The organism is bacterium, assembly GCA_036504735.1.
GTDB lineage: Bacteria > Electryoneota > RPQS01 > RPQS01 > RPQS01 > DASXUQ01.
Genome location: DASXUQ010000001.1, coordinates 1 through 85,915 on the forward strand (window position 1 = coordinate 1; position 85,915 = coordinate 85,915).

At 58.9% G+C, this 85,915-nt stretch carries 73 protein-coding genes and 1 tRNA gene; 39 read left to right on the forward strand and 35 right to left on the reverse strand.

The genetic code is table 11. The features are described 5' to 3' along the window. Nucleotides 1-2,460: proprotein convertase P-domain-containing protein (locus tag VGL38_00005; protein ID HEY3293797.1), on the reverse strand; the 2,460-nt coding region annotated here is incomplete at its 3' end. 457 nt (nucleotides 2,461-2,917) lie between these two features. On the opposite strand from VGL38_00005, the gene VGL38_00010 reads away from it, so the two are divergent. The 6 genes from VGL38_00010 (at nucleotide 2,918) to VGL38_00035 (ending at nucleotide 11,280) form a co-directional block, all read left to right on the forward strand. Then, complete coding sequence (locus VGL38_00010; protein ID HEY3293798.1) at nucleotides 2,918-3,373, forward strand: T9SS type A sorting domain-containing protein; 456 nt, start codon at nucleotides 2,918-2,920, stop codon at nucleotides 3,371-3,373. Nucleotides 3,374-3,455: 82 nt separating this feature from the next. Then, nucleotides 3,456-4,934: a T9SS type A sorting domain-containing protein gene (locus tag VGL38_00015; protein ID HEY3293799.1), complete on the forward strand. Its 1,479-nt coding sequence runs from the start codon at nucleotides 3,456-3,458 to the stop codon at nucleotides 4,932-4,934. Nucleotides 4,935-5,189: 255 nt separating this feature from the next. After that, nucleotides 5,190-6,620, forward strand: a complete 1,431-nt coding sequence (locus VGL38_00020; protein ID HEY3293800.1) for a T9SS type A sorting domain-containing protein — start codon at nucleotides 5,190-5,192, stop codon at nucleotides 6,618-6,620. Between the two features lie 535 nt (nucleotides 6,621-7,155). Further along, nucleotides 7,156-8,742, forward strand: coding sequence for a hypothetical protein (locus VGL38_00025; GenBank protein ID HEY3293801.1), 1,587 nt, complete (start codon nucleotides 7,156-7,158; stop codon nucleotides 8,740-8,742). Nucleotides 8,743-9,225: 483 nt separating this feature from the next. Beyond that, nucleotides 9,226-10,344: a porin gene (locus VGL38_00030; protein HEY3293802.1), complete on the forward strand. Its 1,119-nt coding sequence runs from the start codon at nucleotides 9,226-9,228 to the stop codon at nucleotides 10,342-10,344. Between the two features lie 63 nt (nucleotides 10,345-10,407). Continuing rightward, nucleotides 10,408-11,280 carry a carbonic anhydrase gene (locus VGL38_00035; protein ID HEY3293803.1) on the forward strand — a complete coding sequence of 291 codons (873 nt, stop codon included), beginning with the start codon at nucleotides 10,408-10,410 and terminating at the stop codon, nucleotides 11,278-11,280. A gap of 84 nt (nucleotides 11,281-11,364) precedes the next feature. On the opposite strand, the gene VGL38_00040 is transcribed toward VGL38_00035, so the two are convergent. After that, a complete protein-coding gene (locus VGL38_00040) occupies nucleotides 11,365-11,649 on the reverse strand; it encodes an antibiotic biosynthesis monooxygenase (GenBank protein ID HEY3293804.1) in 285 nt (94 codons plus the stop codon). 311 nt (nucleotides 11,650-11,960) lie between these two features. Then, on the reverse strand, nucleotides 11,961-13,802 hold the full coding sequence (gene typA / locus VGL38_00045; protein HEY3293805.1) for a translational GTPase TypA: 1,842 nt from the start codon (nucleotides 13,800-13,802) through the stop codon (nucleotides 11,961-11,963). A gap of 536 nt (nucleotides 13,803-14,338) precedes the next feature. On the opposite strand from typA, the gene VGL38_00050 reads away from it, so the two are divergent. The 10 genes from VGL38_00050 (at nucleotide 14,339) to VGL38_00095 (ending at nucleotide 27,401) form a co-directional block, all read left to right on the forward strand. Beyond that, nucleotides 14,339-15,583, forward strand: a complete 1,245-nt coding sequence (locus VGL38_00050) for an isochorismate synthase (GenBank protein HEY3293806.1) — start codon at nucleotides 14,339-14,341, stop codon at nucleotides 15,581-15,583. Then, nucleotides 15,580-17,316 carry a 2-succinyl-5-enolpyruvyl-6-hydroxy-3-cyclohexene-1-carboxylic-acid synthase gene (gene menD / locus VGL38_00055; protein ID HEY3293807.1) on the forward strand — a complete coding sequence of 579 codons (1,737 nt, stop codon included), beginning with the start codon at nucleotides 15,580-15,582 and terminating at the stop codon, nucleotides 17,314-17,316. The genes VGL38_00050 and menD overlap by 4 nt, the downstream gene beginning before the upstream one ends. Next, nucleotides 17,313-18,146 (forward strand): 2-succinyl-6-hydroxy-2,4-cyclohexadiene-1-carboxylate synthase, encoded by an 834-nt coding sequence (menH, locus tag VGL38_00060; protein HEY3293808.1) that lies wholly within the window; start codon nucleotides 17,313-17,315, stop codon nucleotides 18,144-18,146. Before menD ends, menH begins: the two co-directional genes overlap by 4 nt. Before the next feature lie 13 nt (nucleotides 18,147-18,159). Further along, nucleotides 18,160-18,981: a 1,4-dihydroxy-2-naphthoyl-CoA synthase gene (menB, locus tag VGL38_00065; protein ID HEY3293809.1), complete on the forward strand. Its 822-nt coding sequence runs from the start codon at nucleotides 18,160-18,162 to the stop codon at nucleotides 18,979-18,981. Nucleotides 18,982-18,987: 6 nt separating this feature from the next. After that, entirely contained in the window at nucleotides 18,988-20,526 is a 1,539-nt protein-coding gene (locus VGL38_00070) for a glycosyltransferase family 39 protein (GenBank protein ID HEY3293810.1), read from the forward strand. A 49-nt stretch (nucleotides 20,527-20,575) separates the two neighbouring features. Continuing rightward, nucleotides 20,576-22,321: a pentapeptide repeat-containing protein gene (locus VGL38_00075; protein HEY3293811.1), complete on the forward strand. Its 1,746-nt coding sequence runs from the start codon at nucleotides 20,576-20,578 to the stop codon at nucleotides 22,319-22,321. A 38-nt stretch (nucleotides 22,322-22,359) separates the two neighbouring features. Beyond that, the gene (locus VGL38_00080; protein HEY3293812.1) at nucleotides 22,360-23,238 is read left to right on the forward strand and encodes a 1,4-dihydroxy-2-naphthoate polyprenyltransferase; all 879 of its coding nucleotides are present in this window, start codon (nucleotides 22,360-22,362) and stop codon (nucleotides 23,236-23,238) included. Next, nucleotides 23,235-24,287, forward strand: coding sequence for an o-succinylbenzoate synthase (gene menC, locus VGL38_00085; GenBank protein ID HEY3293813.1), 1,053 nt, complete (start codon nucleotides 23,235-23,237; stop codon nucleotides 24,285-24,287). The genes VGL38_00080 and menC overlap by 4 nt, the downstream gene beginning before the upstream one ends. Beyond that, on the forward strand, nucleotides 24,280-25,734 hold the full coding sequence (gene menE / locus VGL38_00090; GenBank protein ID HEY3293814.1) for an o-succinylbenzoate--CoA ligase: 1,455 nt from the start codon (nucleotides 24,280-24,282) through the stop codon (nucleotides 25,732-25,734). The genes menC and menE overlap by 8 nt, the downstream gene beginning before the upstream one ends. A gap of 263 nt (nucleotides 25,735-25,997) precedes the next feature. Next, nucleotides 25,998-27,401 (forward strand): class I adenylate-forming enzyme family protein, encoded by a 1,404-nt coding sequence (locus VGL38_00095; protein HEY3293815.1) that lies wholly within the window; start codon nucleotides 25,998-26,000, stop codon nucleotides 27,399-27,401. A gap of 36 nt (nucleotides 27,402-27,437) precedes the next feature. On the opposite strand, the gene VGL38_00100 is transcribed toward VGL38_00095, so the two are convergent. Genes VGL38_00100 through VGL38_00110 form a run of 3 tightly spaced genes read right to left on the reverse strand, consistent with a single transcriptional unit; the run spans nucleotide 27,438 to nucleotide 30,061 of the window. Beyond that, nucleotides 27,438-27,848: a thioesterase family protein gene (locus VGL38_00100; protein HEY3293816.1), complete on the reverse strand. Its 411-nt coding sequence runs from the start codon at nucleotides 27,846-27,848 to the stop codon at nucleotides 27,438-27,440. Nucleotides 27,849-27,896: 48 nt separating this feature from the next. Then, on the reverse strand, nucleotides 27,897-29,081 hold the full coding sequence (locus VGL38_00105; protein ID HEY3293817.1) for a glycosyltransferase family 4 protein: 1,185 nt from the start codon (nucleotides 29,079-29,081) through the stop codon (nucleotides 27,897-27,899). Continuing rightward, complete coding sequence (locus VGL38_00110) at nucleotides 29,078-30,061, reverse strand: glycosyltransferase family 2 protein (protein HEY3293818.1); 984 nt, start codon at nucleotides 30,059-30,061, stop codon at nucleotides 29,078-29,080. The genes VGL38_00105 and VGL38_00110 overlap by 4 nt, the downstream gene beginning before the upstream one ends. A gap of 333 nt (nucleotides 30,062-30,394) precedes the next feature. Between VGL38_00110 and VGL38_00115 the strand changes: the two genes are divergently transcribed. The 8 genes from VGL38_00115 to VGL38_00150 all read left to right on the forward strand — a co-directional run bounded on the left by VGL38_00115 (nucleotide 30,395) and on the right by VGL38_00150 (nucleotide 37,867). After that, a complete protein-coding gene (locus VGL38_00115) occupies nucleotides 30,395-32,848 on the forward strand; it encodes a chemotaxis protein CheA (protein ID HEY3293819.1) in 2,454 nt (817 codons plus the stop codon). A gap of 19 nt (nucleotides 32,849-32,867) precedes the next feature. Further along, on the forward strand, nucleotides 32,868-33,725 hold the full coding sequence (locus VGL38_00120; GenBank protein ID HEY3293820.1) for a protein-glutamate O-methyltransferase: 858 nt from the start codon (nucleotides 32,868-32,870) through the stop codon (nucleotides 33,723-33,725). Beyond that, entirely contained in the window at nucleotides 33,722-34,222 is a 501-nt protein-coding gene (locus tag VGL38_00125) for a chemotaxis protein CheD (protein ID HEY3293821.1), read from the forward strand. The genes VGL38_00120 and VGL38_00125 overlap by 4 nt, the downstream gene beginning before the upstream one ends. Further along, nucleotides 34,219-35,079, forward strand: coding sequence for an HDOD domain-containing protein (locus VGL38_00130; protein ID HEY3293822.1), 861 nt, complete (start codon nucleotides 34,219-34,221; stop codon nucleotides 35,077-35,079). Before VGL38_00125 ends, VGL38_00130 begins: the two co-directional genes overlap by 4 nt. Further along, nucleotides 35,069-35,458: a response regulator gene (locus VGL38_00135; protein ID HEY3293823.1), complete on the forward strand. Its 390-nt coding sequence runs from the start codon at nucleotides 35,069-35,071 to the stop codon at nucleotides 35,456-35,458. The genes VGL38_00130 and VGL38_00135 overlap by 11 nt, the downstream gene beginning before the upstream one ends. Next, nucleotides 35,451-35,909 carry a chemotaxis protein CheX gene (locus VGL38_00140; GenBank protein HEY3293824.1) on the forward strand — a complete coding sequence of 153 codons (459 nt, stop codon included), beginning with the start codon at nucleotides 35,451-35,453 and terminating at the stop codon, nucleotides 35,907-35,909. The genes VGL38_00135 and VGL38_00140 overlap by 8 nt, the downstream gene beginning before the upstream one ends. Before the next feature lie 87 nt (nucleotides 35,910-35,996). Beyond that, nucleotides 35,997-37,013, forward strand: coding sequence for a chemotaxis response regulator protein-glutamate methylesterase (locus VGL38_00145; protein ID HEY3293825.1), 1,017 nt, complete (start codon nucleotides 35,997-35,999; stop codon nucleotides 37,011-37,013). Between the two features lie 206 nt (nucleotides 37,014-37,219). Then, nucleotides 37,220-37,867, forward strand: a complete 648-nt coding sequence (locus VGL38_00150) for a hypothetical protein (GenBank protein ID HEY3293826.1) — start codon at nucleotides 37,220-37,222, stop codon at nucleotides 37,865-37,867. A gap of 305 nt (nucleotides 37,868-38,172) precedes the next feature. Here the strand turns inward: VGL38_00150 and VGL38_00155 are convergent, their stop codons facing one another. The 7 genes from VGL38_00155 to VGL38_00185 all read right to left on the reverse strand — a co-directional run bounded on the left by VGL38_00155 (nucleotide 38,173) and on the right by VGL38_00185 (nucleotide 48,724). Next, nucleotides 38,173-38,829, reverse strand: a complete 657-nt coding sequence (locus VGL38_00155) for a DarT ssDNA thymidine ADP-ribosyltransferase family protein (protein ID HEY3293827.1) — start codon at nucleotides 38,827-38,829, stop codon at nucleotides 38,173-38,175. Further along, on the reverse strand, nucleotides 38,826-40,034 hold the full coding sequence (locus VGL38_00160; GenBank protein HEY3293828.1) for an MFS transporter: 1,209 nt from the start codon (nucleotides 40,032-40,034) through the stop codon (nucleotides 38,826-38,828). Before VGL38_00160 ends, VGL38_00155 begins: the two co-directional genes overlap by 4 nt. A gap of 165 nt (nucleotides 40,035-40,199) precedes the next feature. Further along, the gene (locus VGL38_00165; protein HEY3293829.1) at nucleotides 40,200-41,861 is read right to left on the reverse strand and encodes a hypothetical protein; all 1,662 of its coding nucleotides are present in this window, start codon (nucleotides 41,859-41,861) and stop codon (nucleotides 40,200-40,202) included. Between the two features lie 197 nt (nucleotides 41,862-42,058). Continuing rightward, on the reverse strand, nucleotides 42,059-42,430 hold the full coding sequence (locus tag VGL38_00170) for a hypothetical protein (protein HEY3293830.1): 372 nt from the start codon (nucleotides 42,428-42,430) through the stop codon (nucleotides 42,059-42,061). A 764-nt stretch (nucleotides 42,431-43,194) separates the two neighbouring features. Next, the gene (gene polA, locus VGL38_00175) at nucleotides 43,195-45,942 is read right to left on the reverse strand and encodes a DNA polymerase I (protein HEY3293831.1); all 2,748 of its coding nucleotides are present in this window, start codon (nucleotides 45,940-45,942) and stop codon (nucleotides 43,195-43,197) included. A gap of 368 nt (nucleotides 45,943-46,310) precedes the next feature. Continuing rightward, nucleotides 46,311-47,129, reverse strand: a complete 819-nt coding sequence (locus tag VGL38_00180; protein ID HEY3293832.1) for a hypothetical protein — start codon at nucleotides 47,127-47,129, stop codon at nucleotides 46,311-46,313. A gap of 173 nt (nucleotides 47,130-47,302) precedes the next feature. Beyond that, nucleotides 47,303-48,724 carry a T9SS type A sorting domain-containing protein gene (locus VGL38_00185; protein ID HEY3293833.1) on the reverse strand — a complete coding sequence of 474 codons (1,422 nt, stop codon included), beginning with the start codon at nucleotides 48,722-48,724 and terminating at the stop codon, nucleotides 47,303-47,305. Between the two features lie 116 nt (nucleotides 48,725-48,840). On the opposite strand from VGL38_00185, the gene VGL38_00190 reads away from it, so the two are divergent. Further along, the gene (locus VGL38_00190) at nucleotides 48,841-49,164 is read left to right on the forward strand and encodes a DUF3467 domain-containing protein (GenBank protein HEY3293834.1); all 324 of its coding nucleotides are present in this window, start codon (nucleotides 48,841-48,843) and stop codon (nucleotides 49,162-49,164) included. Between the two features lie 28 nt (nucleotides 49,165-49,192). After that, on the forward strand, nucleotides 49,193-50,674 hold the full coding sequence (locus VGL38_00195; GenBank protein ID HEY3293835.1) for a fibronectin type III domain-containing protein: 1,482 nt from the start codon (nucleotides 49,193-49,195) through the stop codon (nucleotides 50,672-50,674). 66 nt (nucleotides 50,675-50,740) lie between these two features. Here VGL38_00195 and VGL38_00200 read toward each other — a convergent pair whose 3' ends face one another. From VGL38_00200 to VGL38_00245, 10 genes are all read right to left on the reverse strand, one after another. Next, the gene (locus VGL38_00200) at nucleotides 50,741-51,685 is read right to left on the reverse strand and encodes a BadF/BadG/BcrA/BcrD ATPase family protein (protein HEY3293836.1); all 945 of its coding nucleotides are present in this window, start codon (nucleotides 51,683-51,685) and stop codon (nucleotides 50,741-50,743) included. Continuing rightward, nucleotides 51,682-52,506: a hypothetical protein gene (locus VGL38_00205; protein ID HEY3293837.1), complete on the reverse strand. Its 825-nt coding sequence runs from the start codon at nucleotides 52,504-52,506 to the stop codon at nucleotides 51,682-51,684. Before VGL38_00205 ends, VGL38_00200 begins: the two co-directional genes overlap by 4 nt. A gap of 3 nt (nucleotides 52,507-52,509) precedes the next feature. Next, nucleotides 52,510-53,274: a hypothetical protein gene (locus tag VGL38_00210; GenBank protein HEY3293838.1), complete on the reverse strand. Its 765-nt coding sequence runs from the start codon at nucleotides 53,272-53,274 to the stop codon at nucleotides 52,510-52,512. Nucleotides 53,275-53,307: 33 nt separating this feature from the next. After that, nucleotides 53,308-54,120 carry a hypothetical protein gene (locus tag VGL38_00215; protein HEY3293839.1) on the reverse strand — a complete coding sequence of 271 codons (813 nt, stop codon included), beginning with the start codon at nucleotides 54,118-54,120 and terminating at the stop codon, nucleotides 53,308-53,310. Nucleotides 54,121-54,157: 37 nt separating this feature from the next. Beyond that, nucleotides 54,158-55,084, reverse strand: coding sequence for a hypothetical protein (locus VGL38_00220; GenBank protein HEY3293840.1), 927 nt, complete (start codon nucleotides 55,082-55,084; stop codon nucleotides 54,158-54,160). A 132-nt stretch (nucleotides 55,085-55,216) separates the two neighbouring features. Beyond that, nucleotides 55,217-55,864: a GyrI-like domain-containing protein gene (locus VGL38_00225; protein ID HEY3293841.1), complete on the reverse strand. Its 648-nt coding sequence runs from the start codon at nucleotides 55,862-55,864 to the stop codon at nucleotides 55,217-55,219. A gap of 111 nt (nucleotides 55,865-55,975) precedes the next feature. Further along, entirely contained in the window at nucleotides 55,976-56,764 is a 789-nt protein-coding gene (locus tag VGL38_00230; GenBank protein HEY3293842.1) for a GyrI-like domain-containing protein, read from the reverse strand. Between the two features lie 236 nt (nucleotides 56,765-57,000). Beyond that, a complete protein-coding gene (gene mutY / locus VGL38_00235; protein ID HEY3293843.1) occupies nucleotides 57,001-58,116 on the reverse strand; it encodes an A/G-specific adenine glycosylase in 1,116 nt (371 codons plus the stop codon). A 10-nt stretch (nucleotides 58,117-58,126) separates the two neighbouring features. Next, on the reverse strand, nucleotides 58,127-58,660 hold the full coding sequence (locus tag VGL38_00240) for a hypothetical protein (protein HEY3293844.1): 534 nt from the start codon (nucleotides 58,658-58,660) through the stop codon (nucleotides 58,127-58,129). Next, nucleotides 58,651-59,319, reverse strand: coding sequence for an isoprenylcysteine carboxylmethyltransferase family protein (locus VGL38_00245; protein ID HEY3293845.1), 669 nt, complete (start codon nucleotides 59,317-59,319; stop codon nucleotides 58,651-58,653). The genes VGL38_00240 and VGL38_00245 overlap by 10 nt, the downstream gene beginning before the upstream one ends. A gap of 290 nt (nucleotides 59,320-59,609) precedes the next feature. Here VGL38_00245 and VGL38_00250 point away from each other — a divergent pair, with 290 nt between their 5' ends. The 9 genes from VGL38_00250 to VGL38_00290 are packed head-to-tail and all read left to right on the forward strand — an operon-like array spanning nucleotide 59,610 to nucleotide 65,670. Further along, on the forward strand, nucleotides 59,610-59,999 hold the full coding sequence (locus VGL38_00250; GenBank protein ID HEY3293846.1) for a hypothetical protein: 390 nt from the start codon (nucleotides 59,610-59,612) through the stop codon (nucleotides 59,997-59,999). Between the two features lie 28 nt (nucleotides 60,000-60,027). Beyond that, nucleotides 60,028-60,621: a hypothetical protein gene (locus tag VGL38_00255; GenBank protein HEY3293847.1), complete on the forward strand. Its 594-nt coding sequence runs from the start codon at nucleotides 60,028-60,030 to the stop codon at nucleotides 60,619-60,621. Nucleotides 60,622-60,632: 11 nt separating this feature from the next. Further along, the gene (gene crcB / locus VGL38_00260; GenBank protein HEY3293848.1) at nucleotides 60,633-61,010 is read left to right on the forward strand and encodes a fluoride efflux transporter CrcB; all 378 of its coding nucleotides are present in this window, start codon (nucleotides 60,633-60,635) and stop codon (nucleotides 61,008-61,010) included. A gap of 8 nt (nucleotides 61,011-61,018) precedes the next feature. Beyond that, a complete protein-coding gene (locus VGL38_00265) occupies nucleotides 61,019-61,378 on the forward strand; it encodes a DUF190 domain-containing protein (GenBank protein HEY3293849.1) in 360 nt (119 codons plus the stop codon). Further along, nucleotides 61,378-62,544, forward strand: a complete 1,167-nt coding sequence (locus VGL38_00270) for a glycosyltransferase family 2 protein (GenBank protein ID HEY3293850.1) — start codon at nucleotides 61,378-61,380, stop codon at nucleotides 62,542-62,544. The genes VGL38_00265 and VGL38_00270 overlap by 1 nt, the downstream gene beginning before the upstream one ends. Nucleotides 62,545-62,558: 14 nt before the next feature. Then, on the forward strand, nucleotides 62,559-62,771 hold the full coding sequence (locus VGL38_00275) for a hypothetical protein (GenBank protein HEY3293851.1): 213 nt from the start codon (nucleotides 62,559-62,561) through the stop codon (nucleotides 62,769-62,771). Nucleotides 62,772-62,819: 48 nt separating this feature from the next. Further along, nucleotides 62,820-63,638, forward strand: coding sequence for a glycosyltransferase family 2 protein (locus tag VGL38_00280; GenBank protein ID HEY3293852.1), 819 nt, complete (start codon nucleotides 62,820-62,822; stop codon nucleotides 63,636-63,638). Continuing rightward, nucleotides 63,635-65,158, forward strand: coding sequence for a hypothetical protein (locus VGL38_00285; protein ID HEY3293853.1), 1,524 nt, complete (start codon nucleotides 63,635-63,637; stop codon nucleotides 65,156-65,158). Before VGL38_00280 ends, VGL38_00285 begins: the two co-directional genes overlap by 4 nt. A 14-nt stretch (nucleotides 65,159-65,172) precedes the next feature. After that, nucleotides 65,173-65,670, forward strand: a complete 498-nt coding sequence (locus tag VGL38_00290) for a dCMP deaminase family protein (protein HEY3293854.1) — start codon at nucleotides 65,173-65,175, stop codon at nucleotides 65,668-65,670. A gap of 274 nt (nucleotides 65,671-65,944) precedes the next feature. Here the strand turns inward: VGL38_00290 and VGL38_00295 are convergent, their stop codons facing one another. From VGL38_00295 to VGL38_00310, 4 genes are all read right to left on the reverse strand, one after another. Then, nucleotides 65,945-66,097: a lmo0937 family membrane protein gene (locus VGL38_00295; GenBank protein ID HEY3293855.1), complete on the reverse strand. Its 153-nt coding sequence runs from the start codon at nucleotides 66,095-66,097 to the stop codon at nucleotides 65,945-65,947. A gap of 302 nt (nucleotides 66,098-66,399) precedes the next feature. Next, on the reverse strand, nucleotides 66,400-66,930 hold the full coding sequence (locus tag VGL38_00300) for a ferritin-like domain-containing protein (protein HEY3293856.1): 531 nt from the start codon (nucleotides 66,928-66,930) through the stop codon (nucleotides 66,400-66,402). Between the two features lie 452 nt (nucleotides 66,931-67,382). Beyond that, the gene (locus tag VGL38_00305) at nucleotides 67,383-70,724 is read right to left on the reverse strand and encodes a fibronectin type III domain-containing protein (GenBank protein HEY3293857.1); all 3,342 of its coding nucleotides are present in this window, start codon (nucleotides 70,722-70,724) and stop codon (nucleotides 67,383-67,385) included. A 288-nt stretch (nucleotides 70,725-71,012) separates the two neighbouring features. Further along, nucleotides 71,013-72,776 (reverse strand): T9SS type A sorting domain-containing protein, encoded by a 1,764-nt coding sequence (locus VGL38_00310; GenBank protein ID HEY3293858.1) that lies wholly within the window; start codon nucleotides 72,774-72,776, stop codon nucleotides 71,013-71,015. Between the two features lie 893 nt (nucleotides 72,777-73,669). Here VGL38_00310 and VGL38_00315 point away from each other — a divergent pair. Next, nucleotides 73,670-75,121 carry a sigma-54 dependent transcriptional regulator gene (locus tag VGL38_00315; protein HEY3293859.1) on the forward strand — a complete coding sequence of 484 codons (1,452 nt, stop codon included), beginning with the start codon at nucleotides 73,670-73,672 and terminating at the stop codon, nucleotides 75,119-75,121. Between the two features lie 119 nt (nucleotides 75,122-75,240). On the opposite strand, the gene VGL38_00320 is transcribed toward VGL38_00315, so the two are convergent. Continuing rightward, nucleotides 75,241-75,405 (reverse strand): hypothetical protein, encoded by a 165-nt coding sequence (locus VGL38_00320; GenBank protein ID HEY3293860.1) that lies wholly within the window; start codon nucleotides 75,403-75,405, stop codon nucleotides 75,241-75,243. Between the two features lie 284 nt (nucleotides 75,406-75,689). Then, nucleotides 75,690-75,761 (reverse strand) — tRNA-Gln (locus VGL38_00325). Nucleotides 75,762-76,010: 249 nt separating this feature from the next. Between VGL38_00325 and VGL38_00330 the strand changes: the two genes are divergently transcribed. Continuing rightward, a complete protein-coding gene (locus VGL38_00330) occupies nucleotides 76,011-77,678 on the forward strand; it encodes a hypothetical protein (protein ID HEY3293861.1) in 1,668 nt (555 codons plus the stop codon). A gap of 65 nt (nucleotides 77,679-77,743) precedes the next feature. On the opposite strand, the gene VGL38_00335 is transcribed toward VGL38_00330, so the two are convergent. The 3 genes from VGL38_00335 to VGL38_00345 all read right to left on the reverse strand — a co-directional run bounded on the left by VGL38_00335 (nucleotide 77,744) and on the right by VGL38_00345 (nucleotide 81,284). Beyond that, nucleotides 77,744-79,228 (reverse strand): C25 family cysteine peptidase, encoded by a 1,485-nt coding sequence (locus VGL38_00335; GenBank protein HEY3293862.1) that lies wholly within the window; start codon nucleotides 79,226-79,228, stop codon nucleotides 77,744-77,746. Nucleotides 79,229-79,239: 11 nt separating this feature from the next. Then, on the reverse strand, nucleotides 79,240-80,649 hold the full coding sequence (locus VGL38_00340) for a C25 family cysteine peptidase (protein ID HEY3293863.1): 1,410 nt from the start codon (nucleotides 80,647-80,649) through the stop codon (nucleotides 79,240-79,242). Nucleotides 80,650-80,900: 251 nt separating this feature from the next. Then, nucleotides 80,901-81,284 carry a cupredoxin domain-containing protein gene (locus tag VGL38_00345; protein HEY3293864.1) on the reverse strand — a complete coding sequence of 128 codons (384 nt, stop codon included), beginning with the start codon at nucleotides 81,282-81,284 and terminating at the stop codon, nucleotides 80,901-80,903. A gap of 243 nt (nucleotides 81,285-81,527) precedes the next feature. Between VGL38_00345 and VGL38_00350 the strand changes: the two genes are divergently transcribed. Then, nucleotides 81,528-81,794 (forward strand): helix-turn-helix domain-containing protein, encoded by a 267-nt coding sequence (locus VGL38_00350; protein HEY3293865.1) that lies wholly within the window; start codon nucleotides 81,528-81,530, stop codon nucleotides 81,792-81,794. 219 nt (nucleotides 81,795-82,013) lie between these two features. Here the strand turns inward: VGL38_00350 and VGL38_00355 are convergent, their stop codons facing one another. Further along, nucleotides 82,014-82,391: a cupin domain-containing protein gene (locus tag VGL38_00355; protein ID HEY3293866.1), complete on the reverse strand. Its 378-nt coding sequence runs from the start codon at nucleotides 82,389-82,391 to the stop codon at nucleotides 82,014-82,016. 3 nt (nucleotides 82,392-82,394) lie between these two features. Further along, nucleotides 82,395-82,754 carry a VOC family protein gene (locus VGL38_00360; GenBank protein ID HEY3293867.1) on the reverse strand — a complete coding sequence of 120 codons (360 nt, stop codon included), beginning with the start codon at nucleotides 82,752-82,754 and terminating at the stop codon, nucleotides 82,395-82,397. A gap of 236 nt (nucleotides 82,755-82,990) precedes the next feature. Here VGL38_00360 and VGL38_00365 point away from each other — a divergent pair, with 236 nt between their 5' ends. After that, nucleotides 82,991-83,620, forward strand: a complete 630-nt coding sequence (locus VGL38_00365) for a thioredoxin family protein (protein ID HEY3293868.1) — start codon at nucleotides 82,991-82,993, stop codon at nucleotides 83,618-83,620. 262 nt (nucleotides 83,621-83,882) lie between these two features. Here VGL38_00365 and VGL38_00370 read toward each other — a convergent pair whose 3' ends face one another. Further along, nucleotides 83,883-85,133, reverse strand: a complete 1,251-nt coding sequence (locus VGL38_00370; protein HEY3293869.1) for a T9SS type A sorting domain-containing protein — start codon at nucleotides 85,131-85,133, stop codon at nucleotides 83,883-83,885. Between the last annotated feature and the right edge of the window lie 782 nt (nucleotides 85,134-85,915).

Here is an 85,915-nt window from a genome sequence, read left to right on the forward strand (position 1 = left end):
GGAATAGGTGGTGCCAGCCACCACATCGGCATCGAGGTAGCTGTACTGCTGGGCCGTGCTGGAATTGCCCTGCGAGCGGATGGACGCGATACGGCTGAACTCACCGGTAGCTGAGGCGCTGCGCCAGAGTTCGAAGTGGTCATTGCGGTTTTCGGTAGCCGTGGCAAACCTGAAGCGGATGCCGCCCTGCTCCGGATTGGCACTGACAGAAGCCAGTTCCACCGGCAGAATTTCATCATACTGGAAGCTCAGGCAGACCCAATTGACCCGTCCGGAGTCACCGGCCTGTGCACCCGAGATGCGGAGTACCCAGTCGCCCATAGCATTCTCGCCGTCAAAGACGGAGAGCGGGGTTTCCGGAGTGAACGTACCGCGGAAGGGCGGGAAGCTCTGGGGAATGGAATCCAGCGCTTCATCATCGAAGGTGGTGCAGGAGTAGCCCTGACCGCCCGGGCCCTGACGTGAGGCAAGGGTGGAGACATGGCCGGCGGGGGACAGCAACTGGATGACCAGGTCCATATCATCGGGGTACGTGATGTCGAGGCAGACGTTCACATCGGTGACATGGTACTGGGTCGGCACATGGATGGGGATCAGGCTGGGAGCAAAGTCACCGATAGGGCCACCGGTGAGGTTGCAGACGCTGTTCGGCGCATTCTGGCACGTACACTCGAAGGAGGACGGGCAGGGCGTGTCACAGGTCATGGTGCTGTCCCAGACGCCGCCGTACTGGGCGCAGAGGGCTTCGGTCTCCATCGAGCAGAAAGGATTGATGGGATCGAGGTAACAGCAGCGGCCAACCACGGGAGGCGGAACCTGACCATTGTGGAACGGAAAGTTCGGCATCAGCGGCGTGGTGGGAATGTCGGTGACATTCACCTGATGGTAGTAGACGTAGTTGTCGGTGGCCACACCTTCCCCCTGCGGAATGCTGCCCGCATCGGCATCCTTCACATATTCGAGATTGAGCATGCCCTGTCCGGCGAAGTAGAAGACGCGATCGGCGAGGGTGATGTCGCGCTCGCTCCAGCAGAATCCGGCGGGAGTGGGGACAATGGGGGGACGCGTGTCGGTGACGTTCCGGCCCGTGGACCAATGGGCGCCGCCGTCGGTGGAGACGGTGATCCAGGCATCACCCTGATAGAAACCACCTTCCGAGATGGCATCCAGATCATACTTCTGGTAGGATGAGTACAGGTATCCCGTGACTTCGTCCTGTGACAGGCTGGGGCGCTGCACAAGGCGCTGCCATGCACCGACAAGGCCGTCGGAGTTAAATTCCCAGTCACGGGCCATGGGGCTGAACTGGTTATGCTGCTCGTCCCAGTGCCAGATCATGGAGTATTGACTACTGATGTACGGACCACCGGGGGTCATCATGTCATAGAAGCCCGTGGTGAAGGCCACATGCAATACGTCATTATCATCGAACAACACGCTGACGTCGTTGTAGGCGCGGAGGGTATCCTGATTGGTGAACTGGGTGAGGTTTACACGCGGACCCCACGTCAGGCCGCCGTCATTGGACGTGATGAGGTAGATGTCATTGTCATACTGGTTGGCGGAATCATTCATGGCGCGGCGCGGACGGGGGTAGGCGATGGCGACGCGGCTGGAGAGCTTGGATGCGGCGACATCCGCGGCGATGGTCATAGCGGTGTCCAACACCTTGTACTGCAGGTTGCCGGGGGCAACGTTCTGCCAGAAGATCTGCATACCATTCCCATCCTGGTCCCACTGGGGAATGCCGCGGGAATAGTAGATGCGCTGGGGTGCGCCGGCAGTCGGCAGGCTGTGCGTGGTGACCATGTGCAGGACGCTGTCATGGCCCATAGCCACTTTCGGCCAGATCAGTTCAAGCGGGGAGCCGGATTCATAGATCAGATTCGGCTGCGTGGAGGTAAAGGCACCAAGGCGCGGCAGGAAGTCGATTGCCATAGCCGAATGGTTACCGGAGATTCCATTGCGGACTTCATGGTAGCCCGGGAACGCCATGCCGCCGGGCATGACGGCCTGGCAGGCGTAGCCGCCGCGCGCCCCGGCGTCAACCTGAACACCCGTGGGCATGTTACCTGAATTCAAGAACATCATGGACTGGGTGGTCGGATCCCACACCTGATAATAGATACGGCGGGGACCGCCGACCATGCTGGTCATGCCTTTCATCCAGACAAAATGGGCAAAGCCGTCATTGTCCATGCCGATCATCTTGCCGGCGGAGCCATTATGCTGATAGTCATACCATGTTGAGCCCACCAGATAGATAGAGCCGATGGGATCGTCGAGGCGTCCGTCAGGCGGACGCAGATGGGACTCTTCGGCGGGACCGAAATAGGTCTGTTGTTCTGCGCCGACGACGGGTAGATTGACCGCATGCTGATAGGGTCCTTTGGCTGCGGGGGCAGCCCAAAGTGCGGCGCACATTAGGACCAACACGACAAACAGGGAACGCTTAAACATGATGCACCTCATTTGTTTGAACATGGCTGGGAGTACACAGATAATTTAGGCATATTCTCCGACAAGCAATATTCATCCGAGTTCATTGATAAATATTTTGATGGTTCAAGTATATTAAGGATATTATAGTTTAATAGTTTGTCAAATAGCAGTTTAGTTATTCAATACCTTGAAGTGCAGAACAAAGCCAACTATGCATATCTGGCAGAGTAGCTATGTGCATTTTCCGCAAATGGTAAACAATAAGTGACCGCAAACGAAAACCGGTAAGTAACGGATATATTTAAAAAGTTGCATGTTACGTGATAACCTAAACCGTTTTGGGCGACCAAAACGCCGGGTCAGCAATCAGGTATACGGTTTGCGATAGAATTGTCTGGTGTCATGATCAATGGTATTGTCAATAACATAACGGACACAGGGTTTGCGATGAAGATGACCCGGAACTGGAGGCATTATGCACGCTGCTCGAATCTTTTGTTTGGTGCTGGTCGTCTCACTGCTTGCGTATGGTCAATCCGCTCCCGACAGTCTGGGACTCTGCTACCATTCTGACACCGGCATCGCACAGGACCTTTCGGTCTCATTTGACGACGACGATGATTCTGTGCCCGTTGTACCATCCACGCCGCAGGATGCGGGGTTTCTGGAGACGACGGCTCTCTACCCGAACTATCCCAATCCCTTCAATCCCGAAACCGAAGTGGCCTTTGACCTGCCGCAGAGCATGAATGTGCTGGTAGCGGTGTATGATATTCTGGGACAGCACGTGATGACACTGGCCAGTGGATGGTTAGAAGGCGGACATCATGTGGCAGAATTCGACGGCAGCGATTTGCCTCCGGGAATTTATTTTTGCAGGCTGGACGCCCCGGGAGTGACACAAACTCACCGAATGACGCTTTTGAAATAGCAATACACTCTACAGGCGGGTCTTTTGACCCGCCTGTCGGTTTTGAATGATCGTGGCGTACAACAGTGGCATGGAGGCGCTTATGAGACCCTTGATCATGTTATGGGCACTGATCGCGCTGGCAACTGTGGTTTGTGCTCAAAGTGTGCCGGATACTCTTTGGACCCGCGAGTATCCGGAGTTCCGGAATGCTGGAGTCAATGCGGTGGTTCCTTCGTTTGATGGCGGCCTGGTGCTCACAGGAGTGCAGGAGTTTGCCCCGGCGGACACGTTTGCGTTGATTCCCCGGGACCTGATTGTGATCCAGACGGACGCACGCGGAGAGGTTCAATGGACCTACCGCCGGGCCAGCATGCTGGATACGCTGTGGGAAGGTGTGACGCTGTGCCGTACGCTGGACAGCGCCTATGTGGTGCTGGCGCGCAAGCGGTATGATGACAGCGTAGCGGTGATAACGCTGGTGAAGCTGAACCGCCGGGGAGAAGAAATCTGGTTGCGGGATTACCGGATTCAGACCTTCAATTTCGCGCACACGCTGGGGCTGATGGCCGATGGCTCTTATCTGGTGGGATCGAATTTGCAGATCGTCCGTCCGCATGAACGGGGCTGCACCAACAATCTGTTTGTGATGGATGTGAGCCCGGATGGCGATACCGTATGGACGCAGACCTGGCGCGGCGCGCAATGCGAGCGGCTGATCACCAGTGCGATCACGACCAGCGACGGTGGCTGTCTGTTGATGGGAGTGGATTGCCCTCCGCGCGTGCCCGAGACCAACCCGCTGATGATCAAGCTGAACGGACGGGGTGACGTGGAGTGGGAGCGGTTGGACGATGCCCAGATGGATTGGGCCCGGGTCTGCGCCCTCGAGGTAGCCGATGGATATATCATCGGCAGAAATTACTTCAGTATTACCCAACTGGAAAAGGTTGGCCTCGATGGCAGCACGCAGTGGGTGCAAAGTTATGAAGTGGAGACGGAGCGGAGCGAATATCCGGAAGCGGTAGTGGCGGCGGAAGACGGCGGATATCTGATCGCGCAGCTTTCGCAGCTCCGCGCCTCGGAGCGCTGGGCACCGATTTTGAGCAAGACGGATGCGGCGGGCAATCTGCAGTGGCGGATCATCGCCGATTTGACCACGAGTAATTACGCGCCGGGGTTTTGCCAGACGCCGTGGAACACGCTGGTGTTTGCCGGTTGGAGCGGCGTACCGCGCGGGTATACTCAGCCGTGGTATCTGTGGATGGAAGAGTATGGCTGGCCGACGGCAAAAACAACGCATCAAACTGTGAGGCCCGAGACTTTCGGCCTTCGGCCCAACTATCCGAATCCCTTCAATCCCACCACGGAGATTGCCTTCGATCTGCCGCGCACCTCTGTGGTGACGCTGACGGTGCATAATCTTCTTGGGCAGGAAGTGGCGAGCCTGACTCATGACGTGCTCAGCGCGGGTCGGCATACGGTAATGTTCGATGGCGGCGCGCTGCCCTCGGGCGTGTATCTCTGCCGTTTGCAGACAGCGGAAGGGATGCAGACGCGGAAGATGATGCTGTTGAAGTAAGGATGAAGGCGGAAGGATGAAGGATGAAAGGAAGAGGGGCGATGGGGCGGGCTTGTGGGGGCAGATGCGGAAACGGCGGGCCAATGCAATCGGCCCCCGCGCCCGGCCCGGCTGGAATTGTTGGAGTGTGGTTATTGTTCAGGCGGAGGGTTGCGCGTGGAACGGTTTGCGTCAGGCAAAATCCTGCGCTTAACCCTCCCCTACGACCCGTGTGGCTTTTCAGACTTTCGGCACGTTCTTCAGATGGAGGTCATCATGAAAGCGCTGTTAGTGGTTTTGCTGGTTGTGCTGATTCCTGTGGGATTGTGGGCACAGCCGGATACTCTGTGGACACATGTTTATTTGGAGCTGCATCCGGGACAGCCTCAGGATATGCAGCCTTCTTTTGACGGCGGACTGGTTTGGACCGGAATGTGGTTGACAGGGGCGGACTCGATGAACGGGCACGGGGATTTGATTGCAAGGGAAGCGGATGAACAGGGCGAAACCCGCTGGACCTTCCATGTGGAAGGGGTCACCGATGACACGATCTGGTACGGGCAGTCCCTTTGCCGCACTGCCGATAGTTGCTATATGATACTTGGCGGCAGGCACTACGGGGACAGTGCGGACTGTGTACTGTTCAAACTGAACCGGCAGGGGGAATTGCTCTGGCGGCGCACCTGCCCGGTTTCCGACTTTGATCTTGCCAAGTCCATCGGGGCTTTGGAGAACGACACTTATGCCGTGTGCATGACCTCGACGGTGCATGATCCGAGCGGATATGATTATCAGGTCAATCTGGTGGCCAAGCTCACCGCCGACGGCGACACACTGTGGACCTATTCCTATCCGGGAAATCCGGTGAGGGCGGTGCCGGTGACGGGTGGCTGTATACTGTTGGGAAAGACGACGTATCCCCTGCTGGTGAAGTTGGACGAGGATGGCCAGGTAGTCTGGCTTCGGGAGTACACCAACATTTCCGTCGACGACTTTATGGATCTGGTGGAGTTGCCCAGCGGCTACTTTGTGCTGGGACAGGGCTGGTCCTACGGCTCGGATAATGTCAGCCTGATGAATGTCGGTTTCGATGGCGAGCCGGTGACCATTCGGCAATTTATTCCAGAGGGTGGCCGCGATGAACGTCCGGTGCGTATGGCGCGAAGCGCGGATGGAGGACTGATGATCGGCGGCTACAGCATGTCCGTCGAAGATTTTGACGTGCCGATGATGCTGATCAAGACGGATTCTCTCGGTGCGCGGCAATGGCGGACCTTGACCGATCCCGGCTGGCAGGCGGCCGTCACGGCCTTCTGTGGTCTGCCGGATGGCGGGTACGTCCTTGGCGGTGCGGCCGCGAGCGGCGGAGGTGGGTTCAGCTATGGATTTCTGGCGAGATTCGGTGAGACACCGAATCACCTGAACGAGACGGTGTCGCTGGCCGCGGTTCCGAGCCTGGCGCAGAACTATCCCAACCCATTTAATGCGCGGACCGAGATTGCCTTCGATCTGCCAAGAACGGGCGTGGTGCGACTGGCTGTGTACGATCTGCTGGGCCGGGCTGTAGCCCAGGAGGTGGACGAGGTGATGACTGCCGGACACCATACGATCACCTTTGACGGCGCGCCGCTGGCTTCGGGAATCTATTTCTACACGCTGCAGACGGCGGATCTGAAGGCGACCCGAAAAATGATGCTGTTGAAGTAGGCCTCGGAGCGGCCTTGCAGTAACGGATTGGCGGGATGCGGGCTCTGCACCGGAGGCGAACACACAAGCATGGGGCTTTGTCTAAGTTCCGGGAGCCCGCTCCGCTGTTTTTGCAACAGGCGAGCACTCACACGAGTGGTCGCCTGTTGCGTCTTTGGATGGCACGGAGGTGCAAGAAAGTGGTCAGCGTGCAAATCCAAACGAACGATGGCGGCTAACCATTTCCCGAACTACCCGAATTCCTTCAACCCGACAGGTGGTTCAGATGAGCCAGCGGTTGGAGGAAGGCAACCGCCGGTTTGTGGAGAACACAGCTTGCTACGCGGCGGCATGCCGCGCGCGGGGGTCTACTCGGCTCGGTGACGGCGAGCATCCTCAAAGAAGACAACGGGTTTGCGAATCGGCATCGGTTGATTTGGCGGTCAAGAGGTATGGTCCGGCAATTGCAATGAACCCGGTGCAATAATCTTGTGAAGCGCACCGAATCCTTTTATTACTTTTCCGGTTGCCATACGCTATGCATCACAAACACCCCATGTCCAACCGATCCCGCCAACGCGGGTTTGTGATGGTCCTTGCCGCCCTGTTGATTGTCGGTCTGATGACCATCGCAACGGTAGCGGTGAGACGCACCCAAACCCTGAATGATCAGAGCCAGCGCGCCTACCATGAAGCGCGAGTGTTCTACGTGGCCGAAGGCGGCGCCGACGTGGCGGCGGATTGGCTGCGCAATGCCATCCATATTAACACGGTTCCCTCGCAGTCGGATCTGAACGATTTCCATGCGCCCACCGTTCCGGATTATGTGTTCCCGCAACTCACCATCGCCAAGCAGCCGGTAACGACTACGATACCGATTACCCAAGGGGCGTATGCGGGGATGAATGCGACCGTGCAGCCCTATCTGATCGTATCCCACGCGGCGAACAGCAAGGGCACAGTGGATCAGGTGGTGCGGGTGACGGTGAACCGCGAGGGCATCGGGATGTACCAGTTCGGTATCTACTATGACCACGATCTGGAGATGTTCCCCGCCTACCCGCTGGACTTCAACGGGCGGATCCACACCAACGGCAACCTGTATATCGGATCGAGCGACGTGCTGAACATCAACGGCAGTGTCACCGCGGGTGGACATATCTACAACACGCCCAAGGATCCGACCCAATATTACAATGGCAAGGCACGGATCACGGATGTAGCCGGCCACTGGCACGATTTGAGCTATGACAGCCGCGACCCCAACTGGCAGCGAAAGAGTCTGGAAGACTGGCAGGGACGAGTGAAGGATGTCAGCCAAGGGACCACCGCCCTGGCCTTCCCTCTGTCGACACCGGCTTTTCCGATTGACGTCATCAAGCGCGGTCAGCCGGGAGATGATGAGGAACTGCGGGCCAAGCGATACTATTACAAAGCCGGTTTGAAAATTATTGACGGTATCGCCACGGATTCGACTGGAAATCCGATCGCATTGCCCGTTGGCGTGCTGACCTCAAGCAATGTCTGGGACTTCCGCGAGCAGAAGACGATGCACATGACGAACGTGAATATCGGCCTGCTGGCCTCCTCGGGCATGGTTCCATCCAACCGCACCATCTATTTCTGCTATACCGATCCGGCGGGCGCGATTCGACTGGTAAACGGCGCAACCCTTCCGGCAGGCGGCCTAAGCATCGCGACGGAAAATCCCCTGTATGTCTGGGGCAATTTCAATACGGTGAACAAAAAGGCCTGCTCTATCCTGTGTGATGCCTTCAATGTCTATTCCAACAACTGGTCTGACGGCAACGCCACGAAGAGCATCAATCAGCGGGGATCCTCGGCGACCACGGTCAACAGTTGCGTCGTGGCAGGAAATACAGAAACGACCTCAGGCGATTACAACGGCGGCGCGGAAAATCTGATCCGCCTGCACGAAAAATGGGTAGGACACGAGCTGACCTACCGCGGCTCCCTGGTCTGCATCTGGAACAGCCAGCGGGCAACGGGAGACTTCCGCAACGCATCCTATGTGGAGGCCCACCGCGACTGGGGTTACGATCAATCCCTGCTGGATCCGTCCCTCTGGCCGCCGGACATGATTTCCGTCCAACGCACGGTCCGCGCGCGCTGGCAGGGCTAAGCAGGCGTGACGCCTGCACCCATGTCGCCTTCGGCGCGCTATCGATGACGAAAGGGCGACCCTGTCGGGTGCCCTTTCTTGGTTTGTGGTATGGTAATGCAAATGCGGATGACGGGGCCAAGCCCTGTACCCAAGTCGGCTTCGGCAGGGGTAACCCCTGCACCCATGTCGCCTTCGGCGCGCTATCGATGACGAAAGGGCGACCCTGTCGGGTGCCCTTTCTTTGTTGGTGCAAGGGGGTGCGCTCATGCAAGAGGCGGGCGCACACGCAGGTGCGCCCCTACTGCATGAATGTGGTATGGGATCTGTCGGCTTGTGACGGGAGGGTCGTGTGGAGTGGAGCGGCCCGAATTGGAATGTGCTTTGCATCTTCGAAGCTCCAACTTAGCGGCCCAAATCAGGCCGATCATGTTGCCACTTTGCAGCAGCGGGAGCCCTCAATTCGCAACGGTCGGCGAGTGACGAACGAACTTGGAGTATTGAATGAAATCCTCGATTGTAATCTTCCGCATTATCCTGTGCGCGGGAGTATTTGCGGCGGCCACCGCCGGCGCGACCGGGTTTGATCTCAAACCCTACGGCTACGTCAAAGCCGAGATGACCTATGCATCCCATGGTGTGCTCTCCACCGGAAAGCCGGGTCTGTCCGCGCCGCAACTGGCGGACACTCTGAAAGGGCACAGTTTCGGAGTGTCGGTTCAGTCCACCCGTCTCGGCATGAAAGGCTGGATGACGGCGGACAACGGCATGGAAGTCGGGGGTAAGGTGGAAGGAGACTTTTCCACCAGCACCGGCAATGACGCCAGCGCCAAGCCACGTTTGCGTCTGGCCTATGCCTGGATCGCCACCCATCTGGCGGAAATCCGCGTGGGGCAGCAGTGGGATCTGTTCTCCTCCCAGAATCCGACCATGAGCACCGGAGCTTCCGGTCTGTGGTATGCCGGAAACCTCGGCACGCGCCGCGGCCAGTTCCAGTGCAACATCTTTATCCCGGAAAACTATACCGCGCCGATTCTGTCGGTAGCTCTCTGTGAAGGCGCCAAGGAGACCGACGGCCTCGGAGCGGACAATTTTTCCAGTTTCCCCATGGTCCAGGCCCGCGGCTCCATCGAAGTCAGCAAAAAGTACCTGGTGGGTCTGTCCCTGGTGCACGCCAATTTCGATCCGGACCCATCCAAGAACAATGACGAGTATACGACGCTGGGATACGGCGTAGATTATGATTTGCGCTTCCACAAGCTGTTTTCCATCCGCGGTGAAGTCAACATGGGAAAGAACCTGGCCAACGGTAACTTCTCGACCATCGCCGGAGCGGGCAAGCATGGCGACACGCGCGAAAACAGCTGCTTCTGGGCCAATATCGTGTCCAAGCCGCTCAAGCACTTAAATGTCTCGCTGGGCGGTGGTATGGACCAGAACAAAAGCGATCACATCGCTGCCGCGGCTGCGACGAAGAATACCATTATGTACGGCGAATTCATCTTCCCCTTGATGAATGGTCTGTCTGTGGAAACCGAAGTAGGCTCGATCCACACCTTGTACAAGGAGCGGGCTTCGCAGTCGGCAATGTTTACAAATCTGGCGGGTAAATTGGAGTTCTAAGCGAGGCCTTGGGCAGCGCATAGTTCCGGCAACAGTTTTTCGGTTCGATAGAAAGGATTTCTCATGAAACTTCGTATATTCGCATCCACCCTTTTGCTGATTCCGCTGGCCCTGCAGGCGAGCGACACTCCGCCGGCCACGGTGAGCCGTGACGAGGCTCTGACACGTTTGATGGACGGCAATGCCCGCTCGGTGAGCGCGGCACCTGCGGCCTGGAATGCCGGCGCGGAACGGCGCACGGTGCTGGCCGCCGCGCAGTATCCCTATGCCTGCATCGTGACCTGTTCCGACTCCCGCGTGGTTCCGGAGATCATCTTCGATGAGTCTCTGGGATCGCTGTTTGTGGTGCGCACACTGGGCAATGTGCCCTCCGCCGACGTGGTGGCATCGGTAGAATATGCGGTGGCGCATTTGCACGTCCCGGTGGTGGTTGTACTGGGACACACGGATTGCGACGCGCCGGCAGGGCGCAAGAGCAGCAGCAAGGGCGCCGCGATGACGGCCGCCTTCCATGGCGCTGCCGCCGCCGGCGAAGCCCCGAGCGCGGTACCGGCGGAGCAGACGTCGGGCATCACGGCGCGTTTGACGGCCATGTCCCTGCTGTGCGAGAGTGCCGCCATTTCGGCAGCGGTATCCGGTCATCAGACGACCCTGATTTCGGGGATGTATGATGTCGGCACCGGCAAAGCCAGCTTTGAAACCGAGATGGGATCTGTCGCGATGCCTGCGCCCAAGGCCACTGCCCCGGCCACAGCAGCGGTAGCGACGGCTCCTGCGGTGGCAGCCCCGGCGGTAGCACCGGCCAAGGTGGAAGTTGCGGTGTCCAAACCTGCAGCGCCTGCTGAAGCCAAAGCAGCTCCCGAAGCAAAGGAAGCTAAGGCCAGCGCGCCTAAGGCGGCAGAACCTTCGGCAAGTTTTGCCCGACGCAGCCGCTGACGGCATCTGCCCCAAGACTGGTAATGAAACAGGCTCCCGAGTGATCGGGAGCCTGTTCTGTATGCAAGGGGGTCTGACGTTCGGTCAGCCGGGATAGTTGTTGGCGGACTCGAGGATGGTCATGGTGGGCGGGCCCATGACTCCGGCGGCTTTCATCGTCTCGGCAAGGTCGGGAGACTCGCCGAACTTCTTGAAGGAGTCGGCATCTTTCCAATCGAAGAGGATGAAGACATTGTTCGGGTCATCGCTGTTACGAAAAACTTCGGCTTTCAGGCAGCCGGCAGGCACGCGCTTTTCGGCATGCTTTTCAAAATGCGGCAGCCACGTGTTGTAATCGGCCACTTTGTGATTCACCAATGCCTTGACCATACGTCCTCGCTTTCATGACTAAACCTGCCACCGCGGATTAATAGATGATAATCTACGGAACGGCACGGGGATTGTCAAAGGTCCGGCGATGAATTCCTACAGAGACAAAGAGCGGGAGTGCCATAGCGGGATGCACATAGGGCGAGTGGCAGCGGGTGCGAAGAGGCGGAGGGCGCAGGCATTCCCTACAAAAAAGCCCTACCGCATGGGGTGCCGTCAAAAAAGAAGCGGGCGGGTCTTAGACCCGCCCCTACGACGGACACGGCGAGCCGTGTCCCTACCCGTTTATGCGTCCGCAGGCAGGGCGTAACCTACGCGTTGCCCTCGATGCGGCCGGTTTTTTCTTTTTCGGCGCGTTTGCGCTCTTCGGCGCTGAGGTAGATTTTACGCAGGCGAAGTGACTGCGGAGTGACTTCCACCAGTTCGTCCTCATTGATGAAGGCGATGGCTTCTTCAAGGGACAGCACACGCGGCGGGGCGATCTGCAGCGCATCATCGGAGCCGCTGGCGCGCATGTTGGTGAGCTTCTTCTCGCGCACGATGTTCACGGCCAGATCGGAATCCCGGGAGTTCTCACCGACGATCATGCCTTCATAGACCTGCGTGCCAGGGCCGACGAACAGTTCACCGCGATCCTGCAAATTGTTCAGCGCGTAGCCGGTCACGCGGCCTTCACGGTCGGCGACAATCACGCCGGTGGGGCGGTGGCTGACTTCACCTTCGAGGGGACGGTAGCCGGCAAACATGCTGTGCATGATGATGGTGCCACGGGTGGTGGTCATGAGGATGGGCCGCACCCCGATCAGGCCGCGCATGGGAATTTCGTAGTTCATGCGCACCCAGCCGGTGGAATGGTTGGTCATGCGGGTCATGATGCCGCGCCGCATGCCGAGGGTGCCGGTGATGACACCGACAAATTCTTCCGGGCAGTCCACCAGCACATTTTCATAGGGCTCCATCAGGCGGCCATTGTCGCGCTTGAAGAGCACGCGCGGCTTGCCGACGAGCATTTCGAAGCCTTCACGGCGCATCATCTCAATCAAGATCGCCATCTGCAATTCGCCGCGCCCATAGACCTTATAGGCGTCGGTGGTCTCGGACTCTTCGACGCGGATCGCGGGATTGGCACGCAACTCCTTGAACAGACGGTCGCGGATCTGGCGGGTGGTGACGTACTTTCCTTCGCGCCCGGCAAAGGGAGAGGTGTTCACCGAGAAGAGCATCTCCAGCGTCGGCTCGTCGATTTTGAGCGGCGGCAGAGGCCGGGGATCTTCGGCGGAGGTGACGGTGTCGCCGATGAAGATGCCTTCAATGCCCGCCAGCGCAATGATGTCTCCGGCGGAGGCCTCTTCGATGGGCGTGCGCGCCAGGCCTTCGAAGCCGTAAAGCTGAGTGATCTTGGTGGGAATATGCTCTTCTTCCGACTTAACCAATACCACCTGGTCGCCGACGTGAATCTTGCCGTGCATGATTCTGCCAATGCCGATCCGGCCCACGTAGTCATTGTAATCGAGGGTGACGATTTGAAGCTGAAGGGCATGTTCGGGATCGAAGGATGGCGGCGGCACTTCCTTGAAGATCAGTTCGAACAGCGGCTCGAGGTTCACGCCGGGGACGCTCAGATCCATGGTGGCGGTGCCTTCGCGGGCGTTGGTATAGATCACCGGGAAATGGCACTGCTCTTCGGAGGCATCAAGGTCGAGGAACAGCTCGAGGACTTCGTCGAGGACCTCATCGATCCGGGCATCGGGGCGGTCAATCTTGTTGATCACCACGATGGGGGATAGTCCCGCTTCGAGGGCGTTGGAGAGCACATAGCGGGTCTGAGGCAGCGGGCCTTCGGAGGCATCTACTAAGAGCAGGCAGCCATCCACCATTTTCAGGACACGCTGGACCTGTCCGCCGAAATCGGCGTGACCCGGCGTGTCTACGATATTCACCAATTTCCCACGCCAATGTACGGCGGTATTCTTAGATAGAATGGTAATACCTTTTTCGCGCTCCAGATCGAGCCGGTCGAGGATCCGTTCCTGCACCTGCTGATTGGCGCGGAACACACCCGCCTGATGGAGCATACCATCCACGAGCGTAGTCTTGCCGTGGTCGACGTGGGCGATAATCGCGATATTGCGGAGGTCGTTTCTCTCTTGCACAGACGTTCATTCCTGTTTTTAGCTGACCTTTAATATACGGAGAGTTTTTGTGATCTGCCAAGGGGGCGAGGGAACGGGTACGGTAGGCCGATAAGACGGGCACGCCATGGCCCTTCGGCCACCCCCCTGATTAGAGACGGGCACGACATGTCGTGCCCCTACGGCAGAGGCCGATCCTCGTTTGATGGTGCCCCAGACCTCTACCCTTGCCATTGTCGTGTAGGGGAGGGTTAAGGTATGCCGCAACCCTCCCGTGTTAGCGATTGCAGGATGTGGCGCGGGCGGGTTGCGCGTGGTGCATCCTCTGAGGTGTGGCATTCTTCTGCTTAACCCGCCCCTACACGGGAATGGGTTCGTGAGCGGGCAGACCCCCATCCCCCCGGCCCGCTTTCCTCATGAAATAGGGAAAGGGGGAGAAGAGAGGGAGTGCGCAGTCTCCACGGAGAATCCTTACGACGCCGAGCAGGCGATACAGGTGCAGGGGTTACCCCTGCGTTGCAAGTGTGAAAAGAAATTGTTAAACTTATTTGAAACACATGAATGTCATTAACCACACCTACTCTCTGCCGCATGTGCAGCAGATCTCTTGCCCTCCGGTCTGGCGGGCTTGGGATGGGCTGGCGGCGGCGTATGCACCGGCTTTTTTATGGCGGGAGCGGGCCGGGCAAGAGGTGGTGCTGGCCTTAGGTGCGGCGGGGGTCTACTCCAGTTTGACTGAATGCCGGAAGGCTCTGGCTTCGGATCACGGCGCGCCGCTGGCTTTCGGGATGGTGGCCTTCGATCCGCGCTCGATCCTGCTTGCGCCGTGGGAAGGGTTTCAGAGCAGCCTGTTTGTGGTGCCGAAGGTGCTGGTGCGATGGAAAGACGGGATTGCCAGTATCTGGGGCCAGGAGAAGGCGCTGGCGGATGTGGTGGATGCTTTGCAGAATCCGCCGCCGCCGAGACGGCTGTTGGATGTGGATGGGGGACGCGCCTTTTCGGAAGCGGAATGGACGAAGGCCGTGCGGGCCATGCAGGCGCATATTGCCGCGGGGGCTATTACCAAGGCGGTGCTGGCGCGGGATTCGATTCGTGAAAGTGCCGCGCCGGTTCAGGCGGGGTATGTGCTGGAGCGGCTTGCGAGTTCCACACCGGATTGTTACCTTTTTGCGCACGGTATGAACGGCGCCACATTTTTGGGCGCATCCCCGGAACGGTTATTCCGGCTGGATCGTTCTATGGTGGAAACCGAGAGCCTGGCGGGAACGCGTCCGCGCGGGAAAACCGCCCGCGAGGATGAGCGGCTGGCGCAGGAGCTGCTGCATTCGGCTAAAGAGAACATCGAGCAGAATATCGTCACGCAGTTCTTGCAGCAGGGCCTCGCGGAATTGTGCGTGGCAGTGAGTGACGATCTGGAACCGCACGTGCGCAAGCTGGCGGGGCTCCAACATCTGCACACGCGCATCCACGGACAGTTGAAAGACAATGTGACGCCGGACGACGTGCTGCACGCGCTGCATCCGACGCCAGCGGTGTGTGGGATGCCGAAGGAGCAGGCGCGGGAGATTATCGCCGAACTGGAGCCTGTGCCGCGCGGGCTGTATGCCGGGGCGATTGGCTGGATGGATGCGGAGCGCGCGGAGCTTGCCGTGGCGATTCGCTCGGCGTTGTTGAAGGATCGCGTCGCCCGCGTGTTTGCCGGCGCGGGAATTATCGCCGCGTCGGATGCCAAAGCCGAGTGGCGGGAAACCGCGCTGAAAATGAAACCGATGCTGTCTGCCTTGAACTGCGAGGAGCTGTGAATCTTCCGAACGTAAATTATCTGCATGCGACGGTTCTTCTGAAGCAATGGATGGCCTGCGGCGCGCGCCGCGTTGTAATTTCTCCCGGCTCCCGCTCTACCCCACTGGCCCTTGCCGCCGCTGAGCTTCCTGAACTTGAAACCTATGTACTGACCGACGAGCGGTCGGCGGCATTTTTTGCGCTGGGCCTCTCCAAAAGCGACGGTGTGCCGGCGATTCTGATTTGCACATCGGGCACCGCCGCGGCCAACTATTTTCCCGCAGTGATTGAAGCCGCGCAGTCCGCCGTGCCCTTGATTGTGCTGACCGCCGACCGGCCGCTGACGCTGCGAGGCAGCGGCGCGCCGCAGACGATGGATCAGTCCCATTTGTATGGGGGTTATGCGCGGTTCTTTGCCGATCTTCCCGAAGCCAGATTAGACCTTGACCATTGCCGCGCGGTGCGGTCGATTGCCGCGGATGCGTTTTCCCATGCGGTGACGGTTCCGCGCGGTCCGGTACATCTGAATGTTCCATTGGATGAACCGCTGGCGCCGGTGCTGCGGGATGAGCGGGTGTGCCACGCGTTATGGACGGAGTTGCAGGCGGAAGGCCAGATTCGTATTTCTTCCCGTGTGCCGCGCGTGGTCTCTGCGGAGACCCTTCGGCGGCTGTCGATTGTGCTGGGGGACTCGCTGTGCGGATTGATTGTGGCGGGGGTGGACGCGGCGCGGAGCAGCGAAGAGGCGGAAGCGCTGTATCTGTTGAGCCGGCAGCTCGGCTGGCCGGTGTTCGCCGACGTGCTGTCCGGCTTGCAGGGATACGGCTATCCGGTTTTCCCACACTATGATATTTTTCTGCGCGATGAGGAATTGGCAGGGCTGGCGCCGGATGTGGTGCTGATGTTCGGCGGGTTTCCCACATCGAAGGCGCTGAACGTCTATCTGGACCGCCACCGGGCGGCCAATACGATTCAGGTGGACTCGCGCGGACTTCCCGCCGATCCCACATTCCGCGCCAATGAGCGGATTGAGGCGGATGTGGCGCCGCTCTGTCACAGTCTGGCACGGGCCAGCAAGTCCTCGCGGGACTCGCTGATTCTCGAACCCTTCCGTCAGGCGGCCTTTTTTATCGGCACGGCGCTGGAGAAGGATGCCGCCCAAGCGGAGTGCGAAGCTTTGTATGTGCTGGAAGCGGCGCGCGCCATGCCGGAGCAGGCGGCGATTGTGCTGGCCAGCAGCATGCCTGTGCGCTATGCCGATGCCCTGCTCGGCGGGAAGGCGTTTCACGTGTACGGACTGCGCGGGGTAAACGGGATCGACGGCACCATTTCCCATGCGGCGGGAATTGCGGCGGCGTCGGGGAAACCCACGCTGCTGGTCACGGGAGATCTGGCCTTCATCCACGATATGAATGGATTAATCGCGGCCGTGCGCCACGCGCCGAGCCTTTCGATTGTGCTGCTGAACAACAACGGCGGCGGAATTTTCCATTTCCTGCCCGTACACAAGCATGAAAACACCGCGCAGTTCGAGAAGCTGCACGGCACACCGCATGGCCTCGATCTGTCTGCCGCGGGCAGACTCTTCGGGCTGGAGTGGCAAACGGCTGCCGGACCGCAACAGGCGGGAGACCTGCTTTCACAGAAACATTCCGGGGTACGCGTCATTGAAGTCAGGACGTCGCGCGAGGCAAATCATCGCGCTTTTTCGGAACTGGTCTCACGGCTGGGAAAGGAGGCTATCCGCTTATGACCGATGTAGCTGCCAGCAGTATTGACTGGCACGTGGCCTGGCAGGGAGATCCGCAATTGCCGGTGCTCGCGCTGGCGCACGGGTTTGCCGGATCGCTGCACGCCTGGGAGCATCTGATTGTCGATCTTGAGCAGCATTTCCATCTGATGCTGATTGACCTGCCCGGGCACGGCAAGACACCGCTGCCGCCCGAACCGGAGATGAATCTGGTGCGCCTTGGCACGGCGCTGGGGCAGTTGATTTCCACCGCCGCCGAAGAACCGGTCAGCCTGTGCGGGTACAGCATGGGCGGGCGGATTGCACTGCACACCGCGCTGTATGCGCCCGAGATGGTGAAATCGCTGGCACTGATCGGCGCGTCACCGGGAATTGCGGACGCAGTCGAACGCGAGGAGCGGCGCAAGGCGGACCGTGAATTGGCCGCCATGATTCGCACCAGAGGGATCGAATGGTTTGCGGACTTCTGGGGCAACCTGCCGCTGTTCGCGTCGCAGAAATCGCTCGCGCCGTCGGTGCAGGAAAACCTGCACCGGTCACGGCTGCATAACGATCCGGAAGGCTTGGCCATTGCGCTGGAGCATTTCGGCGTAGGCACGCAGGAGGATCTGCATCCCAAGCTGAGTCAACTAAAATGCCCCGTGCTGCTGATTGCCGGGGCGCTGGACAAAAAATACTGCCGTTCCAATGCGGTCTTCGAACAGTCGACGCAAGGCGGTGTTCATCTCAAGCGGGCAGAGATTCACGGCGTCGGCCATGCGGCGCACGTCGAAGCGCCGGATCTGGTGGCGCAGGAACTCATCGAATTTTTTGAAGTCGGCATCATCTCCTAACCTTATATCCCCTATGACCACATTCCCCTGGACATCCGCCGGAACGTTTGCCGATATTCTTTATGAGAAGTGGGAAGGCATCGCCAAGATTACCATCAACCGGCCCGAGGTGCGCAACGCGTTCCGACCGCAGACCGTGTTGGATATGCAGAAGGCATTTCATGACGCGCATGAAGACCCGGAAATCGGCGTGATTATTCTGACCGGCGCGGGCACGGAGGCCTTCTGTTCGGGTGGCGATCAGAAAATCCGTGGCGATGCCGGATATGTGGGCGAGGATTTGGTGCCGCGCCTGAATGTGCTGGATTTGCAGCGGCAGATTCGCAGTTTGCCCAAACCGGTGATTGCCATGGTGGCGGGCTATGCCATCGGCGGCGGGCACGTACTGCATGTGATCTGTGACATCACCATTGCCGCGGACAACGCGCGTTTCGGGCAGACCGGGCCAAAGGTCGGCTCGTTTGACGGCGGGTTCGGCGCAAGTTATCTGGCGCGGTTGGTGGGGCCGAAGCGGGCCAAGGAGATCTGGTTTCTCTGCCGCCAGTATGACGCGCAGCAGGCGATGGACATGGGGCTGGTCAACACGGTGGTGCCGCTCTCCGAACTGGAAGCGACCACGGTGCAGTGGTGCAAGGAGATTCTGCAACTGTCACCCATGGCTCTGCGCTGTCTGAAGTCCGCCTTCAATGCCGAGACTGACGGCCAGGCGGGAATTCAGGAACTGGCAGGCAACGCGACGTTGCTGTTCTATATGTCTGAAGAGGCGCACGAAGGCCGCGACGCCTTCAAACAGAAGCGCAAACCCAATTTCAAGAAGTTCAAACGGCTGCCATAGTTCCCTATGAAGAATCTCCCTCTGCTGCAGCGCGGCGGCTTCGTGCTCGCGGCCTTCCTGCTGATTACCCTGCTTGCTCATCTGCTTACAGCCACTCACTACCCGATGTTCCGGGATGAGTTTTATTATCTCGACTGCGCCAATCATCTGGATTATGGCTACGTCGATCAGCCGCCGTTTTCGATTTTTGTGCTGGACGGCTGGCGGATGATTTTCGGCGATTCGCTGTTTGCCGTGCGGCTGCTGCCCTCGCTGCTGGCGGTGGCGCTGATGTGGCTGACGTGGAAGATCACCGAGGAGATGGGTGGCGGACTGTTTGCGCGTACGCTGGCCTGCGGAGCCGCGTTCTTTTCGCCGCAGTTGCGCGCGCTGGCGGGATTTTACTCGATGAATGCCTTCGATCTGGTCTTCTGGGCGGCGGCGGCGCTGATTCTGATCCGCATTGCCAAGACCAACGACTCCCGGTTGTGGATTCCTTTCGGAATTATTGCCGGGTGGGGACTGCTCAACAAGATCAGCCTGCTCTATTTCGGCGCGGGGCTGATTGTTGCGATGGCGCTGACGCCGCTACGCCGGCAGTTCGCGCGCCGGCAGTTCTGGATCGGCGGGATCATGGCTCTGCTGCTGTTTCTGCCGTATGTGCTGTGGCAGTTTTCCCATGAGTTTGCCACGCTGCAGTTCATCCGCAATGCCACGGCCTTCAAGAATGCCGCGTTTGCCCCGCACCAGTTTCTGATGGAATTCGCGCTGGAAAATAATCCGATTTCGATTCTGCTGTGGCTGGGCGGGCTCGGCGTGCTGTTGTTTTACAAACCGCTGCGGACCTTCCGGTTTTTAGGATGGCTGGCGCTGACGGTGCTGGTGATTCTGATGACCAACAAGGGCAAGCCCTATTATGCGGCGGGGCTGTTTCCGCTGCTGATTGCTTCCGGCGCGGTGTGGCTGGAAAGTAAATTCGCGCTGCCGCGACTGAAGTGGGCGCGGCTTGCTTATGCGGGATTGCTGGTGGCCGGCGGGTTGCTGCTGCTGCCGTTCGGATTGCGGATTTTGAATCCGGAAACATACATTGACTATCAATGGACGCTGGGGATCGAGCCGAAGGCGAGCGAGAAGGGCCAACAGGATGCGCTCTGGCCGCAGCACTATGCCGATTCCTTCGGCTGGGAAGAGCTTGCGCAGGCAACCGTGCGGGCTTATAACCAGCTTGACCCGGAAGAGAAAAAGGATTGCGTGATTTTTGCGCGCAACTACGGCGAGGCCGGGGCCATCAACTATTACTGCCGCAAACAGGGGCTGCCCGAAGCGGTGTGCGGCCATAACAACTACTACTTCTGGGGACCACCCGTCGTGGGCGTACACACGGTGTTCCTCGTGGTTGCCAAGCCGGAGCGGGATCCGCGCGACGTGTTCGATTCGATCTTTGTCGGCGGCGGCAGCGACAATGATTATGCCATGCCTACCGAACGCAAACTGGTGGTCTTCATCGGGCGCGGCATTCACCGCTCGCTCGCGGAAATTTGGGCTGCGAATAAGAGTTTCGATTGAGGAAGAGGCTATTGTATTCGAATACAGGTCAGCAAACGGGAGTGGCCGAATGACCTCTAGTAAGTGTGCATCGGGATGTGGCCGGGACGTATATGACAACGCCAATTATCCGACGAACAAATGCATTTTCCACTCCGAGAAAAAGGACTCAGCTGAGTTCTATGAGGAGATCGGAAACTTAGTTCATTCAGTCCAGCAATATTGGAATGCGCCTTGTTCGTTCAATGGTTTCGTCTTCCCCGACTGCCCGAACCCGAGGACACTTGTTGAAATCCTCGGACGCTCTCATGCGGGGATCTTTTGCTTGGACTTTAGTGGTGCGGTGTTCGAAGGAAGGATTGATCTTTCTGGTTACCATTTTCAGGCGGGACTGACTTTCGAGCGTGCTACTTTCAAGTGCGACGCTCTCTTTGACGGATCAAATATGCCGCTGGGAGTCTCATTCGCTGGTACAACGTTTGAGGGCTTGACCCGCTTCGTTGGCACATTTTTCCAAGCTAATGCCAACTTCCAAGGAGCAAAGTTTCGTCAAAGTTCTTTTGAAAGCGCCACGTTCAAAGGACAGGTCACATTTCTCAAAGTTTTCTTTGCTGAACCGGCCTCCTTTTGTAAGGCCAAGGTGGCCGGGTGCGGTGTTTGGTCTAGATCAGAGTTCTTGGACACTGCGGACATGTCTTGTATGGTATTCTCCGATAGAGCTTTGTTCCAAGATACGATCTTTCACAACATAGCCTCTTTCCACAGCGCCAAGTTCAAGGGCGAGGTTCGCTTCGATAACGCTCTGTTTCGTGAAGATGTGTCATTCTCTAGAGTGTCGTTTGAAGACCATGCGCATTTTGCTGAAACCAAGCTCGCCAGAGGCCTAAACTTGGGTTATGCATCTTTCGCCGTCCTCGGTGATTTCAGTCGGTGCAAGATTATCAGTCGCGTCAGGTTAACTTGGCCTGGTGAAGGTGCAAAGCGGGAGCCGGCCGAGCACCAGACGGCAGAGGTAAGACGCGGAATTTTGCAATTCAAAAGCCCCAATTTTGGTGTACGCGGGCTCCTTGACATTCGAGACAATATGTTGCAGCCGGATTGCTCTCTGCACTTGGTTGACTGTGATATGGCTAAGGTGCTACTACAAGGAACAGATTGTAGAATGGTCCGCTTTAAGTATTGCCGTTGGCCGAAGGTTACGCATAGACAAGTTGTTGGTGACGAGTACCGTGCACGGAAGCACTTCAGGAGCCTAAGGACTGTGCTCGTACGTATTTTGCCTTTCGCGCGCGCATTGATGAATCACCCACGGTTGACCTTCGCCTTGATGTTCCGACCTAAGGAGGTGAATTGGCCCCGCATCATTACTATTTATCAAGAACTGGTAGACAACTGCCGTGAAATACATGACTACCGTCGAGTGAACGACTTTGACCGTGGCATTTTTGAAGCTCGGCGAATGATTGCAAAGAGTCGAGGGCGGCGAGGCATTTCGGATTACCTACTATTATCGACATACCGATCTGTATCAGCTTATAGCGGCAGTTTGCTAAAGCCAGTCATATGGCTTGTGGCGAGCACTCTCGCTTATGCATACTTCTACTGGGGCAATAGCTACGCCATAGACGCGGAGACAGGGCTTCTATCTGATTTCATAAAGAAAAGTGTACAAATTGCCTCTCTGAACCGGATCGGATTCGAGTTTGCTCGTGCGAACTCGCTCGCGGTAAATGTCCTCATCGCACTGCAAGTCGTAACGACTACGGGATTGGTTGCACTTCTCTTGTTTTCTATACGACGGCGTTTCAAACACTGACCGAGTCGATACTCACTCTCGGAGCACACACCTAACTAATGGTGTCTCTTCATAACTGGATCTTAGCCTCCCGTCCGAAGACGCTGGTGGCGGCGATTGTGCCGGTGATTGTCGGGGCGGCGTATGTGCACGCGGCGGCGGTGGAGCAGTGGCCGATTTTGCTGTGCGCACTGGCCTCGGCGCTGTGCATTCAGATCGGCACCAATTTCGCCAACGACTATTCCGATTTCAAAAAGGGCGCGGATACCGCCGAGCGCCTCGGGCCGGTGCGCGTCACGCAGGCGGGGCTGATCAAGCCGTCGACGGTCAAGGCGGGCGCGATGCTCGCCTTTGCTGTGGCTGTGCTGTTCGGGATTCCACTGATTTTGCGCGGCGGCTGGCCGATTCTGCTCATCGGCGTGTTCAGCATTCTCTCCGGCTGGGCCTACACGGGCGGACCGTATCCTTTGGGCTACAACGGGCTGGGCGAGTTGTTTGTGTTTCTGTTTTTCGGCCTGGCGGCGGTGACGGGAACCGCCTATGTGCTCACGCTGCAGTGGGACCCCTTAGTGCCGGCGATTGCCACCATTCCGGGGCTGCATGCATCGGCGTTGCTGGCCGTCAACAATCTGCGGGATGTGGACACCGACCGCGTGGCAGGCAAACGGACCCTCGCGGCGCGTTTCGGCAGAACCTTTGGCCGGGTGGAATACGCTTTGCTCCTCCTGCTGCCGTATGCCATCATTCTTGCATTGTTTGCGTTTTCACACCTGAAGTCGCCGGCACTGCTGCCCCTGCTTTCGCTGCCGCTGATAGTGCCACCCGTGAAACGTGCGTTATCGCGCACCGACGGGCCGGGCATGATCCGCGCACTGGCGGGAACGGCCTTGGTGCAGCTTGCATTCGGCGCTCTTCTTGCCATCGGTCTTATCCTGTGACGTCACATCCCTTAGCTTTCGCACCCTACGAACTGGCTTTTCGGAACCCCCTGCACACCGCGCGCGGCGTCATCACGCTGCGGTGCGGATTTCTGGTTGCGTTGCGAGTCGGCAACGCCGTGGGCATCGGCGACGTCGCACCGTTGCCGGACTTCGGGACGGAAACGGTTGAGGAAGCCGGGCAGAAGCTTGAAGAAAAGCGAAAAACGAAAAACGAAAAGCTGGATCTGGAGCTGGATTGCCTTGACGGGTTTCCGGCCACGCGCTTCGGACTGCAATGCGCCCTGCTGGCGCTGGAAGGTCAGCCATCTGAAGGGGCAAGAGAAATTCCCGTCAATGCATTGATCGGCGGGGGAACGGTGCGGGAGGCCTGGGTGGCGGGGCAGAAGGCGGTGGAAGCAGGCTACGAAACGCTGAAGGTGAAGGTGGGAATGCGGACCGTGCGGCAGGACATCGAAATCTTCCGCGTGCTGCGCTCGGCATTTCCCAAGCTTGCGCTAAGGGCCGACGCCAATGGCGCGTGGTCCTTCGATGAGGCGCGGCAATTTGCGCACGGCGTAACCGCCTGCGAGCTGCAATACATTGAGGATCCGCTGAAAGATCCTGATACGGAGGCGCTGTCGGTTTTTCGACGTAACTGTGAGGTTCCCGTAGCCTGCGACCGGATGGCGGATTCGGTGGAGGATATCGAAGCGCTGATTGAGCGCCGCCTGTGTGATGTGCTGGTGCTGAAGCCGTCGGTGATCGGCTCCATCCGTAAACTTGAACAGCTCGCGGACAAGGCAAAAGCGGCGGGGATGGCAGTGGTGATCAGCAGCCTGCTGGAATCGAGCGTGGGCCTTTCCTACGTTGCGCATCTGGCGGCGCGTTGCGGCACGGAGGGATTGGCGCACGGCATCGGCACGGCAGAGATGTTCGAAACGGATATGCTGCGCACACCGTTTTGTCCGGTAAAGGGTAAGATTGCGTTGCCGGATCTTTCGGCTCTGCAATATGCAGTGATTCCCGGCATGGCGGCCGGACTCGGATTACAGGAAAGCGATGAGTAAACAGGACTGGTTCAGCAAACAGACCGAAGGCACGCACTCGCATTTGTCCGACCTCAACGGCTCGATGCCCGATGAGGAGTTCAACGGCAAGACGTTGCGCCTCGCGCAGATGCTGGCGGAGCGTTTCCCCGAACGGAATGCGCGGATCGGCCTGTGGGGCGAGAACAGTCTCGACTATGTGATCGCCCTGTTTGCCGTGCTCCGCGCCGGACATGTGGCGGTGCCGCTCAACACACGCCTGTCCGCACGGGAATTGCAGGATCTTGCGGAAGCCGCCGGGCTCAGCGGTGTGCTGGCCTCGCGCGATTTTCCGCAGTCGCACCGCGAGGTGTTCAATGGCCTGTCCATGTTCGCCCTCGCTCAGAAGCTTGCGCCGCTCGGTCCCAATGCCAAGCCTCCTCGCATGCGCGAACTCGGCGAGAAAGACGTGGCCGTGCTGCTCTGTTCCTCGGGCAGTTCGGGCAAGCCCAAGATCGTACCGTTCACGCTGCGCAGCCTGTTCTCTCACGCCCGCGCGGTGTGCAGCCATCTGAATGTCACCTGGCGCGATTCCTGGGTGGCGTGTCTGCCGCTCTACCACGTCGGCGGCCTGGCGATTCCTTTCCGCTGCATGGTCTCGGGAGCCTCGTTGATTCTCAGTCAGAGCAGTGATCCGGATGATCTCCACCATTTGATCACCGCGGAAAATGTGACACTGATCTCCGTGGTGCCGACGGCCCTCGAACGGATGCTGAACAAACGCGGCTCCGATCCGTATCCCAAGACATTGCGCGGCCTGCTGGTCGGCGGCGGCCCCGTGGCCGATGCGCTGCTGGCTCGCTGCGACCGCGCCTATGCGACGTACGGTCTTACCGAAGCAGGCTCGATGGTGAGCTGCGCGCGGCCGGGATGCGGCGACAAAGAGCGGCGCACCGCCGGACCGGCCCTGCCGGATACCGAGATTAAGATTGTCGATGAAAAGGGGAAGGACATCCGGAAGGGCGAGGCGGGACAGATTCTGGTGCGGGGACCGGGCATGGCCGCCGGCTATCTGGGAAATTCGGAAGCCAGTGCGCGCACCTTCCGCTCAGGCTGGATTCACACGGGAGACATTGGCCGCCTGGACGAGAGCGGACTGCTGAAGGTTGAAGCGCGACGCGGGGACATTGTGCTCTCCGGCGGGGAGAATATTTATCCGGCGGAGATCGAAGCGGCACTCAAAAAGCATCCGCGTGTGGAGGCCGCGATTGTCTTGCCGGTGGATCATCCCGAATGGGGACAGACACCCGCCGCACTGATCGTGCTCAAGCCGGGCCGTCCCTTGGAAAAGACCCACATCTACATGTTCCTTGAAGGCCATCTTGCCCGCTACAAGTTTCCCAAGAAGATCCTCTTCGCCGACGCCTTGCCGCTTCTGTCCACCGGAAAACCGGATCTGGCGGCCATTCGAAAGATGTTGAAGGGCTGAAAGCGGCAGCGTGCTGAGTGCGAAGGGCGGCCTCATGGGACCGCCTTTTTGTTGGTACGCCTGTACAGAAATATGGGTTGGTCGGCCACGTCGCTCACGCCGTTGTAGACGGGCAAGTATATTCCTTAGAGTCTGGCAGAGTGTTTGCATCATCTGTAATCAAAAGCTCAGCATGACAACCGGCATGATCGAGCAAACAAGGGCTTAACCGTTCACGCACGAAAGCCTTGGGGTATTTGACGCAGATGAGTGCTTTAAGTTGGTTGACATCCACCATTCGAGGACCGAAATCCCGGCCCTTTAATTGGGACCACCTGCTGCCGCACGGTGAATTCCGCGATCAAATCCTGCGCACAGCGGCGTTTCTCAGCGAGCGGTTTTCCGGGCATCATGCGCGGATCGGTCTCTGGGGCGAATGCACGGAGGGCTATCTGGCGGCCTTTCTGGCCATCTTACGTGCCGGTCACACAGCGGTGCCGCTGGATCCGCGGCTCGGCAGTCATGAACTGACCGACATCGTCCACTCGGCAAAGATCGCGGGGTTGCTGGTGTCGCGGGATTTCCCTATTGCCTACAGCGCGGCGCTGGGTAATACGAAGATTTACCCTCTTAGCCCCTATCTCCGGTCCAAGACCTGCGGGGGGCAGGATTCCGGGCCACCGGTGGCTGACGGCGCGGATGCGGCGGTGATGTTGTGCGGGTCGCGCTGCGACCGCAGCACGCGGATGATTACCTTCGCCCTTCCCTCGCTGATCCGTCACGCGCAGGTTGTCTGCTCCCACTTGAATGTGACGGCGGAAGACGCATGGCTGATGTCCGTGCCTCTGCATTGTGTGGCGGGGCTGGTGATTCCCTTCCGCTGCCTGGTGTCGGGAGCCTCCCTGCGGATGTGCACCGCGCGGGATCCCGATGAGATCAACCGGCTGATCGATACCGGCCGGGTCTCCATCGTGTCGGCGACGCCGGATATGTTCGACAAGATGCTGCGGCGGCACGGGACTCATCCTTATTTGGGAAATCTGCGCGCCATTTTCATCAGCGGCATTGTGCCGGAACTGCAACTGCTGCGCTGCCCGCAGGCGTGCATGGTGTACGGTGTGGCCGAGGCGGGCTCCATGGTGAGCTGTTCACGTCCGGGATGCACGGCGGAAGAACACCTGAGCGCCGGGCCCGTGTTGCCGGGCATGGGAGTGCGCATTATCGGGTCGGACGGAAAAGATGTGCGGCGGGGAGAACGGGGCCGGATTCTGGTGCGGGGGCTGGATGCAAGCGGCGAAGGACAGCGGGCAGGCTGGGTGCAGACGGAAGACTACGGATATCTCGATGGACACGGTTATCTGCATCCGGAGCCGCATCAGGACGATGCGGCAGGATCGGGTGAAAACAGTGTGTGCACGGTCGAGATCCAGACGCTTCTCGAACGCCATCCCCGGGTGCAGCGGGTGATTGTGGTGTCTATGGAGGACAAGGAGTGGGGGCAGGTTCCAGCGGCGCTGGTGGTCTTGACGCCGGGACGTCCCATGGAGAAGACGCACCTGTTCCAGTTTCTGGAGGGCAAACTGGCGCGCTACAAATTCCCCAAGAAGATCATCTTCGCCGATGCCCTGCCGCTCTTGTCTGGCGGCAAACCGGATTTGGCGGCGATTCGGAAGCTGCTGAAGGGCTGAAAACGGCAGTGGTGCCGGGGCGCGCGGAGCAAGATATTACGCATATTTCGTCAGCGCCTGACGGAAATCATCCGGCAGGGGCATGGAGGCGCCGGTCTTGGGGTCGACGCAGACCTGCACGGTGGCGGCGGTGGCCATGCGACGGCCATCTTCCGACCAAAGTTCATAGGCCATGCGGTACGAGGAGCTGCCGATCTGCGCCACGTGCGCGCGGATTTCCACCTTCATGCCCACCGTGAGCATCTGCTCGAAGTCGCCTTCGGCATGCACCACCGGCAATCCCATGGTGCGGCGGCCAAACAGCACGGGCAATCCGAAGCCGATGTCCGCCAGGAATCCTTCGAGAGCATGCTGGCAGATGCGGAAAAGATTGGCGTAGAAAATAATCTGCGCCGCGTCCGTATCATAGAGGGCGATGGTATAGGGTAAACGGAAGATTTTGGGCATAGGAGACTACTACCTTTTACGCAGGCCGCGTTCATGCGCGGCCTGTTTCTATATAGATGAACTACAAACCTCGGTGTACACCGCGTCGTAGTCTGCGGCGCACCGTTTTAGAGTCAGATACTCGAAGGCGCGCGCCTGTGCGGCACGGCCCAGCGACTCCCGCAGCGCCGGATCTCGCAGCAGGACGTCGATCTGCGCGGCCAGACTCTGCGGATCTTCCGATTCGAAGACCAATCCTTCCAGACCGGGTCGCGCCGCTTCGGCTGACCCACCCGCCGAACTGACCACCGAAGCTTTGCCGTGCTGCATGGCTTCGACAAGACTGAGCGGCAAGCCTTCCGTGCGCGAGGAAATTACGAACAGATCCAGTGCCGACAGAAAGCCCGCTTTGGGATCCAGTGTATCGAGCAGTCTCACTCTGCCGCCGGGACATAGCGCGGTGATCAACGCTTGCAGGCTGCGCCGCACCGAGGTATCTCCCAGCACATCACCGCCGGCGATCCATAACTGCAATGCCGGATAGTTATCCTGTAACACTGCAAAAGCCCGGACGAGAATGTCAAAGCCCTTGACCGGAGCAAAATAGCCCAGTGCACCCACCAGCATTGCATCTGCGGCGACTCCAAGTGTGGCGCGGGCTGCCGACCGGTCCATAATGTTAGCCGGACGGGGAAGCCCATTCAACACCGTGCGGATCTTGGCGGCGGGAAGGCCGATGCTCAGCAATTCCTGCCGCGCGTACTCCGAGACCGTCACCACCCGCGCCGCGCTGCGCAGCGTCACCCAATCGCCGAAGGCATGACGCAGCAACAGATACGGTTTCAGATAGGGCTTGGCAACCGTCACCGGCGCATAGGCAAACTGTTTATAGGATCCGTGCGCGGTGGTGACCCACGGCAGCTTGATGGGCGGCAGCACGCGGCTGCAGAGCAGATTACCCAGCGGCACATGAGAATGTACCAGATTGGGCGTGAACTCTTTGGCCGCACGGCGCAGACTCTCCGCGGCGCGCGCGCGGAATTGATGCTTGCCGATCACGGCGCCATCGGGCAACTCGGGAGAGATCACCGGAAGGCCCATACGCGCGGCGGTCTGCTGAACTTTGCCCGGCATCAGTACCAGCAAGCGCACATCATGCCCGCGGCGCTGCTGCTCGGCAGCCAGAGACAGACAGACCTGTTCGGCGCCGCCGAGATGCGGCGACGTTAAGAGATGCAGCAGTTTCAGGCTCATGCGGACATCCCATTACGATAGACCCGCCGCTCGGCCCGCGCCCCTTCCACACGCAGCCTTGCCAGTTCTCCCTTTCCCAGCCAGCCGGCTACCGTTGCCGCAATGATGCGGATGGTCAGTGCCATTCTCATCCAGCGCCGCACACTCTTAAGCCCTGCCGCGCCGTTGTGCTTTTCGAAATACTGCATGGCGCTGCGCGCATTGGCTTCCCGCGCCTTGACATAGAAGCGGCTCATCGTGGTGGCGCGATGATGGCGGATTTTTGCGTCCTTTACCAGATGAATTTCGAAGCTCGCATTCCGGACCCGCTTGCACCAGTCCACTTCTTCAAAGAACAGAAAGAAACGCGGATCCAGATTGCCAACGGCTTGCCATGCGTCGCGGCTGATCAGCAGTGCGCTGCCTTCCACCTGATCCACCGCATCGAGCGTGGCCGGGTCGACATCTCCGTAGAAATAGCCCGCGAATTGCCGCGTGTGCGGAAACAGATAGGCCAGTCGCGTGCACTCGCAAAAGAGATAATAGGGAGTGGGAAATCGCCGTGCCGCCAGATAAGGCTGATCGAATGGATCGACCATCGTCGGACCCACCACGCCCCAAGTTGGATGCTGCTCAAGAGTGTCCACCAGGCGGCAAAGAGAGCCGGACAAAACTTCCGTGTCAGGATTCAGCAACATGGCATGACGGCCCTTGGCCTGCTCTAAACCGAGGTTGCACCCTCGGGCAAACCCCAGATTGCCCCCCGCACTGAGAAACCGCACCCAGCCGAACCGCGCCTGTCCGTCTTCCAGACTGCCATCGGTGGACCCGTTATCGACCACGATCACCTCAAATGGCCGCTCTGCCCGCACCGCCTCCAAAGATCCGAGACAGCGCAGCAAGTCCTTTTTTCCATTGTAGTTAACGATGATGATCGAGAGGTCCACCGATTCCCTTTGCAGCGACGTGATCCGATCCGGCCCGTTTGAGCAAAGTAGCAATTTCTTTCAGGTTATGCAAGCGAGCTGAACAAAGGATGAAGGCGGAAGGATGAAGGATGAGACCAGAGACATGAGACCAAAGACCTGAGGCATGCCGCCTCATCCTCAGGTTTGGGGCGAATTATGCAAAAGGATGCGATGGGCGCATCCCGCTTAGCAAGGGTCGTCTTGTTTCAGCGTTTCAGATTCTCAGCGTTTCAGCCTTTGGGGAGTGAGCGTCGTCAAATGCCAACCTCTTCAGGCAAGGTAGTTGCTCTTTCTTGGATGCCGAACCCGGCGGAGCCCTACCTTCGGGATGCTGCTATAGAAACTGCTGCATGAATGGAGAGTACATTGCCGACCCTGGAACAGATCGCGGCTGAAGTTGTCTTGTTGTCCCCGGAGGACAGCACGGGACGCGTACATCTCGAAAAGATGCTGCGCGGCGTCGCTCAGTCGGAAGAGTTTGTTGAGCCGGTGCGCGACCTTGCCTGGCAGGCCATCGCCACCGTGCAGAGTCTGATGCAGTCCAAGGACCCGGATAGCTGTCTGAAGACGTTGAATCGTCTGCTGGACCAGATGATCCTGGCTGAAACGGCTCCTGCGGTCACCGTGCCTGCGGAGGCCGCTCCTGTGCCCGAAGCTCCACCGGTCGCGGATGAGTCCCTGGTAGCCGATTTCCTCGGCAAGCAGGATTCCGTGCTGGCCGAATTTGAAGCCCATTGCCTCGCCTATGAAAACGGCGATACCGACGGGCTCTCTGCCGTAAAACGGCAGATCCATACCTGGAAAGGCGAAGCCAGCGTTCTGCTGCTGCATGATTTGGCCACGATGCTGCACGCGGTGGAAGACGAACTGGAATCCACATCCCTTGAGCCCAAACCTCTCGGTGAGAATCTGCTCTTTCTCGCCGATCAGATCAAAATCTATTTTGGAGCCCGGCGCAGCGCCGCTGACGCTGGCATCAATGCCGAAACCATTCTGGCCAAATTTCGGCCCGCGGCCGCTCCGGCGACCGCCACGGTGGATATACCGGCGCCGGTAGCGGCAGCCGTCGGACAGGTCTTTGAGATGCCTGCCGAAATTGATATGGATCTGCTCCACGAATTCTGCAACGAGTCCGAAGAACATTTCCAGCAGGCCGAACAGGCGCTGATGACGCTCGAGGCTGATCCGTCGGATAAGGAAGCGGTGAACGTCGTGTTCCGCGCGTTCCATACCGTCAAGGGCACCTCGGGTTTTGTCGGTCTCGGCTGCGTAACGGAACTGGCCCATAAGGCCGAGACCTTCTTCGACCGGCTCCGCAAGGGCACACTGGTGATGCAGGGTGTCTATACCGATCTGGCCTTTGAAGCCCTCGATATGCTCAAGGGCATTTTGCGCGGCACCCAAGGGGCCATCGAGAGTGGCCGTCTGCCCTTGCCTCCGCTCTATGCGGATCTGCTTAAGCGACTGGAGCACGTCGGCACGGCTCCCGCTTCGGCGGCCGTCCCCGCCGCGGCGGTGATCGAACGCGCTCCCGCGGCGCAAGCCTCAGATGCGGCCTCGGGTTCGGCGGAGACCTCGGGCGAAGCGGTGGAAAGCAAAGCCGCCGATGGCGCGCGCGGAAAACGCACCGGACAGGCGGAGAGCGATGGCTCGGTGAAGGTGAGCACCGGACGGCTCGACAATATGATCAATATGGTCGGCGAGCTGGTGATCGCCCAATCGATGGTCAGTCAGGATCCCGTCATACAAAACGGTACGGACCAGCGGCTCATCCGCAATGTCTCGCAGCTCAACAAAATCACACGCTCGCTGCAGGAACTGGCGCTCTCCATGCGCATGGTCTCGGTCAAGGCCACCTTCCAGAAGATGGCACGCCTCGTGCGAGACCTGGCCCGCAAGGCCAACAAGGAAATTCTCTTCGAGACCGAAGGCGAAGACACCGAACTGGACCGCAACATGGTGGAGGCGATTGCCGACCCGCTGGTTCATATGGTGCGCAATGCCGCCGATCATGGCCTCGAGACCCCGGACGACCGCGTCAAAGCCGGCAAGCCGCGCCAGGGAATCATCCGGCTGCGCGCCGCCCATGAAGGCGGATCGGTGCTGATCACCCTCACCGATGATGGCCGCGGCTTGAACAAGCAGAAGATTCTGGCCAAGGCTATCGAGCGCGGCATCGTGGAACCCAATGCCCAGCTCTCAGACTCGGAAATTCACAATCTGATCTTCATGCCCGGCTTTTCCACAGCGGACAAGATCACCGACGTATCCGGTCGCGGCGTGGGCATGGACGTGGTACGCACCAACGTGGAAGCGCTGCGCGGCACGGTGGAGATCTCCTCCAAGCCGGGAGAAGGCAGTGTCTTCAGCGTACGCTTGCCGCTGACGCTGGCTATCATCGACGGCATGGTGATCCGCGCGGGCAGTGAGCGCTTCATTCTGCCGATCATCTCGATTACGGAGACCTTCCGCCCGCGGCCCGAAGACCTCAGCACGGTGCAGGGACAGACCGAACTGGTCCTGCTGCGCGGCGACCTGATTCCTGTCTGCCGCCTTGAGCGGGCGTTCCACATCGCCGATGCGGGCCGTGAACTGACCGAGAGTATTCTCGTGGTCATCGAACACAAGGGCCGCCGGCTTGCACTGATGGTGGACGAGCTGCTCGGTCAGCAGCAGGTCGTGATCAAAAGCCTGGGCTCGACGTTCGGCAATGTTGCCGGCGTCAGCGGCGGCGCCATTCTGGGCGATGGCCGTATCAGCCTGATTCTGGATGTGGACGGCCTGATGCGCCTCAGCAGCGGCGCCAACCGCGTACTCTAACCGGAGCCCGAAAGATTCTATGTCCTCGACACCCCCGGAAATCCTCGCCCCGGTCTCGCTCAGTGACAGTGACTATAAAAAAGTCACGCAGATCGTCCACGAATTGTCCGGCATTCACCTGCATGAAGGCAAGCGTGAACTGGTCGTGGCAAGGCTGGGAAAACGGATCCGCCAGCTCGGCATGAAGAGCGTCGGCGACTATTTGAAATATGTGCGCGAGGAGCAGACGCAGGGTGAACTGGTCACGATGCTCGATGCGCTCTCCACCAACCTTACCGCCTTCTGGCGGGAATCCCAGCACTTCGATTATGTCGTCAAGACCACCTTGCCGCGTCTGAGCGAACGCGCCCGCCGCACAGAAGATAACAAGATCCGCGTGTGGAGCGCCGGCTGCTCTTCGGGGGAAGAGCCTTACGGCCTGACGATGCTGATGCTGCATCATCTGGACCGGCCCGAGCGCTACGACATCCGGGTACTGGCGACCGATCTGTCAACCAAAGTGCTGGGCATCGCCCGCGGCGCCACCTATTCGTCCGAGCGTGTCAAGCCGATTCCGTCCGATATCCGGCAGAAATACATACAGGAAGTCCGGGCGGCGTACGGCGCGCAGTACCGCGTGCGTCCGGAAGTGACGGCCCATGTGACCTTCGCGCGGCTGAATCTGATGGAAACCTGGCCGATGAAGGGCCCGATGGACTTCATCTTCTGCCGTAATGTAATGATCTATTTTGACAAGCCGACCCAGGCGCGGCTTGTGAACCGGTTTTATGATTTGCTTCGCCCCGGCGGCACGCTGTTTGTCGGTCATTCGGAAAGTCTGACCGGCGTGGAAAACCACTTTCGCTACGTCAGACCTACTATTTACGAGAAGCCGTGAATTTATCCACTTTAAACGCAAAGCGGATCATCGTCGGCGTGGGCGACATGAAACTTTCCAACCGTGCCGGGGAGATTCTGGTCACACACGCTCTCGGCTCCTGCATCGGAATCACCATCTATGATCCCGTGGCGGTGGTCGGCGGTCTGCTGCATTTTATGCTGCCCGATTCGGCGGTGAATCCGCAGCGCGCGCAGGAGAACCCCTGGATGTTCGCCAATGTGGCCATCCCGCTTTTCTTCAAGAAAGCCTATGAACTGGGCGCCAGCAAGCCGCACCTGATTGTCAAGGTCGCTGGCGGCGCGCAGTTCCTCGATGATAAGGATTTCTTCGCCATCGGCAAGCGCAATCACACCATGATGCGCAAGATTTTCTGGCAGAACGGCGTGCTGATCAAGGGAGAACACGTGGGCGGCACAGTGTCGCGCACTCTCTTTTTGGAAGTCGGCACCGGAAAGGTCTGGTTTAGCAGCGGCGGAGAGGATTACGAACTATGATCTCACTGGCGGACCTTTCCAACGAGATTGATCATCTCGAACCGATCCCTTCATCCCAGCCTTTGCTGGCGCAGGCGCTTTCCGACCCGAACGCGGACATGCAGGAATTCGTCAAAGTGATCGAATATGATCCGGCCCTGACGGCCAATGCCCTGCGGCTGGCCAACTCGGCGTATTACTCGCCGGGCGTGGCCGTAAACACGGTGCGCGAGGCCGTCATCCGGCTCGGCGCGGGGCGCATTCTGCAGCAATCGGTGGGACGCAGCGTGCGCGGCAAGCTCACGCAGTCCTGTCCCGGCTACAGCCTCGAGGAAGACGAGCTGTGGCGGCACTCGGTGGCGGCCGCTGTGGCGGCGGACCTTCTGCCGCGTCACGCAAAGACCAGTATTCATCCCGTGGCTTTCACCGCCGCGCTGCTGCACGACATCGGAAAACTGGTGCTCTCCCGCCATCTCAACGATGAATTGAAGCAGGATATTTTCGCCGTCGCAAAGCAGCGGGGAATCTCCTATGTGGAAGCCGAGCGCGCGGTCCTGGGATTCGATCATGCGCAGGTCGGGGGCGTCATCGCGCGGCGCTGGAAATTTCCCGACGCCCTCGCGACGGCCATCGCCTACCACCATCGCCCGCGGGAAAGCAGTGAAAACAGCGCCCTCGACGCCGTGCATGTAGCCAATGCGGTTGCCAAAATCATCGGCGTGGGCATGGGCAGTGAGGAAATGAATCTGCTGGTGGACAGCGGCTCGGCCCGCGCTATCGGACTGACTCCCGCAAGTTTTGAGTCGCTCTGCGCCGCCGCGGCGCATGATCTGCCGTCGGTCATCGCATTATATGAGGATGAGGCACATGGCCTATAACATTCTGATCGTGGACGACTCGGGCGTCACCCGGGAAGTGCTGACGCGGACCTTGCGGCTCTGCGGCATGCCGCTCGGTGAAGTCTATCAGGCCGCCAACGGCGCCGAGGCTCTGAAGGTGCTCGAGGAGAAATGGGCGGACATGGTCTTCACCGACATCAATATGCCCGTAATGGACGGCATGCAGTTCATTGCCGAACTCCAGAAACGCGACGACTGGCAGCAGCTTCCGGTGGTAGTGGTCTCCACCGAAGGCAGCAGCAGCCGGGTCGAGGAGCTGGAGAAGATCGGCATCAGCGGCTATATCCGCAAGCCGTTCACCCCCGAACAGGTCGCCGAAATGATTGGCAAAGTGATGGGAGAAAAGCCTCATGTCTGAACCGCTGAATGACGCCGCCAGCGCGGCCGTAATCCACGTGCTGGAAACCGCCGCCTTCATGACCGTCTGGCCCTGGCAGGAGGCCGACGGCGACTTGCAGCCGCCGGACACTACCGCCAGCATGACCTTTGCCGGACCAACGACAGGCATTTTGAGACTGAGCGTCGCTACGGACGTGCTGCCGCTGCTCACGCAGAATATTCTCGGCGAACTGGAACCCGGCGACTCCGCCGAGGAAAAGGGCCGCGATGCGCTGAAGGAAATGCTGAATATGATCTGCGGCAATCTGCTCACCGCCTGGCAAGGCGAAGCGCCGGTGTTCAACCTCAGCCCGCCGGAGATCGTGGATGTGACGGCGCTTGCCGCCGCGACCGAACAGGCCGCGGCGCGGATTCCATTCAATTTAGAAAATACTCTCGCCGTCCTGGAAGTACAGGAAAACAAAATCTGAAGCGATGAGATGCAGCAGTGAGGCGAAGTCGGTTTCTCTTTCAGCCTTTCAGGTTTTCAGCATTTCAGCGTTTTATTCAAAGGTCCTATGATTAAAGTTTTGATTGTAGATGATTCGGCGCTCGTGCGCAAGGTCTTCGCCGAAGAGCTGGCACGCGACCCGCTGATACAAGTCATCGGCACAGCGCCCGATCCTTATGTGGCGCGTGACAAGATCGTGCAGCTTTCTCCGGATGTTCTTACGCTGGACGTGGAAATGCCGCGCATGGACGGGCTGACGTTCCTGCGGAAACTGATGAAGTACCATCCGCTGCCGGTCATCGTCGTCAGTTCGCTGACTCCCAAGGGAGGAGACATGGCCATGGAAGCCCTGGAAATCGGCGCGGTGGATGTCATGTGCAAGCCCGGTGAGGCCTATACCGTCGGTGAGATGTCCCGCGACCTGTGCCAGAAGATCAAGGCCGCGGTGAATTCGCGCCTGCGGCAGCCCATGCCTGTTGCCGAGAGTTCCGTGCAGGCGCGTCCTCCGCTGCTTCGCACCACCCTGAAGATCGTCGCCATTGGAGCCTCCACCGGAGGAACCGAAGCGCTGAAGGAAGTGCTTACGCGCTATCCCGCCAATGCGCCGGCCACGGTGGTGGTGCAGCATATGCCTCAAGCCTTCACCAAGGCGTTTGCCGAGCGGCTGAACGGTCTGTGCGCGGTGGAAGTGCGCGAAGCCGTTTCCGGGGACACACTCCGTCCGGGTCTGGTGCTCATTGCTCCCGGCAACATGCACATGGTATTGCAGCGCTCGGGTGCGGTCTACTCGGTGGCGGTGAAGGATGGTCCACGCGTCCACCATCAGCGGCCCGCCGTGGATGTGCTCTTCCGTTCGGTCGCCCGCCATGCCGGGCCCAATGCGGTTGGCGTCATTCTCACCGGGATGGGCGCGGACGGCGCCGAAGGCATGCTGGAAATGAAGCAGGCGGGGGCCCGCACTCTGGCTCAGGATGAGGCCACCTGTGTGGTCTACGGTATGCCTAAGGAAGCGGTCGCGGTTGGCGCCGTGGAGCGCGTTGCTCCGCTGCCTCGCATCACCGACGAAATCCTGACCATGCTCTGATTTTTCTTGTTACAGATTGAAATACAACAGCGCGGAGTCTTTGGCTCCGCGCTGTGCGTTTCGATAGGCCCAACAGATAGATCAGTCCGGACTTGCGTTTATTCGCGGAAAATATTACCTTTTGGGTAGGTAATAAGAAAGGTGCATATAAATTGGCAGCACGATCAATGAGAACCCTTGCAATTTTACTGTCTCTGGTAATGCTTGTGGCATTTGGATGCAAGCAGAATAAGCCAGCCGCGCAGGATATGTCTCAGGCCAATCCCCACGCCGGGATGGATATGAAGGACAATCCCCATGCGGGCATGGACATGAAGAACAACCCGCATGCCGGAATGAATCCCAACGAAGCGCCGGCAGCCGTTCCGGGCGGTCTGGATCTGGACTACATGACCTCCGGGCTCCCCGCCGGGTGGACCAAGGCCGAGCCCGGCTCCTCGATGCGCCTCGCGCAGATTAACATCGCGGCGGAAAAGGGCGACACCGCTCCCGCTGTCCTCGCGGTCTTCTTCTTCCCCGGCTCGGGCGGTTCCGCCGCGGCGAATATCATGCGCTGGCAGAATCAATACACCGGCCCCAAGGGCCAGCCCGGCGATCAGGTGGCCAAGACCGATACCATGATGGTTGGTTTGCTGACGGTGGTGACCACCGATGTAACCGGCACCCAGCTCGGCTCCGCATCAATGAACGGCGATGCTGCCGATCTGCCCAACCAGCGGATGATTGCTTCGGTCATCGAGACCCCGTCCGGCAACTGGTTCATCAAGACCACCGGCCCGGCCAAGACCATGTCCGCCAACGAAGCCAAGATTCGCGCCTTCGTCAAGAAAGCCCGGATTAAAGAGAAAAGCTGAGAGAACCCTTACGCTCACGCGTCGCCGCGGCATGCGTTTTTTCTCTTCGCATGCCCGGCTGAGGCAGGATTGAGCGCGATTCTGCCTTGCTCTATAAGAAAGCCTAATACCTCTTGGTTCCCGCGAGCAATCGCTGTCCTTCGGACTGACGGCCGGAGGCCGCCGCTAGGGGCGGGTAAGGGGCTGAAAGCCTCTTGTCTCTGATCCTTCCCCCTTTGAAAAAGGGGGAATAAGAAGGGGGTTCTGTATTTCACTTTCCGACTTTGAACGAGAAGCGGCGACCGATTGGTCGCCGCTTTTGTGTGTTACGATTTGATCATCCACTTGGGCCAGATGAAGAGATGGGGAAGCGTTTCGATCTTCATCGTGCGGCCCCGCGTATCGCACAACCGCTTCACCTCCGCCCCTACGGCATCACTCGGAACAATAATTTTGCGCACGTCCGCCAGGGTCAGCGAGCCATGCAGCAGCACTTCGGCCTGTGGGTGAGTGGCCACGTTATGCGGCAGAGGATCACGCTTGTGGCCTTCCACTTTGCCGGCAAACATCTCGCGCAAACCTTCCGGGCCGGGCTTCAGATGCTTGCCCATGTCCGCCGCCGCCGAGACTTGGCAGAAGAGCGTATGGTCCCGCGAAAGCAGACTCAGATCCAGCGCCAGATGTACCCAGTCTGCGGTCCATTCCGATCTGGAGCGGCGGTAGAGCAGTTCCACATTGGGCATGGAAAGCGACGCATTGATATAGTCCAGTCCCACCGCAAACCGCTCATAGCGGTATGGATCGTGCAGATAGCGCGATGCGTCCGAGCCGTAGGCCTCTTCCAGGCTGCGAACCGTGTGCAGCTTGCCGTCGGCAATGATCTGCGGCAGGTTCTTGTACAGATGCGTGCTGTGCAGCAGCAGAAGAATGCCGCGCCGCCGGAGTTCGTGGGCAATCGTATCTTGGGAGAAGAAACGGATCATACGACCATCAACCGTTTGTTTCGCGCCAGGGTTAATAGCGCCACGATGAGACAGATAATCGCGCCCGCCGCTACGGTGTAGGACGCGCCGAATTCGGTCGCCGCCGATCCCACCAGCATACTTCCGATGGGCATCATGCCCAGAAAGCTGGTGGTATAGAAGCCCAGCACCCGCCCCCGCAGGTGGTCCGGCGTCAGCGTTTGCAACAGCGTATTGGTGGAGGCCAGCATGCTGATGCTCGACAGGCCGACCAGCGGCAGAATCAGCAGCGAGAGCACAAAGTTGCGGGAAAACGAAAAGAGCAGAATACTGATACACAGACCGATCGCGCCGAAGATGACGACCCGGCCCCGGCGCGCGTTGTGCGGCAGCGACGCCTGATACACGCCGCCGATCAGCGCGCCGATCCCGATGGCGCCCATCAGCGCACCCAGGCCGCGCACTCCCGATTCCAGAATCTGGTCGGCGAACATCGGCATCAGCACCACATACGACATGATAAAGACCGAGAACACCGCGACATTCAGGATCAGCGAGCGGGCAATCCGCGCATGAATCACATACTGAAAGGCCTCCCGCCACTCCGAAGCCACGGACGCATGGTTTGTGCTGAACACCGGCGGCGGCAGATCGCGCATCGAAAGCAACGCGAAGATCATCGCCAGAAAGGAAATCGCATTGATCAAAAAACAGCCGCCCGCTCCCACCCAGGGAATAATCAGTCCCGCAATGGCAGGTCCGATCAGCCGCGTGGCATTGAAGGTGGTGGAGTTCAGCGCAATGGCATTGCCCACATACTGCTTGCCGACGATCTCGCTGACAAAGGAGAGCCGTGCCGGAGTATCCGCCGCCGTGAAAATTCCCGTGACTCCGGCGATAATCACGACCTGAAGCACCTGCACATGGTGGCTCATTGTAAAGATCGCCAGCGCCAGTGCGCACAGCGCCAGTCCCGACTGCGTGACGATCAGCAGCGTACGCTTGACCGTGCGGTCCACAATCACACCGCCGATGGAGCCTAAAATCAGCGACGGAAGCTGCGGCATCGCGCCGACGATTCCCAGCCAGAAGGCTGACCGCGTCAGATCCCACACCAGCCAGCTCTGGGCAAGGGTCTGCATCCAGGAGCCAACCAGTGAAAGGGTGAAACCTGTCCAGTAGATGCGGTAATTGCGCACCGCGAAGGCGCCGAAAATGGGGTGCAAAGCAGACGACTGCGAGTTAGAGGTAGACTTCGGACACGGAGAAAAGATCGCGGCTGAGGAATCCCCAGCCGCTTCTAAAATAGCAACAAAAAAGTTGGCCAGCAAGACAAAAAAGCAAAATGACGTCCGCCTCACCACGTCCGACGCGCGCTTGGAACAGGGTCACTATCCCTGCGCTCGGATCATCCGCTGGAGTTCCTCAAAGAACCGCCTGTTCTTTCTGTATGCCCGCGCATAATCGGCTTCGCGCGGTGCGCCCTTTTTGCGGCAGAAATCGAACAGCGTCATCTTTTCCGAAGTCGTCCAGTGATTTACCCGGGGCATAGCCAACACAAACAGGCCCATTTGTGCAAACCGCGATTTCTCCGGCGCTGTCCAGCCTTGGTATGAGAATCCGAACTGCTGCTTCATCCGGTTCAAAATCCGGTTTTCCAGATTCTGCCGCTCCCCATCGAACTCTCCGGCAATCACCCGTGATGCCAGCAACCCGGCTTCGGCCAGCGGGAATTCCCGATACTTTTCGGCGGACTCACCTTTGAGAGACAGAACGGCATCCGCCGCACAGAGCTTTTTCAAAATCCGTTTTGGTGTCCGGTAGCCCTTGTGTTTGGCAATCTGCGCCCGTTCGGCATCGGCCAGCTTGCGGATCTCCCCATCGACCGAACGAAATCCAAGCTTATCGTAGAACCAGAAACTCCCCGAGGCCAGGCCTTCCTCATTTTCGTAACCAAGTTGGTAACGGCGGGTGACCAGCCACGGCGCATGGCAGAGACTGTTCAGGATCCGCGCATATTGAGAATAGAGCCACGCCGCTTCGCCGCCGCGGAAGGTGTCGAACACGTTAATGGCGATCTCCGAGCGGTCATGCAGCATCCCGCCGGCTCCGTACCCAATGGGCACATGGTTCTTCAGCACCACCAGCCCCCAGCCGACTTCCAGGGGCAACCGGAACCGGGGCTCCATAAACCACAGGATCACCCGGATCCCGCGCTCCAAAGGAATATCATAGACCTCCGCCGGATTGCCGTGGATCGCCGGATACAGTTCGCGCAGGCGCGGCAACAGAGTACCGTAAGCCAAGTCCAGCAAGGCTCTTCCCCGCGCCGCCGGGACGGGTTCGGGTACAGATAGCGGCCGTTTGATCTCCGTCAGCAGATCGAACTTGGTACGGGCCGCTACCGGGTCCCATAGGAACAACTTCGGCGGTTTGCCATCTTCCAGGAGCGTGCGGGACGGACCCTCCCCTGTCAGGGTCATGAGCAGCGACAGGTCCATCGCATTGTAAATTTGCTGGCCTGCAGGACCGGGAAATGTGCGGGAAATGGCATCGACTACCCAATCCAGAGATGTCCCGTGGGACGGCCCGCGAGCGGCCTTTATGAACCCTTGAGCAGTGGTGTCCGCATCATCCACGGCATCCCCTTCGGCTGGCTCGATCCAGAGCGGCAAATACTCCGCCAGCGGGTCCGATGCGCGGTCAGCATAGGCTTCCCAGTCGATCTCCACCCCATCTCCCAGCCGCGCCATCAGCCAGCGGGCCATCTCCAGATCGTAGGGATAGTAGATCTCGGTTCCGACAATGCCCGTTTGTGCCAATTCCGCGCGCGGCGTCTTCTTCAGTGTTGCCACGCGCTGCCCGAAGCGGCCAAGTTCCCCTTCGCAGAACTGGCGGATAGCCACGGACCGGGGATAGGCTTTGTAGAACTGCAGCAGTTCGTGCAGCGTCAGCAGCCCATCGGAGCCCGTGGCCGTTGCCGCCAGCTTTTGCAGCAGCGCCAGTGTCCGTTCCGGATCGGGATGGGAACGCAATTCCTTGACAGGGTTCATGGGTCAAAATCCAAAAAGCTAAAGTGAAGACCCTTGGAGGCAGCAACGAAGCCCCGGGTTTGTGGTGGGGGCCGGTCTAAAACCGGCCCGCGCCCCTTCAGCCGGCCATCGTTCGCAAGGTCCAGATAACAAAAGCCGGCCACGCGATAAGCCACGGGCCGGCAAATGGTTCGCCGAGAAAACAAGGCAATAGAAAGTTACATTGCCGCGGGCATGGCCTTCTTGGCGGCCTTCTTCGGGGCAGCCCTCTTCACGGTTGCCTTCTTCGGGGCGGCCTTCTTTGCCGTCGCCTTCTTCGGAGCGGCCTTCTTCGCGGTGGCCTTCTTCACGACCTTCTTCGCGACCTTCTTCGGGGCGGCCTTCTTCACGGTAGCCTTCTTCACGATCTTCTTGGCAACCTTCTTCGGGGCGGCCTTCTTCACGGTAGCCTTCTTCACGATCTTCTTGGCGACCTTCTTCGGGGCAGCCTTCTTCACGGTAGCCTTCTTCACGGCCTTCTTCGGGGCGGCTTTCTTGGCAGTCGCCTTCTTCGGGGCGGCTTTCTTCACGGTTGCCTTTTTCGTAGGCATAATCATTCTCCTTGAACTGAACATTGAGGGCAGGGACTCGTTCGGGAACGAACAGATGTTTCTGTTTGGCCGGGAACCACGCTCTACCCTCGCCTGCGCGGGTTCCCCTCTGGCCGTAATCGCCAGGTCCGTGCGGCGGACCGGGCGGTATTGCGGGCTGCATCACCCGAAGGCAACGCGGCCGACATCTCTATCATCAAGCCTTCGATGGAAGGCCGATACGATCGTTCTCGAACGTTGGCTCGCGCGTCGAACGCTGCGTGCCGTTTTCAGTTTAGCCTATAGAGCAAGTTTCGGGCCGAATACGGCGGAAGTGGCTCTATTGCGCTCAAAAAAGCACTCGGACTCTGCCGAGCGGATCGTGAATCGCACCCGGCGATCCCTTGATCAGCGCCCATTTGGCGGTCTCAGGTGAGCATCTCGAGAGGCATGATCACGCCCCGGTCGGGCGAATCATGGTCGCGCGGCTCTTGCCACACGCCATCTCGACAGGCGTCGAATACGCGACGCTCACACCGGTTCTTCTGCCGCGAATCAGACACATCGTGTGTCCGTCATCGCGTGTCCATCACCGCATCTCACTCTGAAAATTCTCTCTATGAGACAGCGCGTGTGCGCGCGCTGTTCCATGGGGTGAGTGCCGTCAAGGGACTCGCATCGCTCACAGAACATGTCCGCGCTTCATGCATCACACGCGTGCGGCGAACAAACGCCCGAAATATATAACACAATTTATAAAAATGCAAGTGCTTTGCGGTAAAAAGTCAAGCGTGAGCACCAAGCCAGCTTGAACCCGAGCCGATCTCAACCATCACAGGTACACGCAGCGGGAGCGCAGTCTGCATTTCGTGCCGCACCATCTCCGCGAGCCGCTCGATTTCGTCGTCGGGTGCTTCGAAAACGAGTTCATCGTGGACCTGCAAGAGCATTTTTGCGGCAAATTTTTCCGCGTTCAAGCGGCGATGAATGGCGATCATCGCCAACTTGATCATGTCCGCCGCGCTGCCCTGCACCGGTGTGTTGATCGCCGTGCGCTCGGCAAACTGCCGCACCTGACGGTCGGGCGCTTCGATGTCGGGAATCTTTCTCTGCCGCCCGAGGATCGTCTCCACGTAACCGCGCTTGCGGCACTCCTCAATCGTGCGGCGCATGAACTCCGTCACGCCGGGATAAAGGGCAAAGTAGTTCTCGCGGAAGACGCGGGCCTCATGGCGCGGAAGGCCCAACTCCTGAGCCAGCCCGAAGTCGGTCTGACCGTAAATAATCCCGAAGTTGACCGTCTTGGCCGCCCGCCGCATGTTGACGTCCACCATCCCCACCGGCACCTGAAAGATCAGCGCCGCCGTCTCGGTGTGAATATCGCCTCCGCGCTCGAAGGCCTCCAGCATCCGCTCGTCGCCGGACAGATGGGCCATGATCCGCAGCTCGATCTGGCTGTAATCTGCCGAGACCATCTTCCAGCCCTTGGTCCCCGCCACGAAGCTCTCGCGGATTCCCCGCGCCACCTCGGTGCGGATCGGAATATTCTGCAAATTGGGATTGACCGACGACAGGCGGCCCGTGGCGGCCACCGTCTGGCTGAAGGTCGTGTGCACCCGCCCGGTATCCGGATGGACCAGCCCCGGCAGCGTATCCACGTACGTGTTCTTGAGCTTGGACAGCATGCGGTAATCCATCAACCGTTTGGGCAGTTCATGCATCGGCGCGAGCACCGTCAGGGTGTCGATATCCGTGGACGGCCCGCTCTTCAGCATCCGCTGCACCGGCAGTTTCAGCTTCTCAAAGAGAATCATCGCCAGCTTCTTGGGGGAGTTCAGATTGAAAACCTCGCCCGCCAGCCGGAAGCAATCTTCTTCTATACGTGAGAGATCTCGCTCGAGTTCCTTGCTCATGGTGTGCAGCAGGTCCACGTCGAGCTTGACGCCGGTGAATTCCATGTCGCACAGCACGGGCATCAGCGGCAGTTCGATGTCGCAGAGGATCCGGCCCTGATTTTCCAGCAACGGTTCGAGCACATGGGATAGCCGCAGGGCATAATCGGCATCCTCACACGCGTACTCACTGACCCGTTCCACGTCCACCTCGCGCATCGTGATCTGGTCCTTGCCGCGCCGGCCCAGCAGTTCCTGCGTCGCGATCTTGGGCAGCTTGAGGTAGTCTCTGGCCAGACTGTCGAGGCTGAGCGTGCGGTCGCCGGGGTTCAGCAGATAGGCCGCGAGGATCGTGTCAAAGGCGACTCCCTCAACCTCAATTCCGTAGGTTTTATACACCAGAACATCGTACTTGAGGTTCTGTCCGGTCTTGGGAACATTTGAATTTTCGAGGACTTCCGCCACAATCGAAAGATAGGTTGCAACTCCGGCGGGGACCTCGTGGCCGAAGCGCAGGAAGCGGCGGCCCGGTTTGGCGGGACCGTCCAGATGGTCCATCGAGATGTACACCGCCTCCCCTTCCACCGTCGAGAAGCTCGCGCCCACCAGTTCGGCGCGCATCGGATCGGTGCCCGTCGTCTCCACGTCAAAGGACAGCAGCGGCTTCTCTTTTTGCCATTGCGCCGCCAGTTCTTCAAGCTCCGCGGTGGTCGAGACCGTGCGGAACTTGCGGACGGATCTGCCCGTGTCAGCGTGCTTTGCGGACGTTCCGCCGAACACAGTGCGGAGCCTTTCGACCAACTTGAAGAGTTCCAGATCAATCAGCAGCCGCTCCAGTTCGGGGTTCCAGATCATCCCCAGGGTCAGTTCTTCGGGTTTGAACTCTACCGGAGCTTTGCGGTCGATGGTCACCAGTTCGCGCGCCAAAAGCACCTTCTCGCGGTCCCGGATCAGGGCCTCGCGCATTTTGGAGGGCTTCATGGAAGGCGCGGCATCGAGGACCTTATCCAGCGAGCCGTACTCGGTGATGAGTTTGACGGCGGTTTTGGGGCCGATGCCTTCGGCTCCGGGCACATTATCGCTGGTGTCCCCGGTCAGCGCCAGCACATCGACCACCTTCTCCGGCGGCACTCCGAAGTGTTGCTGCACCTCCTCAGGCCCCATCAGCACCACACCGTCCGGTTTGGCGTTCCACATCCGCACCTTCTCGGTCACCAGTTGCTGATAGTCCTTGTCCCCGGTGACCATCACCACCTCAAACCCTTCCTGCTCGGCATCGGTAGCCATGGTCCCGATCACATCATCGGCCTCCCAGCCGGGCCTTGAGATGATGCGGATTCCGGTGGACTCCAGCACCTGATAGAGCCGTCCGAGCTGGCTGACCAGCTCGTCGGGCATCTTCTGCCGCGTGGCCTTGTAGGTGGGCAGGGTCTTGTGGCGGAAGGTCGGCGCGGGCGTGTCGAAGACAATCGCCATATGGCTCGGCTTCTCGTTCTCGATCAGGTTGAACAGAGACGTCAGAAACCCGTAAATCGCCGAGGTGATCTCCCCCCGGCTGGTCCGCAACGGATTGCGGATAAACGCAAAGTGCGCGCGATACATCTGCGCGGACCCGTCAATCAAAAATAAGCGATCGCTCATGACTACCTAAAAGGCTGAAACTCTGAAATTCTGAAACGCTGAAAAAAGAAGCCAAGAAGCCAAAATCAAAACACGCCGCCTCAAAACCACACTACCCCGCACCCTCCGGGTGCGGTTGAAAGAAAGAAATTCTTCCCTTACTTCCGGCGGCCTCCCGGCCGCCTCTTCAACCCACCCAACAACCTTTGTCATCCTGAACGCAGTGAAGGACCTCGGGTTCATCTTGCGATGTTGGCTACTTGTCCGTGAAACGCGATCTCGCCGCAGGCGGACAGCCGCCCATTCACATCACGCCGTGGTGCCTCTCCAGAGGCACCCGGTCGTGCAGATATGTGCATGTGGGGGCTCTGGAGAGTCATCGCTGCGATTCAGGCCCTGTCCGCACCTGGTTCGCGCTTTAGATACTCTGTCAGCATTGCCCTCATTTGACCGCAAATATCTCTCACAATTTCATCGCCTGACTCATGCAACTTATCGAGATGGAATATGGCATCGCGCCGCAAACTTCGCAGTATCTCGATCTGGCCTGGAGCCTCGCTGATGCTGGTCAAAGCCTCAAGAGCCTTGTCAAGCAGGTGCGAATACTTGTGTTGTGATTCAGCGCGATCCTGTGCATCGGTGCAATAAGCCGTCAAGAAGCTCTGAACCAAAGCACCCGAAAGTCGGCTCATAAATACCCGAGCAAATTGCTTCCTGTCTGATTCGATTTCCGCCGTTGCATGGTATACATTCGCCGAAGCCATCCATGCCGTGTAGAAGACGTTTGTCAGTTGTTCCTTGGACTGCCTCTCGAACTCCACGCTCTGTTGCCTCAATGTCTGGACATCGAACATGATTTGCTGTACGAAGGCCTTATTCTGCGTCGCAAGTTCCTGTGATCGCTCTTGAGCTAACTGCGTTATCTTACTTACTTCACCTTTGAATCTGGAGAAGGTTAGAAATCCACCAATCGCTACACCGATGACAACTATCGCCGAGAACAATCCTGTTTGCACAGCCAAACCACTCGCGAAGAAGTGTTCTTCGACCGCATGCTTGTCAAGTTGCCCCTGCAAACTGTCAGTTCTATGCGACAACAATTCCACGCGCGCCGAGAGCACCTTTAATGTACTGTCGGCACTGTTCGGTTGTGCGAAGGCGCACACAGTCAGGACAAAGATCAAAAAGAAGTATGGCAGGCGCAGCATGAAGCTCTCCTGTAAGGTTGAGGTTGCATAAGAGTCGGCCAGAGGCCGACGCAAGTAAGTTGTCTGGGTCGGCTGCAAGCAGCCAACACCGCCTTTTAATGGACGGCCACGAGCCCGCCCCCAGAAGACTTGACTTACTTCAGCGTTTCAGCATTTCAGATTTTCAGCGTTTTCTACCGGACCAGCACCACCTTCTTTACCTCCTGCAGCTCTTCGGTCTTCACGCGCAGGAAGTAGATGCCGGGGGGAAGGGCCCAGCCGTCGAAGATTTCGGTGTGGCTGCCGCTGCCGTACTCTTCGTCGGCCACGGTGCGGATCAATCGTCCGGTAGTGTCATAGACCGTGATGCTGGCCCATTGCCGGCGATTGAGGGTAAAGCTGGCCCAGTAGACATTGCCGAAGGAATCCAGCGGGTGATGGCGCTCGGAACGCTCGGGAAAGGGCGCCTGCGGGACAATGGACGCAGTCTCTGCGACGGGCGCATGCGGATCCACGAAGAAATCATAGATCCCCGCGGCAAATGGCGACGCGATGCGGCTCTCCCAATAGCCGTAGGGCCGTTCCCACCGCCGGTACCCCATGCCGTCATAAAAGGTGCGGTATTGAAACTCCCCCGCCTGATCAAAAAACCAGATTTCCATCTGCCGCGCCCGGTCGCCCAGCGAGACATTGAGCCGCGTCATGAGAAAGCCCGAGAGGGTCGGTTTCATCACCACCTGTTCCGCCGCATCACACCCCGAGTGACAGGAGCGCAGCCACAACGGCACCCCCGTGCTGTCCATCCGCATCAGAAAATAGGTGCACGGCTCCGAAGGCGGATTGCGCAGCCCCGCCATCACAAACTCCCCGCCTTCGACCTGTTCGAAACCGTAAATCCGCTTCAGTCCCCGTAGCGGATAGGCTTTCGTCCAGCGCAGATTGCCCGCCGAATCCGTACGGAGAATGTGCAGCATCTCCACATTGGTGTCGCTGCGGCTCTGTCCCACCATCAGGTAGCCGCGCCCCGCCTTCTGCACCGCCACCGCCCACTCCTCGCCCGGTTCGTCGTAAGTGTGCTTCCAAACCACATTGCCCCAGGCATTCAGCCGGATCAAGGCCACATTTGACCCGCCCGAGTCCGGCGGCGCCGTCCAGCCCGTCAGCACACAGCCGCCGTCTTCCAGCGGTTGAATGGCATGAAAGCCGCCCACCGTGTCATCGAATACCCGGTTCCAGACCGTGTCGCCCGCGCCGTTCACGCGCATCACAAACGCGTGTTCCGAATCCGCCGCCAGCGGCGCGGTGGTTCCCGCCAAAAGAAAGTCGCCCGCCGCCGTCTGCCGGGCATCTCGCACCCGCATCGGAAACGCGCCGCAATATTCGCGGCTCCACAGCACCTGCCCGCTGCTGTCCGTGAGCACCGCGCGCACGTCGTCACCGGAAGGCGACGCTTCCGTCCCTGCAAAGAAGTAGCCCTGATCCGCCGTGCGGCGAATCACGCCGGCCACGCATTCGCCGGTGGCGCCAAAGGGCTGCACCCAGGCGGAATCTGCGCGGGACTGCGCCGTCGCCGTGGCCACAGGCAGCAGGATCATCCAGAAAAGAACGATTCTCATAAGACCTCGGCAGTTGACTTTCTTGCTGGAAATGCATTCCTTGTTCAAAGCTTCAAGGAAACTTTTCCGGCAGTCGCCGGGTTCACCAAATAAACCCAATCTTCCCAAATCGTATGATGCCTAACGAGCCTAAACCTCAACAAATCAACGTGCAACTGGACGAGAAGGTGGCGGAGGGGACCTATTCCAACCTCGCCCTTATCGCCCACAGCCCGGCCGAGTTCTTCCTCGACTTCGCCCGCATGGTGCCCGGAACCGCCAAGGCCACCGTCCACACGCGCGTCATTATGACTCCGGCCCATGTGAAATTCCTGATCAATGCGCTCAAGGAAAACGTCGACCGCTACGAGAAGCAGTTCGGCGAAATCAAGATGCACGGCGCCCCGACGGGGTCGGCCGGAGAATTCGGTTTCCGTCCCAGTTCGCCTGAAGAGAAGTAATTCCATCCACCCTAAGGAGGATCCGGCTGTGTCTGCTACCCGCCTTGGCCTCATCGCGCTGCTTGCGCTTGCGGCGGGACTCTGCCTGTCCTGCAAGTCAGATAATAAGTTCATCGGCCCACCGCCACCGCCGCCTGCCGCGCCCAGCAGTCTGTATGACTACCAAACCACCCAAACCGGTGTGGTCCTGCGGTGGGAATACAATGCCAGTGACATCCAGGGCTTTCACATCTACGTGTCTCAGGATACCTCGGCGGCTTCCTTCGTCGTGGTGGATACCGTCGTTTCCATCAACCGTCAGGCCATCATTGACAGCCTGACACCCGGAACCACCTATTATTTTTACATCACGGCCTTCAACCAGAACGGCGAATCCGCGCGCTCCAACGTGCGCCCCGTGCACACCGTTCCGCTGAATGGTCCCGGCACACCTAACCACGTTGAGGCTCTGCCCCTCGAGGGTAACATTGTGGAGGTGAGCTGGCAGACAACGGGCACGCTACCGGACAGCTTCCTGATCCAGCGGCATGACACCCTGTTCAACACCGCCTGGACCACCATCGGCTCGACGCCTGCCGACATCCGGACGTTTCTCGATTCTTCGGTCACCTATTTGACCCATTACTATTACCGAGTCGGCGGCAAGCGGTCTTCCACTATTGTCTGGAGCCTTGATTCGGCGCTGGCGGTCACGTTCGGTCCCGGCGCCATCAGTGCCCCGGAGAGCCTGCGCACGGAAGTGCATCTCGGTCTGGGCGTCATCTTGACCTGGGTAAATGTCACCCACAATGCCACCCGCATCGTCATCAGCCGTGGAACCGGCGGCAACCCTGCGGTAGCCATCGACACCGTCGCCGCGACGGCAACCTCCTATCTGGACACCCTCGGCCAGAACTTCGGGCTCTATAATTACCGTCTGCAAGCCATCAGTGACACCGCCAGTTCCCCGCTGACCCCGGCGGTGGAAGCGGACTACCGGCTCTGCTCCCCCGGCGCGATTCCGCTCTGCGTGGGCAACTTCTGGACCTATGATGTCACCGATACAGCCGGCGGCACCACGCTGCAGCGTACGGTCTCCGCGGCCATTTTCTTCGGCGGGCAGGATTTCTACCTGATCTCGCAGGATGAGCGCGGCATCACCGACAGCCTCTATTATCTGCGCAATGACACTCTGGCCCGCGGCGTCGAAATGCTGCACTGGCCGCTGCTCGATACCGATCACCCGCAACTGCTCTTCAAGTATCCCGCCTTGCAGGTCGGGGACTCGTTCTTAGTGGATGGCCAGAAGGTCGAAGTGGTGATCGCCTCCCCCGGACAGGACAAGAACGTCAGCGGCACCGTCTATCATGGTGTACTCGCCTACGAGCGTTTCGTCTCCGCATCTTTCCGCATCATCTATTACATTGTACCCGGCACCGTCGGCATCATCAAGGAAGAGCACTACAACGGCCCCATCAGCCATCCCGCGCCCTCCAAGACCCTGAGCCTGCGCGCCTATCACGTAAGCTGACCGCAGCCGTTCGGCATCGTTCCTTCGAAAGCAGGGCGGGTTTTCACCCGCCCTGTTCTGTTTTTTTTATATCCCGCGCGATTCAGTATGGGTTCGCCCCCACTCCTGCAGGAACAGCAACCCGCCTTCCATCGGCCCACCCGAAGGCTCGGCAAAGACAAAGGGCAAATTGCGCAGCCGGATCTCCTCTTCCATCAGCGGCTGCAAGTGGTAGCGGTGCTCCCACAGGCCGCCGATCACCACCAGCGGAACATTCTGCGCTTCAGGCAGCAGTGTCTCCTGCAACCGCCCCGCCAGAGAGACCAGTTCAATCGCCGCGCGATTCATGATCTTAAAGGCTCCCAGGTCTTCCCGCACATAGCGGAACACCAGCGGGGCCAGTTTGGCCCAGCCTGACGGCCCCAGCCCTTCCTTATACACCTTGGTCAGAATCTGCGAGGCCAATTCGATTTCCAGAGCCTCCAGCACCGCCGCGTGCAACGGGCTGAGTTCGTCGCGCTCCCATTCGAGGAGGCAATGCCGCAGCGCTTCGCGTCCCAGCCATGCGCCGCTGCCCTCATCACCTAACAGCGGACCCCAGCCGCCCGCGCGGGTGAATTCGTGGCTGATGGGCGCACGGTAGAGGGCAATCGTTCCCGTGCCGGTAATCAGCAGAATGCCGTGCCGCCCGTCGGCAAACGCGCCGCGGTAGGCCAGTTCGGCATCCGTAATCACGCTCACCTCGCTGCCGGCAAACACCTGCGTGGCCGCGCCGAGGGCCGCATCGCGCTCCGGTTTGCGTCCCACTCCGGCCAATCCCAGCACCACCGAGACCGGCGCAGTCGTCCCCGGCAACCGCGACTTCAAATCGCGCAGCGCCGCCGCCACTCCCTCCGCTCCCACGGCTCCGAAACTGGTGGGTCCCACGTCCACGGTGACCACGTCCTCGGGCGCCGCCGAACCGTTCTCCGACCGTTTGATCAGCCATCCGCGTGTCTTCGTTCCTCCTCCATCCACAATCAGTACGGTCATTGACTCACTCCGTTTTCGATGATGGTTTGCGGCAGAAGATAGCCCAGGTCATGCAAGTCCTGCTGGGCATGGTTCAGCGCATTGTCTATCGTCACTCGCGCTCGTTGTTGGATGCCGCCCATGTATGCCGGATCCAGATCCAGGGACTGCGCCCACGGTGTAATCGCTTCGTCCAGTTGCGACGCCAGCAGCGTGGCGGTGCCCGGATTCACCTCCGGCAGATTTTCCAGCAACCGCCGCAGCACTACCGGCCAGAAGAGCAGGTTCCGTGCTCCCGAACGGTAATTCACCAGAGCCTGCTGTGCGCGGATTTCCGGCCCGCGGGGGATCAGCGTGTCCGGGCCGACCGGGGTCAACAACGGTTTCAGGTAATTGGCCGACTGCATCTGCGTATTCATGGCCGTGATCTGGTTGCTGATCTGCCGCGCAATCTCCGCAAACAGCAACTTGCCCGTGTCGCGCCACTCGCGATCCGGTTCGTGCTTCTTCTGCTGATAGACCGCCCCGCACACCAGCCCGGCCTGTACCAGAATATCCAGATCGTCCGCGTGGTTTTCCTCGTTGGGCCGCAGCCGCACCTCTTCTACAGAAGAGCGCGCAAACTCGTGCCACAGATCCATGCGATTGGCGTTTTCATTCAAGAGCGACAGCGCCAGGGCGCGCGCGGAGTCCGCCTGCCCGGCCAGACGCAGGTCCCGGACCTCGTTGACGCGCTTCTCGCGGCCGCAACCGGCCACCAGAAGCAGGGCCAGAATCAGGATCATGCCCGCACCGATTGGCCGCGCGATGCGCGGCCCGGGTGTTCCGCTGAAGGGTGTCACGGTTTACTCGAGTATGGTGTTGCCAAGGATCGTTTCCGCCTGAAAATAGCCGAGGTCATCGAGGTCCTGCACCGCCGCGGCAATCTGCTTGCTCGTCGCGGCGCTCGCCCGGTCGCGCTGCGCCTGCACCTGGCTCATCGTGATATTCGAATTAATGCCCATCTGGCTGACGCGCGCGTCATACTCCTGGGCGTTCTTCGAAAAGTCTATCGAAACCACCGGGCCGAGCTGCTGGGCAAAGACCATCAGCGGCACGGTGTTCTTCACCACCCACTGCATCCCGTCGGTATCCACAAAGCGTTCCGGGTCGATATCAGAATGTCCCAGCCGTTCGAGCGTCACCTTCCCCCGCGCCGTTGAGATCGACACTCCACCGAGGCCTGTCGTCGCCAGTTCCATCGCCCGCAACACCGTCTGTGATGCCACCGCGAGCCACGGCTCGTCGAGCTTCCCCTTGTTGTGCTCGCTCATGGCGGCGCAGATCAGCGCCGCCTCCACGGCATAGCGGTAGGGCTCGTTCTCCGGAGGCACCGCGCGCTCCCGCGCCAGCACGATATCCGTCGCGGCCAGTTCCCGCCAAAGCCGCAGGTTTTTCGGTTCCTTTTGCAGTTCCGCTATGGCCATCTCCCGTGCGGCGTCGGCCTTGCGCTCCAGCCGCAACGCCGCGACCTCCTTGGCCACGCGGTTGGTCGAACAACCGTTCAGCGCCAGACTGCCCATCAGCAGCAGCGCGATACAAACATGCGCGAAAACACGGATCATTTTCATCGAGGTTCTCCCCGGCAATGCCGTAGTAGGTGACTATTCCGCGAGCCGGTTGCTCAGAAGGGTGCGCGCATCAAAATGGTGGTGCTCGGCCAGATCATTCCGCGCCGCGTCAAAGGCAACGGCGGCGGCCTTTCGCCCCTTGTCCCGTTGCAAATCCACAAAGGCCGCACTCAGATTGGAATGGGAGGCCGCCCACAGCAGCTTCTGCTCTATTTGATTCAGATTCACCGCCGCCACTTTCGGATTGTCGCAGGGCAGATGCCGGAAAAGTTCCATCAGCATCGCGGTCTGTTGAATGATCTCTCCCGCCGTCTCCGGATCCACATAGGTCTCGAACACATCCGGATTCGATCCCTGTGGCCTCACGGTCAGCGGCTGATCGTCCGGATCCTCGAGATCCCGCGGCAGATAGCCCGGCGGATCATACGGCACTCTGCCGAAGTTGTCAATCGGCAGACGGCTCACCAGATGGTTTGCCCAGTTGCTTGTCTCCGCTGCGCTGCTGACGCCCGCTCCGTTCCACTCGCGGTCTAAAAGACCTTTCTTGTACTCGTTATACGCACCGCAAATCAGCGCGGCTTCAACCAGATAGGGCAGTGGATCTTCCTGCGCCTCCACAGCCGAGGCGGCCCGTCGGCCCAGTTGGACATCCGTGATCGCCAACTCGCGCCAGACATCCATCTGTTTGGAATTCTCCTTCAGCTCATCGATGGCCCGGTCTCTTGCCATACTGACGCTGCCCGACATGCGCATCTGCGCAATATCCTCAGCCGTCCGGTCCAGCTTACAGCCGGCGATCAAAGCCGGCAGAACCATCAGCAGCAACGCGCCATGTCTAAGACTCATATCATGACTCCCCGTACATCATAGCGCTCGGACACAGTTACTCCAAAAGTGAAAGCTTTGAAACAGTCTCGGGCTCAAAATGGCCCTTTGTATCGAGATCCTTCTGAGCGGCCATCAGTGCGGCAACCACCGCCGTTCTTGCGGCGGCCCGGTGGTTCATTACAAATCCCGTCGTCAGGTTCGAATGCTCCGTCGCCGCCGCCAGCTTTTCGGTCATCTTCTTTACCGCTCGGGAGACTCGCATCGGATCGTCGGTGGGGAGCCGCTCTAAGAGCGTTATCAGCACGCCGAGGTTGTGAATATCCACCCCCGCAGCGGTTGAATCGAAGTAAGTCGCCGGAATCTCTTTGCCTTCCAGTTCCCAGCGGCGCTTGTACGTCTCGATTTGCTCGGACGTCGCGTCCGGAAGGTGTACATCGAGGACCCGGCCATCATTCTCGTACCGCACCTGCCGTCGGGGCCGCACTCCCCATTCCTCTTCGCGCAGCATTTCCGGAGTCGGTCCCGATCCACGCGGCGGCCCCAGCAATCCCGCATCCACGGGACGGTCGCTGGGTTTCCGTTCGAAACGGCCGGCAAGCTGATCGGCCTGCCTGGTGATTTCCTCTGCTACGGACCGGCCAATCCAACTCCAGTCAAAATCCAGTCTGTCTTTCCGGTGGTCATACATCGCGGCGCACAGCAGCGCGGCTTCGGTCAGATTCGCCAGAGGATCTTCCTCCGTCACCTCTGCGTTCTGCTGGGCCAGTTCCAGTTGGGTCGCTGCCAATTCACGCCACACCGCCATCCGCTCCGGCCTCTGCTGCAACGCGTCAACCGCCTTCTGTTTGGCCGCGACCACCTGGCCGTCTTTGCGCAGCGACGCGATTTTGCGTGGCGTGCGGTCCAGAACTTCCAGCGCATCGCAACCGGCCAGCAGCAGGGAGACGCCGATCAATGCGCTGAAACCCCATCTGAGGGTCATGCGCTCGACCTCCGGTGAATTGAGACGGTTCCGATCTATCCGATCTAAATGTCACGATTTTTCGTGAATTCTGCAAGTGAAAAGACCGGCCCTAAGACCGGTCTTTTTCTCCAAATGCCTGTAAAAGGTCCACTATCGGCCAGAACCGGGAGGATCATTGCCGTCCGCGTGGGGCTGGGCCATTCGCCGTACGGGCCAGCGGATTTCCGCCACATCATCACTCGGCACCGGTTTGGCGCGCGTACCGTTCACATAGACTTCCATAAAGGGTCCCGCCGGAGCATAGCCCCGGGAGAAGATCCACTTTCCTAAAGAATCGCGTAGCGCGGCACGGTCATCCAGAGATCCTTGATGCCGCACCACCGCCGAGGTTGTGGCAGGCAGCCGCTCAATGGTGACCAGGTTTTTGCCTCCGGCGTTTTCCGCCACCGGATAGCCGATCTTACACGTCATGTTCTGCGGCGGCGTGGTTTGCGGGTCTTCATTGAACACCACAAAGCTCGGGCCGGCGGGGCGGCCTCCCTCTTTCATCCAGCGCGCCAGCTTCTCATATCCATTGGTCAACATTATCTCTACGGCTTGCCTCACACCGCTTGCGCCAGCCGCCCAGCCATGTTTCGGAACATAATCCGCCGCCCTTACGGTGACGGTCGCCGCCGTCAAAGGCGGCACCGCGCGGATCACCATTTCGCCGATGCTGCTGGGTCTAACCTGCTCTTCGGCCTGAGCCACTCCCATAAACAACAAGATAACCACCGAAACCATCCACCACCACTTCATGCACCACTCCGGTTTGAATAAATAGACACCTCTATTCAACGCAATAAAGGCAAAAACCGATCCTGTGACAGACCGGTTTTTGATTCAACAGACCCGAATGTCGTAATAGTCTTACTTGTTGCCGCCTGTAGCCTTAGGAGCCTCAGCCGCCTTGGGGGCCGCTGCTGCTTTCGGAGTTTCGGGAGTCTTGGGTGCCTCTGCGGCCTTGGGAGCGTCCGGAGCCATCGGCGCTTCGCCGACCTTCGTCTTGTCGCTCTTCGGCGCGGGTGCGTCCGCCTTCGTTACCGGGAAGCGAACCTCGGTCAAATACTCTTCCGGCTTCACCTTGTCGTGCTCGCTCTTCAGATAGATTTCCATCGGAGGACCGGCAAACTGGTAGCCGTGCTCGGGAATCCACTTCATCAGCGCGCCGTACACATCCATGCTGCCCTCATACGGACCGGCAAACTGCACCACAGCCGCCTGCATTTCCGGAAACTCTTCGAGCTTCACGGCATCGGTAACCTTAGCATCCTTCGTTGTGGGGAAGCCAACTTTGCAGGTCAGATCCTTGGCAGCAACCTTCGTCGGATCTTCGAAATAGATTCCGAAGCTGGGGCCGGTGGGCTTGCCGCCTGCCGCCATCCATGCACCGAGCTTGCCGTAAGCATCCGGCATCATCACCTTCCATGCCTGCTCCGCACCTTCCATACCGGTCTTGTAGCCGTCCTTCGGAGCATGATCCGTCGCCTTTTCCATCACGGTCACTGCTGTCATCGCGGGAATGGTCTTCACACTGATCTCGCCAACCATAGCCGTCTTCGCCTTCGGTGCCGCGGGCATCGCCTTCTTCTCGCCCGTCTGTGCCAACACCATTGCCGCCGACAGCAGCAACACAACCCCTACCAGTAACCGTCGCATGTGCGTTTCTCCTTGATATATGTTAAGAACAATCTAAAGCGGATCCATCCGAACCCGCCTGTCCTGAAATCCTGTTTCCATCACCACTCCGCAAGCATCTCGCGTTCACACTGTAGGGGCGGGTTAAGCTGAAGGATTAAGCAACCAAGAGACGGTGACACGCGCAACCCGCCCGCTGAACATGAACCGCCATCGCAGTATCGAGCCGGGCAGATTGCCCCTTCATCCTTCCGCCTTCATCCTTCATCCCTGAGCTTTTCAATCACCACCCGGTCCGCCTTAGGAAAGGCAAACTGCGATAGCTCGTCCGGCGTCACCCAGCGGTAATCGGCTATCCCCAGCTTCTTAATCCGTCCCGCCATCGGCCTGCACTTGAAGACATGCAGCGTAATCCTGAAATGGGAATAGGCATGCTTGACGCGCGCGAACAATTTGCCCACACGGATCCGTATCCCCAACTCTTCTTCAATCTCCCGCGCCACACACTCTTCGAGAGTCTCTCCCGCATCCAGCTTGCCCCCGGGAAATTCCCATAACCCGCCGAGCATGGCTTCCAGCGGGCGCTGGGTAATCAGAATCTTACCGTTCTTCTCGATGATGGCCGCGCCGATGTCATAGTGCGGAACCGACTTCTTCGGCGCCTTGCGCGGCAGCACCGTCACATCGGACAGTGTCCGGTAGGCACAGCACTCGCTCTTCAGCGGACACTCCTCGCACAGCGCGCGGCGCGGCATGCAGAGCGTCGCGCCGATTTCCATCATCGCCTGATTCAAATCTCCCGGCTTCAGCTTCTGCTCTGCGGCACTCTGCATAATCGCGCTCGCCGCCGTTTTCAATCGCTTGGCCGCCGCAGGGCTCTTGATAATCCGCTTTTCGCCCAGCACTCGGGCCAGTACCCGCTCCACATTGCCATCGATTACGGGCACCGCTTCCCCGAAAGCAATCGAGGCAATTGCCGCTGCGGTATACGGCCCCACACCGGGCAGTTGCTGTAGTCCTTCAGCAGTATCAGGAAATTCTCCGCGCTCCGCAATCAACTTCGCCGCGCGGTGCAGATGGCGGGCGCGTGCATAGTAGCCGCAGCCTTCCCATGCCTTCAGCACAGCATCGATTGGCGCGGCGGCCAGCGCCTCCACGGTGGGAAATGCGGTCAGAAAACGCAAAAAATAAGGCCGAACCGTTTCGACCTGAGTTTGCTGCAAAAGGATTTCGCTGATCCAGATCGCATACGGATGATGGGTGCGCCGCCACGGCAGGTCGCGTTGCTGACGCTGATACCAGCGGACAAGGGTCTTCACGGCGACGGCGGTCAGCGGCGGAGAGATGCGCGAGGATCGGGAGGGTATGGGCACAGCAGGCAGGTTAATTAAGAGAGGTCTTGCCGAGATCCAGATCCAACAGCAGCTTTACTGTCTCTGACACCGGATCCACCGCTTCCCCTGCGTTTTTGTCCGGACTGAGCGGCCAGGATTGGACCTCGCCCGAGCCATCCAGCCAGATACGCATCAGTTGGCGGTCGGTTACGGCCACCACGCTGCGGCCTTCAACGGACTTCTGCGACTGCGACCGGCGCAGCAACTGGTAGCCGGCAATCGCGCCGAATACCACCAGCCACACCAGCATCAAAGGAATCGCCGTGCGCGAGACTAAGGCGAACGCCGTTCCGGTCACCAGCACAAACGGCGTGATCAGCATCATGGTTTTGAGCATCACATACTGCCGGGCCTGCTTACGGCTGCGCACCGCGGGCCAGTCCGACAGTTCGACCACATATTCTCCCGGCGAGAGCCGTGTCTGCAGGATCTCCAGCAATTCGCCGGCATCCTTGTGGACGGCCAGGTACTCTTTGGGAGTCAGTTCGCCGCGCGAATATTTTTGTAGAGTCGTTAAATCCACGGTTTGCTTTCCAGCACGTTCCGCCGCCCGCCAAACCGCGGGAAAATCATCGGCGTCGAGTTCCGGTAATCTTGATAGGAAGGATAGTTGCGGATCAGATCCCGCTCCTCCCAGATCGTCGCAATCAGGCCGTAAGCGGTCATCACTGTGGCAAACAGGGCATGGCCCACCGTCATGAGAGGCGAGGCCCAGAAGACAATGAATAAGCCCAGCATGATCGGATGCCGCATCCAGTGATATGGCCCCAAGACCTGAATTTCCAACGGCTTATATGGAACGCCTTGGAAGTACGCATACACATGGCGGAATCCCCACATGTCCCAGGGATTAATCAGGTGCGAAGACCACAGCACGAGCCCCCAGCCCGCGAGGAAAAGTATCCGAATCGACCATATGGCAATCGGCTGCTCCGTCTGCCAGATTACCGCTCCAATAGGGCGCCACTGCCAGAAGAGCAGAGCGTAAGCCACTGCGACGAGCAGGACATAGGTGCTCCGCTCCAAATGCTCCGGGATGATTCTCCGCCAGAAAGCCTTGAACCAGGGCCGGGCCATCACACTGTGCTGCAAGCCAAACAGCCCTAAGAGCACAATATCAATGACTAAAGCAGCAAAAAGGGAATCCCCTTCCCGCCCAATCGAGTCTACAGTTTTGGGCAAGAGGAAATTTCCCACAAAAGCTATTTGGCAGGCGGAGATTACGGCGCCGGCCGCAAGAGCCAACAATCCGTAGAGTAGCGCGAAGGTGCGGGTCAAAGTGTGGTACAAAAGCAGGGCATAACGTTCAGAAACAATATACTAAACTCTCCGAAGTGTTGCAAGACAAGAGTGAAACCCTCTGTTCCTCTACGCATTTGGATCTCCTCCGAAGTTGCTTTTTGATAAAGAATCCATATATTTAGAGAACTTGGGACGGTGGATTCCGTCTGTAGAAACTCTGGAAGGAACGCATGACCCGCTGTAGTGCTGTTCTCTCGATCCTTCTTCTGGCCGCACACCTGTCGCTGGCGCAGACTTTGCCCGATTCTCTGCAGCCCGAAGCCGACACCATGTTTGTCATTCCTGCCGGACCCGTCGCCGGGACCTTCACCGATCCTGCGCGGCTCGTTGTAGTAGATACGGTCGCCGGCTGGGCAAAGATCCAAGTGGAAGGCTGGGTGCCGGTTTCATCGGTCCTTCACCGCATGACCGCACCGCTTTCAGGCCCCGGGCAGGCCCAGCCGCCCAGCGTGAGCAAGGCAGCGCCGTCCACGCAGTGTGAAGGCCGGACCACCAAAGGCGCGCGCTGTAAGCGCAAGGCCGCAACGGGCTCCCGCTTCTGCTGGCAGCATCAGAAATAAAGATTAACTTTTCGCATTCACTATACCTTTGACCATGCACTATTCCGATCTGGTGGCTCACACAGCCTCGCTTTCCGAGGGCCGGCACATCATCTATGACCTCCCTGAAGGCAAAGTGGAGATTCAGAATGCCGGCGTACGCAATAAAGGGCTCTCGTCGCGTCCTGAATACCGCCTCAACGTGTATCTGGACAACCGCCGGATCGCACCGCGTCACGGAGATGTGTTTACCGACTACCTGTTGAAGGTGGAAGCCCGCCCGGAGTTGCATCTGCCGCTCACCGAAGCCTGTGAACAGGTCTGCAACGGCCTCAGCCCGCAAGCCATCATGACCTCCAAACGGCTGCCGCGCTGGTTCGCCGAACCCAGTGACAAGACGTATCCCTTCCAGAAGTCACAGGATGAGACCGCCGGACTTCCCACCGAGCTGTTCCTCTGCGCGCTGCAGGTGATAATCCGGGTGTACGAACTCAATGATTACGTTCCCAAGACCGCCGAAGCCTTTCGCAATGCGTTCCTCGGACTGGAAAAGGGAAAGTCCCATATCGACGTTGCCAAGACTCTTGCCCCGCAGATTCGCCCCGGCAAACGCTACTTCAGCGGGTTGCTGCGCAAAGCGTGAGCCGTTTGCCCATGCGTGAAATCTTGCTGGTCGGCACAGGTGGGTTTTTAGGATCGGTAGCCCGCTATGCCGCGGGAGGTCTGGTCTATCGCATCGTGCGCACTCCGCTGCTGCCGTGGGGCACGCTGGCCGTAAATGTGCTCGGCTGTCTGGCCATTGGCTTTTGCGGCGGCCTGGCCGAATCGCGGCAACTGTTTTCGCCGGATGCGCGGCTGTTTCTGTTTATCGGAATCTTCGGCGGCTTCACCACCTTCTCGACCTTTGGCTATGAAACCTTCGCCCTGGCCCGCGACGGCGAGATGCTGCTCGCCGGAAGCAATATCCTGTTGCAGGTCACGTTCGGTCTGGGCGCGGTCTGGGCCGGACAGGTACTCAGCCGTGTCTTCTGAGGTGTTCTATGGTGCTGCCTGAAGAAGGAACCCTGCTGCGGATATTTTTCGGCGAGCATGACCGGCACGACGGAATCCCGCTCTATGAATGGATCGTGCGGCGGGCGCGCGAACAGGGACTGGCCGGAGCGACCGTGCTCCGCGGGCTCGAAGGCTTCGGCGCGCACAGCCGCCTGCATACCGCCAAGATTTTGCGGCTGTCCACCGATCTGCCCATCGTCGTGGAGATCGTCGACGTCCGCGAGAAGATCGAAGCCTTTCTACCGTTGATTGACGACGCGATTACTGAAGGAATGGCGACTTTGGAACGAGTACAGATCCGCTTCTACCGCAGCGGCGGCCCCGACCGGGAAGCAAAGGACAGGTGATGACCACTCCCGAACTCGTGGCGGCTGTGGTCTTCTGGCTGTGCGTCGGAGCGATGTTCCACACGTACGTGCTGTATCCGCTCACCTTGCAGCTCTTTCGGCGCCGCTATGCGACCCCGCCCGTGATGCCGGAGGATAGCTGGCCGCGCGTGGCCGTGCTCGTCCCCGCTTATAATGAAGAGAAGGTCATCGCCGCCAAGATCGAGAATTGCCTTGCCCTCGACTATCCTGCGGACAAACTCGAAATCCTCGTCGGCTCCGACGGCTCGAAAGACCGCACCAATGAGATCGTGCGCAGCTACGGCGATTCCCGCCTGCATCTGATCGAACTGCCCGGACGCAGCGGCAAGACCGGCGTTCTGAACCGCCTCGTGACCGAGACCGGTGCCGAGATCATTGTCTTCAGCGATGCCAATGTGATGATCGAGCCTGCCGCGCTGCGGCTGCTCATCCGTCACTTTGCCGATGACAAAGTCGGCGTGGCCGGCGGCGGCAAATATATTCTGATTCCCGCGGGCGCCGAAGCCGTGCACGGCGAAGCGCTTTACGGCAACTATGAAAACCGCCTGCGCGCCAAAGAGAGCGCCGTCGGCGGCATGTCCGGCGCGCTGGGCTCGCTGATGGCCATGCGGCGTGTGCTCTACCGGCCCTATGCCTCCGGCTCCACCAATGATGATACCGTGCCCTCCATCTGGGCTACGCTGGGCGGTTACCGCAATGTGTATGATCCCCAGGCCCGCGCCTTCGAAGAATCGGGCCGCAGCGTGAACGAGGAGTTCCGCCGCCGGATCCGCATCGGCGCCGGCAACTTTCAAACCTTATTCCGCTACTTCGGCGTGCTGCACCCCCGCTGCGGAATCTGCGCCTACACCTTCTTTTCCCATAAGGTGCTGCGCTGGATCTTCCCCTTCCTGATGCTTGGCGCGCTGGTCAGCAATCTGTTTCTGTTGTCGGTAGACTTTTACCGCTTTGCCATGGCCGTGCAGGTCATCGGTTATGGCGCGGTGCTGCTCGGCTTCCTGCTGGATCGCGTCGGGCTGCGCCTGCCGCTGCTGACGGCTCTCTATCATTTCGTGGCGTTGAATATGGCTCTCTTTATTGGCTTTCTCGTCTATGGACGCGGTATTACCACGAGCGCCTGGGAACCCACCGCTCGCAAAGCATAGTCAAGGCCTTACTCATGAAGTTTTCCCGTGCGTTGATCCTCTCGATCATCATCACGCTCGTGCTCACGCTGCTCCTGCAATTCGTGTTCGGCGCGATGGCTTTCGGTCTGTTCCTCTTTTTGCCGCTGAGCTTCTTCTGGGTCCACAACCACAACAAACGTGGACCCAAGCCCCCGGGGCAAAACCCGACCGCCGGCCCGCCCTCCACGCCGATTGAGCCCCGCTGAGCCGGCCTCCACTCCAAGTCTCACCAACATTCTTCTGAACCGGATACTATGACGGCAAAATCCCTCACCACCTTTGCGGAGCGCCCCGAGCGGCAGTTCCGCAAAGTGGTCTGCATTATGCCCGCGTACAACGCGGAAACCACTCTCGAGAAAACCTTCCGCTCGATCCCCGAAGGCTGCGTGGACGAATTCATTCTCACCGATGATTGCAGCCGGGACCACACCGCCGAGTTGGCGGAGAGTCTCGGCATCCGCGTCATTCGCCATAAGGTGAATGGCGGCTACGGCGCCAATCAGAAGACCTGCTACGACGCCGCGCTGGAATCCGGCGCCGATGTGGTCGTCATGGTGCATCCCGACTATCAGTATGATGGCCGCATCACTCCCGCCGTCATCAGTCTGCTGGCCACCGGCAACTGCGACATGATTCTCGGATCGCGCATCCGCACCCGCAACGAGACCCTCGAAGGTGGCATGCCCATCTATAAGTACCTGAGCAACCGCGCGCTGACCATGTTCGAGAATATCATGCTCGGGCAGAACCTCGGCGATTTTCACAGCGGCTACCGGGCCTACACGCGCGAGGTGCTGGCGAAGATCAATTACCACGCCAACTCCGACGATTTCGTGTTCGACACCGAGTTTCTGGCACAGGCCGCCTATCACGGCTTCCGCATCGGTGATGTGCCCATTCCCACCCGCTATTTCGACGAAGCGTCTTCCATCAACTTCCGCCGCAGCGCCAAGTACGGACTGCAAACCATCGGCGTGATGTTCAAATATCATTTGCAGAAGATGGGCCTGCTTCGCAGCCCGCTGTTTATGGGCGCGCCGCAGCCTGCCCTTCAGGGAGCAGGACAACGGTGAGCCCTGTCCGCACGGCGCCAGGCTACTGGATTTTGTGCGCGCTTCTGCTGCCGCTGGTAATCTTCGCGGCCTTCAATATGCCGTGGGGTCAGACCGCCGACATGTGGGAGACCGCTGCCGCCATCCGCGCCGCCGCGCAAAATGTTCTGCACCCTTCCAATCCGCTGCTCCCCCTCCCCGGCAGCACGTCTCCCCGCTTTACGCCTTTCGTCATCTTTTGGGGCGCGTTCGCGCGCCTGTCCGGTCTGGGTCTGTTCACCGTCGTCGGCCTGGCGGGCGTCGCCAATTTCCTGCTGTTCGTCACCGGCCTCGCCCGCTGGATCACCGGACAGTTCAAGGAGCCGAAGCTGGCGATCTTCGTGCTGATCTGCATGCTCGCCGTGTGGGGTGAAGGCTACTCCTACGCCAACGCCTATCACTTCGGCTTCTTCCTTTCCACGCTCGCCTACGTCGGCACGTTCACCTACGGCGTCTGTTTTCATGCGCTGGCCTTTTTGCGCACGTACATGGACACCCCCAAAGCCTGGGGCAGCCTGATCGCTTATGCTCTGCTGGGCACGCTGGCCTTCGTGACGCATCCGATTACCGGGGCCTTCCTGTTCGTGGCCGCCGCGGCCATGCTGCTGCCCGAAAAAAGCCTGTTCTACACCGCGCGGCTGCAACTCGTCCCGCTGGTCGCCTTCGGCCTGACACTGCTCTGGCCCTACTTCAACTATTGGGACACGCTCACCAAGGGTTCCACCGATAACTGGTTCCCCCATGCGCTGTTCACCGGACAGATTCCCGCCCTCGGCACGGCGCTCCTCGGCCTGATTATTCTCTTCTATTATTACCGCCGGCGCCGCTACCTGTCCGTGGTGCTCGGCGGTCTCTTCTGTTTTGCGCTCTATGGCCTGTGCGGCGCGGCGCGGATCTTCATCGGCAACCGCTTTCTGCTCTACGGCACGATCTTCCTGCACATTGCCATTGCCCTCTATCTGTTCGAAAACTGGCCGCGCTGGTGGCGCGAGATTTCTTTCCGCCAGCCGCGCACACTGACCAAACTGGCGGTCGTCGTGTTGCTCTTTCTGCCTGCCATGCGCTTCCGCGCAGGTGAGACCTACCATCTTGGGCAGGACATGGCCCACGCGGCCTTCGGCTCCTATCACCATGAAACCACTGCCGAGCGGTTCTGCTTTTTGTCCACACAGCTCGGCGATACCAATGTGGTGCTGACCGAAGATGATACCGGTTGGCCCGTGCCCGCCATCTGCGGCGCGCGCCTGGTCTCCCAGCAGAAGGGGGATCCGCTGATTCAGCAGGAGATCGTCCGCCGCCGCAAGGATGCCGAGAGCTTCTTCAAGGACCCGCTCTCCATCGACGAGCGCCGCGACATGCTCAAGCGCTACAAGGTTTCCCATGTGCTGCTCGATCTCTGGCATCAGGACACGTGGGACAATATGCTGTTCGCTCAGTTGACGCAGATCGCCCGCGAACAGATGGTGCAGGATAAAGTCGTGCTCTACCGCGTGCTTCCCTAACCCTTAAGGATTCCATGTCCGACCGCATTTCCTGGGATGAATATTTCTACGGCCTCACGCACCTCATTGCGCAGCGCAGCGTCTGTTTGCGCCGCAAGGTGGGGTGTCTGATCGTCCGCAACCATCAGATTCTCTGCACGGGATACAACGGCCCGCCCGCCGGTCATCCCCATCCCATCGAACTGGGCGGCTGCGAGCGCGACATCGAAGGCATCAAGTCCGGCGAGCGCCTCGAACTCTGCTATTGCCTGCACGCCGAGCAGAATGCGCTGCTGCAGGCGGCGCGCAACGGCGTGTCCATCGAAGGCGCGGAAATCTATGTCACCAACTTCCCCTGCCCCATCTGCGCCCGCATGATCGCCAATTCCGGCATCAAGCATGTCAGGGTCTTCGGCAGTTATCCCGGCGAGGATCGCAGCCGTCTTGTCCTCGAGCGTTGCGGCCTCACGGTCAGCTATCCCGACGTCAGCCGGTTCCGCTATCCCGTCGACGATCTGCCCGACAAGCCTTGAGAAAATGCTGAACTGCCGCACAAAATCAAGGGCGCACCGAAGTGCGCCCTTTGTGTTCTCCGCCTCGCCGTGGTCTGAAATATGGATTACGGTTTTCGGTCGCGGCCGTCCACGATAAGCACACGACCCTCCACGCGACTGGTGGGAGCAGACGGCGGTCTCAATCTGGAAACGACGACGGAAATGATTGAAACGTTCATGCGCCGCTCATCCGCCAGTGTAATCATATATCCGATCTGGAGCAGGGGCGGGAAGTCCCGGCATCAAGGCTGCGTCATACGACCGGACGTCGGCCTTGGATCAAGCGAATCAGGAGTATTACAATCGCCACTACCAGCAAGATATGAATAAATCCGCCGAGCGTGTAGGATGTCACTAATCCCAACAGCCATAAGACCAGGAGTATGACAAAAATTGTCCACAGCATGGTTGTATCCTTTCCCTCATAAGTAATCCGTCATCGCGACGGTCACAATCACCGTGATGCGGCCATCTGCCCGCCGCAGCATGTCACGGTCTTGCTTATTTTACCGAACCGTTTGGCTGGATGTTCCCCTGCACCCGGTTCGTCGTTGCCGCTAAATAGTTGACTATAGTCTGATATAGCCTGACAAAGAGGAAGCGCGGCCACGGCAGCGCCTCATTCTATTCCGCTCGGGAGGCCAGTGGAAACTGCGCCGCCTTCGCATAGCGGCCGCTCTCCCGCCGGACTTCCGCTTTGCTGACCGCTTAGCGGTTGTACATCATCGTTTCTTCTTCGACGTCCACCGCCTGCTCATTGATGATATTTTCGGCGATCTCCGTCAGAAACAGATCGGTCTGCTTTTCCTCCTCGAGAATATCCTCGAGGATCTCGGCAACCTGCTCGTGCCCCAGCAGAACGGCCCAGGTGCGGAGGCAGCCATAGGTGGCTATCTCGTAGTGCTCCACCTTCTGCGCCGCGGCGATCAGGGCGGCGTCTTTCACCGCATCATCCCCGTCTTCATCTATGATCTCCTGGCCCTCTTCGATAATCCCCTGCATCGCTTCGCACTTCTTCCCCTTGGTGGCCAGGTTCAGCATGTCAAAGACCTCCTCCAGACGCTCAATCTGCATCCGTGTCTGATCCAGATGCTCCAGAAAAGCATCCTTCAACTCCGGCGACGCGGCGGCATTGCACAACTTGGGGAGCGCCTTCATCACCTGGTGCTCCGCATTGTAAACGTCCTTCAACTCATTGATGAAGAGTCCTTCGAGGGAGTCCAGCATCTGCATTTTCATAATAGCCTCCTTTTTACGCATGACTATGGGGTTTATGGAACGCGTGACCGCATGAGCGTAACTATTCAACAACAGCCGTGCTCAAGGACAACGTCTCGGATTACCTGCGATAAACATCAACCGGAATTCAGCCGCTTGGGCGTGCATGGTCGAGGATGTAAAGATATAAACAGGAGAGATGTGGATCGCTCTGTTCGGCCTGCGCGGCGCCCGGCGATCCGGCGGGATGGAAAGGAGTACGTCTCCGCTTCCATCTCCGCCTCTTTCCACGTGATGACAAATTTCCAAGTTCCCAACCGGAAGAAACGATGAACGCGGAACAATCAGCCATGCGTCCTCTTCCCTTTTCCCCTGAACAAAAGCGGCGAGCACATTGCCCGCCGCCACACCACATTCTTGTCATTCCGTTCCGCTTCGGAACAGAATCCCAAACCCCATCGGTATCTTCTTTCCTATTTCCCATTTCCTATTTTCCCAAAGACAACCCCCATCTCTTCCCCCTGCGAAATCCCCTCCACCACAGAGAGCGTTCCGGAGTACGCCACCACCTGATAATACATCCCTCCGGCAAACTGCACCGCTCGAGGGTGCACATAGCTCGTGCTGCTCGTGAAACCGTGATAGTAGAACGGCCCGCTCCCTGTCGGAGAATAATAGACCAGATATGCCGTGGGATAGACCGGACATCCATTGACAGAATTAGATACCGGTTGCCAGGTGAGCACCGCATCCTGTCCCTGAACCTGAATCACCACCTGCGGACTTTGCGGGGTCGAGATCTGCATCCCCGTAAGGGCCACATGCACAAAGCCGCCTGCTGTGTTGGAGGCATCGCTGCGAATGGATAGTGTATCAAGTTGTGTGCCGTCCGTCACCGGGTCATAGGTCAGACGGATGTTACACTGACTGGTATCCCCGGCATTGAGAGTGAACGAGTCCGGGCACAAACAGATGCGTGAGAAGATCCCGCCCAGGAGCGGCTGAGGACGGAAGACCAGCGCTGGTGACGTGCCGATGTTCTTAATCAGGAACGTGGCGCTGGCGGTGAGCGGGCACTCTACGGTCCCGGCATTCCACATCAAGACCGGTGTGTTCGGTGCCGCCGGCCTCACCACCACAATGCGCCCGGCCGAAGCGGTGATCTGAAAGTCTGCATCCGAAACATCTGAAAAAGTGTCCGAGACCGCCGACACCCGGATCCGACAATGATTCGACAAAGGATCCGTGATGCGAATCACTTCGTTACCGTCATTCGGAATATTCCCCGCGAGGGATTCCCATTGGCCCGTGGGATAATCGCGGTTCAAATCAAGGTTCACATTGCCGACAAACCCCGCGCCGTACCACTGCACAGTCGCCCAGTGCTGAATCGTCAAGACCTCCCCGCCATTTGGAGAGGCCAGGCGAAGGCTCGACGGAATGCTGTCCAGTGTCGCGCACAGACATCCGTCGCCCCGAATAACCTGATAGTAGCGATTATAGGCCCAGTCATACTGCCAATCCTGTATCACATGCACAAATGTCGTCGGATCACAGTCGACGTTGCAGCTTCCGTTCTGATTGCATCCCGGATGAAAACTGACCGCCGGCACTCGCCCCTGTGGCAGCGGCTGCACCGAAATCATGCAATCCCTGTTGTTGTAACCGCAGAATTGAATGCACGTCGAGTGGCCCACGTCCTGCACGTTAAAGTTCACCACATCGGTCGGCAGTCGTTTACCTGTCACCGTTTGACAGGCAGGACCCCATCCACACAGATTGTAACCCACCACGTAGTAAGTGAACGTCTCCCCCGGATTTACATTCACATCGGTAAAGGTCGTCTCATTTGCCGCCGTCGTACCAATGTTGGCCCAGTAGTAGTAGTACCAGCGATACACGGTGTAGCTATCCTCGCCGCCCAGATCATTCCACCGCAGAGCCACGACGTCGCAATTGTCGCTGGACGCGCTGAGACCCGTCACTGCAGGAAGAATTACTGGACGCAATCCATTATCCGCCGCCGAGACTGCGCCTGCGCCACAGCGGTTGTAAGCCACCACCGCGTAACTGTAGGTCGTACCCGGCACCGCGTCATAATCGGCCCAGGATGTGCCGTTTGTACCAAGAACCGCCATGCGCATCCCGTCACGCCGCACCTGAAAACTGTCTTCGGAAGCTACATCATTCCATGTGACCAGCACGTAGCTGCAATTATTCTCACTGGCGGTCACTCCCTGCACCTGCGACGGCAACGCAATGCGCACTCCGCTGGCCGTGGGACTAACCTGTCCTGATCCACACGGGTTGGATGCGCGCACCGTATACCCAAACGTTCCCACGGACACCGTCGTATCGGCATAGCTCGTCGTGTTGGCACCGAGATTTGCCAGCAGTTGCCCGTTGCGACGGAGAACATACGTTGTCTCATCATTTACATCGGACCACGTGATCACAATTCGGTCGCAGAGATTGTTGGTCGCCGCCACTCCGCTGACCTGTGCGGGTATTCCTGTGCGTGTGCCCGTAGCTGGGCTGCTCTGCGCCCCGAGGCCGCAGGCACTCTTCCCGGCAACACTGTAGCTGTGCGAAGAATTTGCTGCGGCAGTCGTATCCATCATAAATAAGGTGAGTGGTCCAGTAGCACCCAAGCGCACTCCGTCACGGTAGACAATGAAACTATCGGCTCCGCTGGTCGCAGCCCAGGTGATTGTGATTGCCGCACAGGTTGTTGTACTGGCGCCAATACCCGTCACTTGTGGAGGAGTAATCGTGCGGAATCCCGTATTGTAAAGGGACGCGCTGGACAGCCCGCAGGCATTCTCCGCTAAGACCCAGTAGCGGTACACGACTCCGATTTGGCTGTTAAGGTCATGGTAGGATAAGACGTTTGCGCCGAGGTAAGCGAGTTGCATCACCTCGCTGCCATCAGCGCGGGATCTCCAGACCCGGTAACCGGTCTCAGCAGATTGGTCGTTCCAGGTAATGACTGTCGAATCGCACAGCCCGTCACTGGCCAGCACTCCCTGCACCTGAACCGGCGGTACAATCGCCCGTGCATAGACCGATTCCGATGGTGTGCCTTCTCCGCAGACCGCGCTCCAGCCGCTTACTCGGTATTCCGCCAGCGACGTGTCAGAATTCGCGTAATAGAAACTCCGCCCGCCCGGCTGTCCCCCGGCCGCTACTGTACCCACTCGGATCCCATTGCGCCGGATTAAGAAAGAATCGGTGCGCGCCGCATAGGTAAAGCTCCAGTAGATACTCACCCCTCCGCATGCAGCCCCAGCACCAACGTTTAACGGTATCTGTGGAGGAATGCAGTTCATGCAAGGGCTATTATCACATACCCACGGCCCCAGTTCATATTCGGAAGGCCCGATGGTCGGAGTGAAGATATTCGAATAATAATGCCGTCCCGGAAGGCAGATGCGAACATAGAACCGGTTGGGATTGGGCAAGCCACCGTGCGAGCAGAAGTACCAGTCCGCCAAAAGAAACTGACCCGGCCACAGCCCAGTATCCTGCGAATTCATCATGAAGGAGTTGAGATTGACCGTTCCCATCGGCCCGTCTTCGCAGTTCGGCGGTGTGGAGCACACGACGGCCAGTGAATCCTCTGGACCGATTCCGGGAGGATTCCGATCCTGCATGATCTCCAAGATCGTTCCGTCTGCCAAGGGATGCCCACCCCCACCGCACAGGCTGTCTAATTGCTGATCGGTCTCCATCAAGGCTATACAGAAATCCTGTGCCTTGACTCCCCCCGCTATCACCAGCAGAACCAATCCCAGCCAAAGTGTTCTCATAGCCATGAATTGCTCCAAATGCTTAAATCATAACCAAGCTACGACATTCGTGTGATACTGCCCATTCATTAGACGATCCTTAGCAAGATACCCACAACCCACTTCCGCAGCCTCATCATCCCTTCCCTTGGGTAGATCGCCTTCACCCCATTTCCGTGCGTGTGCGCGACGCGTGGACGTATCAATCTACGGCTTATTCTACCGGAAGTCAAGGTTTGACGGGGTCATTAATCAAACAGGCTGCGAAATACTCTTCGCAGCCTGTTTCCGCTTAATTCCCGCGTGACAAGGTGGTTACTTCAGCAGCACCAGCTTCGTCGTCCGCACAAATGCTCTGGCCTCCAAACGGCAGAGATAGACTCCCGCAGGCAAGGCCGCACCGTCGAACTGAATCGTGTGCGTTCCGGCCGCCTGCATCTCATCCACCAGTGCCGTCAACTCCTGACCGAGAAGATTGCTCACCGTCACCGACACGTGACCCGCGTGCGGCAGCGTATACGCAATCTGGGCCGCCGGATTGAAGGGATTGGGATAGGCCCTAAGCCCATAAGCCGCCGGCCTCAGCGCCGCTTGGCCTGCCCGGTTGGGTTGCGCCGTTCCCTGTAACCGCACCGCTACCACGCTGTCCGCCGCGTCGCTATGCACATACAGGGTGTCTGCATACTCCCGTGCCGCCGTCGGAACAAACCTCACCCGAACAACCACCGAATCGCCCGGCTCCAAAACCTGCGCCGTGCCGAAGTCCGCATGGAAATCCGCCGGAAGAGTGATGCGGTCCACCGTCAAATTGCCGTTTCCTGTGCTCGAGATCCGCAGCGGCAATATCACGCTGTCTCCCACAACCGTCTCGCCGAAGTTGAGCAGCGCAGGCGTGACCGAGATATGGGGAACAGTGACCACCGCATCCGGCCCGGTCTTCACAAGGTAAAAATCATCCCCGCCGGCGCCACGGGATGTTGTGAACCCCGCAACCACATAGCCGCCGTCTGCCGTCATCCGCAGGCAATTAGCCTCCTCCGAGCCGTTGCCGCCATAGGTGCGGGTCCACACGGTCTGCCCCTGTCCGTTCAGCTTCACCACACAAAAATCCCGCGCCGTCGCCATGGAGATCCAGGTATATCCCGCAACCACATAGCCCCCGTCCGGAGTTTCCCGCACCGAGTAGGCGGCATCCGGTTGAGTGCTGCCAAAGACCCGGGTCCAGAGGGTATCCCCCTCACTATCCGTCTTCACCACATAGACATCTGTGTAACCTGCTCCGTAAGATTCGGTGGAGCCCGCGATCACATAGCCGCCGTCCGCCGTCTGCCGGATAGAATAGGCATTGTCGTCCTGCCGTCCGCCATAGGTCCGGGTCCAGAGAGTATCCCCCGCGCCGTCGGTCTTCACCACATAAATGTCCCTGAAGCCTGCGCCGAAGGACAGGGTAAACCCCGCGATCACATAGCCGCCGTCCGCCGTCTGCTGAATGGAACTGGCGCCGTCATTGCCGCCTCCACCAAAGCTGCGGGTCCACAGAGTATCGCCGTTCGCGTTTGTCTTCACCACATACATATTCCCCAGCCCCGTGCCGAAGGATGTGGTGTGGCCCGCCATCACAAAGCCACTGTCCGCTGTCCGCTCAAGAGCCACAGCATAGTCGTCACCGCTCCCGCCATATGAACGCGTCCAGCTTACGACGCCCTGCGAATTCGTTTTCACCAGAGACACATCACTGTGCCCTCCCCAGGGAGTACTGCTTCCCACCACCACAAATCCGCTGTCAGGCGTCTGCTGAATATCGTAGCCCAGCTCGTCGTTGTCTCCTCCGTAATGGTGAGACCAGAGTGCGGTTCCCTGAGAATCCGTCTTGACTACATAGAAATCAAGATCGCCCGCTCCATAACTGTCGCTGTACCCCGCAAGCACGTAGCCACCGTCCAAAGTTTGCTGAACCGATTGGGCAATATCCCACTGGTTGCCTCCATACGTGCGGGTCCACAACGTGTCGGGCTGAGGCTGCGCAAACATCTGGCCGACGCAAATCAAGGCCGCCGCAATAGCAAGTAGCTGTCTCATGTTCTTTCCCTCCGTGCTTAAGTTGCAGTAAACGTTCTCACTCAAAGCTGCGAAATCTTCGCGGTTCAATTTACGGCACTTCCCACCAAAAAATCAAGTTTTGTTCTCTAATTTTTCAAAAATTCCCCAAAATCCCCTTCCCGCCCGAATATCCTCCCACACCGCCGTTCCCGAGGCCATCCCTCCACCCCCGCACCTCCATTTCCTAACCCCCTATTCTACGCTCCCCCACCCCCTTGTTTTTCGGAACATTTGTTCATACATTACGTCCCCCCTTTACGTGGGGATCAAGGGGGGTGCGCAAGGCCGCGTCCGAGTTCGAGCAGCAGGCGGCGAGGCTCAGGTTTCTCCCCTTTCCCTATTTCATGGGGAAAGGGGTGGGGGATGGGGGTCTGAGGGCACATACAAAGGGGGATAGAGGTCTGCCACGCTACCAAGAATAAAACGCTTAGGAAATCACCCTGTTTTTGCCATTTTTTCAGCCTTTCAGTCCGCCCTTCGGGCGAGATCTCGCTCTGCGGACCTATCAGATTTTCAGCATTTTCCTAAGGTAACGGGGTTCGTTCGGTACAAAAACATTTTTCTGTTAAGAGACCCCTTCGCGCTACTTCCCTCCCATCGAACTAACCGGCACGCTCCGTCGTACCGGATTCCCCGGTGCGTGCTGCCCTCCGGGCTGACGGTCCGCTGAAGGCGAGATCTCGCTCCGCCGGACCAGAGGCCGCCGCTAGGGATACGTCTTGGGACCGCGCGGTATTCCCGCGCTGTCCCCCCGGCGAAGCCGGCCCCGGGTCCAACGCCCTGCGTTGGTGGTTCAAATGGCTCAACTTCTGGGCGAAAAGAGCCGATAAGATAAATGAGACCTTCTATTTATTCAAATGCAGGTGGTCCATATGCCCGGGACGATTCTTGTTATCGATGATGATGCCGATATCCGCCGGCTGATCCGCTTTGCCCTCGAAGAGCATGATTACGAAGTGATTGAAGCCAATGACGGGGAGTCCGGGCTGGCGCAGTTTACCACGGTGCTGCCCGATCTCTCGATCATCGATGTCGGTCTGCCGGGGAAATATGACGGTGTGGATGTCCTGCGGTTCATGCATGATGTGCAGGCCCGCCATCCGGTGCTGATTATCAGCGGTCAGGCCTCTCCTGAAAAGGCCGTGGAAGCCATGAAGCAGGGTGCGTTCGATTATCTGGGCAAACCGCTCAACCTCGAAAAGCTCTCGCTCCTGATTGAGCGCGCGTTGACCTTTGCCCGCAAAGATACCGAACTGGAGCGGGTCACCGAGACCACCAAGGCCACCTTCGGGTTTGACCGCCTTATCGGCTCCTGCGGGTGCATGCAGGATGTCATCAACACCGCCCGCAAGGTGGCCACCGTGCCCTTTGCCACCGTGCTGCTCACCGGAGATTCCGGCACCGGCAAGGAACTCATTGCCCATGCCATTCACCTTGCCAGTTCCAATGCCAAGGAGCCGTTTGTCGAGGTCAACTGCGCCGCCATGCCGGAGAACCTGCTCGAAGCCGAACTCTTCGGTTTCGAAAAAGGCGCGTTCACCGATGCCAAGGCGCGCAAACGGGGCCTGTTCGAAGTGGCCTCCGCCGGAACCTTCTTCCTCGATGAAATGGGAGACATGCCGCCCAATTTGCAGGTCAAACTGCTGAAGGTAATCGAAGAGCGCAGTTTCCGCCGCCTCGGCGGCACCCAGACGCTGAATGTACAGTTCCGCCTGATCGCCGCCACCAATGCCGATCTGCACGAGCGCATGGCCGTCGGCATGTTCCGCCGTGATCTCTATTACCGCCTGAATGTGTTTACCATTCACCTCCCGCCGTTGCGGGAGCGGGGCCGGGACATTATCGAAATCGCCGAGCACTTCGTGCGGCACTTCAACAAAGAGTTCGGCAAGACCATGGACGGCATCTCGCCCGATGCACAGCAGGTGCTGCTTGCCTATGACTGGCCGGGCAATATTCGGGAATTGCGCAATGCCATCGAACGCGCGGTGTTGATCAGCGCGGCCAATGAGATCCGTCCGCAGGATCTGGCCATCAAAGTACGCTACAAACCGGCCCCCGTGCTTCCGGTTCAGCCAACCGTTTCGGCCATCGAACCGCCGCCCGTCGCTGCCACCAATGGCAACGGGGATGGCCTCGAGATTAAAATTCCGCAGCACGGCGTGAATTTCGAGGAGGTCGAGCAGCAACTCATCCGTATTGCCATGCGCCATTGCAACAACAATGCGTCCGCCGCCGCGCGTTTCCTGCGCATGACGCGCGAAACACTCCGCTACCGCCTCAAAAAGTTCGGTATCCGCGAAGAAGCCGAACGGTCCGAATAAACAAAGCGGGCGAACCTCGAAAGGTTCGCCCGCTGCACGTCCATATCATCGAGAACGCAGAGAACAGAAAGCCATCAGCCGAAAAAGGGAGACCTTCTTTCCGCGTTTCAGCCTTTGCTTCAGACGATCTTATTCGCCGATGAGGGTTCGGGCCACTCCACTTCGGAAGGCCGCACAAAGAACTTGATCCCGTCCTCGATCAGCTCCTTGGTCACATGATAAAGCACCACGGGGATCGCGGGGATCACTTCCAGAAATTCCCAGAAGAGGTTTGCTCGCTGCATAAGTCACCATCCTCGCCGATTAGATTGTTCATTACAAATCATACTTACTAAATCGCAGCCTATCCCATTACCATCACGGACTGGTTCACATCTGTTCTACTCCAATATACAGCTTATTTGTTTCAGCGCAACAGCAAAACGGACAATCGGCTCCGCTTGCAAAAAAGATTTCTGATCAGTTCTCCGGCAAACATCGCTATGCTCTGCTTCTTCCCGGAACCTGAGTTGACGGCCACAGAAAAAGCCCGCTCTCGAATGCGGAGCGGGCTTTGCAGATTGCCTTGCTGGGGGACAGGGACTCGAACCCCGACTCTCAGATCCAGAGTCTGATGTCCTGCCAATTAGACGATCCCCCAAGGGAATGACGATGGGCTACTTGTGAAAAAACACCCACTCGTCGAAGGCGAGGCAAATATACGGATATTTCTCACGCCGCGCAAGCCTGTCAAGTACCAACACTGGCCAGTAATTTGCTCTGGAATTCCATGTGAACCATAGAAAAAAACAGCATGTTATAAACAAGTTTAGGGAGTGCCACGGTGCCGCCCATTCTTGAAGTCCCACGATCCTCACGCTCCGCTGATGGTAACTTGCGTCTGGACAGTATGTTAGGACTGTTCCACGGTGTGGCCTGTCTCCTCGATCCGGAGGGCTCCATTCAATCCGCCGGAGAGAATTGGGATGACCTCCTGGGCCGCACGGGGAGGCCAGATCTGCTACGCAACGCAATTCTGGGCAAGCCCTTCCTCGAGCTGCTTCCCGGCGGTGACGAGCCGCGCACCTCCTTCTGCTTTGCACTGGCATCCCTGGCCGAAGGCAAACAGCGACAACTCGTGCAGGCCGCCGACTACGGCAGCGCGGGCCGGCCCTTTACCCTCACGTGGGTGTTTCATCCGCTGACCGAGGGCGATAAGCTCTCCGGGTATGTGGTTCAGGGGATCGATACGACCCAGGAGACCGTGATCCGCATGGCGCTTCTGGACCGCGAACGGCGGCTGCGGGAACTGAAGGCGATGTGTGAACGGCAGAACGATGAGATCGGCGGCCTGAAGAAACGGCTGGAAGGCAGGATTGCCGGGCACGATGACGCCATCAGCAACCTGTTGCAAGCGTTCGAGCGTGATCCGCAGGCCTTCCGCGAGGATCTTTGCCGGTTGGCAACCGAGACCTCTGGCGCGATGTTCGCGACCCTCGCGGCCTTTTCCCCGGCGAAGAACGGCTTCCATTTCACGGCCCATCACGCCGCACCGGATTTCCACCGTTTTGCCATCGGCGCGGATGCCTTTGAGTTGGAAGCCGGGGAAGGTCCAGCGGGGATTGCGGTGCAGAATGGCTGCGCCACCAAGTTCGACCATCTGCCGGAACGCGAGGATTTTGCCAAATGGGCACCGCTGGCCCGCGAATACGGTTACAACTGCATCTGGGCACTTCCTCTGGACGATGCCAGCGGGCTGTATGGCGCGCTGCAACTGTTTTTCCCGGAGCAGGACAAGCCGCTGTCGGTCGAACAGTATGCCACTTTGGCAGCCATGTGCCAGCATGCGGTACCGCTGCTGCGAGCTTCGGACGCGTGGCGCTCGCGCGTGGTTGCCGAGCCGCAGGCCGCGTCGGCAGAAAACAAGCCTGACAGTCTGCGCGCCCTGGCGGCAGGACTGTCCGAGGAATTCGGCAATCTGCTGACCGGAGTGCTGGGCCACTCGTCCCTTGCCGTGGCGGAGATCGGAGACAGCCACGCGGCGCTGAATGATATTCACGCGATTGAGCGCGCCGCGCGCAACGCGGCGCGGCTGACCCGGCGGCTCTCGGCCATTTGCGGCACGGCGCGGCGAGCGTCCACTCCGCTGGATTTGAATCACTATCTCAAGCAATATGTCGAGCGCGACCGCGCGAACTTCTTCGGGGACGGCCCGGCGCAGCTTGCCTTGCCCGGAATATCCTGTCCCGCGCGGGTGGATGTCGGCACGGTGGAAGTCATGCTGGACGGCATGGCCGAACATGCGCGGATGGTGATGAGCGGCGGCACACCGGCCTGGACCCTCACCACGACCGAGGATACTCTGACACTGACACTCACTTATGAAGGCAATACATCAGTGCCCGTGGGTTGGAATGATGGTGGAGTTCCTACGCACAGCCACGCGCCGATTCCCGAATTGCTGTTTGCCCGCGAGGCCGCGCGAGTGCTGGGGGGAGAGTTGACCTTCGGTGAAGATGGAATGACCGCATCGCTGACACTGTCTCTGCCACTGGTAAAGGCTGCCGTGCAGGCCTGAATGACTTTACGAAAATAAAAAGGGACGCCCTGTGACGGTGCGTCCCTTTTTTTGTGCGGGTTTTCCTATTTGAGCAGCATCATCTTCTTGACCTGACGCAGGCTGCCGGTTTGCAGCACCGCAAAATACAGACCGGAGGGATGGGCGTTGGCGTTCCACGTGACGGTGTGCGCGCCGGCCGTTTCGGTCTCATCGAGCAGTGTATCCACATGCTGGCCAAGGATGTTCAGCACTTCAAGCTTGATATGCGCGGCCTGGTTCAACTCGAACTGAATCTGCGTGCTGGGGTTGAAGGGATTGGGCGCATTCGAAAGGCTAAGGACTAAGGGATAAGGGCTCACATGAGATTCCTTTGCCGCTGCCGGGTGCACAGGAAGGCGCAGGCCGGGGTCGCCAAGCAACATAGAGCCGAAGGTGGTTTGCTGGACAGCGCGGTTTGCATCGAAGCCATTGGGATTGGCGCGCACAAATTCATCGAGACTCATCCGCCAAATGTCACTCAGCGTTTGCACGGAGTCGGAGGTTGCCAAACGGGCATTGATACGGCGAAGTTGGAGACCGGCATTGGCCCACATCCAACTGGAGACACCGATGCAGGCGATGGCCCCACCGTCGGGATTAGAAAGCAGCGAGGTGGCAATCGTACCCGCCCTATAGATGCCGGAGTACCGTTCGACATCATAGGAATAGCCGGCAAGAATTGGCAGGCGGTGGCCATTGGCCAGTGAATCGAATGTTTCGGCCAGGAGCATCATTCTTGCCGACCAGACGCCAAAGCCTCCGTGGCCGACGTACGTCAACAGGTAGCTTCCGGCGTTCATGTGGGCGATAATGTCCTCGCGGCTGCCGTACCACGGGTCCTGCGGCGGAACGTCGGGACAGTCGCGCTCGATGGTGTAGCCCGCACCGACCTCATCGGCGATGGGCTGACCATGATCCTGCCAGAAGCTGAAATAGGGATCCGAGTAATCAGCGATGATGTGCACCCGCCGCTGCCAGTCTTCACTGGACGGAGTTTCGTAAGCGGTGATTTTGGAATAGTAGTTCCAGAGTGCGCCGGAATCGGGATCCCACGGCAGACGGCCAACCGTGAACAGGGGCAGATGATTGTTCGAATCGGGATCGGTAACGTAGAAGTAATCGGAGATGTAATACTGGTGGTACCAATGCTCTCCGGTGGAATCCGCCCAGAAGCTGGAATCATCTTCCACATGCGAAGGAACCACATTGTGGAAGCCGATGATGAAGACGTCCCGCAGCCGGGGTTGCTGCCAGTTGCGGTAGGCATACCAGAGAAAATTCTTCAGAGTGGAATCGGCGGAAGTCCCGGTGTCGAATTCTGCCGCAATACTGTCGGTGGAGATCACGCCCACGGTGCGGCCATTTTGATTACGCCAGTTGGCCAGATCGTGGATCCAGGAATTGTTTTGCAGAACGTCACGCGTGGAAATGATCAGATAATCGGCGCGGTTGGCGGTATCGTGCAAGTTGGCTAAGGAGGTCGAGCAGAGCAGCAGGGCAAGCAGGAGGAGTGCGGATTTATAGGTCATGTGCGGGGATCTCATTTGAGGAGCATCATTTTCGTAACGTGACGGACCGAACCGGCTTCGAGCACCGCAAAGTACAGGCCCGAAGGATGATCGGCGCCACTCCAGGTGACGGTGTGGCTGCCGGCGATCTGCGGTGCATCCACAAGGGTGGCCACATGCTGGCCCAGCACATTCATGACTTCGAGCTTCACGTGTTCGGTCCGGTTCAGTTCGAATTGGATTTGCGTTGACGGGTTGAAAGGGTTCGGGTAGCAGGAAAGGCTGAGGGATGAAGGCTGGGGGGCGAAATCCTTCGTGTCCGCGTGGATGGCGGGAAGGCGCAGGCCGGGATCGCCGAGCAGCATTTCCCACATGGCGTGTATATCGGGAGAAGGGCTTATCGCCGCTGCATACCGCCACACGTCTCCCAGTACTCTTGGTGTGTCCGCCGCGGCCACTTGAAAGAAACTCTGGCGGTACATCACCGTTGTCATAACGAAGCAGAAATTGCTCATTCCGAAATAGGCAATGGCTCCGCCGTCGGGATTTTCCAGCAAGGCGCGCGGAATGCCGCTCACCGCGAAGTCATTCACGTTCACATCGAGTTCAATCCCCAGTACAATGGGCAGCCGGGCACCGTTGGATAGCGTGCGGAGGTTTTGGGGCGTCAAATGCAGCCCGGAGCCCCACGTTCCGAAGTCCGCCCGGCTGAAGGGCGCAACGATCAGACTGCCGTCATTCAGATGCTGCATGATGCCGGAACTGTCCCCATGCCACGGATCGCCCTGTGGATGGTCACAATAGTCGCGGGTTACGGTGATGCTGGAGTTCAGATTGACAATAGTGCCTTCCGACGCATCCTCGAAGTTGAAAGCCTGGTCCCGAAAATCGGCGATGAGTTGCAGGCGGGTCTGCCACGGAGCTTCAGGTTGGGACTCGTAAGCCACAACCTTGCTGTAGTAGTCATAGAGTTGCGGCGTCTGCGACGGGCTCCACGGCAGGCGGCCCACGGAGAACAGCGGCAGCATGGGCGAGTTTTCACGCACGGCATAGTAGTAATCCGTCAGTGCAGCCGCGCCGCCGGTGCTGTCAATGTGGCTGGGCACCAGATCGTGCCAGCCGATGATGAAAACGTCTCGCAGGTGCGGGGCGCTCCAGTGATCATAGACATAAAACAAAAAATCCTTCAGAGTGGTATCTGAAGGAAGGCCGTTCCCGAATTCGGTCCAGATGCTGTCCGCGGCGACGATCATGGCCGTGCGGCCATGCTGGCTGCGCCATGCCGCAAGCTGCTGGATCCAGGGATAACTTTGCAGAAGGTCCGCCGGGGCAATGATCAGGTAGTCGGCGGCTTGGGCGGGGTCGTGCAGGTCCGCACCGGCTTGGCCCACGGTACACAGGATGAGCACCGTTACCGAGATGCTCGCAAAAAAGGTTCGCATTTTACCCTCGTTGTCAGAAGTTCTACTGTCTTCGTCAGTCGACAATCAAGCTCCGGCATGGTGCCGGAAGCTCGGGGCAAAACTTAACAACGAGTGGGGCGAACCCTCCTTTAGGTAATGTTTAAGCGGAAGGACAACAATTTATACTAATCTGCGGATAAAGTCAAGAACACTTTTCAGGAGGCATGCCTCTCCATCCGTGACTTTTTCTTCTTTCTTCATCCCTCCTGTTAGTGAGCAAGGGGCGTCCTTCATTCGACGATCATCGTCCCAGCTTTTCGTTCGCCGCCTAAGATCATCGGAAACCTTCCCCGTTTTTCAGGGTTAAATGCGATAACTGTTGTATAGAGGGCAGGAAGAAGTTCATAGATACCAAGCTCTTCGATTTCAAACAACTCTTCTTCGGGCTCCTTGTCATAGCGGTGGATAAGCAGTTGTGCAGGAAGGCCTGCCGAAACGGTGACTTCGGCGGGAGCCATTCGCCCGGCCAGCCGAATCTCAATACGTTGAAGTCCACGTTTATCAGCACCATAACTGAATTTCTTGCGGAAGAAGAGAAGCCACAGAATAAACGCGGCAATCGCAATTTCGACCAGTAAAACCCATGGATTATCGCCATTTGGAAGAGTCAGCACGGAGCCACCTCACTTTGCCGCGCCACGAATAGCCGAGGAAACGAGAGCATTGTGTTGCAAATTGCCTCGGTTGATCCATCGTTTTGCAGAAAATTATTGACATTAATCAGAGGAATTCGTATCATTAGCAAAACGGGAACTTTTCCGCTGTCCCGTATGTTATCAGAATGCAGCCAGTATGAGTTCGGAAAGACTGCTCAGAACGGCGAGCAAGAAATCATTCAGTGAAAGGACGATGTAGCCATGGTGATCCTGAACATTCAGCAGGCTGCGAAGTTCTTGGGAAAGACCCCTGCAGCCCTCCGCAACGGTTACAAGAGGTGGGGCGTGCCCCACTTCCGGCTTGGTGGTCAGATCAAGTTCACGCAGGAAGCACTTCAAGAGTGGGTTGCGAAGAACATGGTCGAAGCGACCGCTGAACCCAGCACGGAGCCTAAGAATAAACCCGCTGCGCCTGCCGACGGCCGTCGTAGCAAGCGGGGTTCAGTCAAGGCAGCTTCGCGCCCGTAGTTCTCAAGAGTTCTTCGTGGGCATAGCCCGCGCACAAAAAGGGTATTTCCGAAAGGGAATGCCCTTTTGTTTTGCCCCCGGGCAGGAAATAGGAAAGGTGAAATAGAAAACGCGATGGGTTGTGGATGTGGTCATTGTTGCGGGCCGGTCTAAGACCGGCCCCTACACCCGGCTCGGCGATGACGTCATGGCGGCTTCTGCTTTCCTATTTCCTATTTCTCATTTCCTATTTTTGTCTTCGAGCACCGTCTCGTCTTCGGCGCGCCAAGGCGGGTCGACGATGCAGAGAAACTCCAGATCGGCAGGGCCGATGCTGAAGATTCTTTGCGCGCTCCGCGGCGGAATGTAGATGGTATCACCGGGGAGCACATCGCGCTGCTCCCCATCGATTTCCACCCGTCCCGCGCCTTGCAGAATGTAATACACTTCACTGGATGCCAGCACGTGCAGCGATGACCAGTGGCCGCAGGCGAGCGTGGCATGAGCCAGGCTGTAGCTGAGCGGCAAAGGCTGCTTGTGCGGATGCAGCATCTCTCTTAACCGAGTGTGGTCACCGGCGATGAATTCGGGAAGCTCTGCGAGCCGCTGAATCAGCATGGGTTATGCTGCCGCCTTGCACCAGATTCCGAGATTGTAGCCATCGGGCGATTGCAGCACGGCATAAGATCCATAGTGATCCGGCAATTCCCCTTTGGGGCGCACAATCTTGCCGCCGAGACGCTGCACGAGGTCCAATGTCTTTTCAATGTCAGCAACTTCCACATAGTTCCAGAAGCCATTGATGTAGGGGACCTCATCGACCCGGGTGAGTCCGCCGATCTCCTGACCGTCTGGAGCACAAATCATCAGATAATCATCCCCATAAAAGGGCTGGAATTTCCACTGGAACAGCGCGCCGTAGAAGGCGCTGGCCTGGCGCAGATCACGTACGGGAAGTTCAACGTGTGCAAAAGTATACATGGCTGATACCCACAATTTGCCGGGATGCTGTGATCCCGGTGGTTGCCTGCTTGCGATAGCAAAGGGTTTCCGCCGGTGGCCGTGCAGTAGGGTGGAGCGCTGAAAATGGCGGTCGTGTGAACAGTAGCGTATTTCCTGCAAAATGTCAAGGTTTTTTCTGTCGTTGTGCCCCAAGGGAACTGAACAGACACCGCTATCGTAAGCTCTGTAGACCCACATAACAAGGAAAGCGGGATATGGAGCACTCCAAACCACATTTCGCCCCGCAGGCCGCGCGTCTGGCGGTTTTGGGGGGAATTTTCCTGCTGATGACATGGCTTAAGACTTCCGCCGCGGAACTGGGCGCAGGCGCGGCCATGCCATCCTTTTCCCTGACCGGCAGCAGCGGGCAGGCGGTGTCTTCGGACGGCTTCTCGGGCAAGCGCGCGGTTGTCGTTGTGTTTATGGACAGCCATTGTACCTACGGCCAGGCCTATCAGTCCCGGCTGATTGCTTTGCAGAATACCTACGGCCCGCAGGGTGTGCAGTTTGTGCTGATCAATCCCAATGCGACAGGCGGCAACGCGGCAGAGATGAAACAGCAGGCGGCCCAACAGAGTTACCCGTTCCCCTATCTGATCGACGAAACCCAGAGCACGGCGCGCGCCTTCGGTGCCACGCGCACTCCGGAAGTGTTTGTATTCGGCCCGGACCACAGGCTGGTCTACCGCGGCCAGATTGATGACAACACCGAAGAGAAGATGGTGCGCAAGCACGACCTGAAGATGGCGCTGGATGCTGCTCTCAGCGGCAATTCCAAAGCTATTGCGAACCCGGTGACGACGCCATTTGGCTGTACCATCAAATGGCAAGGGGCGACCCCTTGACCCCAACGCCGTGCGTTGGATCCCAAGGCCGCCTTCGGCGGGGGGACAGCGCGGGGGTACCGCGCAGTCCCAAGACGTGAGGCACGGAATCGGCCGTAGGGACACGATCCGCCGAGCGAGATCTCGGCTTCGCCGGACATGTCGTGCCCGTCTGCCATCCCACAGCCACAGAAAAAGGGCGACCCTCGCGGATCGCCCTTTTGTTTTTCTCTATCCTTTGTGCAACGGGCGGATGCAATCCGCCCCTACAGATTCGGAAAGGTTACTTCATCAGCAGCATCTTCTTCGTGGCGGAGAAGTTTGCAGCTTCCATGCGATAGATGTACAGACCGGAAGGCAGGTTGGTGGCGTCAAAGCTGACGGTGTGACGGCCCTGGGCCATCGTGCCGTGCGCCAGCGTGGCGACTTCCTGGCCGACCATGTTGTAGACCTTCATGCTGACGAAACCGGCTTCCTTCACGTCGAAGCTGATCGAGGTCGTCGGGTTGAAGGGGTTCGGGAAGTTCTGGCTGAGAACATAGTCCGTTACCGCGCCCTGGCCGGCTTCCGGCGTCGCGCTGACCGTACGCAGTTCATTGCGGCCGCCATTGACGTCCACGCCCACGAGGGTGTAGCTGTAGACCGTGCCGTTGCTGACGGTGTTGTCGGTGTAGCTGTACTGACGCTCGGTCGGGCCATTGCCCTTGCTGGCGATACGTGCGATGGCAACGCCGTCGCGCATGACTTCAAAATGATCGTTCTGGATTTCAGCGGCGGTGGCCCAGTTCAGGTCAACCGTGCCGTTACCGGAGCGGACGTCGAAGTTAGCCAGTTCCACGGACAACTGCAGATCGCAGATAATGTAGTCTTCAACTTCGCCGAGGAAATCGAGGCCGAACGTGCCGTGGGTAAGATTCGGGCAGCTCGCATCCGCAAGGCCGTAGCCGTACGCGCCCACAGGCTGGCTGGTCAGACGGAAGCGGAGAATGCCGTTATAGATGCCGTGATCGAAGTCGCCCGGATCGCGGAACGTGAAGAAATGGACGCCGGGGGTCACAGGCGCATCTTCAATCATCCACTCGGGAGCCTGGCCGTCGCAGAGGACGTCATCAAAGTCGCCGTCGAGGTTGCCGTCTTTCCACGCGCTCAGATACAGATGGCCGCCACACTGCGCGTATTCCGCGTAGTTCGGACCGCCGGTGACCTGTACCAGCACGGAGACCATTGAGCACGGGGTCCAGGGTGCGCCGAAGAAAGCCACGCCGTCATTGCCCGGATCAAGCTGCGCGCCGATGTTGTCACGACCCGCGCAGCATTCGCGCAGCGAGGTCGAACGGGGGCCGGCTTCACCGGTAACCTGCGGGCCAAGCCACGCAATGCCGGAAAGTCCATGACCCGGATTATTGGTCAGTGTCGGATAGTTGCACGCGTCGAGGTTACCCATATCCACCTGGGTGTACGGGAACGAACACTGAGCAAACGCCGCCAGAGCGATGACGGTCAGCGCAACAAAAAGAGCAAGAACTTTGTTCATGACTTCATCCTTTCCTTGATTCACATATTATCGAAGCTGACAAAAGCGTAGGATAGTGCGCGCATAATGTCTTGGCTCTTTTGGCGCCGGGATGAAACCCAGAATATTCAGGGTCGCCCCGCGTGATGCACGTCTACATTATGCACGGGCACAATTTAAATAATCAAAGTTGAAGTGCCAAGGCTTCCTGCGCATTTTCCTTTGATAATTTCCTGCACACTTAGACGCAGTGCAGTATGGTCAGTATAGTAACTACGAAAACCGCACCGGCAAGTGCAATTTTTCTGAAGTTAGACAATGCGGCTGACTCTTTTACCGACAGTATGTTTGCAGTGCAGCCTCAACTACCTATAGGGCGAGACTTTTTGCGCGCCCAAATAGACCGTATAGAGCGGTTATAACTGACCCGCACAAAGAGAGGCATTACGGCAACCTCGCGTTTTAGCCGCGCAACAGCCGATGCCTCGCCGCTGTTTTGTGGTCGAAGTATAGCTGAAGTAGCAAGGAAAGATTCTGCGCGCGGCCCCAAGAGCCGAATGTTTGCCATGGTTGGATCTGCCGTAGGGGCACGACATGTCGTGCCCGTCTTCAACCAAAGGACGGTGCCCGTCCGCCATCCCGCAGACACAGAAAAAGGGCGCCCCGCGCGGGTCGCCCTTTCTTGTGCTTCGGTTCTTGGTCAGCGGGCGGATCTAAGATCCGCCCCTCCGACAATCGCCCGGGGCGTTTACTTCATCAGCAGCATCTTCTTCTCGGCCACAAAGCCGTTCACGTTCAGGCGG

Coding starts and splice junctions, on each gene's coding strand:
- VGL38_00120 (HEY3293820.1), top strand. CDS start 32,868: ATGTCCTCGACACCCCCGGAAATCCTCGCCCCGGTCTCGCTCAGTGAC.
- VGL38_00130 (HEY3293822.1), top strand. CDS start 34,219: ATGATCTCACTGGCGGACCTTTCCAACGAGATTGATCATCTCGAACCG.
- crcB (HEY3293848.1), top strand. CDS start 60,633: ATGCGTGAAATCTTGCTGGTCGGCACAGGTGGGTTTTTAGGATCGGTA.
- VGL38_00315 (HEY3293859.1), top strand. CDS start 73,670: ATGCCCGGGACGATTCTTGTTATCGATGATGATGCCGATATCCGCCGG.
- VGL38_00280 (HEY3293852.1), top strand. CDS start 62,820: ATGACGGCAAAATCCCTCACCACCTTTGCGGAGCGCCCCGAGCGGCAG.
- VGL38_00230 (HEY3293842.1), bottom strand. CDS start 56,764: ATGCGACGGTTACTGGTAGGGGTTGTGTTGCTGCTGTCGGCGGCAATG.
- VGL38_00020 (HEY3293800.1), top strand. CDS start 5,190: ATGAAAGCGCTGTTAGTGGTTTTGCTGGTTGTGCTGATTCCTGTGGGA.
- VGL38_00015 (HEY3293799.1), top strand. CDS start 3,456: ATGAGACCCTTGATCATGTTATGGGCACTGATCGCGCTGGCAACTGTG.
- VGL38_00360 (HEY3293867.1), bottom strand. CDS start 82,754: ATGTATACTTTTGCACACGTTGAACTTCCCGTACGTGATCTGCGCCAG.
- VGL38_00165 (HEY3293829.1), bottom strand. CDS start 41,861: ATGAACCCTGTCAAGGAATTGCGTTCCCATCCCGATCCGGAACGGACA.
- VGL38_00320 (HEY3293860.1), bottom strand. CDS start 75,405: ATGCAGCGAGCAAACCTCTTCTGGGAATTTCTGGAAGTGATCCCCGCG.
- VGL38_00030 (HEY3293802.1), top strand. CDS start 9,226: ATGAAATCCTCGATTGTAATCTTCCGCATTATCCTGTGCGCGGGAGTA.
- polA (HEY3293831.1), bottom strand. CDS start 45,942: ATGAGCGATCGCTTATTTTTGATTGACGGGTCCGCGCAGATGTATCGC.
- VGL38_00250 (HEY3293846.1), top strand. CDS start 59,610: ATGACCCGCTGTAGTGCTGTTCTCTCGATCCTTCTTCTGGCCGCACAC.
- VGL38_00310 (HEY3293858.1), bottom strand. CDS start 72,776: ATGAGACAGCTACTTGCTATTGCGGCGGCCTTGATTTGCGTCGGCCAG.
- VGL38_00135 (HEY3293823.1), top strand. CDS start 35,069: ATGGCCTATAACATTCTGATCGTGGACGACTCGGGCGTCACCCGGGAA.
- VGL38_00050 (HEY3293806.1), top strand. CDS start 14,339: ATGAATGTCATTAACCACACCTACTCTCTGCCGCATGTGCAGCAGATC.
- VGL38_00145 (HEY3293825.1), top strand. CDS start 35,997: ATGATTAAAGTTTTGATTGTAGATGATTCGGCGCTCGTGCGCAAGGTC.
- menE (HEY3293814.1), top strand. CDS start 24,280: ATGAGTAAACAGGACTGGTTCAGCAAACAGACCGAAGGCACGCACTCG.
- VGL38_00355 (HEY3293866.1), bottom strand. CDS start 82,391: ATGCTGATTCAGCGGCTCGCAGAGCTTCCCGAATTCATCGCCGGTGAC.
- VGL38_00265 (HEY3293849.1), top strand. CDS start 61,019: ATGGTGCTGCCTGAAGAAGGAACCCTGCTGCGGATATTTTTCGGCGAG.
- VGL38_00040 (HEY3293804.1), bottom strand. CDS start 11,649: ATGGTCAAGGCATTGGTGAATCACAAAGTGGCCGATTACAACACGTGG.
- VGL38_00370 (HEY3293869.1), bottom strand. CDS start 85,133: ATGAACAAAGTTCTTGCTCTTTTTGTTGCGCTGACCGTCATCGCTCTG.
- VGL38_00200 (HEY3293836.1), bottom strand. CDS start 51,685: ATGACCGTACTGATTGTGGATGGAGGAGGAACGAAGACACGCGGATGG.
- VGL38_00365 (HEY3293868.1), top strand. CDS start 82,991: ATGGAGCACTCCAAACCACATTTCGCCCCGCAGGCCGCGCGTCTGGCG.
- VGL38_00210 (HEY3293838.1), bottom strand. CDS start 53,274: ATGAAAATGATCCGTGTTTTCGCGCATGTTTGTATCGCGCTGCTGCTG.
- VGL38_00075 (HEY3293811.1), top strand. CDS start 20,576: ATGACCTCTAGTAAGTGTGCATCGGGATGTGGCCGGGACGTATATGAC.
- VGL38_00225 (HEY3293841.1), bottom strand. CDS start 55,864: ATGAAGTGGTGGTGGATGGTTTCGGTGGTTATCTTGTTGTTTATGGGA.
- VGL38_00180 (HEY3293832.1), bottom strand. CDS start 47,129: ATGCTGCGCCTGCCATACTTCTTTTTGATCTTTGTCCTGACTGTGTGC.
- menH (HEY3293808.1), top strand. CDS start 17,313: ATGACCGATGTAGCTGCCAGCAGTATTGACTGGCACGTGGCCTGGCAG.
- VGL38_00330 (HEY3293861.1), top strand. CDS start 76,011: ATGTTAGGACTGTTCCACGGTGTGGCCTGTCTCCTCGATCCGGAGGGC.
- VGL38_00270 (HEY3293850.1), top strand. CDS start 61,378: ATGACCACTCCCGAACTCGTGGCGGCTGTGGTCTTCTGGCTGTGCGTC.
- VGL38_00080 (HEY3293812.1), top strand. CDS start 22,360: ATGGTGTCTCTTCATAACTGGATCTTAGCCTCCCGTCCGAAGACGCTG.
- menB (HEY3293809.1), top strand. CDS start 18,160: ATGACCACATTCCCCTGGACATCCGCCGGAACGTTTGCCGATATTCTT.
- VGL38_00190 (HEY3293834.1), top strand. CDS start 48,841: ATGCCTAACGAGCCTAAACCTCAACAAATCAACGTGCAACTGGACGAG.
- VGL38_00010 (HEY3293798.1), top strand. CDS start 2,918: ATGCACGCTGCTCGAATCTTTTGTTTGGTGCTGGTCGTCTCACTGCTT.
- VGL38_00070 (HEY3293810.1), top strand. CDS start 18,988: ATGAAGAATCTCCCTCTGCTGCAGCGCGGCGGCTTCGTGCTCGCGGCC.
- VGL38_00105 (HEY3293817.1), bottom strand. CDS start 29,081: ATGAGCCTGAAACTGCTGCATCTCTTAACGTCGCCGCATCTCGGCGGC.
- VGL38_00275 (HEY3293851.1), top strand. CDS start 62,559: ATGAAGTTTTCCCGTGCGTTGATCCTCTCGATCATCATCACGCTCGTG.
- VGL38_00300 (HEY3293856.1), bottom strand. CDS start 66,930: ATGAAAATGCAGATGCTGGACTCCCTCGAAGGACTCTTCATCAATGAG.
- VGL38_00035 (HEY3293803.1), top strand. CDS start 10,408: ATGAAACTTCGTATATTCGCATCCACCCTTTTGCTGATTCCGCTGGCC.
- VGL38_00155 (HEY3293827.1), bottom strand. CDS start 38,829: ATGATCCGTTTCTTCTCCCAAGATACGATTGCCCACGAACTCCGGCGG.
- VGL38_00215 (HEY3293839.1), bottom strand. CDS start 54,120: ATGAGTCTTAGACATGGCGCGTTGCTGCTGATGGTTCTGCCGGCTTTG.
- VGL38_00290 (HEY3293854.1), top strand. CDS start 65,173: ATGTCCGACCGCATTTCCTGGGATGAATATTTCTACGGCCTCACGCAC.
- VGL38_00295 (HEY3293855.1), bottom strand. CDS start 66,097: ATGCTGTGGACAATTTTTGTCATACTCCTGGTCTTATGGCTGTTGGGA.
- VGL38_00335 (HEY3293862.1), bottom strand. CDS start 79,228: ATGACCTATAAATCCGCACTCCTCCTGCTTGCCCTGCTGCTCTGCTCG.
- VGL38_00340 (HEY3293863.1), bottom strand. CDS start 80,649: ATGCGAACCTTTTTTGCGAGCATCTCGGTAACGGTGCTCATCCTGTGT.
- VGL38_00140 (HEY3293824.1), top strand. CDS start 35,451: ATGTCTGAACCGCTGAATGACGCCGCCAGCGCGGCCGTAATCCACGTG.
- VGL38_00305 (HEY3293857.1), bottom strand. CDS start 70,724: ATGGCTATGAGAACACTTTGGCTGGGATTGGTTCTGCTGGTGATAGCG.
- VGL38_00100 (HEY3293816.1), bottom strand. CDS start 27,848: ATGCCCAAAATCTTCCGTTTACCCTATACCATCGCCCTCTATGATACG.
- VGL38_00350 (HEY3293865.1), top strand. CDS start 81,528: ATGGTGATCCTGAACATTCAGCAGGCTGCGAAGTTCTTGGGAAAGACC.
- VGL38_00025 (HEY3293801.1), top strand. CDS start 7,156: ATGTCCAACCGATCCCGCCAACGCGGGTTTGTGATGGTCCTTGCCGCC.
- VGL38_00170 (HEY3293830.1), bottom strand. CDS start 42,430: ATGCCTACGAAAAAGGCAACCGTGAAGAAAGCCGCCCCGAAGAAGGCG.
- VGL38_00220 (HEY3293840.1), bottom strand. CDS start 55,084: ATGACCCTCAGATGGGGTTTCAGCGCATTGATCGGCGTCTCCCTGCTG.
- VGL38_00185 (HEY3293833.1), bottom strand. CDS start 48,724: ATGAGAATCGTTCTTTTCTGGATGATCCTGCTGCCTGTGGCCACGGCG.